This is a genomic window from Bradyrhizobium sp. Unk1, assembly GCF_059512345.1.
Map to the genome: position 1 here is coordinate 112,506 of NZ_JCAMOP010000008.1, position 115,343 is coordinate 227,848.

Annotated in this window: 90 protein-coding genes and 1 tRNA gene (2 of these 91 cut by a window edge); 52 read left to right on the forward strand and 39 right to left on the reverse strand. The window is 61.8% G+C overall.

The window, feature by feature from the left end:
* Together ptsP and prfA are read left to right on the forward strand one after the other, a co-directional pair.
* Positions 1 to 407, forward strand: the 3' end of a protein-coding gene (gene ptsP, locus AC5ZFO_RS12515; RefSeq protein ID WP_282520216.1) for a phosphoenolpyruvate--protein phosphotransferase. Its footprint begins 1,861 nt before the window's first position; 407 of the gene's 2,268 nt are visible here — the last part of the coding sequence; its start codon lies off the left edge, out of view; its stop codon occupies positions 405 to 407.
* Positions 408 to 464: 57 nt separating this feature from the next.
* A complete protein-coding gene (prfA, locus tag AC5ZFO_RS12520; RefSeq protein WP_282520215.1) occupies positions 465 to 1,550 on the forward strand; it encodes a peptide chain release factor 1 in 1,086 nt (361 codons plus the stop codon).
* Positions 1,551 to 1,558: 8 nt separating this feature from the next.
* On the opposite strand, the gene AC5ZFO_RS12525 is transcribed toward prfA, so the two are convergent.
* Together AC5ZFO_RS12525 and AC5ZFO_RS12530 are read right to left on the reverse strand one after the other, a co-directional pair.
* Entirely contained in the window at positions 1,559 to 2,029 is a 471-nt protein-coding gene (locus AC5ZFO_RS12525) for a MarR family winged helix-turn-helix transcriptional regulator (protein WP_496122118.1), read from the reverse strand.
* Between the two features lie 112 nt (positions 2,030 to 2,141).
* Entirely contained in the window at positions 2,142 to 2,741 is a 600-nt protein-coding gene (locus tag AC5ZFO_RS12530) for a hypothetical protein (RefSeq protein ID WP_282520213.1), read from the reverse strand.
* Positions 2,742 to 3,010: 269 nt separating this feature from the next.
* Here AC5ZFO_RS12530 and AC5ZFO_RS12535 point away from each other — a divergent pair, with 269 nt between their 5' ends.
* From AC5ZFO_RS12535 to AC5ZFO_RS12555, 5 genes are all read left to right on the forward strand, one after another.
* Positions 3,011 to 4,345, forward strand: a complete 1,335-nt coding sequence (locus AC5ZFO_RS12535) for a substrate-binding protein (protein ID WP_282520212.1) — start codon at positions 3,011 to 3,013, stop codon at positions 4,343 to 4,345.
* A 98-nt stretch (positions 4,346 to 4,443) separates the two neighbouring features.
* A complete protein-coding gene (locus AC5ZFO_RS12540; protein ID WP_282520211.1) occupies positions 4,444 to 5,319 on the forward strand; it encodes a branched-chain amino acid ABC transporter permease in 876 nt (291 codons plus the stop codon).
* Positions 5,320 to 5,330: 11 nt separating this feature from the next.
* Positions 5,331 to 7,175 (forward strand): branched-chain amino acid ABC transporter ATP-binding protein/permease, encoded by a 1,845-nt coding sequence (locus tag AC5ZFO_RS12545; protein ID WP_282520210.1) that lies wholly within the window; start codon positions 5,331 to 5,333, stop codon positions 7,173 to 7,175.
* Positions 7,172 to 7,870, forward strand: a complete 699-nt coding sequence (locus tag AC5ZFO_RS12550) for an ABC transporter ATP-binding protein (RefSeq protein WP_071908500.1) — start codon at positions 7,172 to 7,174, stop codon at positions 7,868 to 7,870. Before AC5ZFO_RS12545 ends, AC5ZFO_RS12550 begins: the two co-directional genes overlap by 4 nt.
* Positions 7,871 to 8,025: 155 nt before the next feature.
* On the forward strand, positions 8,026 to 8,967 hold the full coding sequence (locus tag AC5ZFO_RS12555) for a DUF5996 family protein (protein ID WP_496122119.1): 942 nt from the start codon (positions 8,026 to 8,028) through the stop codon (positions 8,965 to 8,967).
* A gap of 135 nt (positions 8,968 to 9,102) precedes the next feature.
* On the opposite strand, the gene AC5ZFO_RS12560 is transcribed toward AC5ZFO_RS12555, so the two are convergent.
* Positions 9,103 to 9,528 (reverse strand): HIT family protein, encoded by a 426-nt coding sequence (locus tag AC5ZFO_RS12560; RefSeq protein WP_282520208.1) that lies wholly within the window; start codon positions 9,526 to 9,528, stop codon positions 9,103 to 9,105.
* A 90-nt stretch (positions 9,529 to 9,618) separates the two neighbouring features.
* Here AC5ZFO_RS12560 and prmC point away from each other — a divergent pair, with 90 nt between their 5' ends.
* Together prmC and AC5ZFO_RS12570 are read left to right on the forward strand one after the other, a co-directional pair.
* A complete protein-coding gene (gene prmC / locus AC5ZFO_RS12565; RefSeq protein WP_282520207.1) occupies positions 9,619 to 10,515 on the forward strand; it encodes a peptide chain release factor N(5)-glutamine methyltransferase in 897 nt (298 codons plus the stop codon).
* A gap of 463 nt (positions 10,516 to 10,978) precedes the next feature.
* Positions 10,979 to 11,767, forward strand: coding sequence for a DUF4167 domain-containing protein (locus AC5ZFO_RS12570; protein WP_282520206.1), 789 nt, complete (start codon positions 10,979 to 10,981; stop codon positions 11,765 to 11,767).
* A 57-nt stretch (positions 11,768 to 11,824) separates the two neighbouring features.
* Here AC5ZFO_RS12570 and AC5ZFO_RS12575 read toward each other — a convergent pair whose 3' ends face one another.
* The gene (locus AC5ZFO_RS12575; RefSeq protein ID WP_014490441.1) at positions 11,825 to 12,565 is read right to left on the reverse strand and encodes a class I SAM-dependent methyltransferase; all 741 of its coding nucleotides are present in this window, start codon (positions 12,563 to 12,565) and stop codon (positions 11,825 to 11,827) included.
* A gap of 107 nt (positions 12,566 to 12,672) precedes the next feature.
* On the opposite strand from AC5ZFO_RS12575, the gene gloB reads away from it, so the two are divergent.
* Both gloB and AC5ZFO_RS12585 read left to right on the forward strand, forming a co-directional pair.
* On the forward strand, positions 12,673 to 13,440 hold the full coding sequence (gene gloB / locus AC5ZFO_RS12580; RefSeq protein ID WP_282520205.1) for a hydroxyacylglutathione hydrolase: 768 nt from the start codon (positions 12,673 to 12,675) through the stop codon (positions 13,438 to 13,440).
* Between the two features lie 23 nt (positions 13,441 to 13,463).
* A complete protein-coding gene (locus tag AC5ZFO_RS12585) occupies positions 13,464 to 13,886 on the forward strand; it encodes a cupin domain-containing protein (RefSeq protein ID WP_282520204.1) in 423 nt (140 codons plus the stop codon).
* A 51-nt stretch (positions 13,887 to 13,937) separates the two neighbouring features.
* Here AC5ZFO_RS12585 and yddG read toward each other — a convergent pair whose 3' ends face one another.
* The 3 genes from yddG to AC5ZFO_RS12600 all read right to left on the reverse strand — a co-directional run bounded on the left by yddG (position 13,938) and on the right by AC5ZFO_RS12600 (position 17,058).
* A complete protein-coding gene (gene yddG, locus AC5ZFO_RS12590; protein ID WP_247314792.1) occupies positions 13,938 to 14,807 on the reverse strand; it encodes an aromatic amino acid exporter YddG in 870 nt (289 codons plus the stop codon).
* 100 nt (positions 14,808 to 14,907) lie between these two features.
* Positions 14,908 to 15,633, reverse strand: a complete 726-nt coding sequence (phbB, locus tag AC5ZFO_RS12595) for an acetoacetyl-CoA reductase (protein ID WP_028149509.1) — start codon at positions 15,631 to 15,633, stop codon at positions 14,908 to 14,910.
* Positions 15,634 to 15,879: 246 nt separating this feature from the next.
* A complete protein-coding gene (locus AC5ZFO_RS12600; protein WP_282520203.1) occupies positions 15,880 to 17,058 on the reverse strand; it encodes an acetyl-CoA C-acetyltransferase in 1,179 nt (392 codons plus the stop codon).
* Between the two features lie 282 nt (positions 17,059 to 17,340).
* Between AC5ZFO_RS12600 and phaR the strand changes: the two genes are divergently transcribed.
* On the forward strand, positions 17,341 to 17,940 hold the full coding sequence (gene phaR / locus AC5ZFO_RS12605; protein ID WP_282520202.1) for a polyhydroxyalkanoate synthesis repressor PhaR: 600 nt from the start codon (positions 17,341 to 17,343) through the stop codon (positions 17,938 to 17,940).
* 103 nt (positions 17,941 to 18,043) lie between these two features.
* Positions 18,044 to 18,661: a class I SAM-dependent methyltransferase gene (locus AC5ZFO_RS12610; RefSeq protein WP_282520201.1), complete on the forward strand. Its 618-nt coding sequence runs from the start codon at positions 18,044 to 18,046 to the stop codon at positions 18,659 to 18,661.
* An 18-nt stretch (positions 18,662 to 18,679) separates the two neighbouring features.
* Here AC5ZFO_RS12610 and AC5ZFO_RS12615 read toward each other — a convergent pair whose 3' ends face one another.
* On the reverse strand, positions 18,680 to 19,567 hold the full coding sequence (locus tag AC5ZFO_RS12615; RefSeq protein WP_282520200.1) for a branched-chain amino acid aminotransferase: 888 nt from the start codon (positions 19,565 to 19,567) through the stop codon (positions 18,680 to 18,682).
* A gap of 108 nt (positions 19,568 to 19,675) precedes the next feature.
* On the opposite strand from AC5ZFO_RS12615, the gene AC5ZFO_RS12620 reads away from it, so the two are divergent.
* On the forward strand, positions 19,676 to 20,611 hold the full coding sequence (locus AC5ZFO_RS12620) for an alpha/beta hydrolase (protein ID WP_282520199.1): 936 nt from the start codon (positions 19,676 to 19,678) through the stop codon (positions 20,609 to 20,611).
* A 9-nt stretch (positions 20,612 to 20,620) separates the two neighbouring features.
* Here AC5ZFO_RS12620 and AC5ZFO_RS12625 read toward each other — a convergent pair whose 3' ends face one another.
* Complete coding sequence (locus tag AC5ZFO_RS12625; RefSeq protein ID WP_282520198.1) at positions 20,621 to 20,869, reverse strand: hypothetical protein; 249 nt, start codon at positions 20,867 to 20,869, stop codon at positions 20,621 to 20,623.
* 181 nt (positions 20,870 to 21,050) lie between these two features.
* On the opposite strand from AC5ZFO_RS12625, the gene AC5ZFO_RS12630 reads away from it, so the two are divergent.
* Positions 21,051 to 21,497: a hypothetical protein gene (locus AC5ZFO_RS12630; protein WP_282520197.1), complete on the forward strand. Its 447-nt coding sequence runs from the start codon at positions 21,051 to 21,053 to the stop codon at positions 21,495 to 21,497.
* A 258-nt stretch (positions 21,498 to 21,755) separates the two neighbouring features.
* Entirely contained in the window at positions 21,756 to 23,339 is a 1,584-nt protein-coding gene (locus AC5ZFO_RS12635) for a sensor domain-containing diguanylate cyclase (RefSeq protein WP_282520196.1), read from the forward strand.
* Positions 23,340 to 23,355: 16 nt separating this feature from the next.
* Here the strand turns inward: AC5ZFO_RS12635 and AC5ZFO_RS12640 are convergent, their stop codons facing one another.
* The 3 genes from AC5ZFO_RS12640 to AC5ZFO_RS12650 all read right to left on the reverse strand — a co-directional run bounded on the left by AC5ZFO_RS12640 (position 23,356) and on the right by AC5ZFO_RS12650 (position 25,759).
* Complete coding sequence (locus AC5ZFO_RS12640; RefSeq protein ID WP_282520195.1) at positions 23,356 to 23,916, reverse strand: carboxymuconolactone decarboxylase family protein; 561 nt, start codon at positions 23,914 to 23,916, stop codon at positions 23,356 to 23,358.
* Between the two features lie 108 nt (positions 23,917 to 24,024).
* Positions 24,025 to 25,188, reverse strand: coding sequence for a PLP-dependent cysteine synthase family protein (locus AC5ZFO_RS12645; protein ID WP_282520194.1), 1,164 nt, complete (start codon positions 25,186 to 25,188; stop codon positions 24,025 to 24,027).
* Positions 25,189 to 25,294: 106 nt separating this feature from the next.
* Positions 25,295 to 25,759 carry an Lrp/AsnC family transcriptional regulator gene (locus AC5ZFO_RS12650; RefSeq protein WP_014490456.1) on the reverse strand — a complete coding sequence of 155 codons (465 nt, stop codon included), beginning with the start codon at positions 25,757 to 25,759 and terminating at the stop codon, positions 25,295 to 25,297.
* 162 nt (positions 25,760 to 25,921) lie between these two features.
* Between AC5ZFO_RS12650 and AC5ZFO_RS12655 the strand changes: the two genes are divergently transcribed.
* Positions 25,922 to 26,935, forward strand: coding sequence for a 1-aminocyclopropane-1-carboxylate deaminase (locus tag AC5ZFO_RS12655; RefSeq protein ID WP_028153143.1), 1,014 nt, complete (start codon positions 25,922 to 25,924; stop codon positions 26,933 to 26,935).
* 147 nt (positions 26,936 to 27,082) lie between these two features.
* On the opposite strand, the gene recQ is transcribed toward AC5ZFO_RS12655, so the two are convergent.
* The 5 genes from recQ to AC5ZFO_RS12680 all read right to left on the reverse strand — a co-directional run bounded on the left by recQ (position 27,083) and on the right by AC5ZFO_RS12680 (position 34,299).
* Positions 27,083 to 28,948 (reverse strand): DNA helicase RecQ, encoded by a 1,866-nt coding sequence (gene recQ / locus AC5ZFO_RS12660; protein WP_282520193.1) that lies wholly within the window; start codon positions 28,946 to 28,948, stop codon positions 27,083 to 27,085.
* A gap of 304 nt (positions 28,949 to 29,252) precedes the next feature.
* A complete protein-coding gene (locus tag AC5ZFO_RS12665) occupies positions 29,253 to 29,996 on the reverse strand; it encodes a polysaccharide deacetylase family protein (protein ID WP_308776720.1) in 744 nt (247 codons plus the stop codon).
* A gap of 106 nt (positions 29,997 to 30,102) precedes the next feature.
* Complete coding sequence (metA, locus tag AC5ZFO_RS12670) at positions 30,103 to 31,104, reverse strand: homoserine O-succinyltransferase MetA (protein WP_282520191.1); 1,002 nt, start codon at positions 31,102 to 31,104, stop codon at positions 30,103 to 30,105.
* Positions 31,105 to 31,116: 12 nt separating this feature from the next.
* Positions 31,117 to 32,418 carry an O-acetylhomoserine aminocarboxypropyltransferase/cysteine synthase family protein gene (locus AC5ZFO_RS12675; RefSeq protein ID WP_028159608.1) on the reverse strand — a complete coding sequence of 434 codons (1,302 nt, stop codon included), beginning with the start codon at positions 32,416 to 32,418 and terminating at the stop codon, positions 31,117 to 31,119.
* Positions 32,419 to 32,724: 306 nt separating this feature from the next.
* The gene (locus AC5ZFO_RS12680) at positions 32,725 to 34,299 is read right to left on the reverse strand and encodes an amidase family protein (RefSeq protein WP_282520189.1); all 1,575 of its coding nucleotides are present in this window, start codon (positions 34,297 to 34,299) and stop codon (positions 32,725 to 32,727) included.
* A 259-nt stretch (positions 34,300 to 34,558) separates the two neighbouring features.
* Here AC5ZFO_RS12680 and AC5ZFO_RS12685 point away from each other — a divergent pair, with 259 nt between their 5' ends.
* Positions 34,559 to 35,377 carry a uracil-DNA glycosylase family protein gene (locus tag AC5ZFO_RS12685; protein WP_282520188.1) on the forward strand — a complete coding sequence of 273 codons (819 nt, stop codon included), beginning with the start codon at positions 34,559 to 34,561 and terminating at the stop codon, positions 35,375 to 35,377.
* Positions 35,374 to 36,984, forward strand: a complete 1,611-nt coding sequence (locus tag AC5ZFO_RS12690; protein ID WP_496122120.1) for an amidohydrolase family protein — start codon at positions 35,374 to 35,376, stop codon at positions 36,982 to 36,984. The genes AC5ZFO_RS12685 and AC5ZFO_RS12690 overlap by 4 nt, the downstream gene beginning before the upstream one ends.
* 7 nt (positions 36,985 to 36,991) lie before the next feature.
* Here the strand turns inward: AC5ZFO_RS12690 and AC5ZFO_RS12695 are convergent, their stop codons facing one another.
* On the reverse strand, positions 36,992 to 38,026 hold the full coding sequence (locus AC5ZFO_RS12695) for an aldo/keto reductase (RefSeq protein ID WP_282520186.1): 1,035 nt from the start codon (positions 38,024 to 38,026) through the stop codon (positions 36,992 to 36,994).
* Between the two features lie 10 nt (positions 38,027 to 38,036).
* The gene (locus tag AC5ZFO_RS12700; RefSeq protein ID WP_496122121.1) at positions 38,037 to 39,218 is read right to left on the reverse strand and encodes an MFS transporter; all 1,182 of its coding nucleotides are present in this window, start codon (positions 39,216 to 39,218) and stop codon (positions 38,037 to 38,039) included.
* A 98-nt stretch (positions 39,219 to 39,316) separates the two neighbouring features.
* On the opposite strand from AC5ZFO_RS12700, the gene AC5ZFO_RS12705 reads away from it, so the two are divergent.
* Positions 39,317 to 40,267 carry a LysR family transcriptional regulator gene (locus AC5ZFO_RS12705; RefSeq protein ID WP_496122122.1) on the forward strand — a complete coding sequence of 317 codons (951 nt, stop codon included), beginning with the start codon at positions 39,317 to 39,319 and terminating at the stop codon, positions 40,265 to 40,267.
* 1,100 nt (positions 40,268 to 41,367) lie between these two features.
* On the forward strand, positions 41,368 to 44,349 hold the full coding sequence (locus tag AC5ZFO_RS12710; protein WP_496122123.1) for an ATP-binding protein: 2,982 nt from the start codon (positions 41,368 to 41,370) through the stop codon (positions 44,347 to 44,349).
* Positions 44,350 to 44,369: 20 nt separating this feature from the next.
* On the opposite strand, the gene AC5ZFO_RS12715 is transcribed toward AC5ZFO_RS12710, so the two are convergent.
* From AC5ZFO_RS12715 to AC5ZFO_RS12725, 3 genes are read right to left on the reverse strand one after another with little or no spacing between them, the layout of a single operon-like run.
* Complete coding sequence (locus tag AC5ZFO_RS12715) at positions 44,370 to 45,797, reverse strand: Dyp-type peroxidase (protein ID WP_496122124.1); 1,428 nt, start codon at positions 45,795 to 45,797, stop codon at positions 44,370 to 44,372.
* 12 nt (positions 45,798 to 45,809) lie between these two features.
* Positions 45,810 to 47,792: a hypothetical protein gene (locus tag AC5ZFO_RS12720; protein WP_496122125.1), complete on the reverse strand. Its 1,983-nt coding sequence runs from the start codon at positions 47,790 to 47,792 to the stop codon at positions 45,810 to 45,812.
* Entirely contained in the window at positions 47,789 to 49,192 is a 1,404-nt protein-coding gene (locus AC5ZFO_RS12725) for a cytochrome P450 (RefSeq protein WP_496122126.1), read from the reverse strand. The genes AC5ZFO_RS12720 and AC5ZFO_RS12725 overlap by 4 nt, the downstream gene beginning before the upstream one ends.
* A gap of 770 nt (positions 49,193 to 49,962) precedes the next feature.
* Here AC5ZFO_RS12725 and AC5ZFO_RS12730 point away from each other — a divergent pair.
* The 5 genes from AC5ZFO_RS12730 (at position 49,963) to AC5ZFO_RS12750 (ending at position 61,211) form a co-directional block, all read left to right on the forward strand.
* Entirely contained in the window at positions 49,963 to 52,932 is a 2,970-nt protein-coding gene (locus AC5ZFO_RS12730; RefSeq protein ID WP_496122127.1) for a PAS domain-containing protein, read from the forward strand.
* Between the two features lie 12 nt (positions 52,933 to 52,944).
* The gene (locus tag AC5ZFO_RS12735; RefSeq protein ID WP_496122128.1) at positions 52,945 to 54,600 is read left to right on the forward strand and encodes a CHAT domain-containing protein; all 1,656 of its coding nucleotides are present in this window, start codon (positions 52,945 to 52,947) and stop codon (positions 54,598 to 54,600) included.
* A 175-nt stretch (positions 54,601 to 54,775) separates the two neighbouring features.
* Complete coding sequence (locus AC5ZFO_RS12740; RefSeq protein WP_496122129.1) at positions 54,776 to 56,140, forward strand: lipase/acyltransferase domain-containing protein; 1,365 nt, start codon at positions 54,776 to 54,778, stop codon at positions 56,138 to 56,140.
* The gene (locus tag AC5ZFO_RS12745) at positions 56,137 to 58,230 is read left to right on the forward strand and encodes a CHAT domain-containing protein (RefSeq protein ID WP_496122130.1); all 2,094 of its coding nucleotides are present in this window, start codon (positions 56,137 to 56,139) and stop codon (positions 58,228 to 58,230) included. The genes AC5ZFO_RS12740 and AC5ZFO_RS12745 overlap by 4 nt, the downstream gene beginning before the upstream one ends.
* 110 nt (positions 58,231 to 58,340) lie before the next feature.
* Positions 58,341 to 61,211 (forward strand): CHAT domain-containing protein, encoded by a 2,871-nt coding sequence (locus AC5ZFO_RS12750; RefSeq protein WP_496122131.1) that lies wholly within the window; start codon positions 58,341 to 58,343, stop codon positions 61,209 to 61,211.
* A gap of 358 nt (positions 61,212 to 61,569) precedes the next feature.
* On the opposite strand, the gene AC5ZFO_RS12755 is transcribed toward AC5ZFO_RS12750, so the two are convergent.
* The gene (locus AC5ZFO_RS12755; protein ID WP_496122132.1) at positions 61,570 to 62,595 is read right to left on the reverse strand and encodes a ComEC/Rec2 family competence protein; all 1,026 of its coding nucleotides are present in this window, start codon (positions 62,593 to 62,595) and stop codon (positions 61,570 to 61,572) included.
* A gap of 711 nt (positions 62,596 to 63,306) precedes the next feature.
* Between AC5ZFO_RS12755 and AC5ZFO_RS12760 the strand changes: the two genes are divergently transcribed.
* From AC5ZFO_RS12760 to AC5ZFO_RS12780, 5 genes are all read left to right on the forward strand, one after another.
* Positions 63,307 to 64,032 (forward strand): thermonuclease family protein, encoded by a 726-nt coding sequence (locus AC5ZFO_RS12760; RefSeq protein WP_496122133.1) that lies wholly within the window; start codon positions 63,307 to 63,309, stop codon positions 64,030 to 64,032.
* A gap of 12 nt (positions 64,033 to 64,044) precedes the next feature.
* A complete protein-coding gene (locus tag AC5ZFO_RS12765; protein ID WP_496122134.1) occupies positions 64,045 to 65,499 on the forward strand; it encodes a hypothetical protein in 1,455 nt (484 codons plus the stop codon).
* Between the two features lie 133 nt (positions 65,500 to 65,632).
* Complete coding sequence (locus AC5ZFO_RS12770; RefSeq protein WP_496122135.1) at positions 65,633 to 66,328, forward strand: hypothetical protein; 696 nt, start codon at positions 65,633 to 65,635, stop codon at positions 66,326 to 66,328.
* Between the two features lie 3 nt (positions 66,329 to 66,331).
* On the forward strand, positions 66,332 to 67,351 hold the full coding sequence (locus AC5ZFO_RS12775) for a hypothetical protein (protein WP_166346407.1): 1,020 nt from the start codon (positions 66,332 to 66,334) through the stop codon (positions 67,349 to 67,351).
* A 9-nt stretch (positions 67,352 to 67,360) separates the two neighbouring features.
* Positions 67,361 to 68,593 carry an OmpA family protein gene (locus AC5ZFO_RS12780; RefSeq protein ID WP_496122136.1) on the forward strand — a complete coding sequence of 411 codons (1,233 nt, stop codon included), beginning with the start codon at positions 67,361 to 67,363 and terminating at the stop codon, positions 68,591 to 68,593.
* Between the two features lie 357 nt (positions 68,594 to 68,950).
* Here the strand turns inward: AC5ZFO_RS12780 and AC5ZFO_RS12785 are convergent, their stop codons facing one another.
* The gene (locus AC5ZFO_RS12785) at positions 68,951 to 70,933 is read right to left on the reverse strand and encodes a DUF2075 domain-containing protein (RefSeq protein ID WP_496122137.1); all 1,983 of its coding nucleotides are present in this window, start codon (positions 70,931 to 70,933) and stop codon (positions 68,951 to 68,953) included.
* A 38-nt stretch (positions 70,934 to 70,971) separates the two neighbouring features.
* On the opposite strand from AC5ZFO_RS12785, the gene AC5ZFO_RS12790 reads away from it, so the two are divergent.
* Positions 70,972 to 71,868 carry a 3'-5' exonuclease gene (locus AC5ZFO_RS12790; RefSeq protein WP_496122138.1) on the forward strand — a complete coding sequence of 299 codons (897 nt, stop codon included), beginning with the start codon at positions 70,972 to 70,974 and terminating at the stop codon, positions 71,866 to 71,868.
* A gap of 52 nt (positions 71,869 to 71,920) precedes the next feature.
* Here AC5ZFO_RS12790 and AC5ZFO_RS12795 read toward each other — a convergent pair whose 3' ends face one another.
* Both AC5ZFO_RS12795 and AC5ZFO_RS12800 read right to left on the reverse strand, forming a co-directional pair.
* On the reverse strand, positions 71,921 to 72,145 hold the full coding sequence (locus AC5ZFO_RS12795) for a hypothetical protein (protein WP_496122139.1): 225 nt from the start codon (positions 72,143 to 72,145) through the stop codon (positions 71,921 to 71,923).
* 957 nt (positions 72,146 to 73,102) lie between these two features.
* Entirely contained in the window at positions 73,103 to 73,624 is a 522-nt protein-coding gene (locus AC5ZFO_RS12800; protein WP_166346422.1) for a hypothetical protein, read from the reverse strand.
* Between the two features lie 529 nt (positions 73,625 to 74,153).
* Here AC5ZFO_RS12800 and AC5ZFO_RS12805 point away from each other — a divergent pair.
* From AC5ZFO_RS12805 to AC5ZFO_RS12830, 6 genes are all read left to right on the forward strand, one after another.
* Positions 74,154 to 74,597, forward strand: coding sequence for a DUF2924 domain-containing protein (locus AC5ZFO_RS12805; protein ID WP_496122140.1), 444 nt, complete (start codon positions 74,154 to 74,156; stop codon positions 74,595 to 74,597).
* Entirely contained in the window at positions 74,594 to 75,973 is a 1,380-nt protein-coding gene (locus AC5ZFO_RS12810) for a recombinase family protein (RefSeq protein ID WP_496122141.1), read from the forward strand. The genes AC5ZFO_RS12805 and AC5ZFO_RS12810 overlap by 4 nt, the downstream gene beginning before the upstream one ends.
* Before the next feature lie 65 nt (positions 75,974 to 76,038).
* Positions 76,039 to 76,416 (forward strand): hypothetical protein, encoded by a 378-nt coding sequence (locus AC5ZFO_RS12815; protein ID WP_496122142.1) that lies wholly within the window; start codon positions 76,039 to 76,041, stop codon positions 76,414 to 76,416.
* 587 nt (positions 76,417 to 77,003) lie between these two features.
* Positions 77,004 to 79,637, forward strand: a complete 2,634-nt coding sequence (locus tag AC5ZFO_RS12820) for a TrlF family AAA-like ATPase (protein WP_496122151.1) — start codon at positions 77,004 to 77,006, stop codon at positions 79,635 to 79,637.
* Between the two features lie 29 nt (positions 79,638 to 79,666).
* A complete protein-coding gene (locus AC5ZFO_RS12825; protein ID WP_496122143.1) occupies positions 79,667 to 80,812 on the forward strand; it encodes a hypothetical protein in 1,146 nt (381 codons plus the stop codon).
* A 422-nt stretch (positions 80,813 to 81,234) separates the two neighbouring features.
* Entirely contained in the window at positions 81,235 to 82,911 is a 1,677-nt protein-coding gene (locus AC5ZFO_RS12830) for a hypothetical protein (RefSeq protein ID WP_496122144.1), read from the forward strand.
* A gap of 521 nt (positions 82,912 to 83,432) precedes the next feature.
* Here AC5ZFO_RS12830 and AC5ZFO_RS12835 read toward each other — a convergent pair.
* Positions 83,433 to 83,522: transfer RNA gene (locus AC5ZFO_RS12835), tRNA-Ser, on the reverse strand.
* Between the two features lie 196 nt (positions 83,523 to 83,718).
* Here AC5ZFO_RS12835 and AC5ZFO_RS12840 point away from each other — a divergent pair.
* On the forward strand, positions 83,719 to 84,060 hold the full coding sequence (locus AC5ZFO_RS12840) for a hypothetical protein (RefSeq protein ID WP_282520155.1): 342 nt from the start codon (positions 83,719 to 83,721) through the stop codon (positions 84,058 to 84,060).
* 179 nt (positions 84,061 to 84,239) lie between these two features.
* On the opposite strand, the gene AC5ZFO_RS12845 is transcribed toward AC5ZFO_RS12840, so the two are convergent.
* The 3 genes from AC5ZFO_RS12845 to AC5ZFO_RS12855 all read right to left on the reverse strand — a co-directional run bounded on the left by AC5ZFO_RS12845 (position 84,240) and on the right by AC5ZFO_RS12855 (position 88,253).
* Complete coding sequence (locus AC5ZFO_RS12845) at positions 84,240 to 85,703, reverse strand: trehalose-6-phosphate synthase (protein WP_282520154.1); 1,464 nt, start codon at positions 85,701 to 85,703, stop codon at positions 84,240 to 84,242.
* Between the two features lie 237 nt (positions 85,704 to 85,940).
* A complete protein-coding gene (otsB, locus tag AC5ZFO_RS12850) occupies positions 85,941 to 86,762 on the reverse strand; it encodes a trehalose-phosphatase (RefSeq protein ID WP_282520153.1) in 822 nt (273 codons plus the stop codon).
* 3 nt (positions 86,763 to 86,765) lie between these two features.
* Complete coding sequence (locus AC5ZFO_RS12855; protein ID WP_282520152.1) at positions 86,766 to 88,253, reverse strand: MFS transporter; 1,488 nt, start codon at positions 88,251 to 88,253, stop codon at positions 86,766 to 86,768.
* Positions 88,254 to 88,435: 182 nt separating this feature from the next.
* Here AC5ZFO_RS12855 and AC5ZFO_RS12860 point away from each other — a divergent pair, with 182 nt between their 5' ends.
* The gene (locus AC5ZFO_RS12860) at positions 88,436 to 88,807 is read left to right on the forward strand and encodes a DUF3175 domain-containing protein (protein WP_282520151.1); all 372 of its coding nucleotides are present in this window, start codon (positions 88,436 to 88,438) and stop codon (positions 88,805 to 88,807) included.
* An 18-nt stretch (positions 88,808 to 88,825) separates the two neighbouring features.
* Here the strand turns inward: AC5ZFO_RS12860 and AC5ZFO_RS12865 are convergent, their stop codons facing one another.
* On the reverse strand, positions 88,826 to 90,859 hold the full coding sequence (locus AC5ZFO_RS12865; protein WP_282520150.1) for a methyl-accepting chemotaxis protein: 2,034 nt from the start codon (positions 90,857 to 90,859) through the stop codon (positions 88,826 to 88,828).
* A gap of 298 nt (positions 90,860 to 91,157) precedes the next feature.
* A complete protein-coding gene (locus tag AC5ZFO_RS12870; protein ID WP_282520149.1) occupies positions 91,158 to 93,197 on the reverse strand; it encodes a methyl-accepting chemotaxis protein in 2,040 nt (679 codons plus the stop codon).
* A gap of 351 nt (positions 93,198 to 93,548) precedes the next feature.
* Here AC5ZFO_RS12870 and AC5ZFO_RS12875 point away from each other — a divergent pair, with 351 nt between their 5' ends.
* The 4 genes from AC5ZFO_RS12875 to AC5ZFO_RS12890 all read left to right on the forward strand — a co-directional run bounded on the left by AC5ZFO_RS12875 (position 93,549) and on the right by AC5ZFO_RS12890 (position 98,625).
* A complete protein-coding gene (locus AC5ZFO_RS12875; RefSeq protein ID WP_247314747.1) occupies positions 93,549 to 94,034 on the forward strand; it encodes a (2Fe-2S)-binding protein in 486 nt (161 codons plus the stop codon).
* 84 nt (positions 94,035 to 94,118) lie between these two features.
* Complete coding sequence (locus AC5ZFO_RS12880) at positions 94,119 to 96,461, forward strand: xanthine dehydrogenase family protein molybdopterin-binding subunit (protein ID WP_282520148.1); 2,343 nt, start codon at positions 94,119 to 94,121, stop codon at positions 96,459 to 96,461.
* A 13-nt stretch (positions 96,462 to 96,474) separates the two neighbouring features.
* Positions 96,475 to 97,275: an FAD binding domain-containing protein gene (locus tag AC5ZFO_RS12885; protein ID WP_282520147.1), complete on the forward strand. Its 801-nt coding sequence runs from the start codon at positions 96,475 to 96,477 to the stop codon at positions 97,273 to 97,275.
* Between the two features lie 231 nt (positions 97,276 to 97,506).
* Entirely contained in the window at positions 97,507 to 98,625 is a 1,119-nt protein-coding gene (locus AC5ZFO_RS12890; protein WP_282520146.1) for a CaiB/BaiF CoA transferase family protein, read from the forward strand.
* Positions 98,626 to 98,796: 171 nt separating this feature from the next.
* Here AC5ZFO_RS12890 and hppD read toward each other — a convergent pair whose 3' ends face one another.
* Complete coding sequence (gene hppD, locus AC5ZFO_RS12895) at positions 98,797 to 99,915, reverse strand: 4-hydroxyphenylpyruvate dioxygenase (protein WP_282520145.1); 1,119 nt, start codon at positions 99,913 to 99,915, stop codon at positions 98,797 to 98,799.
* Positions 99,916 to 100,034: 119 nt separating this feature from the next.
* Between hppD and AC5ZFO_RS12900 the strand changes: the two genes are divergently transcribed.
* Both AC5ZFO_RS12900 and AC5ZFO_RS12905 read left to right on the forward strand, forming a co-directional pair.
* The gene (locus AC5ZFO_RS12900) at positions 100,035 to 100,514 is read left to right on the forward strand and encodes an Lrp/AsnC family transcriptional regulator (RefSeq protein ID WP_282520144.1); all 480 of its coding nucleotides are present in this window, start codon (positions 100,035 to 100,037) and stop codon (positions 100,512 to 100,514) included.
* A gap of 73 nt (positions 100,515 to 100,587) precedes the next feature.
* Positions 100,588 to 100,899, forward strand: a complete 312-nt coding sequence (locus AC5ZFO_RS12905) for a DUF1272 domain-containing protein (RefSeq protein WP_282520143.1) — start codon at positions 100,588 to 100,590, stop codon at positions 100,897 to 100,899.
* A gap of 114 nt (positions 100,900 to 101,013) precedes the next feature.
* Here AC5ZFO_RS12905 and fahA read toward each other — a convergent pair whose 3' ends face one another.
* From fahA to AC5ZFO_RS12930, 5 genes are all read right to left on the reverse strand, one after another.
* On the reverse strand, positions 101,014 to 102,282 hold the full coding sequence (fahA, locus tag AC5ZFO_RS12910) for a fumarylacetoacetase (RefSeq protein WP_496122145.1): 1,269 nt from the start codon (positions 102,280 to 102,282) through the stop codon (positions 101,014 to 101,016).
* 217 nt (positions 102,283 to 102,499) lie between these two features.
* Positions 102,500 to 103,846 (reverse strand): homogentisate 1,2-dioxygenase, encoded by a 1,347-nt coding sequence (gene hmgA, locus AC5ZFO_RS12915; RefSeq protein ID WP_282520141.1) that lies wholly within the window; start codon positions 103,844 to 103,846, stop codon positions 102,500 to 102,502.
* A 2-nt stretch (positions 103,847 to 103,848) separates the two neighbouring features.
* Positions 103,849 to 104,805: an MBL fold metallo-hydrolase gene (locus AC5ZFO_RS12920; RefSeq protein ID WP_282520140.1), complete on the reverse strand. Its 957-nt coding sequence runs from the start codon at positions 104,803 to 104,805 to the stop codon at positions 103,849 to 103,851.
* 23 nt (positions 104,806 to 104,828) lie between these two features.
* The gene (locus tag AC5ZFO_RS12925; RefSeq protein WP_282520139.1) at positions 104,829 to 105,065 is read right to left on the reverse strand and encodes a DUF2783 domain-containing protein; all 237 of its coding nucleotides are present in this window, start codon (positions 105,063 to 105,065) and stop codon (positions 104,829 to 104,831) included.
* 8 nt (positions 105,066 to 105,073) lie between these two features.
* Entirely contained in the window at positions 105,074 to 106,690 is a 1,617-nt protein-coding gene (locus AC5ZFO_RS12930; RefSeq protein WP_282520138.1) for an FAD-dependent oxidoreductase, read from the reverse strand.
* A 110-nt stretch (positions 106,691 to 106,800) separates the two neighbouring features.
* Between AC5ZFO_RS12930 and AC5ZFO_RS12935 the strand changes: the two genes are divergently transcribed.
* The gene (locus AC5ZFO_RS12935) at positions 106,801 to 107,343 is read left to right on the forward strand and encodes a MarR family winged helix-turn-helix transcriptional regulator (RefSeq protein ID WP_282520137.1); all 543 of its coding nucleotides are present in this window, start codon (positions 106,801 to 106,803) and stop codon (positions 107,341 to 107,343) included.
* A gap of 144 nt (positions 107,344 to 107,487) precedes the next feature.
* Here AC5ZFO_RS12935 and AC5ZFO_RS12940 read toward each other — a convergent pair whose 3' ends face one another.
* Positions 107,488 to 108,294, reverse strand: coding sequence for an N-acyl homoserine lactonase family protein (locus AC5ZFO_RS12940; protein ID WP_282520136.1), 807 nt, complete (start codon positions 108,292 to 108,294; stop codon positions 107,488 to 107,490).
* Positions 108,295 to 108,661: 367 nt separating this feature from the next.
* Here AC5ZFO_RS12940 and AC5ZFO_RS12945 point away from each other — a divergent pair, with 367 nt between their 5' ends.
* The 5 genes from AC5ZFO_RS12945 to AC5ZFO_RS12965 form a co-directional block, all read left to right on the forward strand.
* On the forward strand, positions 108,662 to 110,206 hold the full coding sequence (locus AC5ZFO_RS12945; RefSeq protein WP_496122146.1) for a caspase family protein: 1,545 nt from the start codon (positions 108,662 to 108,664) through the stop codon (positions 110,204 to 110,206).
* 146 nt (positions 110,207 to 110,352) lie between these two features.
* On the forward strand, positions 110,353 to 111,024 hold the full coding sequence (locus tag AC5ZFO_RS12950; RefSeq protein WP_208084008.1) for an OmpA family protein: 672 nt from the start codon (positions 110,353 to 110,355) through the stop codon (positions 111,022 to 111,024).
* A 177-nt stretch (positions 111,025 to 111,201) separates the two neighbouring features.
* Positions 111,202 to 112,131 carry an efflux RND transporter periplasmic adaptor subunit gene (locus AC5ZFO_RS12955; protein ID WP_282520134.1) on the forward strand — a complete coding sequence of 310 codons (930 nt, stop codon included), beginning with the start codon at positions 111,202 to 111,204 and terminating at the stop codon, positions 112,129 to 112,131.
* A complete protein-coding gene (locus tag AC5ZFO_RS12960) occupies positions 112,131 to 115,265 on the forward strand; it encodes an efflux RND transporter permease subunit (protein ID WP_282520133.1) in 3,135 nt (1,044 codons plus the stop codon). Before AC5ZFO_RS12955 ends, AC5ZFO_RS12960 begins: the two co-directional genes overlap by 1 nt.
* Positions 115,266 to 115,328: 63 nt before the next feature.
* Positions 115,329 to 115,343: the 5' end (the start) of a DUF4926 domain-containing protein gene (locus AC5ZFO_RS12965; protein WP_282520132.1), read on the forward strand. It continues 219 nt past the right edge of the window; 15 of the gene's 234 nt are visible here — the first part of the coding sequence; it begins with the start codon at positions 115,329 to 115,331; its stop codon lies off the right edge, out of view.

The following is a 115,343-nucleotide window of genomic DNA, read 5'->3' on the forward strand; positions in this document are numbered from 1 at the left end:
TGAGGAAGGTCGACTTCATCTCGGTCGGCTCCAACGACCTGTTCCAGTTCCTGTTCGCGGTCGACCGCGGCAATGCCAAGGTGTCCGAGCGCTTCGACACCATGTCGGCGCCGATCCTGCGCGTGCTGCGCGAGATCGCGCGGAAATCCAACGTGGCGCAGAAGTCGCTCTCGCTCTGCGGCGAGATGGCCTCCAAGCCGATCGGCGCGCTGGCGCTGATCGCGATGGGCTATCGCTCGCTGTCGCTTTCGGCGACGGCCCTCGGCCCGGTCAAGGCGATGGTCATCGATCTCGACGCGAAGAAGGCCGAAGCGATGCTCGGCCCGCTGCTGGACGCGCCCTCCGGCAGCGTCTCGATCCGGCAGAAGCTGACGGAATTTGCCGAGGCCGAAGGCCTGGCGTTGTAGCGGGCCTGTCGCCCCCTCCCGCCGCCTCGCCCTCTTCCGCCATTTGAGACTGAACCGATGTCGTCACTCCCCGAAGCCAAACTGGACGTCCTGCTCGCGCATCACGCTTCGCTCGAGGCCGAATCGCTCGGCCAGCTCGCCTCCGAACGCTACGTGCAGATCACCCGCGAGCTCGCCGAGCTCACCCCGCTGATCGAGGCGGTGAAGACTTATCGTGCGGCCGTTAAAGAGCTTGCCGACACCGAGGCGCTGATCGCCGATCCCGCAACGGATGCCGAGATGCGCGGCATGGCGGAAGCCGAGCGCGACGAGCTGACGCCTAAGATCGAAGAGCTGGTCCAGAAGATTCGCGTCGCGCTGCTGCCCAAGGACGCCATGGACGACCGCAACGTGGTGCTGGAAATCCGCGCCGGCACTGGCGGCGACGAGGCCTCGCTGTTCGCCGGCGACCTGTTCCGGATGTACGAGCGCTTCGCCAGCTTGCAGGGCTGGAAGGTCGAGGTGATCTCGGCCAGCGAAGGCACCGTCGGCGGCTACAAGGAAATCATCGCGGAGGTCCAGGGCCGCGGCGCGTTCTCGAAACTGAAATTCGAATCCGGCGTGCATCGCGTGCAGCGCGTGCCCGACACCGAGACGCAGGGACGCATCCACACCTCCGCGGCGACGGTCGCAGTGTTGCCCGAGGTCGAGGAGGTCGACGTCGATATCAAGAACGACGATCTGCGGATCGAGACCATGCGTGCGCAGGGCGCCGGCGGCCAGCACGTCAACAAGACCGAATCGGCGATCCGCATCACCCACATCCCGACCGGTATCGTGGTGATGATGCAGGACAGCCGTTCGCAGCACAAGAACCGCGCCTCCGCCATGAACATCCTGCGCTCGCGCATCTACGATGCCGAGCGCCAGCGCGTCGATGCCGCCCGCTCGGCCGAGCGCAAGGAGAAGGTCGGCTCCGGCGACCGCAGCGAGCGCATCCGCACCTATAATTTCCCGCAAGGACGCGTCACCGATCATCGCATCAACCTGACGCTCTACAAGCTGCCGCAGGTGATCGCCGGCGAAGCGCTCGGCGAATTGACCGATGCCCTGACCACCGAGCACCAGGCCGCGCAGCTCGCCGCGCAAGGCGCAGCCGCCTGAACCGCGCCTCAGCGCGCTTTGGCCCGGAACGATCGCAGGATCTTGGCCAGAGCGGGTGCCGCGGCACTCAGCTCGTCCAGGTGAATGCGCGAGAGCGAGCGCAGCTTCTGCTCGCCCTTGGCCGTCAGCCTGACCAGGACGCGTCTTGCGTCCTGCGGATCGGCTTCCCGCCCGATCAGCTTCAGCTTCGCCATGCGATCCACCAGCTCCACCGCGGTATGGTGCCGGATCAGGAGGAAGCGCGCGATGTCGCCGACGCTTGCGCCGTCAGGGGCAGCCAGCCCCTTGATCGCGAGCAGCGCCTGATGCTGCTGCGGCGTCAACCCGGCACTCTGGGCCGCGGCTTCGCTGAACGCCAGGAAGGTCCGGAGCTGATAGCGGAACTGTGCAAGCGCTGCATAGTCGGCCTCGCGCATCGCGCCGCCCTTTGAGGGCGCCGCGGACGCGGGGCGTGTCGTCTTCCGCTTCGATTGAGCCATTCCTGCCTGCGACGTCAAGCCCGCCGGTGAAGCGGGCGGTCGCCGCCGAGACTAGCAAGGAAGGACAGGCGGAACCAACCGAGCGGCGCCGCGGATGCACAAATATCGGGGGCTATTCGAAACTGGAGAGCAGGATCTTCACCAGGATGACCTGAAACGCGATCGGGATGCGAACGCTCTTCCGCCTGATCGAGCGCTGGAGCGCGCTGGCGATCTCGGCGCTGGTCAGGCTGCCTGCCGACGCATTGGCAATCAACTCCGCCCACATCTGCGACAGCGAACCGCCGGGCGGGATCACCGGCTTGATGGTCACGCCGCAACCCTGCGCCCAGTCCACGATCTCCCGCATCGTGTGGGGACCGCAGTTGCGCGCGGTCGCGAGCCGCTCGGCCGTCAGCACGCGCAGCAGCTCGCGCGAGGGCGACCACGCCCCCTTCGGGGGCTGCTCGCCGGTGAGTTCGACCGCAAGCTCCTTCAGGACGTTCTGAGCGCGCACGCTCAGTCTCTTCATCGGTGCCGGCGCGCGCTTCGCCTGAACGGAGCCGACGGCCGGTCCCCGCTCGCCGGTGGGGCGATTGCGCGGCTCGGACACGCGGGAGGCATCGCCCGACTGCGGCGCCGCGCGCTGGTCGCTGCCCTCCCCCGCGGGCCACGCGGCCTCCGGCCGCTCCGCCTCCTGCGGCCAGGATCGTCGCTTCCGGGCACCCGCCACTGTCGTCTGCCGCGCCATTTCTCTCGCCGAACCCGCCAGCCTCGTACTCACAAAGACTAATATATATCGTTATCCGATATGTTTTCACGTGATAATTTTCGTCGTTCGACCAAAGACGAAATTGACAGAAGGGCTTCACAAGCAATGCTTAGGGCCAAGAGCTACACGCGGATGTGACGTGCCCGGCGCAGCAGGCCAGCGAGGTCGGCTGGCGCCGGACAGGTCGTGCTTGCGCCTGCAAACAAGAACGATGTTCGGAGGAAACGACCATGACTGACGATCTCATCCGCCGCGGCCTCTCGCGCCGTGGCCTGCTCCAGACCACAGCGAGCCTCATCGGCGGCTCGATGCTGCCCGCGATGCCGGCCTTTGCCGAGGACAAGCCGGCGATCGGCTCGTATCCCGCCGGCGTTTCGGGTTCCACGGCCTTCATCGGAATCTCGGTCCCGCGCACCGGCACCTACGCCGTGCAGGGCGAGGACGAGCTCAAGGGCTACCAGCTCGCGATCGAGCACATCAACAGCGGCCATGAGCTGATCAAGAAGATCTCGCCGAAGACCAGCAAGGGCGTGCTCGGCAAGGAGCTCAAGTTCGGCGTCGCGGATTCCGCGGCCAAGCCGAACGAGGCGGTGCAGGCGCAGCAGCGCTTCATCAGCGAGAACAAGGCGATCATGATCACCGGCGGCACGTCGAGCGCCGTTGCGGTCGCGCTCAACAAGCTCGCGCAGCGCGAACACGTGCTGTTCGTGTGCGGCATTTCCGGCTCGAACGACACCACCGGCAAGGACTGCGTTCGCTACGGCTTCCGCCAGAACTTCTTCGGCCAGACCGCCGCCGCGGCGATCGGCCCGGTGATGGTGAGGGAGTTCGGCAAGAACAAGAAGGCCGCCTACCTGACGCCCGATTATACCTACGGCCACACCGTCACCAAGTCGATGCAGGACTTCCTCGCGACCGCGGGCTGGACGACGGTGACCAACCAGGTCGCACCGCTCGGCGCGCCCGACTATTCCTCATATCTGCTGAACGTCGCGAATTCCGGCGCCGACGTGCTCATCAACGTCAACTGGGGCCACGACGCGGTGCTGTCGACCCAGCAGGCCAAGCAGTTCGGCGTGCTCGACAAGATGAAGCTGGTCGTTCCCTACCAGGTGCCTTTCATCGCGCGCGAGACCGGCGGCCTGATGCAGGGCGTCTACGCCGCCACCGACTATTGGTGGACGATCGAGGACAAGTTCCCGCTCGCCAAGATGTTCAACGAGGCCTTCGAGAAGAAGTACGGCTACAAGCCCGAATGGGGCGCCGAGAACGCCTATGTCAGCTTCGCGCACTGGGCCCACATGTGCGAGCAGGCCGGCAGCTTCAATCCGCCCGACGTGATCAAGGCCTACGAGAAGGGCGAGACGATCCCCTCCCTGGTCGGCGACGTGCATTACCGCCCCGAGGATCACCAATGCGTCCGCCCGGTGATCATCGTGAAGGGCAAGCAGCAGAAGGACATGAAGAACAAGGAAGACTGGTACGACGTCGTCGAGATCGTCCCCGGTGAAGGCCTGATGCAGAAGCCGGACGCGTTCGGCTGCCATCCCGGCGATTACAGCTGAGCCCGCACTAACCCCTGTGACGCCGCGGGCTCACTCTGGTCCTGCGGCGTCACCTTTTTCTGTCGCGTACCCTGGCGCGTCACAACGGCGATTGTCGCATGATCAGTTGGCCCAACCTCGTTTCGCAGCTTTTCAACGGGCTCGCGCTCGGCGCCCTGCTTGCGCTGATCAGCTCCGGCCTGACCATCATCTATGGCACGCTCGGCGTGCTCAATCTCGCGCATGGCGCGATGTTCATGATCGGCGGCTATGCCGGCTTCGTCGCCTACCAGTACACGGAGTCCTTCATCATCGCCGTCATCGCGGGCTCGCTGTTCGTGATGCTGCTCGGCGTCGTGATGGAACGCGTCATCATTCGCCATTTCTATCATCGCCCGCACGAGGATCAGCTGCTCGTGACCTTCGGACTCGGCATCTGTTTCGTCGAGCTCGTGCGCCTGATCTTCTCGAGCCAGTCGCAGCTGGTGCCGCCGCCGGCCCTGTTCCAGGGCATCACCAATCTCGGCTTCATGTTCTATCCGACCTACCGCCTCGCCGTCGTCGGCATCGTCGCGGTCGCGCTCGGCGCACTGTTCATCGTCCTCTACCGGACCCGGCTCGGCATGATCGTGCGCGCCGGCATCGAGGATTCGGTGATGGTCGATTCGCTCGGCATCAACGTCTACCGCGTCTTCATGGTCGTGTTCGGCATCGGCGCAATGGCCGCCGGATTTGCCGGCATCGTCAACGCGCCAGTGGTGTCGCTGACACCGGGCGTCGGTGACGACATCCTCGTCCAGACCTTCGTGGTGGTGGTGATCGGCGGCGTCGGCTCGTTTCCGGGCGCGATCCTCGGCGGCCTGATCGCCGGCGAGATCATCAGCGTCACCTCCATGTTCAACCCCGGCTACGCCTATGTGATGCTGTTTGCGGCGATGACGCTCGTGCTCGTGGTGCGACCGCATGGCCTGCTCGGCGTCCAGGGCCGCGAGTAAGCGATTTCCTGATGCTCAAGCAACGCCCGTTCCTGATCGAGACCCTGACCGCGATCGGTTTGATCGCAGCCCCGTTCGTGCTGCCTCATCTCGGCTTCGCCCCGAACACCGTGAACCGGATCCTGGTCTGGGGCCTATTCGGTCTCGGCTTCGACATCCTGTTCGGATTCACCGGCCTGCTGTCGTTCGGCCAGTCCGCCTTCTACGGCACCGGCGGCTTTGTCGCGGCCTACCTCCTGACCCGCGCGGGTTTCAGCAACGTGCTGGGCGCGCTGATCATCGGCATGATCGCGGCGGCGGCGACCGGCTACCTGATCGGCCTGATCGCGCTGCGCCGCACCGGCATCTATTTCGCCATGATCACCGTGGCGATCGCGGAGGTGTTCTTCTTCGTCGAGTTCAATCCGCTCTCGGATTTCACCGGCGGCGAGAACGGCCTGCCGGGGGTACCGACACCGAGCTTCAATCTCGGCTTCACCACCATCCACTTCACCAACGGCTGGTCGCTCTATCAGTTCATCGCACTGTGCTACTTCGTCGGCGTCATCATCGCGCTCAGGATCGTCCGCTCGCCTGTCGGCGCCATCTTCAGCGCGATCCGCGACAATCCGTTGCGCGCCACCGCCGTCGGCCACAACATCCATGGCTACAAGCTGACCGCCTTCGTGATCGCTGCGGCCTATGCGGGCTTCGCCGGCGGCCTGCTCGGCGTATTGCAGGCCTTCATGCCGCCCGACGCCTTCACCTTCGACACCTCAGGCCAGCTCGTGATGCAGACCGCCATTGGCGGCCGCGGCACGCTGTTCGGACCGCTGGTCGGCGCAACAGTTTGGCTCTTCCTTCAGGATTTCCTCCAGTCCGCACTGGGCCTCGGAGCGGCCTGGAAGCTCGTGCTGGGCGTCGTGTTCGTGGTGCTGGTCTGCTTCCTGCGCGGCGGCATTGTGGGCGGCCTCGTCGATCTCTACGGCCTCGTGTCCGGCAAGCGAGCGCGAAAGGCTGCGGAGACGGAGCAGCAGGCTGAGATCGAGACGCCGCAGCAAGCTCCGCCTGCACCGATGCAGGCCAAGGAGGTCGCGCACCCCGCCTATTCCGGGCCGATCCTGAAAGCTACCGGCCTGACCAAGCGCTATGGCGGTCTCGTCGCCAACAGCGACATCGATTTCAGCGTCAATCAGGGCGAGCTGCGCGGCATCATCGGCCCCAACGGCGCGGGCAAATCGACCTTCTTCAAGATGCTGACCTGCGAGATCGCGCCGACCTCCGGCCAGATCGTGTTCGAGGGCCGCGACATCACGGGATTGAAGGTCACCGAAGTTTGCCAGCTCGGCCTCACCAAGAGCTACCAGGTCAACCAGCTCTTCACGGGCCTCACGATACGGCAGAACCTGACGATCGCAGCACTCGCCGAACTGCGCGGCAAATTCCGGCTCGACCTGTTCCGCAAGCTCTCGGGCGTGAAGGGCCTGACGGAGCAGGTGGCGCACACGCTTGCCCTGGTCAATTTGACCCGCCGCGCCGATACGCCGGTATCCGAGCTCGCCTATGGCGAGAAGCGCCGGCTGGAGATCGGGCTTGCGCTCGCCACCTCGCCGCGTCTGCTGCTGCTCGACGAGCCGCTCGCGGGCATGAGCCCGCGCGAGCGGGTCGAGACCGTCAAGCTGCTCAAATCGATCGCGCGCGGGCGCACCATGATCATCATCGACCACGACATGGATTCGCTGTTCGAGCTGGTCGAGCGCGTGACGGTGCTCCAGGAGGGCAAGGTGCTGCTGGACGGCACACCGGAGGAAATCAGGACCAACGCCGCGGTGCAGGAAGCCTATCTCGGCGGCGTTCATGGAGAGATCGCCGCATGAGCCTGATCGAGGTCAATGGCCTGAACAGCTATTACGGCGACTCCCACATCCTGTTCGACGTCGCCATGCGCGTCGAGCGGCACGAGGTGGTGGCGCTGCTCGGGCGGAACGGCGCCGGCAAGAGCACGACGCTCAAGAGCCTGATGGGCGTCGTGACGCCCCGCAGCGGCAGCGTGAAGTTCGACGGCATCGATATCGCTGGACGCAAGAGCCACAGAATCGCGCAGGCCGGCATGCAGCTCGTGCACGAGGAGCGCCGGATCTTCGGCAGCTTGTCGGTGGAGGAGAACATCGTCCTCGCCGGGATCACCGCACCGAAGCGCTGGCCGCTCGAGCGCGTCTACGAGATGTTTCCGCGCCTCAAAGAGCGCCGCAACAACCGCGGCACCGAGCTCTCCGGCGGCGAACAGCAGATGCTCGCGATCGCCCGGGCGCTGGTGCGCGACCCCAAGATCGTCCTGTTGGACGAGCCGTTCGAGGGGCTTGCGCCCGTCATCGTCCACGATCTCGTCAAAGCCTGCCGCGAGCTCGCGGCCGCCGGCCAGACCATCGTGCTGGTCGAGCAGAATCTGGCAGCGACGCTGGCGCTGGCGACGCGGATCTACATCATCAACAACGGCCACATCGTGCACGAAGGACCGGCGCAGGAGCTCAAGGCCCAGCCGGAACTGCTGCAGCGATACCTTGGCGTCTAGCTCGAGTCCCCCTAAGCTCCGGGATATCTGCTTTCGAGGGGGTAGCATGCGGCCTCGCCCCCCGAAGGTCGCTTTGCGCCCAAAGCGGACACAGGGTCGCCTTTAGCCGAGGTGAGGTCTTGCAAAGCCGAACCGAACCTGAGGGAGGAGACGCTATGAGCGCGATCTGGCCGGAGATTCCCTTCGAGGCATGGCGCGAAACCTGTTCCGCGCTTCATCTGTATTGCCAGATTGTCGGCAAGTATCGGCTCGCGAGAACGCCATGGGTCAACCATTCCTGGCACGCGACCTTCTACGTGAATGCACGCGGGCTCACGACTTCGCTGATTCCAGACGCATCAGGTATCGAGATCGTCTTCGATCTCTCCCGTCACGTCCTGATCGGAGAAGCAGCTGATGGGTGCAGGGCGGAAATGCCGCTCGGGCGAATGTCCGTCGCCGAATTTCACGCCCGGTTCTGTGATTTGGTACGACATCTCGGCGGAACACCGGAATTTGACGGTCGGCCCAGTGAGGTCGCAGATCCGATCCCGTTCACGGAGGACCGCCAAATCAGGCCCTATGACGCAGACGCCGTGACGCGTTTCTTCCGCGCCGTCGTCGCGATCGGCGGAGTGTTTTATCGGTTTCGGACGGGGTTCACCGGGAAGGTCAGTCCGGTCCATCTCTTCTGGGGCAGCTTCGATCTCGCGGTGACGCGCTTCTCTGGGCGTTCCGCTCCGCTTCACCCGGGGGGCGTCCCGGGTTTGCCGGATGTCGTGACACGCGAGGCCTATAGCGATGAGGTCTCGTCCGCCGGCTTTTGGCCGGGCGGAGGTGGTACAGACTTTGCGGCGTTCTACTCCTATGCCTACCCCACCCCGAATGGCTTTGCTGACGGACAGGTCTTGCCGGCAGGCGCATACTTCGATCGGAAGCTCGGCGAATATCTCCTGCCCTACGACCTTGTGCGAAAATCCAGCGAGCCAGAGGCCGCGCTCATGGCGTTTCTGCAAAGCACCTATCAGGCAGCAGCTGATTGTGGACGCTGGGATCGTGCCGCGCTCGAATGTCCGATTGGCTCCCCCCTTCGACCCCGCCCCCTGAACAAGAACTGATGAAGGTTCGATGAAAGATCGCTGGCTCGCAGTTTCGGTGGAGCGAAGCTGCGCCAGTCGATTTCGAGCTTGTCTCGATGATGGGTTTCGCAACAGCTCTACCCGTCCTACGGTCTTGCTGCAGCGCTATCTCGATCAACTGCCAAGCGCCGCAATCATCCGCTTGGCGTGATCGGCGAGCACGGCCATGTCTTCCTTGCGCGTCTGCGCCGGCAGCAGCCCGATCCCGGCGCTGACCGGCATGACGTGCATGTGCAGGTGGAAGACCACCTGCCCGCTCGCCGGTTCGCTGAACTGCTGCAGGATGATGCCCTCGGCGTCGAACGCCTTCATCGCCGCAATCGCGATCCGCTTGCCGGTTCGGGCGACCGCGGCGAGATCGTCATCCGCAATGTCGAGGATGCCCCGCGCCGGCGCCCGGGGAATGACCAGCGTGTGTCCGGGCGAGCGCGGCATGATGTCGAGGAAGGCGATGCTGCGGTCGTCCCTGAAAACCTCGAAGCAGGGAATCTCGCCGCGGAGGATCTTTGCGAAGACGTTCTGATCGTCGTAAGCCGTCATGGATCCCTCCCTCGCTGCGAGGTGCGATCAGACGCGCTCCTTTCCGTTGACGCAAGCAATGCCGCCGATCTATCCACGATACCAGGCAGGATGGCTCCATTGGCGACAGGTTTCGATTCCGGACACAGCATCGAGAGTGCGCGGCGCGCGCTTGCGGCGCGGCTGCAATCGGCCGGCATCGAGGAGCCCGCCCTCGACGCGCGCCTGCTCGTCGGAGCGGCGCTGAGGCTTGATTTGACCGGCATCGTCACGCAGGCGGCGCGCCAGCTCACGCCCGAAGAGGCCGCGCGGCTCGAAGCCTATGCGCAGCGCCGGCTCGCGCATGAGCCGGTCGCCCGCATTCTCGGCGCGCGCGAATTCTGGGGCCTGCCGTTCCAACTGTCCGAGGCGACGCTGGTGCCGCGGCCGGACACCGAGACCGTGGTCGAACTGGCACTGGAGATCTTTCGGGAGGCCACGATAGCGGGGCAGCACCCGCGAATCGCGGATATCGGCACCGGATCGGGCGCGATCCTGCTCGCGCTGCTGCATGAAATTCCCGATGCCTTCGGCGTCGGAACCGATCTCAGCCTCTCCGCGCTCGACACCGCGCGGAGCAATGCCGCAGCTCTGGGCCTCGCCGGCCGTTCCGGCTTCGTCGCCTGCTCCTATGCGGCGGCGCTCCGCGGCCCGTTCGATCTCATCGTGTCGAATCCGCCCTATATTCCCTCAGGGGAAATTCCGAAACTGAGCCTCGATGTGCGCGAGCACGATCCGCATCTGGCGCTCGACGGCGGCAATGACGGCTATGACGCCTACCGCGCCCTGATACCGCAGGCGGCCGAGCGGCTCGCACCCGGCGGGGCGTTGATCGTCGAGGCCGGGCAAGGTCAGGCCCGGGATATTGAAACCTTGATGACGGCCGCCGCGTTGTCTGTGGACAGGCCGCCCAAGGCGGATTTGGCGGGCATCCCGCGGGCGGTATCGGCCCGAAAAATGCCCCCATAAAAGCCGGATTGGGCTGCAAAAAACCTCTTGGAATATCCCTTGGGAACGACTACGTTCCGGTCAACACATCGGTGCCGGCCCCGTAGACCTACGGGCGAAAGCCGGGCTCTCGGGCGAGAGCTTTACTGATTAAAGGTTCCAAGCCGCAGGTCCTGTTGAGCGCGATGGCCATTGGAGCTGCGCTGCTCTCCGACTGCAAAGTGAACGAAAGCCTGATATTGCGCTTGAAGACTTACGCAACAAAGCTGGGCTTGTTTCGGCAGGCGATATGAATGGGTTCGCTGGCAATGGCTGCTGGCGGGTGGGGAACGCGTCTTTGTTGAACGCGACGGTCGACGAACATCGGCAGGGTTCAAGCCGCTCTTGCGCGCGGTGCGCGCGGGAGAAGTGAACCGCTGTCATCAGGTCACTCCGAGCAATCAGTAATGCGTGCAACCTTTAGGGCTGGAATTAAAGGCAGGACATGAGAAACGGTCAGAACAAGCAGCGGATGCGCAACCGCAATAACAACAACAACAATAACAACAACAACCGGCGCGGCCAGAACCCGATGACCCGGGTTTACGAATCGAACGGACCCGACATCAAGATCCGCGGCACGGCTTCGCACATCGCCGAAAAATATCTTCAGCTCGCGCGCGATGCGCGCTCTTCCGGCGACCCGGTCGCCGCCGAGAACTACTACCAGCACGCCGAGCATTATTTCCGCCTGATCGCGGCGGCCCAGGAACAGTTCCGCCAGAACCAGCAGCCGCGCGGCGACGAGCCGGTGAGCAACAGCGGCGACGACAGCGAGGACGACGGCGAGAATTTCTCGAATTTCGGCCAGGAGCCGGGCTTCGTCCCGCAGCCGCAGCAGCAGCCCTTCATGCGCGACCGCGACGGCCAGCGCGATCACCAGCGTGATCATCAGCCGCGCGACGGCCAGCAGCCCTATCAGCGCGACAACCAGCAGCCGCGCGAGCATCGCGAACGCGACCATCGTGTGCAGCCGCAATATCAGCCGCAGCCGCAGCCGCTGAACCAGCCGCAGCCCGTCGTTGCCGACACCGGTAGCGTCGATCGCCTGCCCTCCTTCATCACCGGCGCACAGCCGCAAGTGAATAGTGCCGCGAATGGCGGTCAGGGCGGGCTTGAAGGCGGCGGTGGCGGCGAACGCTTTCCGCGGCGGCGCCGCCGGCCGCATGGCCCGCGCCCCGAGCGCGAGGCGGCTCCGGCGGGCTCCAGCGACGAAGTGGCCTCCGGCGAATAAGCTTCTTCCGATATTCTGATCTGCATCGTCCCGGCCTCGCGCCGGGACGATTTGTTTTCAAGTGCGCGTCACCGTCGAGGACGGTACCAGCACCGGCTTCAACGAGGGAATCAGCCGCGCGCGCTCGCGCTTGGCGGGGATCGCGCGATAGACCTGCTTGGTCGCCTCGACAATGTGCACGCCGGCAAAGGGCAACGACAGCGCCGCGCCCGCACGCTCCCACACCTGTGCCGATTTCAGCACCCAGCCGCCGGCATAAGGCGGCATGAACAGCGCCTCGCCCCAGGCGGTCGGCGTGAACCAGGTCTGGCGCAACAGGTCGGTGATCTGCGAGCGCGAATAGGGCCGGCCGTGACCGAACGGCGTGCTGTCGGTGCGGGTCCATACCCCGCGCCGGTTCGGGATCACCGCGATCACGCGGCCGGAGGGCGACAGCACCCGCCACACCTCGCGCAAGAGCGCGGCCGGGTCGTCAGACATCTCCAGCGCATGAATCAGCAGGATCCGATCGACCGCGGCGTCAGGAAGCGGCAGCGAGAATTCATCGACCAGCGAGGCCAGCGCCGGCCGCCCCGTCGGCCATTTCAAGACGCCCTGCGCCGACGGCATGAAGGCGATGCAGCGCTCCGCGTCCTCGCGGAACAGGCCGAGATAGGGTGTGGGATAGCCGATGCCAAGCACACGCTGGCCCGCGGCGGTCGGCCAGCGCTCCCTGATGCCGCGATTGATCATTTGCCGCGCCACAATCCCGAGGCGACGGGAGTAGAACTCGCGGAGGTCGACGACATCAATGGTCATGACGGCAATGTAACATGCACGAGGCGGCCCCCGCGCGCGGAATATTGCATTGCCTGCGCAACGTTAACGCCATATTTGTCTGCGGGGCTGAGCGCGATGGAGATGACATGGCCGCCGAAATTCGTACTTTCACCTGTTTAAGCGATAATTTCGGTTATCTGATCCACGATGTGGAAACCAAGGCGACGGCGTCGATCGACGCGCCGGAAGCCGGCCCCATCCTGAAAGCGCTTGAGCGCGAGGGCTGGCAGCTCACCGACATCCTGATCACCCATCATCACGGCGATCATGTCGGCGGGGTCGCCGAACTCAAACAGAAATACAATTGCCGCGTCGTCGCGCCGCATGACAAGACGACTGAGATCGCCAACGTCGACCTGCGCGTCGCCAATGCCGACATCGTCAAGGTCGGCAGCTTGCTGGGGCGCGTACTGGAGACGCCCGGCCACACGCTCGACCACATCTCCTACGTGTTCGACAACGAGAAGACGCTGTTCGCCGCAGATACGCTGTTCTCGATCGGCTGCGGCCGCGTGTTCGAAGGCGACTACCCGATGATGTGGGACTCGCTTCTGAAGCTGCGGGCGCTGCCTGACGACTTCAAGCTCTATTGCGGGCACGAATACACCGCGTCCAACGTCAAGTTCGCGCTCACCATCGACCCCGACAATGCGGCGCTGCAGGCACGCGCGGCGGAGGTGACGAAGCTGCGGGCCGAGAACAAGCCGACCATTCCATCACTGCTTGGTGACGAGAAGCGAGCAAACGTGTTCCTCCGTGCTGATGAACCGTCGGTCGCAGCCAGGTTACACATGAAGGGCGCGGACGCCGCCGTGGTGTTCGGCGAACTGCGCGAGCGCAAAAACAAATCTTGAAGAAGAAATCCTGACGGGGATCGATGCCGACCGCAGCCGAGATCATCGCACGCCTCGAACTCCGCCCGCATCCCGAGGGCGGCCACTACCGCGAGACGTTTCGCGACCAGACCACGGATACCAACGGCCGGTCGCGCTCGACCCTCATTTATTTCCTGCTCGCGCGCGGCGAACGCTCGCACTGGCATCGCATCGACGCCGTGGAGATCTGGCACTACTACGCCGGCAGCCCGCTGACGCTGCGCATCGCGCATGAAGGCTGCTTGCAACACGAGGTGCGGCTCGGCACGGATCTTGTGAGCGGCGAACGGCCGCAGGGGATCGTGCCGGCGAATGCTTGGCAGATGGCGGAGTCGACGGGCGAATGGACCTTGGTCGGCTGCACCGTCGCGCCTGCATTCGAGTTCGCGAAGTTCGAACTCGCGCCGCAAGGCTGGGAGCCGTAAGCCGCACTGTCATTCCGGGACGCCGCATGGCGGCGAACCCGACAACGACGGTCACCGCTTCCGCAGCACCATGTCCTTCGCCGCGATCAGGCCGCCGCCGGCGATCAGGACCGCGGCGATGGCGATGTTGGCGCTGGCTTTTGCAAAACCCGCGGCGATGAGGAATCCGGTCGAGAGCAGCGGCGTCGCATAGGATGCGGCGCCGAGCACGCGGATGTCGCCGCGCTTCATGCCGATGTCCCAGGCGTAGAACGCGGCACCGACGGGGCCGATGCCGAGGGCGGCCACGGAGAGCCATTGCAGCGTCGTCTCCGGCCACACCGTGGTTTCAAGCAGACCATGCATCAGCGCGGCGAGCACCGCGGTGGCAAGGCAGAAGCCCGCGACCGCATCGGTCGGCACGGCTTTCAATCGCCGCGACAGCACCGAATAGGTCGCCCAGACGAACGCCGCGATGAACGCCGCGATCAATCCCGGCAGCTGGCCCGGCGCGAAGCCGGAGGTGCTCCCGGCGAATAGCAGCACGGTGCCGACGAGGCCGAGCACGGCACCGATGATGTGATGCACCGCAAGCCGCTCGCCGGGCAGGAACGACGAGAACAGCACGATCAGAAGCGGCCACATGTAATTCAAAAGACCGGCTTCGGCCGGCGGCGCAAAGCGCAGCGCCAGGAAATACAGTGCGTGATAGCCGAACAGGCCGCCGACGCCGACGACCCATACGACCAGCGGCTGACGCAAGCTCCTCGCCGCATCGCCGCGGCCGACCCAGGTGAGGAGGCCAACGAGACCGCCGATCGCGAACGTCATGGCGGCGAGCTGGAACGCCGGAATCTTTCCGGTCGCAACCGTCATCACTGATAGCAGCGACCACATCAGGATCGCGGTCAATCCGATCAGTGTGGCTGTGCGCGGGGTCATCAATCGAAAGGCTCTGAGGACGATGATGCCCGGCACAAGGCCGGGCATGTCGTCTTCACTATCGCCTTGTCGCGCCTGAATCTACAGGCTTCACGTCCTATCAGGCGTGATACTGGCCGCCGTTGATGGTCAGCGTCGAGCCGGTGATGAAGCCGGCCTCGTCGGCGGCGAGGAACACCACGGCGCGCGCGATCTCCTCGGGCTCGCCGAGCCGGTTGACCGGGATCTGCGGGATCACGTTCTTTTCCAAGACGTCCTTCGGCACCGCCTGCACCATCTCGGTGTTGATGTAGCCCGGTGCGATCGCGTTCACGGTAATGCCGCCCTTGGCGTTCTCGATCGCGAGCGCCTTGGTGAAGCCGATGTCGCCGGCCTTTGCTGCGGAATAGTTGACCTGGCCGAATTGTCCCTTCTGGCCGTTGATCGACGAGATCGAGATGACACGTCCGAATTTGCGCGCGCGCATGCCTTCGATCACCTGGCGCGTCATGTTGAACAGCGAGCCAAGATTGGTGTTGATCACGGCGTTCCACTGCTCGAGCGTCATCTTGTGGAAGGCGGTGTCCCGGGTGATGCCGGCATTGTTGACGAGCACGTCGACCGGGCCGAGCTCGGCCTCGACCTTCTTCACGCCTTCGGCGCAGGCATCGAAATTGCTGACGTCCCATTTGTAGACGGCAATGCCGGTCTCCGCCTTGAACTTCTCCGCAGCCGCATCATTGCCGGCATAGCTCGCCGCAACCTTGTAGCCGGCCGCCTTCAGCGCCTTGCTGATCGCAGCTCCGATTCCCCGCGTACCACCCGTCACCAATGCAACACGTGCCATATCGTATTCCTTCCCTTGGACTCTTCGGACGCTTCTGAGTGATCGTTTTAGATGCGGATTATGCGGTTGGTTTGACGGACATCAAGAACAAAACGCCCGGCGTCGAGCCGGGCGTTTGTATTTAGTCGAGGCTTGCGCGGTTGCGAAGAATATTTGATTTGCAACCGCTGCCTTTTTAGTCGCGTGCAACGCACTCATCTATGTGTGCAGCGCACGCGCAAGTGACACGTAAGTTAGATGTCAGCTTCAGTCGCGCGCCAGGCACATCGCGATACCCATGCCGCCGCCGATGCACAGCGTGGCGAGGCCCTTCTTCGAATCGCGCTTCTGCATCTCGTGCAGCAGCGTCACCAACACGCGTGCGCCGGAGGCGCCGACCGGATGGCCGATCGCGATCGCACCGCCGTTGACGTTGACCTTGGCGGTGTCCCAGCCGAGATCCTTGTTGACGGCGCAGGCCTGCGCCGCGAAGGCCTCGTTGGCCTCGATCAGGTCGAGATCGCCGACGCTCCAACCGGCCTTCTTCAGCGCGGCGCGCGAGGCCGGGATCGGGCCCGAGCCCATGATCTTCGGATCGACGCCGGCCTGCGCCCAGGACACGATGCGCGCGATCGGCGTCTTGCCTTCCTTGGCCGCCTGCTTGGCGGTCATCAGCACCACGGCAGCGGCGCCGTCATTGATGCCGGAGGCCGAGCCTGCGGTGACCGTGCCGTCCTTCTCGAAGGCGGGCTTGAGCTTCGCCATCCCGTCGAGCGTTGCGCCATGACGCGGATATTCGTCGGCGCTGACGACGATGTCGCCCTTGCGGGTCTTGATGGTGACGGGAACGATCTCGTCGTTGAACTTGCCGGCCTTCTGCGCCGCCTCGGCCTTCTGCTGCGAGTGGACCGCGAACTCGTCCTGCTGGGCGCGGGTGATCTGCCACTGGCGCGCGACGTTCTCGGCCGTGTTCCCCATGTGATAGCCGTTGAAGGCATCCCACAGGCCGTCCTTGATCATGGTGTCGACGAACTCGACCGGACCCATCTTGACGCCGCCGCGCAGATACTGGGCGTGCGGAGCCATGCTCATGGATTCCTGGCCGCCGGCGACCACGATCTCGGAATCGCCGTTGAGCAGCGCCTGGTAGCCGAGCGCCACGGTGCGCAGGCCCGAGCCGCAAAGCTGGTTCACGCCCCAGGCCGGGCTCTCCACCGGAATGCCGGCGGCGATCGAGGCCTGGCGAGCCGGGTTCTGGCCCTGAGCCGCGGTCAGGATCTGGCCCATGATGACTTCCGAGACCCGGCCGGGCTCGATGCCACCACGCTCCAGCGCGGCCTTGATGGCGATCGCGCCGAGGTCGTGGGCGGGAAGGGTCGCGAACGCTCCGTTGAAGCTTCCGACCGGGGTGCGGGCGGCGCTGACGATGACGACATCGTCTGACATGGGCATCTCCTGGTGTTGATGGGGGCAGACGGGGCTGGGAAACGGCTCGCCAGTCTCGAATGGCATCCTGTTAACGTCGTTGAGGCATGTCAATGCCGCAGCGCATTCAAAATAGCGTTCTTGGTGCTTTCGCAAGCACGTTTTTGCTGCCCGATTAACCGTGGCGCACAAAACGGTAGCGTGACCCCTTTGAAAATGCTTATTTTGTTGCGTTGCGTACTCTTCCCGCCCTGCGGCATTGCCCGTCGGGTTCCCGTTCTCCGCGTTTGCAAGTGAGAGCCCATGGCGAAATCAGACCAACCCACCACCATCAAGAAATACGCGAACCGCCGGCTCTATAACACCGGAACGAGCACCTACGTGACGCTTGAAGACCTCGCCGCCATGGTCAAGGACGGGGAGGATTTCCTGGTCTACGACGCCAAGACCGGCGATGACATCACCCGCTCCGTGCTCGCCCAGATCATCTTCGAGCAGGAGAACAAGGCCGGCCAGAACCTGCTGCCGACCACCTTCCTGCGCCAGCTGATCCGCTTCTACGGCGACAGCATGCAGATGGTGGTGCCGAAATATCTGGAGCAGTCGATCGCGACGCTGACCCAGGAGCAGGAGAAGTTCCGCAAGCAGATCGCCAACTCGCTCTCCGGCACTCCTTTTGCTCCGTTGGAAGAACAGGTCCGCCGCAACATGGAACTGTTCCAGCAGACCTTCTCGATGTTCAAGCCGTTTGCCCCCAACGCGGGCCGTCCGGCGACCAGCTCCGAACCGGAGCCCGACGCAAGCGCTGCGGCGCCGACGGACAGCAGCAACATCGACGACCTGCGTCAGCAGATGAAGGACATGCAGGAACGCCTCGAGCGGATGTCGAAGAAGGACGAGTAGGGATTTCGTTCGCGCCGGCGCGTCCATCTGCGGCGGACGCGCGGGCCGCCGGTTCATAACAGCGCGACTTGCGCGCTGTCGTCCCGGCCAGGCCGGAGCCGCCATGTCCGACCGCAGCACGCATTGGGACAACGTCTACGCCACCAAGGGCGAGGCCGAGGTAAGCTGGTTCCAGGACAGCCCGGCGATCTCGCTCGAGATGATCGGCTCGGCCTGCCCTGACCATGGCGCCGCCATCATCGACATCGGCGGCGGTGCTTCGCGGCTGGTGGACGCTCTCCTGCGGGACGGATACCGCGACCTCGCCGTGCTGGATCTCTCCGCCAACGCGCTTGAAGCGGCGAAGAAACGAATCGGACGCGCGGCTTCAGCAGTCGACTGGATCGTTGCCGACGCCACGACATGGCGCCCGGGGCGGAGCTACAACGTCTGGCACGATCGCGCGGCATTTCACTTCCTGACCGATCCGCGCGACAGGGCCGCTTACGTCGAGCGCCTGCGGTCGGCGATTGCGCCCGGCGGCCAAATCATCATCGCGACATTTGCGCTTGATGGCCCGGAGAAATGCAGCGGCCTGCCGGTGCAGCGGCACGACAGCGCGAGCCTTGCTGCGGAGCTTGGGCCGGAGTTCGAGCTGGTCGAGACGCGGAGCGAGACGCATCACACGCCCTGGAAGTCGACCCAGGCGTTTCAGTTCAGCCGGTTTAAGCGACCCGGCTAGGACGCCAGAAAGCACGGATCAAGCCGCCAGCTTCACCGCATGCGCAAAGTCCCAATAGAGCTTGCGTGCTTTGGTGCAGAGCGGCCCCGGCTTCAGCTCGCGATCGTCGATGCGGATGACGGGGGCGACCTTGGCGAAATTGCCGGTCGAGAAGATCTCGTCGGCGGCGAGGAAGTCGGCATAGCGCAGCGTCTTCTCGACCACGGTGACGCCGTCGCCGCGCAGCAGGCTGATGACGCGCTGGCGCGTGATGCCGTTCAGGAACGTGCCGTTCGGGACCGGCGTGTAGACCACGCCGTCCTTGGCCATGAACACGTTGGAATTGCCGAATTCCGCGACATTGCCGAGCATGTCGAGCATCAGCGCGTTCTGGAAGCCGCGCCCGGCGGCTTCCGCGAGCGCCCGCGAATTGTTCGGATAGAGACAGGCGGCCTTGGCCTCGACCGGCGCGCATTCGGCGGTGGGCCTGCGGAACGGCGACAGCGTGATGGCGTTGCCGACGGGTTTCGGCATCGGCGCCTCGTAGATGCACAGGCACCAATTGGTTGTCTCGGGGTCGAACAGCACGCCGCCGCCCGAACCGTTCTGCGCCCAGTACATCGGACGGACGTACAGCTCGGCCTTCGCGGCGAAGCGCGCGATGCCTTCGTGTGCGAGCGAAAGCCAGGTGCCCGTGTCGACCACCGGCTTCAGGCCAAAATTGATCGCGGACTGATTGGCGCGGGCGACGTGACGATCGAGATCGGGCGCGACGCCCTCGAACGCGCGCGCACCGTCGAACACGACCGAGCCGAGCCACGCCGCATGCGTGCGCGGACCCATGATCGGCACGTTACCGTCGTGCCATTTGCCCTCGAAGAAGGTCCAGCTCGGCGAATATTCGATCGGCTTCTTGATCTCGGCCATGACCGGCCTCCCTTGGACATATCCGGGCACTATTGTCCCAATGTCTAAATGATTCCCTGCTGGGATATGGTGCGTTACCCTCTCCGACAAGGGGAGAAGGAAGGATCCATGCCGCTCGATCCGCTTGCAAGGCGTTTGTTGACCATGATGGCTGCGGCCGCTCCGCAAGGGCGGAGCCGGCCGAGCGTGGAGGCGCGGCGGCAGTCGCTGGCGAAGCTGATGCAGTTTGCGCGCACCGATGCGTCGGATGTGACCACCGCCGACGGCACGCTTCCGGGTCCCGGCGGAGAACTGCCCTATCGCCTTTATTCGCCCGCTTCTGTCGGCGACCGCGCGCCGGGCTTCGTGTTCTTTCATGGCGGCGGGCTCGTGGCCGGCAGCATTGCGACGCATGACCGCATCGCGGCGGCGCTGGCGCATGTGACCGGCTGTCGCCTCGTCTCGGTCGATTACCGGCTCGCGCCCGAGCACAAATTTCCTGCTGCCGTCGTTGATGCGATCGCGGCCACGGAATGGGTCGCGCGGCAAGCCCCGTCGCTGGGCATCGACGCCGAACGTCTGGTGGTCGGCGGCGATTCCGCCGGCGCCACGCTCGCTGCGATCGTATGCCAGGAAGCGATTCAGACCGCCGGCCTCTCCATCGTCGCGCAATGCCTGATCTGCCCGGTGCTGGATTTCGAGGAGATCTCGCCTTCGCGCGAGGCATTCGCCGAAGGCCATCTGATCGACCGCGTCACCATCGAAGCCGATCTCGCCGATTATCTGCCTGACGGCATCGACACCGCCGACCCCCGCATCTCGCCCTTGCGCGCGACGCGGCTTGCAGGCCTGCCGACCGCGATCATCCACACCGCCGAATTCGATCCGATGCGCGACGAGGGCAATGCCTATGCGCGCAAGCTGCTCGCCGCCGGCGTCGCGGTCGAGCACGTCTGCCATGACGGCATGGTCCACAATTTCCACGCCATGGGCACGATCCTGCCGCAGGCGCAGCTCGTGCTGTCGCAGATCGGCGAACAGGTCCGGCGGGCGGTGGAGAAATAGAAGCGCGCGTCACACGCGCGCGTGGAGCACAGCCCTGGCTGCCACAACATATTCAGGCCAATGCGCATCCGCATAACGTTCCGCCTGCCGCGCGCAGGTGACGTCGGGCGCATGCGCGGCTGCAATCGTGCGTGCGAAGCGCTCTTCGGCCACCGTCACGTCGTCAGGCTCGCGCGACGGTACGGCAGCGGCCACGGCAGTCGGGGCCACGGCGAGTCCCGCCAGACCAGTGAGCAGGATGCGGCGTGACGTATTCATGGCTGTGTCCTTCCAATGTCCGGCCCGCACTCCGGCCGGCGAGTGTGTCGGTGCGATCACGGCAGGGTAACCGCGCACGCCCGTGCAGTCCATCGCTGGCGGATACTGCTTGACCCTGGGCGCGATCACGTTCCATCTAGCAACGGTTCCGTCATCAAATCGCCACGCGTCGGATTGTCACGTGTCCCATCACGGCCCATGGCACCGTCAGGCTTTGCGCGCTGCTGCGATGGGGCTGTTTTGTCTGACGATGTCGGTGGGCGCTGCCTTTGGCGCTGACGAGGATGAGGACAAATCCGCAAAGCCTGATGTCCCGAACATCTATCTCGACCTCCGCACGACCTATGCGACGATTCCGGCGGGCACGCTCGGGCTCGGCTTCGGCAACACTTCGCTTTCAGCCGCGTTCGAAGCGCTTGTGGCGCGACGGGGCACGACGCTGCCGAACGGCCTGCCGGCCGCGAAATTCATTGCCGTCGACCTGCCGCTGACCGTGGACGTCAGCGACCGCGTGTCGCTCTATGGCGGCGTGTCCGGCTCGACCTCGACCGCATGGATGACAACGACAACCGCCTGTTCGGCATCACCGCGGAGATCGCCTGGATGCCGAAGCCGGCCTACCAGGTGACGTTGCGCACACCGCTCTACGCGGTACGCAACTGACTGCCGCCGCGGGCGATTTTCGATCAAGCGCAGCACCCGCAATTGACCGGATGGCTCGGTACGGAACCGGCGCCTCAAAGCTTAAGGCATCAGCCGCTTCGCATTACGCGTCAACCGGTTGTTAATCCTCATCCCAAAACATCGATTGCGTTACACCGCCGCAAGGATCCTTGCGCGAAACTGGACCGACCTTTCGCATCGCGTTTCGCCTTGGAGGTTGAGAATGTCCCGCTTGGTCCCGGAACGGACGTTCCTCGCTGGGAAGATCTTCTTCAATTTTGGCCAGTCGTCGATCGATTGCGTCGTGCGCCGGCTGTCCGAGGAATCTGCGACGCTCGAGATGGAGAGCGGCATCGGCGTGCCCGAGCGATTCCAGCTCAGGCTTGCAGGGCGCGAGAGCCTGACCTGCCGCGTGATCTGGCGATCCGACCGTCAGGTCGGGGTCGCCTTCGAGCAGCCGGGCGGCGTCGAGCGACCAGCCGGCGAGGAGCGGGAACGCTCGTCCGACGCGCTGATGCGCAGCCAGATGCTGGCGTTGCGCGCCGCGCTCGATCATGTGCCGACCGGTATCGTGCTGCTCGACTCGCGCCTCAGGGCGCGCCTGATCAACCAGTCGTTTCGCCAGATGTGGCGCCTGCCCGACGAGGTTGCCGACAGCAATCCATCCATTCTCACGCTGCTCCATCATGGACGTGACACCGGAGCCTATGAGGTGCCGGACCCCGACCTCGATGGCCTGATCACGGAGCGTGTTCGTGTGATCGAGGCGGGCGATCCGACGCCGATCGATCTGCGCCGGACCAATGGCGATGTCGTGCGCGTCCAGGTCACGCCGTTGCCCGATGGCGGACGCATGCTGACCTACACGCCCGTCACCGACATCGTGCGCTATTCCGACGAGTTGAAGCTGCTGCGCGATGCGCTGGAGAATGTTCAGGATGGCGTCCTCCTTCTCGACCCCGACCTGCGCGCCACCTTCATGAACCGGCGCATGCGGCGCTTTTGGGAGGTCAGCGAAGACGAGGCCGCGAACCGGCCGACCTATTCATCGCTGGTGCGACGCCTGCATCGCGCCAGCGCGCCCCATCTTCCAACGAGCGAACTCGCGAAATTTCCGGCGAGACGCGTCGAAGAGGTCAAGGCCGGCGATCACGTGCGCGACCTGCAGACGCCGGACGGCCGGCGCATCAGGGCTCATTGCACCACGATGTCGAATGGCGGCCGCATGCTGACCTATGTCGACATCACCGATCTGACGCAAAAGGCCGCGATGCTGGAGACGCTCGCCACCACCGATCCACTCACCGGCCTCTACAACCGCCGCCACTTCCTCGACGGCCTCGATGCGGAATGGAGCCGTTTTCAGCGCTATTATCGTTCCGTCTCCGTGCTGATGCTCGACATCGACCACTTCAAGTCGGTCAACGATCGCTACGGCCATGCGGTCGGCGACGCCGCGATCAGGGCGGTTGCGGCCGCGTGCCTCGACGGCAAGCGCAAGTCGGACATCGTCGGCCGCCTCGGCGGCGAGGAATTTGCGGTTCTCCTGCCCGAGACCAGCCTGTCCCGCGCGAGGACGGTGGCCGAACGTATCCGCAAGCGCGTGATGAGCGCGCAGGTCTTTGCCGACAAGGTTCAGTTCGGCCTCACCGTGAGCATCGGCATGGCGGAAGCCACCGTCAGCATGTCCGGCATCGACGCGCTGATGGGCGCCGCCGATCATGCGCTCTACCAGGCCAAGGCCGAAGGCCGCAATCGCTGCATCGCCTGGGCGCCCCCACCGCCTGCAAGGAAGGCGGCGGAGTGATCGAAGGACGCGGCGTCTAATCCGGCACCGGCACGTCGAACGTGTTGAGCGTGACCGAGACCATGCAGTAGACGCCGACGAGATAGGACAGCTCGGCCGCGCCGTGCTCGCCGAACTCCTTCACTGCGGCGCGCCAGGTCAATTCCGGCAGCACGCCGCCGCTGACCAATGCGGACGCCACGTCGTAGGCGATGGCCTCCTGCTTGGTGAGATCGACCGGCCGCTGCCCCGCGACGATGGTCGCGAGCTTCTCGTCGGAGAGGCCGCGCTGCTCGGCAACGAGCACATGAGCATAGAGCTCATAGCCGGAGCGGAAATGCGAACCGGTGACGAGGATCGCGACCTCGCGCACCGGCGCCGGCAGAAGCGGGTTCGACGCGATTGCCTTGACCAGCTCCCACACCGGCTTGCCGAAGCGCGGCTCGCGGATCCAGGGATTCCAGGGCCCGAGCAACGCGCCGTCGTCGCGCATGTTCACGAAGCCCTTGAAGTGGTCCTTGATGCCGGCTCGCATGTCGTCATAGAGCGGCTTCTGTTCGTCGGTCAGATCTTTCGGATCGAGAATGGGAAGGCGCACGGCAGGATCTCCTCGTTGAGAAGAGGCGAAGCTCACCCGCGTGCGCACGCATGGCAAGTGAAGTTGCCGTGACGATCGTGCCATTTTGCCAGTGCAGGGAGACGTCGGCTATGCTGCCTCGGGGCCTGGTACGATCTGTGGATTGGCGACGTCGTCGACGTCGAGCGTCAGCGGCTCGCCCGTCGTGAGGAACGACGACAGGGCCGCCTCGAACGGCGCAGGATCGAGGCCGCGCCCCTTCAGCCATTCGGGCTCGTAATAGGTCTGCCGGTAGCGCTCGCCGGAATCGCAGATCAGCGTCACCAGCGACCCTGATACGTTCGCCTGTCGCATCTCCGAGGCGAGGCGGCACAGTGCCAGGAAGTTGGTGCCGGTGGAGCCGCCGACCGCGCGGCGCAGCCGGCGCGACAGCACGTTCATCGCCGCGATCGTCGCCGCATCCGGGATCTTCATCATGCGGTCGACCACGCCCGGGACGAAAGAGGGTTCGCAGCGTGGCCGGCCGACGCCCTCGATCAGCGACGGGCGTTCGCAAATGTGAGAGCGGTCCTGCGTGCGGAAGCAGTCGAAGAAGGCAGAATGCTCGACATCGGCGACGCACAGCCGTGTCGGATACTGGCGATAGCGCAAGTACCGTCCGATGGTGGCCGAGGTGCCGCCGGTGCCCGCACCCATGACGATCCAGTCGGGAATCGGACGCGGCTCGCCCTGCAATTGCGTGAAGATCGATTCGGCGATGTTGTTGTTGCCGCGCCAGTCGGTGGCGCGCTCGGCGAAGGTGAACTGGTCCATGTAGTGGCCGTTCAGCCGGGCGGCGAGCGCGGCGGCTTCCGCGTAGAGCGCGCGGCCGTCGTCGATCAGATGGCAGTTGCCGCCATAATGCTCGATCGCGGCGATCTTCTCGGCCGAGGTCGTGCGCGGCATCACGGCATAGAACGGCACGCCGATCATCTGCGCGAAATAGGCTTCCGACACCGCCGTCGATCCCGACGAGGCCTCGACCACAGGCGTGCCTTCGCGGATGTGGCCGTTGCAGAGCGCGTAGAGGAACAGCGAGCGCGCCAGGCGGTGCTTCAGGCTGCCGGTCGGATGCGTGGACTCATCCTTGAGATAGATGTCGATGCCTGACAGCGCCGGCACGATCAGCCGGATCAGATGCGTGTCGGCCGTGCGGCACTGGTCGGCCTCGATCGCGGCGACGGCCTCGTCCACCCAACCGCGCCGATAGGCCGGCCCGGCCGGATTGGGGTGGCGGAAGGGGAATGTCTGCATGGCCTGAATCTCCCATGATGCGGATCGCGCATCAAGTGCGCCGGATTTTGTTTTGACGCGTTTTCTGACGCGAACCGGTTTCCACTTCGCTGGAAAGCGCTCCGGCTCAAAACTCCAGCGGTGCGTTGTCGACGACCTCCTTCATCACGAAGAAGGTGCGGGTCTGGCGCACGCCGGGCAGCGCGATCAGCTGTTCGCCGTGGATGCGGTTGAAATCCTCCATGTCGCCAACGCGGATCTTCAGGAAGTAATCGAAGTCGCCGGCGACGAGGTGGCAGTCGAGCACGAATTTCAGTTTTGCGATCGCCTGCTCGAAGATGGCAAAGCTTTCCGGGGTCGAGCGGTCCAGCACGACTCCGACCATCACCAGCGTGCCTTTCGCCACCTTCTTCGGCGCGACCATGGCGCGGACCGCGGCGATGAAGCCATCCTCGAACAGGCGCTGGGTGCGCCGATGGCAGGTGGCGGGGCTGATGGCGACGGTTTCGGCCAGTTCAGCGTTACTCAGCCGGCCGTTATTCTGAAGCAATCTCAATATCTTGAGATCGATACGGTCGAGCCGGGATGCCATGGAAGAAACTTCCTCTATTTGATGTTTTTCTGGAAGAAATATTAGAGATTGGAGCGAAACTCGCAAGATTGAATGCAATATCGATGCAGCATTCGAGAGCACATTCCTCGTGACGCGTGCTAGTCGCTGCGGCCAGATCAACGCCAATCGGGATGACCAATGATGCTGGACAAATTCGCGCGCTATCCGCTGACCTTCGGCCCGACGCCCATCGAGAAGCTGGAGCGGCTGTCGAAGCACCTCGGCGGCAATGTCGAGATCTATGCCAAGCGCGAGGACTGCAATTCCGGCCTCGCCTATGGCGGCAACAAGCTGCGCAAGCTCGAATACATCATCCCCGACGCGATCGCCTCGAACGCGGACACGCTGGTCTCGATCGGTGGCGTGCAGTCCAACCACACCCGCATGATCGCCGCCGTCGCCGCCAAGATCGGCATGAAGTGCCGCCTGGTGCAGGAAGCCTGGGTCCCGCACGAGGACGCCGTCTATGACCGCGTCGGCAACATCATGCTGTCGCGCATCATGGGCGCCGACGTGCGCCTGGTGGACGACGGCTTCGACATCGGCATCCGCAAGAGCTGGGAGCAGGCGATCGAGGAGGTGAAGGCGGCAGGCGGCAAGCCTTACGCGATTCCCGCCGGCGCCTCCGTGCACAAATTCGGCGGCCTCGGCTATGTCGGCTTCGCCGAGGAAGTGCGCAAGCAGGAGGCCGAACTCGGCTTCAAGTTCGACTACATCGTGGTCTGCACCGTCACCGGCTCGACTCATGCCGGCATGCTGGTTGGCTTCGCCGCCGATGGCCGCGCGCGAAAGGTGATCGGAATTGACGCCTCGTTCACGCCGGCGCAAACGAAAGCGCAGGTGCTCTCGATCGCGCAGAACACCGCCAAGCTCGTTGAGCTCGGCAAGGATATCGTCGAAGATGACGTCGTGCTGATCGAGGACTACGCCTATCCCGCCTATGGCGTGCCGTCGGAAGAGACCAAGGAAGCGATCCGCCTCACCGCACGGTTAGAGGCGATGATCACCGACCCCGTCTACGAGGGCAAATCGATGCAAGGCCTGATCGACCTGACCCAGAAGGGCCATTTCGAGAAGGGCGCAAAGATTCTCTACGCCCATCTCGGCGGCGCGCCGGCGCTCAATGGCTACGGGTATGCCTTCCGGAACGGCTGAAGCATAAGGGAGGCGGGACGACTCTCGCCTCGCCTATCTTCGTAGCCCGGATGGAGCGCAGCGTAATCCGGGACTCGTACAATACGGAAAGACTGCCCCGGATTTCGCTTCGCTCCATCCGGGCTACAAGCTACGGGTCAGGATGCCCTACCGCGTCTTGACGATCTGGAGCAGCTCGTCGCCGTAATGCTCGAGCTTCTTGTCACCGATGCCGGGCACGTTGCGGAGCTCGTCCAGCGTCGTCGGCCAGGCCCGGACGATGCCGTCGATGGTGGCATCGTGCAGCACGACATAGGCCGGCACGCCGCGTTCGCGCGCGATGTCCGAACGCCAGGACCTCAGCCGCGCCCGCAATTCGGGATCGACATCGCCCTGCGGCGCGTTGGCCGCAGGCGCGAGGTCACCACGGCGGGATTTTGTCCGGCTCGCGCGAACACGCGCGCCCGGCACTTCCTCGCGCAGCCAGACCTCGGTCTCGCCGCGTAGCACGCCGCGCGCGCTCTCCGTCAGCTTCAGCGCGCCGAACGCTTCGCTGTCGCTGTACAAATGCCCCATCGCCACCAGCTGCCGCAGCACCGTGCGCCACTGCTTCTCGTTCAGCTCGCGCCCGATGCCGAACACGGACAATTTGTCGTGGCCGAACTGCGTCACCTTTTCGGTGAGGCGGCCAATCAGGACGTCGATCAGCTGCATCGCACCGAAACGCTGCCCGGTGCGATAGGCGCAGGACAGCAGCTTCTGCGCCAGCACCTTGCCGTCGCGCATCTTGGGCGGCGTCAGGCAGTTGTCGCAATTGCTGCAATTGCTCGCCGTCTCCGCCTCGCCGAAATAGGCGAGCAGCCGCTTGCGCCGGCACTGCGCGGTCTCGGCGAGGCCGACCAGTGCGTCGAGCTTGCCGATCGACACCCGCTTGAAATCGTCAGAACCGCTGGACTCGTCGATCATGCGGCGCTGCTGCACGATGTCGGAGAGACCATAGGCCATCCAGGCCGCCGACGGCTTGCCGTCGCGCCCCGCGCGCCCCGTCTCCTGATAATAGGCCTCGATGCTCTTGGGCAGATCGAGATGGGCGACGAAGCGGACGTCGGGCTTGTCGATGCCCATACCGAAGGCGATGGTCGCGACGATGACGATGCCGTCCTCGTTGAGGAACCGGTCCTGGTTGCGCGAGCGTATGCTGCTGTCGAGCCCGGCGTGATAGGGCAGCGCCGCAATGCCGGCGTCGTCGAGCGCGGCGGCAACCTCCTCGACGCGATTGCGCGACAGGCAATAGACCACGCCGGCGTCGCCCGCATGCCGCTCCCGGATGAATTCTTTCAACTGCGACACCGCGTTGCGCTTGTCGACGATCTCGTAGCGGATGTTCGGACGGTCGAAGCTGGAGACGAATTGCGGGCTGTCGGCAAGCCGGAGGCGCTCGACGATCTCCTTGCGGGTCAGTTCGTCGGCGGTCGCGGTCAGCGCGATGCGCGGAACGTTCGGAAAACGTTCGGCGATGATGGAGAGGCCGACATATTCGGGGCGGAAATCGTGGCCCCATTGCGAGACGCAATGCGCCTCGTCGATCGCGAACAGCGCCACCTTCGCCTGCGCCAGCAGCGACAGGCAACGCGGCGTCACCAGGCGTTCCGGCGCGACATAGAGCAGGTCGAGATCGCCCGCGATCAAGCGGCGCTCGATGTCGGAAGCTTCCTGCAGCGTCAGCGACGAGTTCAGCGCGGCGGCGTTGACCCCGGCCTCGAGCAGGCCGGCGACCTGGTCGCGCATCAGCGCGATCAGCGGCGACACCACGATACCGCAACCTTCGCGCAGCAGTGACGGCAATTGATAGCACAGCGACTTGCCGCCGCCGGTCGGCATCAAGACCAGGCAATTGCCGCCATCCGTGACGTGCCGGATGATCTCGCCCTGTGCACCACGGAACCCCGGCAGGCCGAACACCGAATGCAGCACCGACAGCGCGTCGCGGCCGTTGGCCGGCGCAGGCAGCGGGGCGGTGGAGGGAGCGGACATGGGCGCGTCGGGGCAAGGCCGTAGGATTCGTCACAAGGCCAGTCGCATGACCGCGCGGGCATGGCAAGACTGTTTGCGGGGGCACGACGTTATCTTCCCCTCGCCCCTTGTGGGAGAGGGTGGCTCGCCGCGGAGCGGCGAGACGGGTGAGGGGTCTGTCACTGCGAATTCGATAGGGATTGCTTTTGCGGATGCAACCCCTCATCCGGCGCCATAGCCGAAGCTTTGCTTCGGCGTTCTCAAGAACGGCGGCCGAAGGCCGCCTATGCCACCTTCTCCCACAGGGAGAAGGAAAGAAGAGCAACTACGCCCCGATCCGGCGCAGCGCTTCCGCCACCGTCACGATCGGCATGTCGCGCTTCCCGGCCGCCTCCAGCGCATGGCGCATCAGGTGCGGCGTGCAGCCATAGGGGCTTGGCGCGTTGGCGACGTCGTGGCCGTAGAAGATCAGCCATCCGCCGCTCGCGACCGCCTCGTCGAAATAGCGATCGACGCCAGCAATATCGATCTCGCGATCGACCAGGGGCGAGGCACGCAGGAACTGGAGGTCGATGACGTCGCGATTGACGCCGGGAAGGATGCCGCGCGCCGAGCGAAAGACCTTTGCGAGTTGCGGTTTGCGCCAGACCGAGGCGATTCCATAGGGATAAGCGAAGTTCTCCAGCACGATCGAGGAATCGATGGCATGGAAATGGCTGCGGTTACGCTCGATCTCGCGCGCCATGGCCGCCTCGTCGAGATCGGCCGAGCTCTGGTGCGAAAAGGTATGGCAGGCAATCTCGTGACCGGCCCGGTGAAGCCGCACGATCGCATCGTTCGACAGGCCGTGCCAATGATCCGACGGACGATCGATCAGGCTACCGGCGAGGTAATAGGTGCCGCGGCCACCATGCGTCTCCAGAAGCGTGGCGCCCTCGCCAGCGGCGCTATCGGGCGCGTCGTCAAACGTGAAGCTCACCATCGGCGCATGCGCAGGCAGCCGGTGCGGCACGGCACGGAAATGCCGGGCCAGCCGATTGCTCACGCGTCCCTGGAGTGCCGACCACACCGACTGCGTTTCCTGCGATTCCCTATTTCTCTACTGAAACATTCGTGCGCTGGTGGAGGCAAGCCTAACGCCCGGGTAATCCTAATGCGGAACCAACGCCCTTCGTCTAGCGTGCCAGGACCGAAATATCGGCTTCCGCACCGAGATATTGCAGCCAGTTGCGGAAAAGCGCCGCCGCGGCGCTGCCGGCGGCGATATCGGCGCGCAGCTTCAGCGCAGGCAGTTCGTTGGTGAGCGCCGGGTGGCGCTGTTGGGTCGCCTTCTTCTCGAAGCGGGCGAGCTTCTCTTCCGTCGCTGCGTCAAAATAACTCACGGGCAGGTGCGGATAAGCCTCGCGCTCGCGCGCGAGATAGCGGCCGATATCGCGCAGATATTCGCGCTGGAGCGACAGCGCATCGTATTCCGGATGGCCCTGGAAGAACACGAAGCGGCTGGCATATTGCCTGACGAAGATATCGACGCCGGCCTTTGCCGAACGCGTCAGCACCTGGTAACCGGCCTGCGTGAGGTCGCTCTCGGCGATCTCGTTCAGGCGGGAATGGGAGACCTTGAGGGGCGCAGGCGCGGCGCGCGTCAGCGGATCGTTCGTCGCAGCTTCGCAATCGAAAACGCCGTGACATTTGGCCGGCAGCCGCCGCCGTGCGATGCCGTCGAGATGCAGCACCGCCGCATGCGCGGCGAGGCACGACCAGATCGTCGAGCGCGTGTTGACCTTGGCCCAGTCGATCAGGTCGGTGAGGTCGCGCCAATACGGCTCCTGGTCGAGCTCGGGCGCGACCGGCTCGGCGCCTGTTACGATCAGCCCGTCGAACTTGTGATGCCTGAGCTCGCTGAGCTCCGAATATTCGCTCTCGACATGCCACTTCGCCTCGGGCGACCGCTTCACCGAGGGCAGCGAGAAACAATGGAAACGGATACGGCGCGGACCTGCGGCCGCCTGGAGCAGCCGCATGAACTGCCGCTCGGTCGCCTTCAGCGCCGGATCCGGCATGTTGTTGATCAGGCCGATCGTGAGATCGGCGAAACCGTGGTCGCGCGCGAGATCGCCTTCGGCCGGCACCAGCGCCGGGCTTGATATCCCTTGATCCCTGTCGATCAAGATCGTCATCGGCGCCGTCGCCTACTCCGCGGCCTGGAGGCGTGCCGACGGGCAGGCCTTCTCGAGCGCCTGGTCGATGTCCTCGATGATATCTGCGGAATGCTCGATGCCGATCGACAGGCGGATCGTCTCCGGCAGCACGCCGGCGACGCGCTGCTGCTCCGCCGACATCTGCCGGTGGGTGGTCGAGGCCGGATGGCACGCCAACGACTTGGCATCGCCGATATTGACGAGGCGCGTGATCAGCTTCAGCGCATCGTAGAAGGTCTTGCCGGCCTCCATGCCGCCCTTGATGCCGAAGGTGAACAGCGAGGAGGCGTTACCGTCCAGATATTTCTGCACCAGCGGATAGTACGGGCTGTCCGGGAAGCCGGTGTAGTTGACCCAGGCAACGCGCGAGTCCTTGCGCAGGAATTCGGCGACCTTGCGCGCGTTCTCGACGTGGCGCTCCATGCGCAGCGCGACGGTCTCGATGCCCTGGAGCAGCAGGAAGGCGTTGAACGGCGACAGCACCGAACCCATGGTGCGCTGATAGACGCTGCGGGCGCGCTCGATATAGGCGGTCCGGCCGAAGCGCTCGGCATAGACGAGGCCGTGATAGGAGGCGTCGGGCTTGTTGTAGGCGGGGAAGCGGTCGGCGTGCTTGGCCCAGGGGAAGTTTCCGGAATCGACGATGGCCCCGCCCAGCGTGGTGCCGTGGCCGCCCAGGAACTTGGTCAGCGAATGCACGGCGATGTCGGCGCCGTAATCGAACGGCTTGAGCAGGATCGGGGTCGCGACGGTGTTGTCCACGATCAGCGGCACGCCATGCGCGTGCGCGATCTTGGCGAGAGCCTCGATGTCGCAGACATTGCCGGCGGGATTGCCGATGGTCTCGGCGAACACGGCGCGCGTGTTCTCGTCGATCAGTTTTGCGATCGCATCCGGCTTGTCGCTCTCGGCGAAGCGGCCGGTGATACCCTGGCGCGGCAGGATGTGCGAGAGCAGCGTGTGCGTGGTGCCGTAGAGCTGCGGCACGGAAACGATGTTGCCGCCGTGATCGGCGACGTTGACGAAGGCGAAATGCAGCGCAGCCTGGCCGGTCGCGACCGCGAGCGCGCCGACGCCGCCTTCGAGCTGCGCGATACGCTTCTCCAGCACCGCGCTGGTCGGATTGGCGATGCGGCTATAGCGAAAACCTTCGGCCTCGAGATTGAAGAGCGCGGCGCCGTGATCGGCGCTGTCGAAGGCATAGGCCGCGGTCTGGTAGATCGGCACGGCAACCGCGTGCGTGGTGGCTTCGGGCTCGTAGCCGGCGTGAATAGCGATCGTCTCGTTGCGCATCGTGCCACCTCCGCGTGGAGCGGGCCGCACTTATTGGCCTGTATGAGGCATGTGCGTTGTCCGCCGTTCCTCTGTTAGAGGCGGGTGGTAAAGCGGACAATAATTCGCCTAGAGATCGAGGAAGTAACCCTAACGCTTGTTGGTGAATTGGCTAAAACTTGAATCGAATTGGATTAATGAATTCGTACGCCCTAGCCTCGCCGCGGCGCCATAGCCGATGCAAGGCATCGGCGTTCTAAGGGACGGCGGCCGAAGGCGCCTATGCCACCCTCTCCCCTCGTCGTGGGAGAGGGTGGGACCATCACCCTATTCCATCGTCTCCCAGAGCCGGCGGGCGAGCACACCGGCACGCTTCTCGATCGCGGCCGCGGCATCGAGCGCGAGGTCCTCGCGATAGCGGCCGGCGATCAGCTGCACGCCGATCGGCTTGCCGTCATGCAGGGTCACCGGCACCACCGCGCCGGGCAGGCCCAGCACGTTGATGGCGGAGATGAAGCGGATCTCGCCCCAGAAGATTTCCTTCACGCGATCGGCACTGACGGTGTCGTCGCGCGGTCCCGGCGTCGGTTTCACCGTGGTCGGCGCCAGCACGACCGGATATTCCTCGAAGAACAATTGCCAGGCGCGGATATGGCCGTTGCGTGCGGCCGTCGCCTGCATCCAGGCCTTGATATCGAGCACATTGGCCTTGGTCTTCATGCCGCCCCAGGCCTTGTGGAAGTCCTCGGACGTCACCTTCAGCATGCCGGCTTCCTGCATCACCATGGTCTCGTTGGTGATGATGTCGCACCAGGTCTGCCAGACGCCGTCGATGTCGGGGACGTCGACCTCGCTGACGCGATAGCCGGAACGCTCGAGGTGATCGGCGGCCTGACGCAGCGCCGCGCGGACGGACGGATCGACGTCCATATCCCCCGGGATCCTGGCCAGTGCGACCTTGATCGGTCCCTTCGGCTTCGGCCCGGCCAGCGGCGCCGGCACCCACCAGGGATCGCGCGGATCGCGCTGGCTCATCACATCGAGCGCGAGCCTGATGTCGCCGACGTGACGGGCGAGCGGGCCCTGCGCCGACATCAGATGCGCCAGCATCGGCCGCTCCGCGGTTGCGCTTCCATTGAAGGCGGGGATGCGGCCCTGCGTCGGCTTGATGGTGGCGACGCCGTTGCAATGCGCCGGCCAGCGCAGCGAGCCGCCGATGTCGTTGCCATGGGCGATGGTGCCGATGCCGGCGGCCACCGCCGAGCCCGCGCCGCCCGAGGAACCGCCGCAGGTGATGTTGGGATCCCAGGGATTGAGCGTCAGCCCGTGCAGTGGATTGTCGGTGAAGCCGCGGAAGGAGAATTCCGGCGTGTTGGTGAGGCCGATGACGATCGCGCCGGCTTTCTTGAGATTGCGCACCACGGGCGAGTCCGACGGCGCGACAAAATCCTTGTTGGCGGGCACGCCGTTGAAATTCGGCCGGCCTTCGTAGTCGACATTCTCTTTGATGGTGATGGGCACGCCGTGCAGCAGGCCGAGCACGCCGCCCCTGCCGCGCTGCTTGTCGGCCGCATGCGCAGCCTTCAGCGCTTCCTCGCTGAGATCGACGACGACCGCGTTCAGCCGCGGATTGACGGCGCGCATCCGGTCGAGATGCGCTTCGACGGTCTCGACTGCTGAGATTGCGCCGTTGCGGATCGCGGCCGCGGTGTCGACCGCGGACCATTGCCAGACCGGCCCTTTCGGACGGCGTGCCGTGGCCGACTTGCGCGGCGCCGGCTTCTTGACCGTCTTCTTGGCCGCCTTCGCAACGGCCACCTTGCGGGCGGTGCTCGTCTTGACCGAGGTCTTCGTTACTTTCCTTGCAACACTTTTCTTCTTGGTCGCCGTCTTCTTCGCCACGCCGCATCTCCAAAAATTGCGCGGCGGAAGTTAAGGAGATCACGCGAGCGTGTACAGGTGCGTTTCTGCATGGCGCGTCGCCGCGACGCTCTGCCACGGGCCGGCGCGAGAGACGTGCATGAACCTTTGGCCCCGCTCTCCTGACCCATATACTGGTTGAATGGTGGAACAAACGACCGCCAAGATTGTGCCATATTGTGCCATGGCGATCAGGTTTTTGACGTAGCTATTCTGACCGCGACACATCGGAGCATTTGCCATGCTCGTGGAATTCGACAGCGGATACGACCAGCAGCCCTTTCGCGATCTGTGCGCCGACTATCCGGCCGCTGAAACCTACGATCCCAACGATTTCCGGATTGAATGGGGGCCGATCTTTCATCGCGGCCGGCTCGACGGATCGGCGCGTGTGCTCGTGGTCGGTCAGGATCCCGCCCAGCACGAGACGATCGTGCGCCGGATCCTGGTCGGCACCGCGGGGCGCCGCACTCAGGGCTTTCTCGCCAAGCTCGGCATCACGCGGAGCTACGTGATGGTGAACACCTTCCTGTACAGCGTCTACGGGCAGAGCGGCGGCAACAAGCACAAGAACGAGCCGGGCATCGTCGACTATCGCAACAAATGGTTCAAGGCCGTGCTCGCGCCCGGCAATATCGAGGCCGTTGTCTCGCTCGGCGGCCTCGCTGACGAGGCGTGGAAGGCCTGGCTCAAGACGTCCGATGGCGCGGCCTACAAGACCCTCGCGTATCAGCACATCACGCACCCGACCTGGCCGGAAAGCTCGGCCCATGATAACGCGACGCGGGCCGCGAACACCAAGATCATGCTGACCAAGTGGAATGCCGCGCTCGCGGCTCTCGCACCCGAGGTCCAGCATCCCGACGTGCCGACGACGCTCGTGCCCTATGGCGACGCCTTCAAACCGACCGAGCTCTTCGACATCATCGCGAAGGATCTCCCGGCGGGACTGCCGGCCTGGATGCGCGGAGACACGCCATGGGCCGTGCGCCAGGGCGCCGACGCGGCCGCCAAGCGGCGCACGATCACGATCACCATCCCCGACGGAGTGATCCCGTGAACCCGGCTATCAACCCGAAGCGATGGGCGCTGAGCGGGCGGATCGTGACGATGACCGCCGAGGGCGACGTCATCAAGAGCGGGACGATCTTCATCGAGGACGATCGCATCGCCGCGATCGTACCCAAGGGACAGCCGGCCCCGGCAGGCTTCGAGGCTGTCGTTGCAGTGGCGACCGGGGGCACCATCTATCCCGGCCTGATCGAGCTGCATAATCACCTGAGCTACAACATCCTGCCGCTCTGGCGCGTGCCGCAGCCCTACGGCAATCGCGACCAATGGCAGAACGCCAAGTCCTACAAGACGTCCGTAACCGGCCCCATGAGCGCGATTGCGCTGGCCGACGACGGCTCGCTGCTGCCGGCCCTGGTCCGCTATGTCGAAGCCAAGTGCATGGTCGCCGGCACCACGACGAGCCAGGGGATCACGCTGTCGAACTGGAGCGGCACCATCCACAAATATTACAAGGGCGCGATGCGCGCCGCCGAGATCGGCAGCCCTCCCGATCTGCCGCGAGCACACTCGAAGATTCCCGACATAGATGCCGAGGACTGGGCGAAGTTCGACAACGAGCTGAAATCGTCATCGTGCTTCCTGCTGCATCTCAGCGAAGGCATCGACACCAAGGCTCATAGCCACTTCCTCGCCTTGCGCAATTCCGAGGGAGATTGGGCGATCGAGCCGTCGCTGGCCGGCATTCATTGCACGGCACTCGATGCGACCGACTTCGGAACGATGGCCGAAAACCGCGCCAAGGTCGTCTGGTCGCCTCTGAGCAATCTGCTGCTCTACGGAAAGACGACCGATGTCGTTGCGGCGCGCACGGCCGGCCTCACCATTGCGCTCGGCTCGGACTGGTCGCCGTCCGGCAGCAAGAACCTGCTCGGCGAGTTGAAGGCGGCCAAGGTCGTGTCCGCGCATTTCAATCTCGGCTTCAGCGACTACGACATCGTCTCGATGGCGACGCGCAATCCGGCCGCGATCCTGAAGTGGGATGCGAAACTGGGAACGATCGCCAGCGGCAAGTTCGCCGACCTTCTGGTCGTGAAGGGAGTCACCGGCGATCCCTACGCTCATCTGATCAAATCGCGCGAGCAGGACATCGTTCTGGTCACCATCGGCGGACGAGCCCGTTACGGGACGAAGACAGTCATGCAAAAGGCGGGTGGAATCGGCGAGGCGCTCAAGATCGGCAGCAGCGCGCGGGTGATCGACTTCACCTCGCCCGACCAGGATCCCGGGATCGAGAAGATCACGCTGGCGGAGGCGACGAGCCGCCTCCGCGCCGCGCTCGGCAATCTCGGCACGCTGCAGCCGCACAGCCTCGCCATGAGTGACGCGATCGCCCGCGGAGCGGTGTCACGCACCGGGTGGCGCCTCGCGCTGGACGAGCAGTTCGGCAACAATGTCCAACTGCGCCCGCGGCTGGAATTTAACGGCGTCAGGACCGGTCCGGATTTGGCGGCAGTCGCAGCGGCAGCCGAGCCGCTGCATCCGATCAAGCTGGATGGCCTCACGGTATCAGGCGATCCCGTTTTCCTGGACACGCTGAAGAGCGAACCCAACCTTCCCCAGGGCATCGGCGACGCGATCGCCGCTTTCTATTAGTTGTCCGTCACACCAGCGGCGGATTGAGGCGCGCAAAGCCTTCCTGGATGCGATAGGGGTAGTAGGGATAAGGCGGTATCACGGCGCTGACCTCGTCGAGACGCGTGATCTGGTCCGGGCTCAGCGACCAGCCAACCGCGCCGAGATTGTCGCGCAGCTGCGCCTCGTCGCGGGCGCCGACGATCACGGAGGAGACCGTGGGGCGCGACAGCAGCCAGGCAATCGCGATTTGGGGCACGGTGCGGCCGGTCTCCGCGGCGATCGTATCAAGCACGTCGACGATGGCATAGAACCGCTCATCGTTTACGGGCGGGCCGAACTGCGCGGTGGCGTGCAGACGGCTGCTCGCAGGGAGCGGCTTTCCGCGCCGGATCTTGCCGGTGAGCCGGCCCCAGCCGAGCGGGCTCCAGACCAGCGCGCCGACGCCCTGATCGCGTGCGAGCGGCATCAGTTCCCATTCATAGTCGCGGCCGAGCAGCGAATAATAAACCTGATGCGCGACATGGCGCGGCCAGCCGTGCCGGTCGGCGATTGAGAGCGACTTCATCAGCTGCCAGCCGGCGAAATTGGAGACACCGACATAGCGCAGCTTGCCGGCGCGTACGAGCGTATCGAGGGTCGACAGCACCTCCTCGATCGGCGTGAACGCATCGAAGGCATGGAGCTGGAGCAGATCGAGGTAATCGGTGCCGAGCCGCCGCAGCGCAGCTTCGACCGAGGCGACCAGACGATACCGTGAAGAGCCGGCGTCGAGCGGACCATCGCCCATCGGCAGGCTCATCTTGGTGGAGATCAGCACCTTGTCGCGCCGTCCCTTGATTGCGGCGCCGAGGATTTCCTCGGATGCGCCGTTTGAATAGACATCGGCGCTGTCGAACAGATTGACGCCGGCATCGAGGCAGATGTCGACCAGCCTGCGCGCTTCGTCAGCGCCGCTGCGGCCCCAGGCCGAGAACAGCGGGCCTTGGCCGCCAAACGTGCCGGTGCCGAAGCTGAGGACGGGGACCCTGAGGCCGGAGGAGCCGAGATTGCGATATTCCATGATCATTCTCCTATTCCGCCGGGCACGCGGCGACGACGGTCTGCCTGCGGTCGAGCTGGAGGCTCCATAGCGCGAGCACGAGACCGACGGCGGTGATGCCGGCCGCGACCAGCGGCAGCGCGGAGAGACCGAGCCCGCGGTCGATGGTGACGCCGCCCGCCCAGGCGCCGAGCGCGTTGCCGAGATTGAAGGCGGCGATGTTGAGGCTGGAGGCGAGCGTGCGGCCGCTGGGGCCGGCGGCTTCCAGCACGCGAAGCTGAAGCGGTGCGACGGTCGCAAAGGCCGCGATGCCGAGCAGTAGGATCAGCGCGATGGCTGCGATCTTGACCGACAGCACGGCAGCAAGGCCAAGCAGCACGATGGCGAGCGCGGCGAGCGTGCCGATCAGGGCACGCGCAAGGCCGCGATCGGCGAGCTTGCCGCCGGCGACATTGCCGATCGCGAGACCTGCACCGAAAACCAGCAGGATCGGCGACACCGCGGCTTCCGAGAAACCGGTGAAGCGCGTCAGGATCGGCTGGATATAGGTGAAGACGACGAACAGGCCGGCAAAGCCGAACACGGTCATGGCGAGGCCGAGCAGCACCTGCGGACGGCCGAGCACCGCGATCTCCTCGGAGAGCGAGACCGGCTTGTCGCCGTTGCCGACATGGCCGGGCACGAATGTGGCCACCACTGCGAAGGCGATCACGCCGATCACCGTCACCGCCCAGAACGCCGCGCGCCAGCCGAGCATCAGGCCGAACCAGGCGCCGAAGGGCACGCCCAGCAGCGTCGCGACCGTCAGGCCGATGAACATAGTCGCAATCGCCGACGCGCGCTTGTCCTCCGCGACGAGGCTGGTGGCGACCACCGAGCCGACGCCGAAGAAGGTGCCGTGGGCGAGCGAGGTCAGCACCCGCGCCGCCATCAGCAATTCGTAGTTCGGCGCCAGCGCGCAAGCCGCGTTGCCGAGCGTGAAGATCGCCATCAGGGCGAGAAGAACGGTTTTCCGCGGCATCCGCCGCGTCGCCAGCGTCAGGACGGGCGCACCGACGAAGACGCCGAGCGCATAGCCGGAGATCAGAAGTCCCGCGACCGGCACGGAGACGTGCATGTCCGCGGCGACCTGGAGCAACAGGCCCATGATGATGAACTCGGTGGTGCCGATGCCGAAGGCACCGGCGGTGAGAGCGAGGACGGCGGGAGGCATGCGTGGCTCCAATGCGAGGGACGAGCCACGCAGATAGCCGCAGCGCGGCAAAACCATTAGGATGTCCGCAATCCAATCATTTGTGACGTGAATTCAACATGGCTCGTTTCGACACCAACCGGTCCGCCGAGATGGAGGTTTTCGTCCGCGTCGTCGACTTGGGCGGATTCACCCAGGCCGCGCGAAAACTGCGCCTGACGCCGTCGGGCGTCAGCAAGCTGATCTCGCGACTGGAGACGCGCCTCGGCTCGCGGCTGATCAACCGCACCACGCGCAAGCTGACGCTGACGGAGGAGGGCCAGGCCTTTTACCAGCGCTCGTTGCGCATCCTCGGAGAGATGGAAGAGGCCGAGCGCGAGGCGGCCTCGGGCGCGGCGCCGCGCGGCCGCCTCACGGTCAACTGCAACTTTCCCTTCGGCATGCTGCACGTCCTACCGCTGATTCCCCGCTTCCTCGAACGGCATCCCGAGGTCACACTCGACCTCGTGCTGACCGACACGCTGATCGACCTGATGCAGGAACGGGCCGATATTGCCATCCGCGTCGGGCCCCTGAAAGCTTCACGCCTGGTCGCGCGAAAGCTCGGCACCAGCCGCATGGTCGTCGTCGGCACCCCAACCTATCTGGCGCGCTTCGGCACGCCGAAGACGCCGGCGGATCTCACTGAGCACCGCGGCATCGGCTGGACCTTTCCGCGCATCCGCGGCGGCTGGCCATTCCGGCGCGGCGACCGCACCGAGGAAGCCCTGCCGCCGCCCGTCGCGCGCGCCAGCGACGGCGAAATCGCCCGCCGCCTCGCCCTCGGCGGCGTCGGCCTCGCCCGCCTCGCCCTCTTCCACATCGGCCCCGACATCGAATCGGGCCGTCTCGTCCCGGTGCTGCAAAGCTACAATCCCGGCGACCGCGAAGACATCCACGCCGTCTATGTCGGCCACACCGCGCCCCTGCCCGCGCGCGTGCGCGCGTTCATCGATTTTCTCGCCGAGCATGTGCGGGTGAACGACCCCGTGCTGAAGCGGGCGGGGGATGGGAGGTGGAAGGTGGCGTGATGGGGTCAATGGCGGAGGGAGAGAATCTAGAAAGAAACTTGCTCGTTTGCTGCGGCTCAGATCCTCTCGCTAGGGCGAGATGAGCCGGGAATTCCTGCTTCTCCGCTGACGTTCCAGGCGGCGTCGTCCTCATCACGGCTCCAAAGCTCTTACAATCGTCGGCCGACTACCGCCAAAGGATGGCCGAATGGCTGGAGGCAGATCCTATTGCGTGTCAGCGTAGACCGGAAGCTTACTGGCGGCCGCCAAAGCGGCGTTTTCTAATCCAAGCAGACAACGGTAGGTGGAATTGCGGCTCTCTTCCATGATAGCCGCCGAATGACATTCGGCCAAAGTGTGAAATAGTTCACACATTCCTCAGTCGAAATGCACAAAAATGTGCGCTCGGCGCCACGACCAAGGGGGACGGCCAATGGCAAGCGAAAGCACGTTTTTTCTCGTTCATTGGCTTATCGACAATGACGCGAAGCCAATGCATTGAGCGGAGCAAGGAGAGCGCACTCGCGCTTCTCAGGGCTGGCCTGATACGCGAGGCAGTAGCCTCGATGATGATGGACATGCGGCAAGGCCCGAATTGCGGAGTACCTCACGAAATCCACGCCGTTGGTATCTTTGCCGTTGCGGAAAATGATGCCCCGGCGGCGCGCGCCTACATCGAGGGTTTTGGCTGAAAGGTTTCGATAGGCCCATGTCAACGATTGGGTTCCTAAGCGAACGCTCCCGCTGATTGCCGGCCGCTCCTAGCCGCAATGACCTATCTCGGCGAAATAGCCGGCCCGCGGCGGAGAAGGCCTCAACCGGTCGGTCGGCGCAATTTGCTCGCCTTCCTTCTCCGGTTGTCTTATTCTCGGGATGGAACTGGATAACATTATGCCGTGAAGAGGGTAACTGCCGTGGTAATGAAGCGGCGCAATTTACCCAGCGAATTGGGCCGTCGGTGTAGCCATTGTGGCTTCGAAATCCGGCCGAGTGCTAACTTTTGTGGCGGTTGCGGACGATCAAGAGCCTTAGGGAACGCGACAGACCAGAACGCGCTGACTTTTCTGCAATCGAAGGTCCCGCCCAGATTAGCGGAGCGGATTTTGCATTCCGGCGGCGCCATGTCTGGCGAACGCAAGCACGTCACGGTCTTGTTTGCCGACGTCCGAGGCTCAACAGCGCTGATCGACAAACTCGATCCGGAAGAGGCGCTCGAAATCTTGGGACCGGTTCTTCAATTGCTAATGGATGTAATCCATCAGCACGATGGCTTCATGAACCAGGCGCGTGGCGATGGCGTCATGGCGCTTTTCGGAGCTCCCATTGCGACCGAGGACCATGCGGTGCAGGCCTGTCGTGCCGCGATCGCCATGCAGGCCGGTATTCGCGAGCTGAATCGTAGCAGGAACAGCGATATTTCCCTGCGGGTCGGAATCAATTCCGGCCACGTCGTCATCCACTCGATCGGCAGCAACCTGGTGATGAACTACGATGCGGTCGGAAAGACCGTGCATCTGGCTGCCCGCATGGAAGAGCTCGCGGCGTCGAACGGTATTATGCTGACCGCTGCGACCCAAAAGCTGGCTAAAGGTTTCATCGCCGCGGAGCCGCGGGGCGCTGTTTCGCTGAAAGGCGTGTCGGAGCCGGTCGACGCCTTCGAATTAAGTGGGATGCGTTCGACCACGCGCTGGCAAGCGCGGTCGTCGCAAGGCCTTAACGTGCTCGTGGGCCGGCAGGCGGAGATTGACATGCTCGGTGGCCTTTTGCGAAGAGCCGCGAGCGGGAATGGACAGGCCCTGAACGTTATTGGCGCCGCCGGGTTCGGAAAGTCGCGGCTCATTCATGATTTCGTTGCCGAGCTTCCCAGCGAGTGGATGGTGCTGGAAGCCGCATGCGTTCCCCAGCATACCCAGTCCAGCTATTATCCGATCAGCGATCTGATCCGTCACATGTTCGGAATCGATGTCGATGACATGCCCGATATCGTCGCCCGGCGAATAGGGGAGCAGATCGTTTCGCTGGACCCCCCAGTGTCGAAATTCCTTCCGGCAATTTCTTCAGTGCTGGACGTCAGCGTCGAGGATCAGGAGTGGAAGAAGCTGGAGCCGACGGAAAAACGCCGTGAAATTATCGAAGCGGTTACGGCTCTAGTCCTGTTCCACGAGCGACGCACACCCCTTTTAATCATAGTTGAGGACGTCCATTGGATTGACAGCGAAACCAGGATCATTCTCCACAATGTCCTCAGTCTGCTGCGCGGCTTGCGCGTTTTCCTAATCATTACTCAGCGCCCGGAAGGTGATCTGGCCGACCCCGATCTGCTTCGCCTGGAACTGTCGGCGCTCGCGGAGGGGGCTTCTCAGGAGTTGCTCGATCGCCTTATCGGCCGGGACGTCACCCTGCAGTCTATACGCAGCCGTATCGTCTCCAAAGCGCAAGGCAATCCGCTGTTTATTGAAGAGCTAGTCCGCTCTCTCGCAGAAACAGGCAGTTTCGAGGGAGAGCCAGGAGATTATCGCCTCAGCAAACCTGCCGAGCGGATCGATATCCCGCAGACCGTCCATACCGTCCTGGCTGCCCGCATTGATCGACTGGACGGATTGTCGAAGGCTTTGCTGCAAACGTCTGCGGTGATCGGATCTGACGTTTCCATCGCGGTGCTCTCCGGGATGCTCGAAGTGCCTGCGGGCAGGATATCGGGAGACCTTAAGCAGCTGGAGGAAGCAGACTTCCTTCGCAGAGTGAAGCGTGTCGGCTCAGAGTACTCCTTCAAGCACGAGCTGATCCGCGAAGTTGCCTACGGGACGATGCTGCTGGGGACGCGCCGCTCGCTGCACGCTAAGGCGGTTGCGATCATCGAGTCCCGCTTTAGCGACCGGCTCGACGAGCACATCGACCGGCTGGCCGATCACGCATTTATGGCCGGGCTTTGGGAAAAGGCAGTGCCGTATCAGCTGCGAAGCTGCCGGCGTGCCGTCAGGCGCGGCGCCAACCACGATGCGATCGGAATCTACCATCGGGGACTGGAGACCTTGTCGCACAGGCCGGCCTCGGCGGACAAAATCAAGGCTGAGATCGATTTCCGCCTCATCGTTGTCATTGCGCTGGAGCCGCTTGGCAAGCACCGCCTGATTGCCGATGTTTTGCGCGAGGCACGGGAGCTTGATGGCTCCTCCAACGATCCAATACGCAATGCCGCCGTCAATTGCCAGCTGGCGGTCGCGCTGTGGAGAATTGGAGAGCACGAAAATGCAATGGAGGCAGCCAAGGCTGCGAGCTGCATCGCGCAGCGAATCGGCGACCCCGCTCTCAACTTTGCATCGCTGCACAACATCGGGATGGTACTCCACGAAACCGGAGCCTACAGAGACTCGATCGAGGTACACGAAAAGTGTTTTGCGTTCGAAAGCCCGGAGCTTGATGCGAAGCGCGCCGGCTGGGCCGCCTATCCAAGCGTCGTGCTTCGTACTTTTCTAGCCGATTCCCTGATCGAAATCGGGGAAATGGAACGGGCCGAAATCATGGCCAACGATGCCGTGACAAGGGCCGAGAATCATTTCTATTCGCGGGCGAATATATCGCATGTCCTTGCCCGGCTCAGGATCGCCCAGGACCGGCATGTGGAGGCGTTGTCGATCCTGCAGGAGTGCTGGCAAACATGCCTCGATCGCGGCATCGTGCAGATGTATCCGATACTCGCCGCGCGGATGGGAGAAGCCTATCTGGCGCTGGGCGATGTCAAGGCTGCGGCCGAGATTCTCTCCAAGCCAGAGCGGCTCGACGTGCCGCTTGGCGAAAACGCCTTTGGCTGGGGTTGGCTTTTCGTGGCACAGGGGCATGCCTTTCTCGCCGCGGGCGATCACGCACAGGCACGGATTTCAGGGAGGCGGGCCCTGGCGCTGGCCGAGGAGCGCGGCGAGCCGCCACAACAGGCTCATGCGCTGAAGCTGCTGGGCGATATCTCGTTGGCGAAAGGCGACCGGACCGAGGCTCAATCCTACCTCGAACGAGCGTTGGAGCTCGCAACCAAATGCGGGATGCGTCCATTGACGGACCGATGTCGTTCCTCTCTCGCGATCGATCGCACCTCGCACGCTGTTTGAAAGGCGCCACGATGGTGCATTCAGCCTGCGATGTCCTGCAGCGCCTGAATTCCCGGAAGAAAGAAATAGGCTCCGCCCCTGACCTTAACGAACGGCTTTGGACGTTCGACTTGAAGGTTGACGGGACGGCTCTGTATCACGATTGGGCTGCCGTCGGAGAAATGACTGATGGGATCCGTTCCGGTGTAAAGGCCGTTGAAACTGGGGTTATTGATCCATGAGTGCTGAATCAGCTCGAACTGGCCTGCTAGGTCGGCGTTGAGGGCGATGAACAACATCCCTCTTTCACCACCAGCATTTGTGGCATTCGGCTCCCATCGTTCCCCATAGGGGCGCCCGCGCCGGATAATGCGGTGCATCTTCGAAAGACGCAGAGCTGTTTCCGGATCCGGTCCGAGGGAATCGCGCGGATTTGCCCGCCGGATGTGCGCCCCTATCGGGCAATTCAAACCGTAACGGTCCTGGTAGTAATAGAGGAAGTTGTTTTTCCGATCTTCCTTGTCAGCGTTGGGGAGTTCGGGAGCCAGCGGGATGCCGTCTTTGCAGCGACCGAGCAAACGCGCGGCAACCCAGTCGGCGGTCTCGCCAATATCGTCTGCCACCTTCGCAACAAAGTCGTGGAACGCGGGGACGTCCTGCTCGAGCTGTCGGAACACCAGATACGTTCCATTCCGTCTGATATCTCGGCCGTGCCCGTTGGTGACGCGTGCGCGGCGCTCATTGAGGTAACCAAGCAGGAACTCGCCCGGCCTGATGTGAGAGCTCAGCTTGACCTCGGACTTCTGCTCGGACTTCTGCTCGCTGCCATCGCCCTCCCGCGTCTTCTTCGGGCGGCCCTCGATTTTGGGCTGGGATATCCCGTCGGAAAAACCGAAGTGCTCCTTTGTGGTTCGCCCGTCCTTCCCGGATTGCGCGTCCGGGTCGGGAAAGAATTGCCCCGTCAAGACCTTCGGTTCGCCGTCGAGTATGCCCTCCATCGCCTCCAGCTCGGCCTTGATCAGCCCGTCGAGCTCCCCTTTCACCGCGTACAGCATCAGGAGGCCGTCGACGGCGCGCGTCTCTTCGTTCCAGCCGCCCCAATTCCAGTGCTCCGGTGAACTGTCGCCGAGGTCGCCAAGAATGTTGGTACGGCGCGGTATCGGCATATCCGGCGTTGGCTCAGGCGCCATTCCTTCGAGGAATTCGAACGAGAAGGAGTTGAGCGTGGATTCCTCGACTCCGAGATGCCGCAGGCCGGTGGCCGTCAGAGCCAGATTCCTCGCGGTGTGTGTATCGCGGCCTGGCCCAGGCCGGGAGTTCGTCAGCCGCTTTCCGAGATCGGAAATCCACTTTTTCTTGCGCGGCAGTTCACCGGGCCGGAAGCGCAACAACAGGTAGGCCGAATCCGTCAGCCTCCCATATCCGTACAGGACGAGACCTTGCACATTTTCCCAGTCGACTTTTTCCATGACGGCACCCGCTCAAAGGTTCTGCACGACGGCATCGACCCCGCTGGGGACCTGCGGCCTGGACAAGGATTGTCGAACCGCTGTGCTGGTATTTAGGTTCACCACGCTCAGTGAGGGATAGGCACTGTACCAAACGATGGTCTCGATTTGGCTCTCGCGCACGTAAGCTTTGAATGGCCGCTCAGCTTGTGCCCCTTGCCAGAAGTAGAATCGCGTCTCGGGAAAGCTCCACCGCTCGCCGGGGGCGGTTTCAACGAAGGTATTCGTCCAGATGGCGTTCAGCCCCTTGACCGCTGCCATGTCGATGAACTCGTTCAGGTAGCTGTCCCACGCGCCTCCATAATTGTCGAGAAACAGCAGCCGTCGGCCTCCATCAATAAGAACCCAGCGGGCCGAAAGGATCGTCGGGATGTCGCCGAGCGTGCCGACATTGAACCAGAAGCGGGACAGGAGATTGATGACGAACAGCGTAGCGCGCAACGCGATGCCGTGAACCCAGCCAGGCTTGACGAGCGTGAGGCTTGCAAGATGATTTTGGCATCGGTTGTTGCCGCCTTCCTCCCGCGTATATTTCTTGGAGTTCTGGGCGATTCTCGCCTCGAGCGCAACGGGGTCGTCAAAGTGCTGCCTGTCTGCAATCTCGCGCGCGTGCACAACCAAAAGAAGCAGGACAAAAAGCGCGTACAGGATAACGGCACCGATTAAGCCGTAGGCGGCGATCAAGAGTAACCGGTAGACGAGCTCGTTGGCGGTCGGGTCGGTCATCAACGCAGGCAAGTAACGGCTGATGATGAGGGCGCCGAAGGATGCGACGATCACCATCGCAAACCGGACAAGGTCGAGTCCCAGACGCCTCAAGTTCTCCTGCGGGCCTTCGAGTTTCTTTATCTCGACCAATATCCTTAAGGAGGTTGCCAGGTATTGCAGAAAGAGCAGCACGATCACCAGAACGACAAGCAGCAGCAGGGAAATTGAGTGCGCGATCCACGTTGATAAGCTGGTCGCAAGCCACAATGTTCCCAGACGCGGAATGACAGCCAGCAGAACCGAACCAATGAAAACGGCTAACACGCCATAGCGCAGAATTATCATGATGTGCAGCGGAACACGCGTGATGAAGAATTGATCGCGCGGATGTTTGCTCCAGCTGGTGAAAAAAAGTTCGACTATGCGAAGGACGAGCCAGATACCAGCCAGTCCGATGGGCAGAAACAATCGCGGCGAGAGATTGGGAGCGATCCGGCTGACCCAGCTTCCGTCAATTCGACCCACTTCCTCGAAAGTGGACTTCAGCGAGTCCAAAAGAGGCTTGTGACCGTATGCGACGGCGACCCAATCGCAGATGGCGCCGATCAGGCAAGCCAGGGCCAAAGCGGCAATCACGACAGCTACCAGGCTCGCGCGCCGGAACCGCACCTCGCATGGCACCGGTGCCTGTTGCTCCGCCCAGCGATTGTCTTTCTGCCCGGCTATGAAGCCGCGCAGCTGGACAAAGAGCCCGTCCAGGCGTGGAGCGAAGGCCGCGCCAGGTTGGCCTCGGGAGAAGTAGCTGACGATCTTCGAATGCAATCCACCTTCATTCCTGATTTCCGCTACGCTGCGGCCGGGACTGCCGGAGAAGTAGATGTGAGCTCCTTGATCGTGCTCGATCAGGTAATCCATTAGGAGCTTGGGCGTTGCCAGACCGCAAGCGGGCCAGCCTGGGCAATGCCGATAGAGCTCTTGCATGCCTGCGCCGGCCACTTGCAGGAGATTTGATACAAAGTCCGTTCTCGATCCGTCGAAGGTCGCTTCGAAGACAAGGCCTGGTCCGAAATCGTCCGTCGCCTCGAGTAGGGTGAAGCTGGCAAAGTGAAGGTTCGGGATGAAATCGAACCGGAACTCAGGCCTGCATCGCATGTCCGATTCCGGCTCGGCGTTGGCGCGGAGATACTGGCGACACGATTCTGTATCCCAGCCTTCCAGTGGCGTGATGACCGTGATGTAGTTCGTCATGGATGCTGTCCATCCGACCATGCGGGCCGGGACCCGCTTTGGAATGTGACGACCAGGCTGGCAGCTACCGGCCCGTCAAAGCGGAGCTGACCCTTCGCGTCTGTTGCCCTCGAGATACCATCTAGCACTAAGAGCGATCTGAAGACCTCCAGCAGGGCTATTTCGGCAATATATCGCCCAAAGCACTGCCGTGGCCCCAAGCCAAAATGAAGGTACTGATCGAATGGCCGCGATGGGTTGAACTGCGAGGGATCGGGGACTGCCTCTTCATCGAACATGGCCGAGAGCGGGGGAGCGAGAACCCTCGTTCCGGCACGCACGATACGAGCGTTTTTCGTACCGTAGGCAATCACTGTCTCGCGCGGTGTGTCGCGAAGCAAGAGCGGCAACATCGGCCGAAAGCGTAGCGCCTCATAGACGTAGTGCCGAAGTTTGCAGCGAAGCTCGTCCACCCTGGCCTGATCACGGCTCTCCATGGCTTCATTGAGCTCGCGCGCTACTTTCTGAGCGTCCTGCAGCGCATCGGGACGCGCCAAGATCTGATCGACGGCCCCTGCCGCCGCTCGAACGATTGTCGCTCCCCCGGTAGCAAGCAGGCCTGTAAGATAACGCCGAATCCAGTCTTCATCGAACCAAGCCGGTGCGCCAGGAGTGCGTACTTTTTTGGTGAGGCGGACGAGGAGAGTATCCCTGCGAGCAGCCGGAGATGAAACGGCGTTCGAAATCTCATTCAGCACGAGATCGGTAATTTTTGCGATGCTGGCACGTGAGCGGGACCATGGTTCCGATCCCGTCGGTGGCTTAACCATGATGATGCCGGCGAGGTCACGCATGGCGTGGGCCATTTCTTTCGCGCTTCCCGCTAGAGGACGAACACCGAAATACTGGTGAGCGATCTCGACCACGACGGGTTCAAGCAACTCGGAGACCACATCGATCCGGGCATTGGCTGCACCAATGCGCGCGCGGCACTCGCCAATAACGATCGCTCTGATTTTGTCGGAATCGGATTTGTCGACGGCGTCTTGAAGCCACTTGCGCTCTTGCGCATGCTGCTGCCGCCAATCGACGGTCATGAGGAAATTGCCCCATGGCATTCCCGGGTCGATGGACTCGCCCAGTGTGAAGTCGTCGAAGCGCTCGAGCACCTCGCGCACCTCGCGCGCCCGCGTAACGACAAGTGTTTTGTTGAAGATGAGTATCGGTCGAACGCGGCGCAGAACGCTAAATGCGAACTTCAGTAGATCAAGTTGACAGAGGAAATGGCATGACACTCGATAAACGCGCATGCGAAACGCGAGGCGTCGGGCGTCGATGAAGCGTCCCAGCCAAGCGGCAAACTGGAAATAGCGATCCGTCGACTGAGGTCGCATTGCTGATCTGGGGATATTTGTATCCATCGGCAGCCCCCGAAGCCTTGCTGCGCAATTTCGCTCTGGCACCAAGGCCGTTAACTTTCGTCTCTCATCGTTATCGCAGGCGGCGCAATAAAGGTGTGAACTGTTTCACATTTGCGGCAGTCGACGTGCGATGGCGCCTCTGGACGCCCGAGGGTAACGTCGCGCCTGCCAGATTGCCCCAGCTCGTGTCGGGGCCGACTTAAGTAGCCCAAAGTTAGCCAGTGTGGGCCGCGACATTTAAGCTGCTGCCGGAGCAACGCGGCGCTGGCGGCGCTCGAATTGCTCGCAACAATATTCCTATGGCTATCCGATTTCATTGGGACGTTGATGATGAGAAAGCCCCTGCCTTCGCTCGGGAATTCTATCGCGAATTGGTGGTCTGCCCGGCGATCAGCAACGCTCGACGCAATCTGTTCGATGGATCTCAAGGCTCGGATCCGATCTGGACGTCACCCGTGCTCATCGCGCGCCCGTAGGGTCCAGGTGGAGGCGGTTCTGAAGTCACCAACCCCAAAGGCACCAGCAGATCAGGCGAGCTGGGTGGTTCTTCGCCTATGCGTTGTTATGGAACAACGCGGCCGCTTGTCGACCTAACCAATATCTCTTCCGGCGCCGCTCAAAGCGACAGCACCGGTGACGTTTATCATTGTGAGCAGACCGTCGTTCGACGGGATGTGATCCAGTTCACTTGACTGCAACTTATGGTGGGATTTCAATGATCCCATCGAGCCTTTGCGATCGATTGTTCTTTTGCGTTTTGCGAGGACGATATGGTTGATAGCAGCGACCATGTCTTTTCGGCCGCCATAAAGCGGACAATGGAGTCGGCCGAAGCAGAAAGCCCAGAAACGGTAATCCGGCGACTCGTCGGACGCTTACGCGAGCGGCGGCCTGGTGGCCTCGTCCAGATACTCGCGCCAATTTTGGCGAAGCGAGATGAAGCCCTTGCTAAGGACCTTTCTGTTGCGGGCGTCAGCACTCTAAAGCGGTACGACGATCTGCTCTTCAGAATTCTATCTGTCCGCTACGATGCGCTCGATACCGCACTCGTCCGCACCAGCTTCGCCGTGGCAGAAATTGACGGTCTCGGCACCATCTCATACGCGAATGATGCTCTTCGCGCGCTCCTGCCGGACGCGGTCGGACGCGATTTCGCTTCGCTGTTTGGACCACGGTCGGCAGATGTACGGGCGGCTCTATCAACGCACGAGCGGCAGAGTTTGCGTTTGGACCTGCATCGAGGCAATCTGCCGTCGATCCACCTTCGAGGCGAATTGGGACCACTGACTGACGAAGCTGGTCGTGCCGGAGCATACGCGCTCCTTCTCGGCGTACAGGAGGAGGAAGCAAGGTTCGATAGTCTTCCCGACGGCATTCTACGGCTGGATCCGGAAGGCGATATCGTTTTTGCGAACCAGCGCGCCGAGGATCTCATCGGTGAAGCTAGAACCGCACTACAGGGACGCCAAGCCGCCGCGTTATTTGCCAATCCCGGCTTGACCGCCGGCCCGGAAGATTTTTCCAATTGGTTCAAATCGCCGGACGGGCGGAAGGAGAAAGCCGAACTGGTACCGTCGCATGGGTTGCCTATACCAGTTCGGTTAACCGTTGCCCCTTCGTTCGATACAGCAGACTCCTCCTCCGGCGCAATCATCACCATTGTGCCAATGGCAGAGGAACTCGTACGAGCGGAATTGCAGCAAGTCCTCAGTTTTCCAAACTACGAACCTGAAGAGCTGATACTCGGGGTCATGGAGGCAGTTCGAAAGATCGTTCCTTACGATCTCGCCACCTTCGGAGTGTACACTGAAGATATGAGGTACCACAAAACTCTGGTGGTGCATCCGAAGCCCGAGTGGAAATGGACCACTGCCTGGTTTCCTCTTGGAAGCGAAGTCCGCAATTTTCTCTTGAGCGATCGGACATGGGGCGACGATCTTCGAGCGACCGCAATCAATCTGTCGCCCGAAATTGAGGGAGATCACGTCCTAGAAAATCTGATTAAGAGCGGGATGCGAGGGTATGTCACGCTGCCAATTGCCGGCGGCGGCCACCAGATACGCGCATCCTTGACCCTCCTCTCACAACAACCGCATCAATACGACGGCTCTGAAATCAGCCGCATGCGCGATTTGGGCGTCGAGAAAGCCCTCCTGGTCGCTGAGGCAAACCTCTCGCGTCGGCGCGAAGAATTGGTCCGAACGCTGCAAAAACGCCTTGCCAACGTTGATCGATACGATGAGCTGGCGAAGTGCCTAGCGCAAGGCATCTCCGAGTGCTTTGGATGGGATTACGTCGCCGTCTTTTCCGTCGATCGAAGGGATGACCGCTTCCACATTGTTTATCAATGTAATCGCACCAATACGCCGGACATCGATCAAAACTACAGCCAGCCCCTCACCGAGGGCCTCCTGGGCGCCGCATTGCGCTACAATGCAGCGTTGGCGGAGCCGGACATCGAAACCGGATCTCAGTTTGGCTATAAGCCTGTCATTCCAGACCGACGCTCCGCTCTGGCATTCCCGATCCGGGTCGTTCAACAGGCTCCGAAGCCGAGCCGCGACGAGATCGAATGGATGTTGTCGATCGAGTCGTCCATGAAGAACGCGTTTCAGGGACCCGACATGGTCGCCCTGAACGACTTGTTGGCGCAATGCGAAGAACTGCTTCGACGACGTTGGACGAAGGCCGTACAACTTTCCCTGCTCGACACGGTGGAGCAGGCCGTCGTTATCGTCGATCGCGCCGGACATTTACGCCTGACAAATCGATGGGCAGATGGCCTTTTTGGGAGACCGTCAAGCGCCCTGTTGGGCGAGCGCCTTACAGATTTTGGAACCCATGACGCGGATCGCCGTCTCCTCAGTTCAACGACCCCAATTGCGCAAGCTCCTTTGACGCTAAGCATCGACGCCGCGGTCAGCGTCCCAACATCGGCAAGTCTGCGCCCTCTGAATGACGATTACGGTCATTGTCTATGGCTTTTCACCGATCTCCGCCAAGAAGCTCAGCACGCCAACTTGAGTTATCTCGAGGACACCGTGAACGAAGTCGCTCAACACGTCCGATTGCCGCTCATGGTGGCCAAAACATTGCTCAGAAAGACACTAGCGGCGGGCAACACGTCTGAGGGTTCCGACAAAATTGACGCAGCGCTTCGCCAACTCGGAAAGGCGGACCTAACATACGAGCGGCTCGCCAGTACTTTGGCGATCCGGCAGGAGCCAGATCGGCCTAGGCAACTGTTCGATGCCATGGACGTGCTGAGGGAGGCTATCCTCGATTTTCCCCGAGAGGATCTCGAGTCTTGCGAACTCTCCGGGCTCCCACTGCACGGCAAGGCTGAGGCTTGTTACTTGCTGGGTTGGCCGGAACAGCTGAGATTCGCCTTCAAGTCTTTGTTAGGTTACACGCTTTTCAGACGCCCGACCGTGTCAAGAGTGCAGGTACGCGTTGAGCACTTTGCAGATCGCAAAGTCAGCATCAACATATCAGTTCCAAGCGCAGACGATCTCGGGACGACGACCTCTCTCTCAGACGAAGGCCGATTGCATATTGTCGGGCAACAAGCTCGAGAAGCCGCATCACTTTCTTTGGGAACGTTGGAGCTCGCGATCAATCGGCACAACGGAAAGCTTACGAAGCACGTAAGCCAATCGACTCTGGCCTTTGCCATAGAGCTGCATCCAGTTGAACTGGAAACACCGGGATCTGCGCCAAGGAGTAGTACGCATGAGTAGGAGTTTTGCATCATGCCGACCAAATTCTTCCTTCTTTGTTCCGATTCGTATTTGCAGCTTGCAATCAGGGATGCACTCGGGCCAGCCGCAGACATTGACCTTATAGCGGTCGACGCCGAGACGGCCTTTAGGAACGAACGCATTAGGAAGGCGCCCCCTGGCACAATAATGCTGCTCGATGCCCAGTTGCCGCGCAGTTCTCATGGCTCCCCAGACAGGCAAGAACAATCGGCGCTCTGGCTCGTGCAGGAATTGAGGACAGCGGGGGTGACCACGCCGGCTCTTTTCATCACATCACGCGAAGTGGGGATGTTCGCGATAGATGAATACTGCACCCCCGAAAATCGCGCGATTGCATTGCCGCAGCTCCGACTTAGGCCTGGCGTGCTGCAACGCTTCGTCGGCATGCTCCTGCCTGAGTCTACATCCGGTGAAGAACCGTGGAATGTCATCGAATTTGACGTCAAGCGGACGTCGGTGAAATGTTTCCTCGGCACGCGAAATGGCGAGATGACGGAGTGGGCGGAGGCATCCACTCGCATGTTTTCCGCCGCGCACCAGCTCGCAATTGCGTACGCATCTCCGCGCTTCACTCCTGGGTGGGCGCGCCGCATTTATGACGATGGCGCTCTGCTTTTTCGAGAGCTCATTATGGCGACTCTTAGTCCGGGGCTCTTTTCTCATTTGGAATTGGCAGCCGGTGGCTTGCGCAATCTCGCTTTTCGCTTTCGCGTCGACGACGCCTCTCTGTATTGCGCCCCTTTCGAAGCGATTGTGCGCCTGTCCGGGGCCCAACCAAAGGGGACGGAAGACGATTTCACTCAGAACCCCTTTGTTCTCGTCAACGCAACCATTGCGCGACGGATGAAAGTCGCAAAGCTTTATGCATCGACGAGACCACGAGGAAGTTTTCGTACAGCCCGGATTCTATTCATTCGTTCGCAGGTCGGTGAAAACCAAGCTGGCGTGACCGGCTCGGACATTGCCCGGGTTCCGGAGCGCGACCCGGAGACCGGTGGCTTTATGCTCACCGATTTTGAGTTTCGCCGACTTGACAACATTGATCGGGAGCTCAACGACCTGAAAGAACTGGGGGACAAGGACTGTACAAAATTTAGTCTGGAGGTGCTTGACCTGTCTGCGCTTGCCGCTCCTCGGGGCGCTGGCGAGCTTCTCAGAGAAAAGCTAGATCTGAACCAGTATGACGTGGTCCACTTTGCGGGACACTCGTTGACAAGGCGGGATGGACTGACCTTGCTCGTACTCCCGGGGCGGAAGCCAGGCGAAGCCGAAGGCATGTCTATAGAAACATTCGCCGACGCTGCCGCGGGGGCTGGCGCCCGACTGATCTATCTTTCGTCATGTCAGGGAAGTTCCGCGAACGCGGTCGCCAACCTTGCCCAGCGTGATATAGGGCATGTCATCGGCTTCCGCTGGGACGTCGATGATGAGCGCGCGGCCGATTTCGCTAGATATTTCTACAGCGACTTATTTGGCCGGCAGTCCAGTAGCATTTCCAGTGCGTTCAGGGCGGCTTGCCGCGGCGTCTATGAACCAATGCACATTGAGGCATCCCCGATCTGGGCATCCCCTATTCTTGCCTGCAGCGCCGATGACTGGGCTGTCCAGACGATTCGCGAGCCGACAGATATGGAGGCTCGCGTATGAAAACATCTTACTCGTTTGTCAGTATTTGGGCCTCGCCGGCCAAGCGCCTCCTTCGATCGCGACCCTCGCGCGAACACCGCGGAGCGCGTTCTAGTTGCCACGAGTTTCTAGAGTGCGTTGGTTTTCGCTATCGAATGCTACCGAGCACGGGGGCGGTTAAATGCCTAGATATGCAATGAAGGACGTGATCATACTCCTGCCCGGAATAACGGGCAGCGTGCTCAGAAAGGATGGCGCGGTAGTTTGGGGATACTCCGCCGGCTCGATCGGGAAGGCACTGCTAAGCTTAGGCGGCACCATGCAGCGAGCCTTGGCGCTTCCCCATGACGATCCTGAAATAGACGAGCTGGACGACGGCATCGTTGCGGATGCATTGATGCCTGATCTTCACCTGCTCCCGGGGGTTTGGAAGATCGACGGATATGGCAGACTCGCCGACGCCATCAAGGCGGGCTTCGAGGTTACTGAAGGCAGAAATTTCTTTCGATTTCCGTATGACTGGCGGCGCCACAACAAGGTGGCCGCACGCAAGCTGGCACGAAAATCCAAGCAGTGGCTGGCCGACTGGCGCGAATCAAGCGGCAATTCGGACGCAAAGCTACTTCTGGTCTGTCACTCAATGGGTGGGCTTGTTGCCCGTTATTTTGTTGAATGCTTGGAAGGCTGGACGGACACCCGGGCGCTGGTCAGCTTCGGAACACCCTACCGGGGTTCCTTAAATGCGCTCGACGGCCTAGCGAACGGCATCAAGATCGGCCCGTTAGACCTATCAGCCCTATTGCGTCAGTTCACCTCGATTTACCAGCTCCTGCCCCTGTATGAGTGTTACGATTCAGGAAATGGTACGTTGGTTCGAGTCGGAGAGACTGCCGGCATCCCCAACGTCGATCCAGCAAGAGCTCAGGCAGCACTTCGATTTCATCGTGAGATCGAGGAGACGGTGAATTCGAACCGGCGGCTGCCTCAATATGAACGCTCAAGCTATCGCATCTATCCCGTAGTCGGAATCGCGCAACAAACCAAGCAATCGGCGCGGCTGACGGGTGGTAGAGTCGAGATGCTCGAGACGCACAAGGGCCGTGCTCTGTCCGGCGACGGCACAGTTCCACAAGTCTCGGCCATTCCAATCGAGCTGAGTGACACGCCAAATGCGATGTACGCGGCGACAAAGCATGGATCTCTGCAGAACGCAGAAGCCGTGATCACGAACCTGGTAGGAATATTATCTGGTCTTGATCTCGATCTCGGCTCGTTCAGGAAGTCACGTACACATGTCGCGATCGAAATCGATGATGTGTATCCTTGGGGAGAACCTGTCGTTTTGCGTGCCAGGCCTACGCGTGAGGCCGCCTTGAAGGCCGTTTTCTGGCGAACGGGCGACGCCGTGAGATCGGCTGAGCTTGCTATGGTGCCCGCGAGAGACGGTTGGGTCCAGGCCGAATTCGTCCCAACCGCTTCTGGAGCCTACCACGTAGCGGTCGGCGGAGCAGACGTCGAAACAGCGCAAGACTCCTTTGCGGTGCTCGAGGCGATCACATGAGCCAAATGGACCAAGACGGCAAGAAGCAACAGCCGCCAACCCAGTTCGGACTTTATTTGAACGGCTCGGTCTTGGTCGTCGCGGGTGACCGCTCTTTGCAATCGGTCATTCAGCGCGCTGATCGAACGAGGGCTGCCTGGGTCGTAGTGGTCTGCCTCCGTGGCATCGATATATCCCGCTACGCCTACAGGGCCGGCGAGTTGCGACAGCACGCGGTGGAGCGGCCGGCCAAGCTGACGCTGGCCGTCGAGGATGCGTTGGATTTGCGCGCAACCAAATCGAGCACAAGCTCCCGCGGTGGCCGACCATTCGACCTGCATCAGGGATTGAACGGACCCGCCGCCTCGCGCATCGTGCAACTAAATGCTGCAGGCCAGATCATCGGAGTTGGAGAGCCGGCAACGACCGAGGCGGGATATCGGCGATTGGGATCAACCCCGCTAAGCCTGCCGAACGCGTTCGAGCTCGGGCCAATGCGCGGCCGCTCAGGGCGCAGAGTGCCGCAAGATAATCAATTCACATCACAACCGCGAGCCACAAACGCGCCGGACCCAAGCGATCCCATAAGGGTGACCCTCTCGGCCAACACGAACAATGAGCTTCAAGTCGGCCGCGAACAGGACGTAACCTTTCGAATTGAAATGTCGCCCTCAGCACCCGCGCAAGGGCCTTCTTTAGACACCGAGGCAAAGCCCGATCAACCGATCGTCGTCTCTCTTTTGGTAGCGGATGGTCAGACGATTAGTATCACGGCAGTCCGAGAAGTCACGCTGCATCCACCCACATCGCAGCAACCCTCACGGACCGGCTCATTCCGAATTCAAGGACTAGCGGCCGGCGTGTGCCGGTTGGCAGTCATTTTTCGGCAAGCGGGGAGCGATCTTGGCGTAATTGGTCTGGCAATCGAGGTCGTTACATCGGAGGCCAAGCCGAGCCGATTTGAAGCGACAGCGGTCGCGACCAGCCGCGACGTGGAAGACGATGACAAGCTGGCATTGCTCGTTGAACAGCGCGCTGAAGGGGGGAACGTTACCTATAACTTCACGCTCCATTCCGAAGCATTGGATTTGATCTACCGGAAATTCAATTCGAGACCTCTACTCGATCGTCGCGGCGGTCCGGCTGCCGCGCCCCTCGCCTTCGTCGAAAGAATCTACGACCGGGTCAATCAGGAACTGAAGAGCCTAGACGATCTGAAGCAGCTTGAGCGCGAAGCACGGGCGCTTGGCTCGAAGCTCTCGCGTGAGCTGTTCGAGCCAGAGGTCGCAAAGGCGATCTGGCCATTGCGAGACCGCATAAAGTCAGTTCAAATCGTTTCTTGGGAATCGGTAATCCCTTGGGAACTGGTTCGTCTCCACAACCCAGAGAGCGGTGAGATCGACGATAAATTTCTGGCCGAATATAAGCTCGTAAGGACGCTTTCGGACGAAGCGCCGGTCCGAAAACTACCAATGAAGAAGTGGCGCTATTTCAATGCGACCTATCCGATGGGTTCACTGCCGCCGGTCGGCGCCGAATTGTCCTATTTCACAGACACTTCCGAGCAGTCGCTTCGCGCGCGCACGATCGCTGCGAATGCAATTCCTTCCACCCGAGATGATCTATACGATGCATTGGCGGACGGAGATTTCGATGTCCTTCATATCGCTTGTCACGCCCAGGCCGCCCACGAAGCTATCGCGGGTGCCAGCCTTATTATTGGCGATGAAGCACGTCCGGGAGAAACAGCTCCTCATCAAATAGAGATTGACACGATTACTGTTGAAGCAGAGGCGAAGCTCCGCGCCTGCAGGCCCCTGGTGTTCTTGAACGCCTGTGAAACCGGGCGGATCGGCCCTGTTTTAACGCAATTAGGTGGATGGCCGCTCGTGTTTCTACGAGCCGGCGCGGGAGCGTTCGTCGGCACGAGTTGGGCCGTCCGCGACAAGCCGGCTGCGGCGTTCGCGAGCGCGTTCTACGACGCACTGCTTGACGATAAGCCTCTTGCTGAGGCTGCAGCCTCAGCAAGAGCGGCGGCTAAGGCGCATGGCGATGTATCATGGCTTGCGTTCAAGGTGTACGGCCATCCGCGTGCCCGGAGAGTACACTGAAGTATCTGATCGATTTCACCCGGCTACGCGCCGGACCTCGCAAACCTGCAACTTTACGGCCAAACGGATGATCCGAGGGCCGCGTACGGTCTGCATATGAGAGAGCGACAGTGGACCTAGAACAAAAGCATGAACTCGAAGATGACGGCCGGCGAATCATGCGGCTATGGAAAGCAGGCGAGTTCGAGCCGGCGATCCGGCTGGCCACGAACTCAAATGCGAAAGCCAAGGCTTGGCTGGGCGACGTTCATCCATGGTATGCGGCTGGCCTGTCATCGCTGGCTCGCATTTACTACGAGGCTGGCCTTTTCGAGCGCGCGGAAACTGAACTGCTCGAATATGCCGACATCGAATTTCGCCAATTCGGACCTATGTCGCGAGAATATTGCGAGGCACTGCACCGCCTCTCCTTGGTCTGCCTCGCAATTCCGGGCAGAGAAGAAGATGCGAACAATCTCAGGAATGCGATTGATGTACTTTCAGATCATCTGTTTCGACGCGTTCCAAATGAGGCGTTTACAGCGAAACTGAACGGACTCCATCGAAACATGCAGCAAAGGCGCATCTCACTCACTTACGATGCGGGTCTTGCCGCTGAGAAGGAGTTCGATTTCACAGCAGCACAGTCCCATTACCGGCGCGCGTTGGATGCGATCCACCCGAGCGAGCACTCATTGGGTTACGCAGACGTACAGCGCACCCTTGCTGGAGTTCTTTCAATTCAAGGGCGCCTGCGAGAGGCCGAGAGGGTCGGAGAAGCATCTTACGCACAGCTCAAGACTGTAAAGAATGACGACCTGCTGATTGCCGCCAGTCTATGCGACTTGGCCGTAAATCGAAGCCGCATGGCAAAAGCTGAGGCGGCGATGACGGCCTTTGAGGAGGCGCTCAGAATATGCGATGGCTGCACCGATGAAACCCTCTCAACTGATCGGATGAACTTGCAAGAGGATGCAATGAGAGGGATTGTCGTCGTTCTGCTCGACTTTTCCCATGCTATGAAGCCTACAGGGTTGTATCGCGCCATTGACCTCCTCCGGGAGCTAGACCCTCTAGTTCGGCGTCATGGTCTTAGGAGCCGGAAGTTCGGCATGCATCTATCGGATGTGGCTAGGCTCCACTATATGGTTGGCGCCCTAGGCTCGGCGTACTCCCTTCTCGACGTATCAACAAAGATTTTCCTTGAGCTCGGCCATACGGCGGAAGAACTCTATCACACCAACCTCCTGAACATGGGTCAAATTGGGTTGGCCGCCGGCTACCTCTCTGAAGCTCGTCACCATCTTGAAAAAGCGCTGGCGTGGCACACGACCCTGTTCGGTGAGGGTCATGAGGAAGTCGCCAAGTGTCTATCGACGCTAATTGCTATTGCAGCAACTCAAGAGCGACGATCGGATTTTTTGGCCCTTGTCAACTCGCTGCAAAGAACGGATGATGTGATTGTCACCGAGCAAATTCCCCATTTGACGGAAGCCGAAGCGCTTCTGCATGCGGCCGAGGTCTGGACGCGGACTGAGTACAGCCTCCTGGGCGCCGCTTTACTCGGTCTAAGTGAAGATGAGGGGCTCGCGACCGTCTATGAGTTGCTTAGTTCCAGACGAGGTGTCGTCTTGGCATCTATAATTGCACGTGCCCGTAGCCGCGGCGGCTTTCCACCCGAGCCTACGACTCCTGTCGATGAAAGTCCGCTCCTAACGCTAAGGCGCGCTCTGGGGGAAGTGGCCTTGGTCGAATATGTGAAGATAGGCACTGACAGGTTCGGCCCGCGTGTTAGCACCGGTATGCAGCGCCCAAAGCATCTTGGTTTGGATGAGCTTGCAGAGAGCACGCCCATTTTGCAATTCGACTATGCTTACACGCGTAACTTAGATGAGCTTACAGAGCGCCCAGGGCACTACCTAGTATTCGTCGTCGCGGGCGGCAAGAAGAACATACTTGAGCTGCTCGATCTTGGTCAGGCTAAGCCGATCGAAGATTTGATTGATGCCTATAAGCAGGTTCTCCAAGCCGAACATACTAAATGGCGTGATGAAGGCGCTCTTGATACCGCGAGTTCGAGCAGACTGGGCCGTAGTTTACGTGCCGCAATCCTGGATCCGGTTCTGCCCTTCCTTCAAGGTTTTTCAATGATTTATGTTGTTCCCGATGGCATGATCGGCGGCATTCCGCTTGAAGGACTCCCCTTAGAGAATCAAGGCGACGTCCTTGATGAACTTGAGATCGCTTATTTGTACAATGCACGCGATCTTTTAGCTTCCCGAGGATCGCCCCCCAGATCGCCTCCCGTCGTCATTGGAAACCCCGACTTTGAGGCGAGGCGTGAGCCGGACCACCACAGCGGTCGTTGGCACTTCGAGTCGTTGCCCGGTAGCGAAAAAGAGGCCAAGGCCATCGCCGCGATACTGCAGGTATCGCCACTTCTTGGTGTCGATGCGACGAAAGATCACATTCAAGGGCTCAGAGGCCCTGCAGTCCTGCATGTCGCTACTCATGGCTTCTTTATCGAAGAGGAAAACGATATCGACCGACGGGCTCGCGTCATAGATTGGACTGCAACGCATTCGGCCCCCCTTAGACGTTCGGCTCTCGCGTTGGCTGGTGCGAATGCGGATGATAGTGGCATTCTGTTAGCTGAGGAGGTACTGACACTCGATCTTTCTGGTACGTCACTCGTGACGCTCTCCGCCTGTCGCTCAGGCTTAGGGGATGTGAAGCTAGGAGAGGGAGTACTCGGATTTGCCCGAGCTTTCGCTGTGGCGGGCGCGCGAAATGTAGTGATGAGCGTCTGGGAAACGTCCGATGAGGTCACGTTTCATTTCATGCAAAGCTTCTACACGAAGATCTCCGAAAATGCGACGCTGCCCTCAGCTCTGCGACAATCCAAGCTAGCGATTCGTTCATTGCTCCCTCATCCCTACTACTGGAACGCGTTTGTCTATCAGGGCGTCGCACTCCCTCGGGGCGGAAACCCGCTGAAGTGAGCCGCATTCAATCGAGGCTGCTCGGGATGCGTTAGGCAAAATCCACTGTTCGGATATCCAAAGTTATGGAAGAACTCGGCCGATGGCCGATGACGGCGCCCTCGTGCGACCTGGTCACTCCAAGAATTTACGGTTGAGAGCGATCTTTCTTGCCCGGGTGACGTTGCTCCGGTTTGGCTTCCGCCGAACGCGGAGGCCCAAGCCCACCGAACCGATACTCACCATCAGCTGCATGGTTTGATGAAGCGCATCACGCGCTGCTTCAGGCGGAGACGATTGATCCCACCGCAACAGGAAGGTTTATGGGAGGACGTGGATGGCAGCTCAGAGCCGTAGAAGAAACGCGAGGCGACGAGGATTATTGAAATTCGCGATCGGCGCGCGGCGTTCCTTTGAAAGCTGCTGTTGGAACTACCTGTCTCCACCCCGCCGATACATGCTTCTCAAGGGCATCTTCGTGCGGATGACCGTACGAGTTGCCGTCACCGTAGGAAACGATGCACTTCGCATAAGGTTGTGTTGGGCGCGGAATGGAGGTCCACAAGCTTTTGAAGCGAGCGCCATGGTGAGTAATTGCTAAACCGTCGACCGGTTGCCTGAGTGCGATGGGCAGGAAATCGTAGTCCGCATCGCCGACCAACAAGAATGTTCGGCCGGACGTGAGCGATACACTCATGGCAAGGCCGGAGTTGTTCGAGCTGTCGGATGGTGCCGTACAAAGCCCGATGAGCCCAACGTTCGATGTGAGTACGCCGGACTTCCAACCGAGCAGTTTTCCGCTTTTGCTCAACTCGTTGGCAAACCGTGCTGCTCCAGGGCCAAGCTTTTGGATTGGTGCGATCCAGATGCTGTCTCTTAGATGGCGCCCCTGTGGTCGAAGTGCATAGTGAAAATGATCCCAATCCCAGTGTGACAGGACAACAGGCGCTCGGGTAAAGTCGACAACAGGCCTTGAGGGCTCCGTTTTCTGGCTGAACGCAAGCGGCCACCCGACGTCATAGTAGAGAATTACCTTGTCTTCCGCGTCTTTCAGACAGCAAAAGTTGGCCTGTCCTACATCTCGGACCATCACCTTCTTTGCTCTACCTATCTTTCCGAGCACCCCAGTCAGAGTAGCGGAATCAACTTGTGAGGAAGTGGGAAAGTTCGACGCCAGAGCAACCCGTTTTCCCCAATCAATGTGATCAGACGTTGCGGCGCCAACTGGGTGCCGGGGCGGTTCGTCGCCCCTGTCATCCAAAATCTTCTCGCCGTAGAAGATCCAGTTTGGGTATGCTGCGTCAAAGCCACCTACCAAAAGTGGTGAGCGCTGACATGGCAGCCCTTCAGGATACTTTCGACCTGCAAAGTAGAGCAAGAACCAGTCGCCGATCTCTGGGAGCACTCCACACACTCTCAGAAATTTTCCGATCGTCGATCTTACGCGAACGGCTTCGACACTCCGCCGCCAACCTTCTGGAGAATCTCGCGACGCATATTCTAGCTGAGGTCTCGATAGGCAATCAAATTCCCACGAGACGCGAGCCGCCTCGTCGTCGCTCACAGCGTCGATCCGCGTCAGCCTCCCAACTACGTAGTTTTTCCAGTCAAGTTCTCCGCCAAGGGTAACGCGCTGCAAACAAGCCTCGCCAAACAGTCAAATTGTAAAGACGCTTAAAGGTACCAAGTTTCCGCAATCGTTGCTACTACTGGTAGTGTCAAATTTGGCTAGCGTCGTCGCAACCAGAGGTTCCTATAACGTTGCTGGGGCAAGCACCCTTTACGGCTCATCGAAACGCTACCGAAGCGAAGAGCTGTACCCAATACCCCACCCTTCATTCGCAATTCAGACGTTATGAAAGAATTCGGCCAGCGGCCGATGCGCGCTTTTGACACCATTACCGAAAGTATAGAGGTTTGGTTCGGATGTCAGTGATGGGCCCGAAGCTGAAGTATTCGTGCTAATTGGGATAGCAGGTGTCAGGTTTACCACCTGGTGCGAGTTGAAGCTGCCGATTAACCATTTCAGCAAGGTAAGCGTCCTTCCCTCGCCATTCGCCTAAAAAGTGTAATAGACTGTTAACTACCAAAGATTGTTGCAAAAAGGGGGGGATCTTTGCAGCGTTGGCTGGCTGTCGCGGCCCTATTCATCAGCATGCACGCCGCAGACGCCGGGCAGGTGCGCGGCGTGCCGCAAATCGTTGATGCGGACACTGTCTACATCGGCCAGACCAAGATCCGGTTCAACGGTGTCGACGCCCCCGAGACTGATCAGGTCTGCCTTGATGCTGCGGGCAAGACATGGACGTGCGGCATCGAAGCGCGGGAGCGGCTGCGGTCCTTCAGTAAAGACCGGGAGTGGTCCTGCGAGTTGACGGGTACGGACATCTACAGGCGATCGGTGGGTTCATGCGGGGTCGGTGGCGAGAACGTATCGCGGTGGCTCGTCCAGAACGGCTGGGCTTTGGCGTTTCGCAAATATTCCACGGAATACGTCCCCGACGAAGATTTGGCGCGCGAACATCAGCGCGGACTTTGGGGTGGAGCGTTTATAGCCCCGTGGGATTGGCGCCATCGCAGCAATTCGACGGAGATCCTGGGCGCACTCTCCGTCCCATCCACAGCGCAGCGAGCCCTGGTCTCAAATACGTCAACAAATGCGGCACCGCCGACTGGCAATTGTTTGATCAAAGGTAATTTGAGCAGTACGCCGCAATGCATATATCACGCGCCGGGCGGTCGCTTTTACGACCGACTGAGCATGCAGCCGAGTTCGTCGCGACGCTGGTTCTGCACGGAGGCGGAAGCCCAGGCTGCCGGCTGCCGTAAATCGAAGCTTTAGTTGCGAACCACGATGGACCGTTCCCAGACCCGGCTCTCCCCAATCGCGCGGCTGTGGGCCCTGCTCAACAAGGCGCCGCACGACTATCGTCCGGCCACGACCGTATTCGTTGATCTCAACGTGGACCGAGTCGCGGACGAGCTAAAGCTCACACATCTCGGCCGGGAACGCGGTTCACAGAACCGGCCAGGTTCCGATGACCAGACGCTGGACGACGTCGAACATCTGATTATCGAGCGGGTCGAGGCCCACAAGCAAGATTCCCATTCGGTCTACCAAGACCATCTACATACCTACGACGAACGAATGACCTCGCTCAGCTTCGAGGAGCGCTTTGCGGTCATCCAGCAAACCGCGCCGGAAGCCGTTGGAGATTTCGAAGCGGAAGCGACCATGGGACGCGACGAGCTGTTCGTCCACCGCCGCCGGCTCCATGAATCCGAGCTGGAACGTGAGGCGTTCCGCAAGCGGCACCGCCTGCAGCGGCCGGCCCGGCTGGCAACGCCGGGAAAGATCATCCTGAAGGTCGGGCTGCTTGCGATCCTCTTTGTCATCGAGGTCGCGGTCAACGCCGGCTTCTTGGCCAAGGCCAATATGGGCGGTTATATCGGCGCGGCGATCCAGGCGGCCACGTTTGCCGCGCTGAACATCCTTGCGAGCTTCCTGTGGGGCTTGGTCCTCATCAGGCCGATCTTCCACCGCAATCTTTTGCTCAAGCTGATCGGCGCGATCTTCTTTGTCGGCTATCTGGCTTTCGCGGGTGCACTGAACCTGACCCTTGCGCACCTGCGCGAAATGAAGCCCAGCCTGGGCGGCGATGTGGGCCAGGATGTTTTGCATCGCCTCCTGACGGCGCCTTTCGATCTGACCGACGTCAATTCATGGGTGTTCATCAGCATCGGCCTGGTTTTCTCGCTTGTCGCTATGGCGGACGGGCTCACGTTCTTCGATCCTTACATCGGCTATGCCGGCCTTGAGCGGCGCTGGAACGACGCCAGCAAGCAATTCACGGACATCAAAAGCGACCTGATCGAGCGGCTCAGAGACATCCGGCAGGACGCCACCGACGTTATGAACGCGGCGTCCACCGATCTTTCCAAGCGGCGAGCCGAATACGATTCGATCCTCCAGGGCCGCGGCCGGCTCAATCAGCGCTTCGTCCAGCAGCAGAACCAGATTGAGACGGCCGGCCGCACACTGCTCGGCCTATACCGCGAGGCGAACCGCAAGGCACGATCAACCCCACCGCCCGCCTCCTTCGCCAGGCCGTTTGTCCTCGAACGCATCGTGTATGCCAATGCCGAACCCGACTCGACTGCCCGCGATCGGCTGCGCCAGATGATCGACGAGACCCAAGGCTTATTGAAGGACCAGATCAAAGCCATCAACGAAGCCTTCGAGCGGGCGATGCGGTCATACCGCGAGATCGACCAGTTCTTTCCGGAGAAGGACCGCAAGAGTGGCTAGGCCCAGACCCCGGCGACGGAGTTCCCCCGGCATCGGCTGGGCAGGATACCTCGGCATCGTTCTTTTCCTGGTTGCGGTCTCCTGTGGCGCAGCATTGATATATTTCGCGTTCTTCACCGAGCGGCCCCCGACCGTGGCTGAAGAGACCCTGTGTCCGCTTGACGGTGCCCGAGGTGTTACCGTCGTATTGATCGATACGTCGGATGATTTACCTGATGCCACTCGGCGAGAGGTCCTCGGGCTCCTGGAGGAGATCGTCACCACGCTGCCGCCCTACCACAAGCTCGACATCCGAGTGCTCGATGTCGCCGGCCTGCGCAGCCGCTCGCTGTTCGCCAAATGTAATCCCGGCAACGGGACGGGCCTTAGCGAGTGGACCAACAATATCGAGGCTGCTCGCTTGCGCTGGATCGAGAGTTTCCGCAAGCCGGCATTGGAGGCCATCGATAAGAGTGTCACGCCGGCCCGGGCCACCGCCTCGCCGGTCATGGGCGCGATCCAGGACATCGCGATCAGCGAGTTTTCCGGGAGCGCCAGGCAAAACATCAAAAAGACGCTCTACGTCATCTCTGACATGATCGAGTCCACGAAGGACTACAGCCAATATCCCCGATCCGGCGACCTGTCCTATCAACGCTTCAGGCAATCCCCTGCGTATCTGAAGTATCGGACCGAACTCCATGATGCGACGGTTTTCGTACGGCTGGTCAGCCGCCAGGTGAACGGCAAGCCGGTTGTGGATGACAGCCAATTGATGGGTTTCTGGCGAGAATGGATCTCTGACAATCGCGGCCTGATCGGCAGCCTCAAGCGCCTGCAGGGAGCATGACCGATGGCGGCCGACAATAAAGATAAGCTCTTGCCGCCAGGCTTTTTGAGCGGGTTGCTGTTCTTCGCCGTCGTGCTGGCCGGCAGCGGATACATCGTCCTTTCGAAGGCGCACGATTTCGCACCTGTTTTGGTGACGGCAGTGCCCGTCCTGATCATGATCGGGTACGCGCTCCTCCTCGGTTTTGCGCGGCTGTTTCGCCTACGGGACGATCAGTCCGGCGATAATCTGTACTACATGGGCTTTCTGTTCACGCTGACCAGCCTCGGCGTGTCGCTCTATCAGTTCTCACCCGAAGGCGGGTCCGAGCAGATCGTCAGGAATTTTGGCATCGCCATCGCCTCGACGATTGCCGGCGTCGCGCTCCGCATCTTCTTTAACCAGATGCGCCGCGATCCCATCGAGGTTGAAGCGACTGCGCGCCTGGAGCTTGCCGAGGCTTCTCGTAAGGTGAAAGTCGAGCTGGAGAGCACTATCCTTGAGTTCAGTTCCTTCCGCAGGATGACCCAGCAGTCCTTGGGCGATGCGCTTGATGAGCTGAAGGAGACCCTCGGCGAGACCCGCAAGGAACTGGCAGGCGAGATCAAGGATTTCGCGGTCACCGCGCGCCAGCCTCTTGAGGATGCGTCCAAGCGTTCGGGCGAAGCCCTCAATATGATGAACAGCCAGGCGACAAGGACATTCGAGGCCATGTCTAAGCAGCTGGTGGAGCAAGGAGACCGGCTGACGAGAAGCACGGCAGCCATGATCAAGGCGATCGACACCGTCGTGGGCAAGTTGACGTCGCTGCAGACGCCGGAGCAGATTATCGAAATCAAGCTCGCGCCGATGATCCAGGGCCTTTCGCGGGCCGTAAATTCATTCAACAAGAGCGCCGAGACACAGGCGAAGGCAATGGACGAGAACCTGCGGCAAACGCAGGTTCTTGCAACAGCGCTAAACGACCTGATGAACGAGATCCGCGCGGAGAATGCGCAACGGTATGCCACCGGCCCTTGGGCCGGCCGCGGACACAACACCTAGGCGGCAATCATGTCAGTCGTGAACGGCCAGATCACCAGGCAGGGCTCCTCGTACCGGCAGGGCCTGGTACTCGGCCTAACGATGGCGGAGATCATGCTACTCCTGGTGTTCTGCCTGCTCATCGCCATGGCTACCTTTATCCTGAAGGAGCAAGAGAAGCGCGCCGCATCGGAAAAACGCGTCGAGACGTTGCTTGCCGATAATCGACGCAGCCAAGACCTCGTCAAGGCGCTCAGCAAAAATGAGGCCCTCGTCGAAAAGCTCAAGACTATCGCGGGCAGCAGCGATCCTCAGGCAATTGATCAATACTGGCGGGAACTGGTGGAAGGCCGCGCAACCGCCGACGAGCTCCAAAAGTCCGGCATAACTCTCAAGGAGCTTCGTGACCGGATTGCACAAGTCAAGACGTTGGATGCCAATGGCATCGACATCGACAAGGCAGTCAAGGACGCAAACGCCATGGCGGCGATCAACCGTGCGCTGGCAAAACCGGGCGAGCCACCTGTATCAACACAGTCCATCATCGATGCGCTTAGCCGTACCGCGCCGGCCGGAGGCACGCCCGGCCATTTGTGGCCGCCGATCATCAGCCTCAGCGAGGCTAACGGCAATTTTTTCAAGAGCGGGAGCGCCGAGCTTTCCGCACCTTTCCGTGACAGCCTTCTGACAAAAATCCCGACCAAAGTCCTCGAATACATCAAACAATATGATGTGGATGTCGTCGAGGTGGTCGGTCACACCGATGAGCAGCCTCTCGGCGTGCACCAGTCCAACCTGGACCGAGATCTGCTACCGGTCCTCAAAGGCAAGACGGAGGTCGGAAAGCTCGTTCCGGCCGACAACGCCGGCTTGGGATTAGCTCGTGCGGTGTCGGTCGTGAGCGTCCTGAAGCAGAACACGCAGCTTGCGAACTACAAGATCATTCCACTTTCGGGCGCGCAGCTCGTGAATACCGATGAGACGCTCGCGATCGAGGGGATACCAGCGAATATCCCGGAACGGCGCCGAATTGAGATTCGGCTGCGCAAGTCGAGCGCCCATGAGGCCACCGCGAGCATTGCGCAGCCCACTCCCGCTCGCGTACTAAGCGTTACGCCCCGTGCGCTGGTCGCTCCAGTGAAGCCGGGCCCTGTAGCACCTGCGCCCATATCCCTGTTACCACGGCAACCGTCCTCACCGCCCAAATCGGCAGCGCCACCCGTGATCCGACCAACGCCGGGTACGCCCGCGATCGCGCATTGATCAATAACGTCCATGAAGTGGCGTGACTGGTTTCATGATTGCATAGCGCCGACCCATGACGCCGCACCAGCTTGCCGCGAGATCGCTCGCTGCTCTGAGGTTTAGGTTGCGCCGCGAGATGTCCTAAGATTGAGATGGGCAGTTCGCTCGCGTCTCAGCGAAAATAACGGCCTGATTACCTGGTGCGTCGTTTTGGATAGAATCGACTGAACGCATTGCCAATGTCCGCGACGGGTCGTTCGCTAATGGACCGCGAAACCGGGTCGACGACACGTCCGCTTTCTTCCCGAACATCTGACGTCATTCGAATATGAGATGTCATGGCAGAAGTCAGCGAGTGACCGACCTTCGCCAGGCTCAGGTTCTTCGATCAAGCAGCGGCAACCCACACTCCGCTAAGAATGCCGCCGTTTCATCGTAGAAGGCTGGAGGACGGGTCGCGTCGATCGAGTCACCCCTCGGAATATAAATAACCATCCCCTGTCGCGCGCGCGTCAGCAACACACGGTAGGCGTTGGTCAGGTAGACCTTGCGGTTGTCATCATTGACGTTCTGCCATCGCGTGCCGGCAAACCGATAGAACTGCCACCTCCCGCCGACCGACCGAAAATCAGCGTCCCAGCAGACCCCTACCCAATCGAGTTCCAGGCCCTGAATATCGAATTCGGTTGCAGGATCTTCCATATAGTAGGACGAGCGAACATCATCTTTCCCATTCAAGAACCAAGTCGTCGCTTCGATCTTTTCGTGAACGTTGATCCCGTCTGGCTTCAGGCGCGATGCGCCCGACGAGGCCACTAAACCAATTCGTTCCGAACCCCGTCCGCGATCACGGAGCCACTGCCGCGCGTGACCTAGCTCCCGCGTCAGAACGATCGGATACGTCTCCTTGATAGCCTGATATAGCTCTTTAGCCTCTTTGGCCTCACCTGCGACCAGCGCGCCTATAAATTCCGAGAGCTTCTCTGCACGGAACGATCGAACAGAGACCGCCAAATGAAGCGCCGGCAGAGATTGGCTCTCGAGCCCTTCGAGAAAGGCCGGCAAGTCTTGTCCCCAATGGTAGTCGCGATGGGCCAGTTGTTCCGACGTATAGACTTTCCAATTTCGGAAGCTTCGCTTGAGCGCGGAAAACCATTCGGTCAAGCCCGCTTCACCCGCGTTGATCTCCTGCCCTCCGCCTATGAGGCAAATGATCGTGCACCAGCCGTCATGCCTGTCCATAACGCTTATCAGAAACTCAGGCTCAGACATCTGGAAGTTTGTCTGCCCCTTCTTCTGACTCATGAAGTTTGCCAGGTGCTTGGCGTCCCATGCGCGCTGCGCCTCGTCGAACACCGCGACCCGCTCGATCGGTGGCTCAGAGGTGACGAGGTTACTGTCTCGGAAATGCATGATGTTCTGAACGAAGCTTTTGACTTTCCGGAGCGCGTCAGACTTTCTACTCTTCTCGCCGCGTTCCTTTAATTGCGCGTGTTCGTCCCGCGCCAGTGCCTCGCGCAGCACCTCCACCAAGGGGCCATTGCCGGACAGGAAGACAGCATGCTCTTCCTCGTGGGCCTTAGTCCGAAGCGTCACGAGATTGAGGCCAGCCAACGTCTTTCCGGCACCTGGCACTCCCGTTACAAAGCAGATCGCCTTGCGCCGATGGGCCTTGGCATCCTCGATGATGTCAGCAAGGCAGGCCGCCGTTTGGCTTAGATTCTTGGCTCCGGCATCGGAGCGTGTGATGTCTTCGACCCGATGCCCCTGGTACAGCGCCTGCGCGGCTTCAATGATTGTGGGAGTCGGCTTGTAACCACTCCGCGACCACTGGGCGCCGTCAAGTTCGGCCTGCTCTGGTATCTCACGCACGATACGCCCGAGAATTTCCCGCAGATTGCCCCCATTCGATTTGACCGGACTTGAGATTCCGTCACTCTGCCATGCCAGATCGAAGGATGGGTTCGCTGCCATCGTCGCAACAACGATCGGCACTATTCGCCGCTCATGGCTACCGGCATGAAAGTTCTTGAGGTCAAGGGCATAGTCGACAACTTGATCGAGGGCGGCCGCATCGAACTGATCCGAGCCGACCTTAAATTCGATGACGAAAACGATTCCCGCCGTAGTCACGACCACATCGGCACGCTTGCCCATGCGTGGGATTGCAAACTCAAATGCAATCCAACCATCGAGTCCACGAAATTGAGCCCGCGCGAGCTCGATTTGGCTCAGCCACGCGTTGCGCTGCAGCGCATCCAATGCAAAGGGATTCTGTTTGGCGAGACGCCCCAGAATGGCTTCGGGGGTTTGATCGACAAGCTCTTGGATCGAGCCGGAAAAAAAGGCACCATTCATCGTGTTTGCGCGCTTCCGCCTGATTTTTGGTTGATTCTATGACGTCGAACGAGATCAATCTAACGGCAATGGCCGAAATGTTATCGAAGTCCCCGGATTATCGGGTCCTTCGTCGGCTTACGCCCCGGACAGAATTCGCCTCATGCGATGGACAGGCAACAAAGACTGGCATTTTGCTTGATGTCGAAACCACCGGACTGAATACAGCGCACGACGAAATCATCGAGCTGGCAATGGTGAAATTCGACTATCTGCCAGATGACAGAATTGCGCGAATCACGGACGTATTTTCATCGTTCAACGAGCCTCAGAGTCCCATTCCTATCGAGATCACTGAGCTCACGGGCATTACGGACGAAATGGTCCTTGGGCATTGGATCGATCCGGACGCGGTTTCGGCGTTTGTCTCCGATGCTTTGATCATCGTCGCCCACAATGCAAACTTTGATCGAAAATTTGCCGAGCGCTATTGGCCGGCGTTCGAGCGCAAGCCGTGGGCGTGCTCTGCAACGGAAATCGACTGGCGTAAACACGGATTTGACGGATCGCGCCTAGGCTACTTGTTGGCCGGCGTAGGCCTCTTTCACCAAGCCCATCGCGCAATCGACGATTGTCGGGCTTTGATTGAAATCTTGGCCACAAACGTCCCAAACCAGGTTCGGCCGGCTTTCGCTATTCTCCTCGAACGTGCTCGGCGCAAGACAATTCGGATATGGGCAGAGCAATCGCCCTTCGAACTTAAGGACACGTTGAAAAGGCGAGGCTACCGATGGAGCGACGGCGCAGATGGAAGGCCGAGATCTTGGTACATCGATGTTGACGAAGCTCACCAATCAGCAGAAGTCGAATTCTTGAGAACAACCATTTATCTGCAGGACCTTGATCCAAGAATTCAAACATTGAGCGCGATGAACAGATTTTCGAGCCGCGTATAGAAGTTTGGCGCAACTGCGGCCCGGCCCGCAGTTCGCGGCAACGCGGCCAGCTCTACGCCATCAATTCTGCCTGGCGTGCTTCAAGCTGCGCCTTGAACGCGGCCATGAACACCTCGACGCCCGCGGAGGTCAATCCATCCTCGGTGATGAGGCCGAGCTGTATTAAGTTGTCTGTTTCGTTCGGACTGTCGCTGTGCGTCGACCCGCCCCCGAACAGCTTGACGACTATTCGCTGCTCTCGGCGCGTCAGCCTATTCCAGAGTTTCAAATCAGGCACCTGATGCCCCGAATCGCTGTACGACACTGAGGAATTAGCTGACGAGTCGGAGGCGAAATCGTGGCAGGAACGCAACGCCGTCGCGGTGGCGCGTCACTTCCATCCAGGCCGAATACTCCTCGTCGGATGAGAGTTCAAATGGGTCCGGGCCTCGAACGCCTTCCGGGAATACACTCTCGTCCTCACGACTGATCGCCCGCAGCTTTTGTCAGCTCTACCAAAAGCCTTGTCGCGCTGATGGCGTGCTCCCGTCCAGGCTAGCCGCGCATTTGAATCTCGGCTGCCTCACCGAAAGCAGCTTGCATCCCATCCCGGATACGATGTCCAATCTTCGGATGAGCCATCCGCTCTTTGTTGCGCTTGCCTATCTCGTCTCGGCGTGATCGCATCAGCTTCGCCATACGAGCGTTGCTTTCTGGCGAACGTTTCGAGCTACGTTATTTTTAGGTCCCTCTGAAGAAAGTCTCGATCCTTCACTGCTGATCCCAACCGGTCGGTGGCTTTTTGTATTTAATTCCAAGATTCTGCGTACGAACCACCCACACCGGTCCCGGAGCAACGGTCGTAAACTTTTGGGCACCCACTGTTCATGCTTGGTGGTGAAGGTTAGAGCAGAGGACATAGGCGAGAAATCCCGACCGCTTGCGCGTCGAGATCCTTCCCATGCCCTCAGCGATCTTGCTCGGCGGAGCCAGGCCGTCGCGTTCGGACCCTGCAGGTGCGATGGCGCCAAGCAGGTCGCGTCTACTTGCGGCGATGTCCATCTCGCCGGCAGCCACCCTCACGCTTAAGGCCGGGCTTGCCTTGGCTGCATCCCATGGTGAGCAAATTACACGCGCCGCCACCGTTAACCGACCAACGCGCATGAACGCGGTAAGCCGGGCGTGCTGAAATGTCAGGATATCGAACCGAGACTTTTGCGGGGGTACAGTCCCCTATGGTACCGCGGAATAACAATCACTTCGGTATCTTCAATGCGCCATCGCGACCGAGTAGCCGCTTGATTTGACCAATGAGACTAGACTGCCCTTTGCGAGTTCCTGTCGCAAAGACAAAAACCTGATTCACGAAAGTGTGGAATGATCCATCTTCCGTCTTTCGTGCTTCGCCTGGTCGAAAGTCATCATAGATGTGGTAGGCACCGATCACGAGGCGTTCGGCAGGCACGCCATACCACTGAGTGAGCATATTGGTGTTTCCACCCCGATCTTTGATAGGGAACGGGGTATTCAAAAGACTCCAAATCTCAAACTCTTGAGCCATTATTCGAGCGTATTCACTCAGAGCCCTTAGCTGAGCCACGATCTCCCCATCACCATCAGCGATCAGCGAAGGCGGTGGCAATTGGGCTGCCCCCGCTGTTTTGAAGAGGAGCCTTGGATCGGGGCCGCCTGCGGCTGGCGCTCTTGGCCGACGAAGCCAATCTCGGGAGTAATCGTCCAATGAGCTAAGAGTGACCGCAAGCTGCCGAAATCTCATCGAGATTTCCTCCAGGTTACGCGTCACATGCCCCGCTCTAGGGGCTCCCTTAGAAGCGATCCTAAGTTTGTTGAAGCGTACCGCTAACTCTACGATTCGCCGTTCCGCGCAGCTTTCGCAAAGACAAACTTCGTCAGCCTTGTGTTGATGGTCGAACGTACCGAGCTCTCGTTTGGCTTCCGCTAGAGCGCCGGGAGTGCCTGCAGGCGCGACTTTCTCCGCGGGCGCTTTTATCGACCAGCGCTTAGGTCTCGCCATGGGGTAACCAACCTTCTAACATTGCGGGGTAGCGTCCGTGGACTGAACCCCACTTCTTGCTGAACGTTCGCGGGATGATACCCGCTCTCACGAACGATTCGAACTTGGACGGCGAGAAACTCGTTGAAATCGGCACCATTTTGGCCGCTGGTCTCCAGCGTCTTTTGGAACGGAAGTCCAGTCATTTATCGCGGTGCGACGAAGAAAATCCGCTCGACTGTGCGCCAGTGGTGAAGGGTCATGTCCGGAAAAACAGCACGGAATTGGCCTAATGAAAGCAAATGTTCTGTCGCAGTTGGCGGCCCTGAAAGGCGCCTCCGCCCCTGTTCTGAAAGCCCGCTGGCGCGAGCTTTTCCATACCGAGTCCCCTGCCTATAACCGCCGCTTCCTAGAGAGCCGATTGGCCTACCGGATCCAAGAATTGGCCTACGGCGGCCTCTCCCGGGAAACCACCGAGCGGCTCAAAGCCATGGCCAAGCAGTATGCCGACCAGAAGCCGGCGGACCGCAAGGCTCGACCGCTTTTGAGGCCTGTCGCCGGGACGAAGCTGATCCGCGAATGGGAAGGCGTGGAACACTGCGTCACCGTTCGCCACGATGATTTCGAGTATCTCGGCCGCCCCTTCAAGTCCCTGTCCTCGGTCGCCCGCCAGATCACGGGCACCAAATGGAATGGCTGGGTCTTCTTCGGACTAAAGAACTCGGTGGGTAAATGACTTCCCACAAAACGGCAAAGGGCCGAGCCAGCCCATTCACGAACTCCTTTGAGCGATCAGGCTCAAGCCCCGCCTCCGTCCGAAAGGTCCGCTGTGCGGTATATACCCGCAAGTCGAGCGAGGAAGGGCTCGACATGGACTTCAATTCGCTCGACGCCCAGAGAGAGTCTTGTGAAGCTTATATTTTGAGCCAACGAGCAGAGGGGTGGACCCCAGTTTTAGATCGCTACGATGATGGCGGCTTCTCGGGTGGCACCCTCGAGCGACCAGCCCTGAAACGACTCCTTGCCGCTGTCCAAGCCCGCAAGATAGATGTCATCGTGGTCTACAAGATTGACCGACTTTCACGATCGATGCTCGACTTCCTCAACCTGGTCGAGCTGTTCGAACGCCACGGGGTGACGTTCGTGTCCGTCACCCAATCCTTCAACACCAAGGATGCCATGGGCCGCATGGCATTGAACATTCTGGTGACATTCGCCCAGTTCGAGCGCGAGCTGATTGGCGAGCGGATCCGGGATAAGGTCGCCGCCTCTCGCAAGCGCGGCAAGTGGATGGGTGGTTGGACACCACTCGGTTATGAAGTCCGCGATCGCAAACTGCTAGTTCACGAAGTCGACGCCGAACGGGTCAGAGCAATATTTCAGCGGTTCGTGCAGCTCAAATCCGCAACCCGGCTGGCTCGCGAGCTTGTCGCAGCCAACGAACGGACCCGGTACGGCCATCTGTTAGACAAGGGCGTGCTGTACAAGATCCTCAACAACCGGGTCTACCTTGGGGAGGCGGTTCACAAAGGCACCTCATATCCCGGCGAGCACCAGCCGATCATCGATCGCAAGCTCTGGGATCAGGTTCACACTATTCTCAAGGAAAGCCCGCGTAAGCGCGCCGGCAATGCTCGCGCTCAGACACCTGCCCTCTTGAAAGGGCTTCTTTACGGTCCTGACGGCGCGGCGATGTCGCCGACACACACGCGAAAATCCGGTCGCCTCTATCGCTACTACATCAGTCAAACCGCGATGAAGCAGGGTAGATCAGACTGCCCCGTCAAGTTAGTACCGGCGGCCGAGTTGGATCGGATCATCATCGATCAGGTCCGTCTGCTGCTGCAAACCCCTGAAGTCATCGTTCAGACCTGGCGCGCTCTGCGCAAGCAAACCGTTGATGTCAGCGAGGCCGAAGTGAGAAGCGCGCTGCTCGGCTTTGACGAGCTCTGGGACGAGCTGTTTCCGGCAGAGCAAGCCCGCATCGTCGAGCTGCTCATTGAGCGCATCGATATGCATGCTAATCGGATGGACATCACCTTGAAGATCCAGGGACTAACCTCGCTCTCCGCTGAATTGCAGCCACAGCCCTTCCAACAGGCCGCCGAATGAACCGACCGACCACCCTCACCCTGGGACCCATTGGCCGACCGAAGCTCAGCCGTGACGGCGGAACCATGGTCGTAAGCATCCCAATTTCATTTCGACGACAGGGCGGTCGCAAACGCGTCGTCACGCCCGCGAATGCCGAGACTTGGGCACCGCCGAGGCCCCAGGTCGACAACACGCTGATCAAGGCCGTAGTGCGGGCCCATCGCTGGCGCAGCATGCTCGAAACAAACCTGTTCAGCTCTGTGCGAGAACTCGCCAAGGCCGAAAAGATCAACGAGTCTTATCTGTGTCGGGTGCTGAGGCTCACGCTACTCTCGCCGGCCATCACCGAAGCCATCCTCAACGGACTGCAGCCTGAAGGGCTTGAGCTGGCGCATCTGTTGAAGTCCATCCCAGCCGAGTGGGACAAGCAAGAAGCTATGCTTCGCCAGCGACAGCGTTAGGCCTACCTGTTCCTGAGGGGACAGGTAGGGGTCGCCCGGCCGGATGCAGACCAAGGGCTCCGATTCGCACATCGAATGTTATGGAACGTTCAATGGTGCGGGGTAATGTTCGTTCGCTGCCGCGTAGAACCACAAGGACACGCGAGGCGCGCGCTTGGTGTTCAATTCCTTCCCGCTCGTCGGGCGGATCGTCACGCGCGAGCGCACTGAGGACGATGCTGGCAAACCCGCACAAGACGGAGGTTCGCAATAAGCCCCCCATGGGCGTTTTGCCCCTTGGCACCCACAAGCAGGACCTGGAGAATTCGCCTCCGGACCTACACGGACCATAGACGAACGTCCGCCATTCAATTGCGCTCAACGGAGCCTCCAAGCTTCCCGGAGACCCCATGGTCGCCCGTCTTACCGGTGAACCACGCGCGGGAGATTTCTCTCTCCCTGCACCCATCGACCGAAAGGGCGTTTCACCGCCCCTAGTTACCGAGGACGTGGCGGAGCCGTTGTGCGATGCAACCTGCCGCACGGACTCTCGTGTATTTCGGAATTGCTTGTGCTACTTTTGCGCGCATTTTCCCGAAGGAATGACTATGGCGTTGGACGAAACTTCTTTTGCGTATGGCAGCGTCTGGGTTCGCGCGGACTTCCACCTCCACACGAGGGCGGACAAGGAATTCAAATATACCGGCGATGAGAACGCATTCGTCAGCGCGTATGTTGACGCCCTGCAAACGGCGGGCATTGGCCTTGGCGTCATCACCAATCACAACAAGTTCGACATGAACGAGTTCAAGGCGCTGCGCAGGCGCTGTCGGAAGGAAAACATCGGTCTCCTGCCTGGCGTCGAATTGTCCGTTGCAGACGGCGGAAATGGCGTTCACACGCTCATCGTGTTCTCGGACGAGTGGCTGACAACGGATGGCGATCTTATCAATCAATTCCTCGGTAACACGTTCTCAGGCCGGTCCAAGGCCCAATATGAACAGGAGAACGGACGGTCCAATGACAATCTGATCGAAACGCTGAAGAAACTCGAAGCGTTTGACCGCGATTTCTTTATCGTGTTCGCGCACGTCGAGGCGGATAGCGGCCTGTGGGCGGAACTGGATGGAGGGCGGCTCGGTGAATTATCGAAGCACCCGCTGATTCAGAAGTACTGCCGTGGCTTTCAAAAGGTGCGTACCCGCGACGCAGGCCCGAAATCTCGGCAAAAGGTCTTGGGATGGTGGGAAAAATATCCCGCCGAACTGGAGGGCTGTGACGCCAAAAAGATCGATGAAATCGGGCGCGGCCAGCAGTGTTTCCTCAAGATCGGAGATTTCGGTTTTGACGCGGTCAAGTTTGCACTTACTGACTTCCCATTTCGCGTCACGACAGAGCGGCCAAAAACGTCTCATTCACATGTCAACGCTATTCGGTTCGAAGGCGGCCTCCTCGATGGCATTCGCGTGCCGTTCTCACCGGAGATGAACTGTCTCATCGGCATTCAAGGTAGCGGAAAATCGTCAGTTTTGGAATCCTTACGGTTCGCACTCGACATATCGTTCGGCGACGAGTCAGCAGATACCGACTATAAGAATGATTTGCTTGATCACGTTCTAAAAAGCGGCGGTAAGGTTATCGTCGAGGCGACCGACCGGCACGGAACGGAGTACGAGGTTCGTCGCATTCTTGGTCATGATCCAGACGTTTACGTAGACGGTGTCTTACGTCCCGGCGTTGCAGTCCGTGAGACGGTTATCTGCAGGCCGCTTTATTTCGGTCAGAAAGACTTGTCCGCCGCAGGAAAGGGTTTTGGCCAAGATCTCGTCGAGAAGTTGGTTGGTGCGTCTCTGAAAGACGTACGTGAAACCATTGAATCCATCGGGGAGGCCTTGGAACGTGCAGTAGAAGACCTGCTAACCGCTCAGAGCGACGCGGAGCTTTTAGCGACGCGCGAAGCTGATCTCGCAAACGTCGATTACCGCTTGGAACAGTTCGAAAAGCACGGTCTCAAAGATAAGTTAGAAAAGCAGGTCGAATTCAAGAACGACGGCGCATTTTGCGTCAACGTGAACGAAGTTGCGGAGGAATGGCGTGAAGGCCTGGAAGAAGCAATTTCAAACGCTGACGAAACGATGGAAGATCTGGAAATCCCAGAATCCAAGGCGAACGCCGCGTATTTTACAAAATATGACGCCAAACTGAAGGCGCTCAAGAAAACAGTCAGCGATGCCAAGGGCGTGCTGAAGAACGTAGAGAAGGCACAGATAGACCTCTTAGCCGAACATAGCACCTTCACTAGGAACGCCGACGGACTCAAGGAAGAATTTGCAAAGACCGAGCGCGCCATTGCGAAGGCGCTCTCGGATGGGGGCGTGACCGCTATTAAGCCGGACGCCTACGTTAAGCTCACCGAGCAGCAGAAAACGCTGAAGAAGCAAATAGCCGATCTCAAGAAGAAAAGCGCGAAAGAAGCATCCCGTCGTGGCGCCGTCCTCACGCTAATAGCCAAATTGAACGACGCATGGCTCGAAGAATACAAGATAATCTCCCGCGAGCTGAACAAGATCAACACAGCGCAGGTTGCGTTGCAAGTTCAACCGGACTTCAAGGGCGACAAATCCGCATTTCGCGACGAAATGATCGAGATGTTCAAAGGCACCGCAATTCGGAAAGAAGCATTCGCCGAGATAACCGATAAGTACAAGGACTTCGGGGCTATTTACAGAGACCTTGAGAAGGCCTCCACTGCGGCAAAGGCAAAAGCGGAATTGTTCGCAGATACTTTCCGCAAAAACCTTGCGCAGCTACTCACGTATCAAGTTCCCAACAGTTTTGTCGTGACCTATCACGGCAAGCCTCTGAAATCACACTCGCTCGGCCAACGCGCATCCGCAATGATGTTGTTTCTGCTCACGCAGAATGAAAACGACCTCCTTCTGATCGACCAACCAGAGGACGACCTCGACAGTCAGACAGTATACGAAGAAGTCGTGAAGCTGGTGCGTGAGATCAAAAAAGAACGGCAGTTCATTCTCGCAACGCACAACGCTAATTTTCCGGTTTTGGGGGACTCGGAGATCGTCGCGGCGTGTGCCTACGAAGAGACCATCTCAGTCGTTGCGGGTAGCATTGATACCAAGGAGTCTCAGGGAAAGATCGTCAGTATCATGGAAGGCGGTAAAGAAGCCTTCGAGCGCCGCAAGACCATCTATGAAATCTGGGACGCCGCAGATGTCTGATTTCGGCGGAACTGATGGGTAGGCGTGACATGACAAAGTCGACCGGTGACGACAAAGCTGTAAGCAAATTCAAGCTGGCTAATCTCATACCCGGTGACATCCTGTTTTGCACCGATCCGGATGGACGCGAATCAAAAGCCATCCGGACAGCCACAGGCAGCCCGTTCAGTCACGCGGCGATTTATAAAGGGGAATTGAATTTCCTGGAAGCAGCCGATTACGGGGTGAGCAATTTCAATTACCTCCGGTTCGGCATAGCATCGAAGTCGAACGTAGCGGTCTATCGATTGAGAACCACGGACCAATCGGAATCCTTTGCTGCCAAGGCATCGATAACCGTTGAGAAATACCGTGAGCTCGATTACTGGACGCCGGGCGCGGTAATGTCGGCCTTCAAGAGGCTACGCAGATTGGGGGCGTGGACTGGATTATGGCTACCAGCGAGAGAGAAGGGCTTTTTTTGCTCATATCTGGTCGCACAATCCTATGACGACGCGGGACTCGCGTTGTGTCCAGGCCTCAAGACACATGAAATTCATCCGGGCGACCTTCTTAAATCCCCCTATCTGGAAAATGTGTCCCACATGACAATCGTTGATCTTCCTGCTTGGGACACGCGCGCCGACGTCCTCGATGGCCATGGTCGCGAGTCGCCATTCCAACGCTACACGACCGCCCGAAAACATATTCTGACTGATATCCAGAAACTGATGGCGAACTCCGGGTTGGCGAAGCCGGCGACGCTGGACGACGTTCTGCAAATTATCATGTTGGACGAAGACGCCGAGCGGCAGAAGTCCGTTGACGGTAAGGTCAGCGAGCAGCTCGAGATGAGTGGCTTCGCCGCACTAACATTAGCGCACACGTCCATCATCGAGGGTGACGAACCCGGGACCATAAACGGGGTCGCCTATTCGGAATTGCCACTGGACGTTCTTAAGGCAACGATTGCGAACCACGAATTCCTCAAGGAAAAGTGGGAAATACGCCTCGGTGACGTGGAAGGGGAACGCGCGGCGGGAAAGGAGCTGCGCGAAAAGATCCCGCTCGAAATCCTCGGAGTATGGGATCGGCATCTGGAAAACTTCGGGACAGCGCTCGAAAATGCGCTTTCTTTGATTGAGGGGACGATTAAGGATCTCAATGCAGAACTTAGTAAGCGCGAGAATAAATAGTGCCAACTCATTCAATGTTTCCGGCGTCGGCTGGAAGCTGCCTTACCAATTCGCTGATTGCAGAAAAGCTCATAAACGGACACATCCCGACCCAAGTTCTCGCGATACGCAGGCTGGTCGAAGGAACCCGAGGCGTTATCTCGCTGCGCCGTCTGCTTATAGAGATACGCAGCAACTTCCACTTATTCACGCGTGAAAACTACGTTTGCTATGACGACCTACCATACGATTACGAACCGGTCATGCAAAAGGAAAAGAGCGAAAAAGCTGGCAAAGGAGCGTTCTGGGGTTCGACCACCGGCCCCGAGGTCTGGTCCAGTGCGTAAATGGCGCACGAGCAATTCGACAGGCTCTCTGGAATTGCAGCCGCAAAGCGTAGCCGCAAGGATCGGCTCTCCCCACGAACGAAAGGGTTTACGCCCATGACTGAGAAAACAAAGGAAACATCCGACGCGCGGCACGACTTGCTCGATTCCATCAACGATCAGCATGAGACTATCCCGACGTTCGAAGCATGCCTAAATGCTCACGGCATGTACGAAACGATGAGGTTCGTTCTACGGTTAAGTCCCCGCAACCATGAGCTCATGGAAACGATCGAAGCCGGAGGATTCGAAACTGGACCTATCTCCTCCGAGACAATTCAGGCTTACTCAACCTACATCCATGAGACAATACACTGGTGGCAGCACGTCGGCTCAACATCCGGATTGTTGTTCAGCCTGAGCTATCTGGCGCAATCGCATTCCAGTATGGAGCAACTGCGAGAGGTCCTGACGACCTTTGGTCCAAAAAAGCCGCTTAAGGGCTGGACCGATAAAGTTCTATTGAAGGAAGGAGTTTCTGCGCAAGCTAGACTGGCTCCTGCCAATATCGCTGTGAACAATGCCTTGGACGTCGAATACTATAAATCATATGCGTACGATCCAAGAGCATCTATCAAATGGATGATCGATCAGAATCACTTTGAATCGGTGGGCCACACCTATTTTATCGTCTACGGCCAGCTCGTCGGCTTGATTGGAGACGTGATTGATCCTGAGTTATCGGCGCTACCCAAAATTACCGATTGGGACGCAGAGATTCAGCGACTTAACTCCGAGCAAGTTGAAGGTTATTACTGGCGCTCCCCGGTTCGTCTTCCCGCAGTTGGGATGCGCGCCATCTATGAAGGCCAGGCCCGCTTCGTTCAGCTACAATTCCTTGATGGCGCTCAGGGGCATTCACTTCCGTGCAGCGAGTGGCGGCATATCGGCTACCTGTCCGGCATATATGTTGAGGCGTTCGACGCCTTCCTTAAACTTTCGGGATCCGAATGGCCGGAGCAAATATCCGATCCGATCGTCGGATTATTCCTTCTGGTATGCGATCTCGCCATCAATCCTACGCGGGGCCTTCCGCTCGATATCGACTCCTTCGAAGACTTCATTCTGGATGTAGACGTCGGCATTCGCTTCACCCGACTGAGCATGGCGGTGAGGGAATTGCCCCACCTAAAAACGGCCGTCAGAGATTTTTCGAGAGAGGAGTATATCGCGATCTCGAACGACCTGATCAGGGAAACGGGATATGATCATCCCTTGAGTGGTCTTCAAGCGGTCGTGCAATGGGGTGAGACGGCGCCCGGGCTGGCGAAGCTGATGGAAGAGCATCGGACGTTTGAATTCGATCGCACGAATCTGCCGATCCGTGTTTTCGTGTCACACTTCGTTGCCTTTTGTATCGATAAATTTGAAACGCCAGAGTTCTTCTGCTGGCCAGGAAAATACATGTCCGGCGGCGGTGACGAAAAAGACGTCCGGGAAGTCTGGCTGCGACATCTCTCGCTCTTCAGCGATCGAGGCGATAAAAACGGAATTTATCCTAGAAAGTGGCCCAACCGATCCGAAACAGCTGTCATGCAGACGTTTAACCGGTTCTATGGAACGATGACACTCTACGATCTTACGCGGCAGTGGATTCTAAAGGATGGACCCTTCATTTGCGACTACCGCTGGATTTCTGAAAATTATAGCCAGGAGCATGCCGATGCTTGGGCGAACGATACTTTCAAACAGATATACGGTGTGACGCTAGACGAGTTCGACATAGTTCAGTAGGCCTTCGAAGCGGTCCCCGTCTTGAGGATTTTTGAACTGCCATCCTCGGGTGCAGAGCTTATCGTACCTGTCTCCGCCGATAGTCTCTGCAAAACGGCAAGGAGAAGGCCGGAGACTTTTCCCGATTTCCGCGTGGAGTTCGGCAAACCCACGCTCCGGAGACGAGTGCAATTGCGCCAACCCCGCGATTTCCGGCCCATTCGCGCGTCTCTTGGGAAGTCTCTTCGGAAGCCGGAATGCGTGGCTGGGGCGGCAGGTATCGAATCACAAATTCCGCTATGGCCATTTGTTGGTTGAGCGAGAGGGATCCAAACCGCTCCCCTAATGAGCCTCTGATCTTCCGGAAAATCCCGTACTAGACCAATTTTGCGGGTTCTAAGATTCGGAGAAAATTCGGTTCTCCAGCTATCTCCAGCACCTAATTGGATGGGTGATGGGACTTCTCCGTCCGCAAAAAGGCAGGAAAACAGCCGTGTTTCTGACCGGTCTCCAGGTGGAAGTACGACGTGATTTTGGTGGGGTGGCGGAGAGAGTGGGATTCGAACCCACGGTACGGTTTCCCGCACACACGCTTTCCAAGCGTGCGCCTTAAGCCACTCGGCCATCTCTCCGGAGCGCCCTCTCTTGAAGGGGCGCCGGTGATTTTGCAAGAGATCGCGGGGAAATCGGGTGAAATTTCCGTAAGATATTGTATTCAAAAGAGAATATCTGACTTCGATTGCCGCCTCGGAACCCCTTGCTGACTGAACCTGAGGTAGGTTTGGCGCGACGATTCACAACAGACCGCCAAACACGACCGGGGACGCCATGACCATCCGCAAGACCATCGCCGCCTTTGGCCTGATTTCGGCTCTTGGCTCCGCCTTCGCCGGGCCGGCCTTAGCGCAGGTCTGTACCCGCCAGGGCGTCGACGTGAGCTGCGACGACGGGCGACGCGGGATGCTGTCGGGCGATGCCATCATCTGGCCGGACGGGACGCGCTCGAGCTCGACACCGCATCAGAGCGTGATCATCGGCAACAAGAGCTCGGTGCATGTCGGACCCGGCGTGTTCGTCGGCCAGGGCAAGGGCATGGTGCCGCTGGACGATCCCAACGCGCCGAACAAGCGGCAATGCGCGATTTTGGATGGCGTGTCGTATTGTTATTGAGGGCGCTCGTTTTTCACCTCGCCCCGCTTGCGGGGAGAGGTCGGATCGTCCCCGGCGATGCGAAGCATCGTCCGGCGCGATCCGGGTGAGGGGGTACAGGTCCGTCGACAATCGCGTGCGTGGAGAGAGCCCCTCACCCCGACCCTCTCCCCGTAAGAACGGGGCGAGGGAGAAGAGAATTAAATCAGCCGCACACCTGATATCGCCGACTTCAGCCAGCGCAGTGCCTGTGGCGACTGGGTCTCGAGCGGTGTGACGACGACCTTCTCGGTCCGGCACTTCTCCAGCTCGGCGACGAAGTCGGCGGACCATTGCTGGATGGTGTGGCCGCGCAGCTTCTTCATCATCGCGTCCCAGCGCATCTTGCGCTCGGCGAGCGGCATTGCGGCCGCGACCGCGATCGCGCGCGCCATGCCGTCGATGTCGTGCGGATTGACCAGCAGCGCCGTTTCGAGCTCGTTGGCGGCGCCGGCGAACTTCGACAGTACCAGCACGCCGGGATCGGCCGGGTTCTGCGCAGCGACATATTCCTTGGCGACGAGGTTCATGCCGTCATGCAGCGGCGTCACCACGCCGATCTGCGCGGTGCGGTAGAGACCGGCGAGCACGGCCTGGCTGAAGCCCTTGTTGAGGTAGCGTATCGGCGTCCAGTCGACCTCGCCGTGGCGGCCGTTGACGTCGGTGACGAGACGCGCGACCTCGTTCTGGAGATTGCCATAGGCCTCGATCGCGCCGCGCGAGGGGTTGGCGATCTGGAGCAGCGAGATGCTGCGCGCGAACTGCGGATGCTCGGTCCAGAGCCGGTCGAACGCGCTGATGCGATTGACGAGACCCTTGGAATAGTCGAGCCGGTCGACGCCTATCGCGAGCCGCTCGCCGTTGAGACTGCGGCGCAGCCGCGACACGTCGGGATGCGAGGCCGACTTCGCAGCGTAAGCCGCGAACTTCTCCGCATCGATGCCGATCGGAAAGACTTCGCAACGCGTACGGCCATGCTGCGAGATCGCAACGCCGTCTTCGACGGCGAGGCCGAGCTCGCCCGCAACATAGCCGAGAAAATTCTGGCAATCCTCATTGGTCTGGAAGCCGAGCAGATCGTAGGCCAGCATCGCCGTGATCAGCTCGCGATGGTTGGGCACGCCCTGCATCACCGCGACGACCGGCCACGGCGTGTGCAGGAAGAAGCCGATCGGATCATCGACACCGAGATCGCGCAGCTCCGCGCCGAGCGCGAGGAAATGATAATCCTGCACCCAGAAAGCCGTCTTCGCTTTCCGGAAGCGCATCAAGGCGCGCGCCATGAAGGCGTTGACCTCGCGATAGCTGACATAGTCGTCGCGCGAGACGCGGATCAGATCGCTGCGCGAATGTAGCGCCGGCCACAGGGCCGAATTGGCAAAACCTTCGTAATAGCCGCCGTAATGCGCCGCCGGCAGATCCAGCGTCGCAATCGCGCCCGAGCCCAGCGCTTCGATCTCGGCGAACGGTTCCTTCTGATGGCCGTCACGCACGCGGCCTGACGAACCCACCCAGATAGCACCCGAATGTTCCACCACGGGAAGCAATGCCGCAGCCAAGCCACCCGTCATGGGTTCGTTGGGTTTGCCGCGCGCAACTCGATTTGAAACGACGACTAAGTTCACAGGTCGTCCCCTCCTGTTCATTCCACCCCGTTTAACTGCCGTTCATCAATATGGTTCCTGATCATCATTTGTACGAATTGAAACCAAAATCAGGCGCGTGCGTTGGAACCAGTTTTCCTCGAGGGAACCCGGCGGTTTCACTCAACAAAGGCGATTTTCGCGGCTGTGTTGCCCAGCGTGAATTGCGCGCGCACGCGAACGACGCGAGCGACAATGTGGCCCCGAGGTGTCGGTGCCTTATTCCAACCTTGTATCGTCGAGCAGACGCGCGAGGAACGCACGGACATCCTTCGGCTCATCGAAATGGCCGTTGACGCCGATGGCGCGGCGGCCAACGGAGAAGGAGAGGCCGTTCATGTCGGGCATGATCGCGAACACGGTCTCATCGGTAACGTCGTCGCCGATGAAGATCGGACGGCGCCCTTTGAAAGGCTCATGCTTCATCAATTCGCGCACGCCGGTCGCCTTGGTGAAGCCGGAATGCTTGATCTCGCAAACGAACTTGCCGGGCAGCACCTCGATCGGCGCATTAGGGAGATCGGCGCGGATCAGCGAGACGGATTCGTAGATCGCCTTCTCCGCATGTGGCGCGAGGCGATAATGCAGCGCCAGCGAATAGCCCTTGTCCTCGAGCAGAATGCCGGGGCTGAGTTTTGCAATCGCAGCCAGGCGCCGCTTCAGCTCCTTGTCCATCGGCGGCGCATGCACATCGTCCGCTTCATTGTCCACCGACAGGCGCATTTCCGCGCCGTGACCGGCGACCGCGCGAAACACGTCGGGTGCGAAGATCAGGTCGATGTCGTTGAGCGAGCGGCCGCTGACCATCGCCAACGCGCCGGAGGTGCGCTCCGTCAGCCGGATCAGCGTTTCCGAAAGGCCCGGCGGCACCCAGACCTCGCGCGGCGTCGGCATCAGGTCGAGCAGCGTGCCGTCGATGTCGAGCAGGATCGCAGTCTCGCCCAGATGCGGCACGAGTGCATGCGGCACCGGCACCGCGTCGGGCGCTTCATCGTCGAGCATGACGGGCTTCTGATCCAATTCAGCGAGTTCCGATTTCATAGTCTACTCCATAAAGGCAAGTGGCCGCGCGATTTCTTCGAGCGATTTTCGTTCCGCGGCGACGGCGTAGCGCCACGCCACGAACGCAGCCGCGATCATCAGGAAGGCCCCCAGCAAATAGCCCGCGAACACGCTGGTGCGTGAACCCGTGTCGATCAGCGCGCCGAACAGCGCGGGCCCGATCACGCCGCCGATGCCGGTGCCGACCGCGTAGAACACCGCAATCGCCAGCGCGCGCACTTCCAGAGGGAACGTCTCGCTGACGGTCAGGTAAGCCGCGCTCGCGGCGGGCGAGGCAAAGAAGAAGATCACCATCCAGGCAATGGTCTGCCCCTGCGCGCTCAGCGCGCCGATCGAGAACAGATAGCCCGAGAGCGCCAGCAGCACGCCCGATACGCCGTAGGTGAACGTGATCATGACGCGGCGGCCGAGCGTATCGAACAGGCGGCCGAGCAGCAGCGGCCCGAGGAAGTTGCCCGCGGCGAACGGCAGGAGATACCAGCCGACATGTTCGGCGCTGATACTGTAGAAGTCGGTCAACACCAGCGCGAAGGTGAAGAAGATCGCATTGTAGAAGAACGCCTGCGCGACCATCAGCACGAGGCCAACCATCGAGCGCTGGCGATAGACGGAGAACAACGTGTGCACGACCTCCCTGATCGGCGTGTGGTCGCGCATCTTCAGTCGGATTTTCGCGAAGCGGCCGTCGCTCGCATCCTGGTCATGCCCGATGACGGAGCGCTCGATCTCGTCCACGATGGCGTGGGCCTGGTCGGGCCGGCCGTGGACCATCAGCCAGCGCGGGCTCTCCGGAATCCACATCCGCATCAGCAGCACGACAAGGCCAAGGGTCGCGCCGATGAGATAGGCGAGGCGCCAGCCGAGATCAGGACCGATCAATGCGGGATCGAGCAGCACGATGGCCGCCACCGCGCCCATCGCCGCGCCGATCCAGAAACTGCCGTTGATGACGAGATCGGTCCAGCCGCGATAACGCGCCGGCACCAGTTCCTGGATCGTCGAGTTGATCGCAGTGTATTCGCCGCCGATGCCGGCGCCGGTGAGAAAGCGAAACAGCGCGTAGCTCGCGACATTCCACGACAAGGCGGTCGCGGCGGTTGCGGAGAGATAAAGCGCCAGTGTGATGAAGAACAGCTTCTTGCGGCCGATGCGATCGGTGAGCCAGCCGAAGCCGAGCGCGCCGAGCACCGCACCGGCAAGATAGGCGGAATTGGCGATACCGAGATCGAGATTGGAGAATTGCAGCGACGGACTCTGCTTCAGCGCGCCGGAGAGCGCGCCGGCCAGCGTCACCTCGAGCCCGTCGAGGATCCAGGTGATTCCGAGCGCCAGCACGACGCGGGTGTGAAAGCCGCTCCACGGCAGCGCGTCGAGCCGCGCGGGAATGCTGGTCTCGACGATGCGGTCGGCCGCGGCCGCCGCAGAGACAGCAGGTCCGTAATTCAGCGCTGGGCTTTGCTGCAATTCCATCGCGTTGCTGGGTCTAACCAATGGAAGCGGCCCCGGCTCACATGGTGTGGACTGGGGCGATCCGATCATCGGGGTGCGGCATTCCGCCTGCCACCTGCGACAACGCCTGCGGCAATGGCAGGTTCCCGCAGGAACGGCCCTTGGGGTCGTCCGTTTCCGATGGAGCCGCAGGGAGTTGGCGCATGGCTCACGTCAGAAAGACGACACATTCTCGAAAGACGGGCGTGCAGAAGACCAGTACGAGGCGCAGCACGACCGCGCGCAAGAGCACGAGGCGCGCCTCGCCAAAGCGCTGGTCGCAGCGCGTGACGAAGGAGAGCGATGCACTCGACCTCAAGCGGGGCGTGTTCAAACTGACCAGCGCAAAGAAGATCGCGATCTCGCTGAAGCGCTCGGCCGAGCACAGCACGCGCCGCAAGTCAGGCGCCTACCGCTCGGCGCTCTCGATGCTGACCTTCTACATCAACCGCGCCGGCAGGACCCTGCCCAAGACACAACGCGCGCGGCTGGAGCGCGCGAAGGTCGAGTTGAGGCGGGCGTTCGGGAGGGAGTGAGACTCGTCGGTCTGAGCCCTACGCCGCCCGGATATTGCCCATGAAGCGATCGAGCTCGGCGCGGAGGCGGGTGCTTTCCGACGACAGCGTCTTGGCCGAGTTCAGCACCTCTTCCGAGGCCGAGCCGGTTTCGGCGGCGCCGCGGTTGACCTGGCCGATGTCGGTGGCCGCGGTCTGGGTGCCCTGTGCAACGGTCTGGACGCTGCGCGCGATTTCCTGAGTCGCGGCGCCCTGCTGCTCGACGGCGCTCGCAATCGACGTCGAGATCGACGAGATCTGGCCGATGGTCGCGCCGATCTCCTTGATCGCCGCGACCGATTCGGCCGTCGCGCCCTGCATCCCGGTAATGTGGGAGGAGATTTCGTCGGTCGCCTTCGCCGTCTGACTCGCCAGCGACTTCACTTCACTGGCGACCACTGCGAAGCCGCGGCCGGCCTCACCCGCGCGTGCCGCCTCGATGGTGGCGTTGAGCGCAAGAAGATTGGTCTGCTCGGCGATCGCCGTGATCAGCTTGACGACTTCGCCGATCTGCTGGGCAGCGTGCGAGAGCTTGCCGATGCGGCTGTCGGTTTCCTTCGCCTGCACCACAGCAGCTTCCGCGATGCGGCTGGAATCGCGCACCTGGCGGCCGATCTCCTCGACCGAGGCCGAGAGCTCTTCGGTGGCGGTTGCAACCGACTGCATGTTGCTGGAGGCCTGCTCGGAGACACCGGCGACCTGGCTTGAGAGGCTCTGCGTGGTCTCGGCGGTGCGCGTCAGGGTGGAGGCCGCCGATTCCAGCTGCACGGCCGAGGCCGAGACGTTGGAGACGATGGCGCCGACGGCGCTCTCGAAATCGTCGGCAAAGCGAATCAGCTCGGAGCGGCGGCTGGCGGCCTGCTCGCGGTTCTGGGCTTCGCTCGCGGCGGCGTCGCGCTCGGCTTTCGCGACAGCCTGAACCTTGAATTCCTCGACTGCACCGGCCATCTCGCCGATCTCGTCCTTGCGCCCCAGACCCGGCAACACGACGTCGAAATTGCCGGACGCAAGCTCGCGCATCGCCTTGCACATCGCGATCATCGGACGCGAGATGCCGTTGCCGAGCATCAGGGCCAGCACGGCGCCAATGGCGAGGCCGCCGAGCGCCATCATCAGCATCAGCCGTTCGGTCTCGGTGATGGTGGAGTTGGCGCTCGCTTCGATGCGCTGCTGATCCGAGGTCAGATCGGACCGCAGCTCAGCCGAGAGCTTGAGAATGCCCGTCGCCGTCTTGGTCATCTCACCGTTCAACTTGACGATGATCTTCACGTTCTCGGTCAGCTTCGAGAAAGAGGTGCGGTACTGCTTCAGCAGATTGCCGATTTCGGTGACGCGGTCGGTGATCTTCTGGTCGTTGGCATAGATCGAGACCAGCAGCGTCTCCAGGAATTTGATGCGGGCGATCACGCCGTCGGCGGTCTTCGGCTCCGGCTTGGCGACGAAGGCGCTGACCGAGGTGGAGACCGCGAGATATTGCGAGGTGACGTCCTTGGCGGTGGTCTGAACCGAGTTCAGGCCTGCCAGCGCGGCCGTATCCGCGAGATCGTCGAACTTGAAGCGGATCTTGTTGCCGACGCTGTTGAGCTCGTCGGCGGCGATCTTGTTGTTCTCGCGCGTCAGCGTGATGATCTCACCGAATACCTTCGTAAATCGCTGGAATTCGGTCTCGAGCTTGCCGACCTGCTCGCGGCGCGCCGCGCCGGTGGTCGCGGCCATCGACTTGGCGATCGCGCCCTTCAGATTCTCTTCGGCCCCCTTGGCCGCGGTCTCGTCATCGGCCGCACCCGTCAGCGTATAGGCCCGCGCCAGTCCCTGATAGCTGATCAGGTCGCGATCGACGGTCCGCGCGAGGTCTGCTTCCGACACGCTGGCCCGGTAGGATGCCACGGCGGCCTGGATCCGCTCGAAGCCAAAATAGGCGAAGGCCATGCTGACGGCGAGGATGGCCAGCACCGCCACGAAGCCGAGGATGATTTTTGCGCGAAAACGCAAGGTGAGCAGCTTCGATGTGTTCGGCGTCGACTTGACGGGCATTCCCCACCCCATTCCATTCGCGGAAAACCAGGCGCAGCCCGGAAGCAGCCCGCTTCCTGACTCGTGAGCACGGTAAGGGGCAAAGGATAAGCCGCGGTAAATTTATGGCGTCGCAACTTGCGGTTAGGTGACGCGGCCGAGCCTGTCGTCCCCGCGAAACGCCGGGACCCATCGCCACAGGAAGATGGTTGGCGAAGCCAGCTCGCTCCATGACCCCTCCCTGGGGTTATGGAGCCCCGCTTTCGCGGGGACGACAGCCGAGGGTGACGCGACAGCGAGGGCTTCCGGCCTGGCGACCTTACGCTGCCCGAATATTCCCCATGAACCGGTCGAGCTCGGCGCGCAGGCGGGTGCTTTCGCTGGACAGGGTTTGGGCCGAATTCAGGACCTCCTCCGAGGCCGAGCCGGTTTCGGCGGCGCCACGGTTGACCTGGCCGATGTCGGTGGCGGCGGTCTGGGTGCCCTGCGCGACGGTCTGGACGCTGCGCGCGATTTCCTGCGTCGCTGCGCCCTGCTCTTCCACGGCGCTTGCGATCGAGGTCGAGATCGACGAGATCTTGCCGATGGTGGCGCCGATCTCCTTGATCGCGGCGACCGACTCGGCCGTCGCACCCTGCATGCCCGCGATGTGCGAGGAAATCTCGTCGGTGGCCTTCGCGGTCTGGCTGGCCAGCGATTTCACTTCGCTGGCGACCACGGCGAAGCCGCGGCCGGCGTCGCCGGCGCGCGCCGCCTCGATGGTGGCGTTGAGCGCCAGAAGGTTGGTCTGCTCGGCGATCGCGGTGATCAGCTTGACCACTTCGCCGATCTGCTGGGCGGCGTGCGACAGCTTGCCGATCCGGCCGTCGGTCTCCTTGGCCTGGACCACGGCAGCTTCGGCGATGCGGCTGGAATCGCGGACCTGGCGGCCGATCTCCTCGACGGAGGCCGAAAGCTCTTCGGTGGCGGTTGCGACCGACTGCATGTTGCTCGAGGCCTGCTCGGACACGCCGGCGACCTGGCTCGACAGGGTCTGTGTGGTTTCAGCGGTTCGGGTCAGCGTGGAGGCCGCCGCTTCGAGCTGCACGGCGGAGGCCGACACGTTCGACACGATGGCACCGACCGCGCTTTCAAAGTCATCGGCGAAGCGAATCAGCTCGGAACGGCGTGCGGTGGCCAGTTCCTTGTTCTGGGCTTCGCTGGCGGCGGCGTCGCGCTCGGCCTTGGCCACGGCCTGAACCTTGAATTCCTCGACCGCGCCGGCCATCTCACCGATCTCGTCCTTGCGGCCGAGACCCGGCAGCACGACGTCGAAATTGCCCGATGCGAGCTCGCGCATCGCCTTGCACATCGCAATCATCGGACGCGAGATGCCGGTGCCGAGCAGGAAGGCGAGGATCGCACCGAGCACCGTGCCGCCGACGGCCAGCATCAGCACCAATTGCTCGGTCCGCCCGATGGTCGCTTCCGACTCCGAATCCAGCCGCTGCTGTTCGGCGACGAGGTCCGCCTTCATGGCGGTGGCGCCTTGCAGGATCGCGCCGGCCGAACCGCTCATCTCGGTGACGAGCTCATCCACCATCTTGGCATTCGCGATCAGCTTCTCCAGCGCTTCGCGATAGGCCACGAGGATGGTCTTGGCGTCCTTCAGGCCGGCGACGATCTTGTCGTCCATGGAATAGACCGCGCCGAGCGAATTCTCGACGAATTTCAGCCGCGCCAGCGCGCTGGTCGCGACCGCCTGGTCGGAGGTCAGCACGAAATTGGTGGCTGCGGCGCTCGCGGTCTGGAACTGGGCGTTGACCTGCTTGGTGCCGAACTCGATCGACTGCGCCTCGGAATCGGAGGCATTGTTGCCGATATCGTCGAGCTTGTATTTCAGGAGATTGGCTTGGCGCGTCAGCTGGTTCTGCACCAGCAGCGCGCTATCGCGCTTGGCCTGGAGGACCTTTGCGAAGGTTGCGGAGAAGTTGGAGAATTCCTTGGCGAGCTTGTTGAGGGCCTCCTGCCGCGCCAGCTTCTGGGCACTCTTGACCGCCTGATCGATGGCGTTCTTCAGGCCGGTCTCGGCGTCCAGCGCCGCCTTGGCGTCGTCCTCCTTGCCGGTGACGACGAAATATCTGACGGCCGAGCGGTAGGCGAGCAGCTCGCGGTCGATGTTGCGGGCGAGATCGGCCTCGGTGACGCTGCTGCGGTAGGACCCGACCCCGGACGAGACCCGCTCGAAGCCGAAATAAGAGAAAGCCATGCTGCCGGCGGAGATCACCAGCACTGCGGCGAAGCCGAGGATGATCTTGGCGCGGAACCGGAGGGTCGGAAATATTGTACGCTTCGACGGCGACGCGATACGCCCGGACATTCCAACCCCCATTTTCTATTCAGCCGTGATCCGGAGGCGCCCCGCCCCCGGACCCGGATGCGCAAAACTAGGGCACAATGGATAAAGGGCGGTAAATTCGGCAGGCTGGTGCAATCCGAGGCTTTGTCGGCCAAAAGCCGACCGGATGGGATGACCGCTGGCATCCCACATGGGCCGACCATTTTGCGGCGGTCGACCCGCTTGGCCCGCCCAAGTCATTCCAAGTCATTGCCCGCTCGTCAGGATCGATGACTTTTCCATGACCGGCGTGACCAAAATCCTAGTTGCAAAGTCCGGGGGCGGCGGTCTCTAATTAGAAACAATCAAAATCAATCCGGGGAGGTATGTTCCGTGTCTACAGTCAAACTGACGGTGAACGGCAAGGCCGTTGCCGTCGACGTCGAGGACCGCACGCTGCTGGTCCAGCTCCTGCGCGATCACCTCAACCTCACCGGGACCCATGTCGGCTGCGATACCAGCCAGTGCGGCGCTTGCGTCGTACACGTGGACGGCCGGGCGGTGAAATCCTGCACCATGCTGGCGGGCCAGGCCGACGGCGCCAGCGTCACCACCATCGAAGGCATCGCCAAGGGCGACGAGCTGCACCCGATGCAGGCCGCCTTCCGCGACAATCACGGCCTGCAATGCGGCTATTGCACGCCGGGCATGATCATGTCGGCGATCGACATCGTGCACCGCCATGGTGGTGAGCTCGACGAGCCCACGGTCCGCCACGAGCTCGAAGGCAATATCTGCCGCTGCACCGGCTACCACAACATCGTCAAGGCCGTGCTGGATGCAGCCGGGCGCATGAAGGTCTCGCAGGCGGCCGAGTAAAGCGGCGCGCCTCGAATAAAGAACCACCGCTGCTGCTTTCGAGGGAAAGCGCAGTCAAGACAATTCCGGTCGGGAGGACCAGACATGGGTGTTGAAGGCATTGGCGCGCGCGTCGTGCGCAAGGAAGACAAGCGTTTCATTACCGGCAAGGGCCGTTACGTCGACGACATCAAATTGCAGGGCATGACCCATGCCCATTTCATCAGAAGCCCGCATGCGCACGCCAAGGTGAAGAAGATCGATTCGTCCGCCGCGCTGAAGATGCCGGGCGTGGTCGCAGTGCTCACCGGACAAGAGATCGTCGACGACAAGGTCGGCAATCTCATCTGCGGCTGGGCCATCACCTCCAAGGACGGCAGCCCGATGAAGATGGGCGCATGGCCCGCCATGGCGCCGGAAACCGTGCGCTTCGTCGGCCAGGCCGTCGCAGTCGTGATCGCCGACAGCAAGAACCTGGCCCGCGACGCCGCCGAAGCCGTGGTCGTGGATTATGAAGAGCTGCCCGCGGTCGCCGATATCCACGCCGCGATCAAGGGCGGCGCGCCTCAGCTTCATCCCGAAGCCCCCGGCAACCAGGTCTATGACTGGGTGATCGGCGACGAGGGCGCGACGGATGCCGCCTTCGCCAAGGCCGCCAATGTGGTCAAGCTCGACGTCACCAACAACCGCCTCGCCCCGAATGCGATGGAGCCGCGCGCGGCGATCGCGGACTACGACGCGGCGGAAGAGCACTTCACTTTATATACGACCTCGCAGAACCCGCACGTCGCCCGCCTGGTGCTGTCGGCGTTCTACAACATCGCCCCCGAGCACAAGCTGCGCGTGATCGCCCCCGACGTCGGCGGCGGCTTCGGCTCAAAAATCTTCATCTATCCCGAGGAGATGGTGGCGCTGTGGGCCTCGAAGAAGGTCGGCCGCCCGGTAAAATGGACCGGCGACCGCACCGAGGCCTTCCTCACCGATGCGCATGGGCGCGACCACGTCACCCATGCCGAGATGGCGTTCGATGCCAACAACAAGATCACCGGGTTGAAGGTGAAGACCTACGCCAATTTCGGCGCCTACATGTCGCTGTTCTCCTCGTCGGTGCCGACCTATCTCTACGCGACGCTGCTGTCGGGCCAGTACAATATCCCGGCGATCCATGCCGAGGTGGTCGGGGTCTACACCAACACCACGCCGGTCGACGCCTATCGCGGCGCGGGCCGCCCCGAGGCGAGCTATTTGATCGAACGGCTGATGGAGACGGCCGCGCGGCAATTGAAGGTCGATCCGGCTCAGCTGCGCCGGACCAACTTCATCACCCAGTTCCCGCACCAGACGCCTGTCATCATGGCCTACGACACCGGTGACTTTAACGCCTCGCTCGACGCGGCGATGAAGGCGATCGACTATGCCGGCTTCGCAGCCCGCAAGGCCAAGGCGAAGGCGGACGGCAAGCTGCGCGGCATCGGCGTGTCCTGCTACATCGAGGCCTGCGGCATCGCGCCGTCGAAGGCCGTCGGCAGCCTCGGCGCCGGCGTCGGCTTATGGGAATCCGCCGAAGTGCGGGTCAACCCGGTCGGCACCATCGAGATCCTGACGGGCTCGCACAGCCACGGCCAGGGTCATGAGACGACGTTCTGCCAGCTCGTCGCGGAGCGCTTGGGCGTTCCCATCAGCCAGGTCTCGATCGTCCATGGCGACACCGACAAGGTGCAGTTCGGCATGGGCACCTACGGCTCGCGCTCCGCGGCCGTCGGTCTCACCGCGATCCTGAAGGCCATGGAGAAGATGGAATCCAAGGCCAAGAAGATCGCAGCGCATGCGCTCGAAGCGTCCGAGGGCGACATCGTCATCGAGAACGGCGAGTTCAAGGTGGCCGGTACCGACAAGGCGATCGCCTTCCCGATGGTCGCGCTCGCGGCCTACACCGCGCACAATCTGCCTGACGGGATGGAGCCGGGCCTGAAGGAAAGCGCCTTCTACGACCCCTCCAACTTCACCTTCCCGGCCGGCGCCTATATCTGCGAGCTCGAGGTCGATCCCGGCACCGGCAAGACCTCCTTCGTCAACTTCGTCGCGGCCGACGATTTCGGCCGGCTGATCAACCCGATGATCGTCGAGGGACAGGTCCATGGCGGCCTTGCCCAGGGCATCGGGCAGGCGCTGCTGGAGCACGCCATCTACGATGCCAACGGTCAGCCCGTCACGGCCTCGTTCATGGACTACTCCATGCCGCGCGCCGACGACCTGCCCTCGTTCAACCTCTCCCACACCACGACGCTGTGCCCGGGCAATCCCCTGGGCATCAAGGGCTGCGGTGAGGCCGGCGCGATCGGCGCCTCTGCGGCCGTGATCAACGCGATCACGGATGCGATCGGCAAGAACAATTTGGAAATGCCCGCAACCCCGGACCGGGTGTGGCGCACGATCCACGCGGCCTGAGAGGAGCAACAAGATGTACCAGACCACTTATCATCGCCCCTCCTCGGTCGACGAGGCCGTCGCCCTGTTCGGCAAGAGCAGCGAGGCGAAATTCCTCGCCGGCGGCCAGACCTTGCTGCCGGTCATGAAGCAGCGCCTCGCCGCACCGTCAGACGTGATCGACCTCGGCAAGATCAAGGAGCTGCAGGGCGTCGAGCTCTCGGGCGACGTGCTGACCATCAAGGCCGGCACGACCTATTTCGACATCATGCAGAATGCCGATGTGAAGAAGGCGATCCCCGCGATCGCCTATCTCACCTCGGTGCTCGGCGATCCCGCCGTGCGTTATCGCGGCACGATCGGCGGCTCGATCGCCAACAACGATCCCGCCGCGGATTATCCGGCCGCGCTGCTCGCGCTCGGCGCCACCGTCAAGACCAACAAGCGGTCGATCTCGGCCGAGGACTTCTTCCAGGGCCTGTTCACGACGGCGCTGGAAGACGGCGAGATCATCACCGCGGTGTCGTTCCCGGTGCCGGCGAAGGCGGGCTACGAAAAAATGCGGCACCCGGCCTCACGCTTCGCGCTGACCGCCGTGTTCGTCGCGCAGACGAAGTCGGGCGAGATCCGTGTTGCCGCCACCGGCGCCTCGCAGAGCGGCGTGATGCGGGTGGGAGCGATCGAAGCCGCGCTGAAGGCGAACTGGTCGCCGTCGGCGCTCGACAATGTCAGCATTCCGGCGAGCGGATTGCTGGCCGATATCCACGGCACGGCGGAATACCGCGCCAACCTCGTCAAGGTGATGGCGCAGCGCGCGGTGGCCGCCGCAGGCTGATCGAGTCGATAAAGCGCGACAGCGCGTCGCGCCTTAGCGCCTCAACACAAATCTTCCGCGGCGCGCAGCAATGCGCGCCGCTTTTATTATGCGCCCATGCATGAAAAGCGCTTGCCTCGTCCGGTGTAAGGCAGGAAAAGTTAATCAGCCAATTAACTCGTCCCGCAGAGGAACGTCCCTGGCGCTTGCCGACTATCGGCAATCCGCCTCGCGACCCGAGGAAACAACAACGTGCTCGATAAACCAGCCCAGGAAAAATCAGAAGGCTCCTCCGTCCGCGCCTCCGGCCCGCTTTCGGGCTTCCGCATCGTCGAATTCGCCGGCATCGGACCCGGCCCATTCGCCTGCATGATGCTGGCTGACATGGGCGCCGACGTCGTCACGCTCGACCGGGTCGGCGCGAAGAAGAGCATGAAGTCGGTCGCGGGTCGCGGCCGCAAGGTGATCGAGCTCGACCTCAAGGACAAGGCGGCGATCGCAGAGGTGCTCGACCTGCTTGGCAGCGCCGACGCGCTGGTCGAGGGCTTTCGTCCCGGCGTGATGGAGCGGCTCGGCCTCGGCCCGGACGTCGTGCTCGCGCGCAATCCCAAACTCGTCTACGGCCGCATGACCGGCTGGGGCCAGGAAGGCCCGCTGGCCAACGCCGCCGGCCACGACATCAATTACATCTCGATCACCGGCGCGCTCGCCGCGATCGGCACCAAGGAAGCCCCGGTGCCGCCGCTCAATTTGGTCGGCGATTTCGGCGGCGGCGCGCTCTATCTCGTCGTCGGCGTGCTCGCGGCACTTTTGGAAGCGCAGAGATCCGACAAGGGCCAGGTCGTCGATGCCGCGATGTGCGACGGCGCGGCATCGCTGATGTCGTTCTTCTTCGACATGACCACAATCGGCCGCTGGACCGAAGGCCGCGACCAGAACTTCCTCGACGGCGGCGCGCATTTCTATGGCGTGTACGAATGCGCCTGCGGCCATTTCGTCTCGATCGGCTCGATCGAGCCGCAGTTCTACGCGCTGCTCCGCGAGCACGCTGGCCTGACCGATGCCGATTTCGACGCGCAGATGGATCGCAAGGCCTGGCCCGCGCTGAAGCAGAAATTGCAGGCCGTGTTCAGGAGCAAGACCCGCGAGGACTGGTGCAGGATCATGGAGGGCACCGACATCTGCTTCGCGCCGGTGCTGACGATGTCGGAAGCGACCGAGCATCCGCACATGGTCGCCCGCAACGTGTTCATCGAGCGCCACGGCGTGAAGCAGCCCGGGCCCGCGCCGAGATTCTCGCGTACGCCATCTGCGGTGCGGGAGCCCGAGGGTGCGGAGATCGGGGCGGTGACGGCTGCGTGGAAGCGATAAGATCCAGCCCCGGCAAAGATCTCGTAGGGTGGGCAAAGGCGCAAAGCGCCGTGCCCACCATCTTTCCGTGAGAGACAAAGAAGTCGTGGGCACGCTCCCGCCTTCGCTCTTCGAGCTACGGCGGACAAGTCGCTTTGCCCACCCTACGGCAGTGTGCGTGAGGCTAAAACCTTACGCCGCGCTATCCACCTTCAACACCCCGCGCCGGATCTGATCCTCCTCGATCGACTCGAACAGGGCCTTGAAGTTGCCCTCGCCAAAACCATCGTCGCCCTTGCGCTGGATGAACTCGAAGAAGATCGGGCCGATCGCGTTGGCGGAGAAGATCTGCAGCAGCACCTTGGTCTGGCCGCCATCGACCACGCCCTCGCCATCGATCAGGATGCCGTTGGTCTGGAGCCGCGCGACGTCCTCGCCGTGCTTGGGCAGGCGCGCGTCGATCCGCTCGAAATAGGTCTCGGGCGGCGACGGCATGAAGGGCAGGCCGGCTTCGCGCAGGCCTTCGATGGTGGCGTGGATATCGCGGCAACCGCAGGCGATGTGCTGGATGCCCTCGCCGCGATAGATATTCAGATATTCCTCGATCTGGCCGGAATCGCCGGCGTCCTCGTTGATCGGAATCCGGATCTTCCCGTCGGGGCTGGTCAGCGCCCGCGAGAACAGGCCGGAGGCGCGGCCCTCGATGTCGAAGAAGCGGATCTGGCGGAAGTTGAACAGCTTTTGGTAGAAGCCCGTCCACACATCCATGCGGCCGCGATGGACGTTGTGGGTGAGATGATCGAGATAGAACAGGCCGCCGCCGACGGGCTTGGGATCGCGTGCGCCCAGCCACTCGAACTCGGCATCATAAGCCGAGCCCTTGGCGCCGTACCGATCGACGAAATAGAGCAGGCTGCCGCCGATGCCCCTAATCGCGGGCACATCGAGCGTCTTCTGCTCCGATGACACATCGGAAGGCTCAGCGCCTAGCGCGATCGCACGGTCATAGGCCGCCTTCGCATCGACCACGCGAAACGCCATCGACGGCGCGCAGGGACCATGCGCGGCGACGAAGTCGAAGCCGTGGGTGCCGGGCTCCTCGTTGACGAGATAGTTGATGTCGCCCTGACGATAGACCGTGATCTTCTTGCTCTTGTGGCGAGCGACGGGCGCATAGCCCATCAGCTTGAACAGCGCGTGCAGCTCTTCCGGATTGGGATGCGCATATTCGACGAACTCGAACCCGTCGGTACCCATCGGATTGTCGGCGGTGATGGTGGCCGGCGGTGCATCGTGCGGAAACGGACCCATGGTGCTCTCCAATTGCTGCTGCCATGAACTATCCTTCATCGGCCGCGCAATGAGCGTGCAAACGGGATGTATTTTGGCTATGATATGCACGATCCGTGCATGAAATGGACGAATGACGCATGATCTCCGTAGACGCCTTCGACCTCAAGATCCTCGGCGCGCTCCAGGACGACGGCCGCCTCACCAACCAGGAACTCGCCGATCTCGCGGGGCTCTCGGCCTCGCAATGCTCGCGGCGGCGGATGCGGCTGGAGGAGGAGAAGGTGATCTCGGGCTATCACGCCGACCTCTCCAGCGAGGCGTTGGGCTTCGGTGTGATCGCCTTTATCCAGGTGGGGCTCGCGACACACTCGCCGGACAATTCGAAACGCTTCCGCTCCTTGGTCAACCGCATCGACGAGATCCAGGAAGCCTATTCGCTGACGGGCGACGCCGATTACGTGCTCAAAGCCGTGCTGCGCGATCTCAAGGGGCTCTCCAACCTCGTCAACGACGTGCTGATGCCGCACCAGAGCGTGGCGCATGTGCGCTCCTCGATCGTGCTCGACAGGCTCAAGGAGAGCTCGCGGCTGCCGCTGAAGGATTTGAAGGCTGGCTGAAATCGAGGGAACTACGCCATTCGCGCTTCACGCGCCGTCTGCGATGATCAAGCCAATCTGCGGAGATTCAGCCATGGCCCTCCAGCTTCGACCGAACTGCGAATATTGCGACCGCGACCTGCCGCCTGATGCAACGGACGCGCGGATCTGCTCCTATGAATGCACGTTCTGTGCGGATTGCGTCGAGACGAGACTCTCCAACGTCTGCCCGAACTGCGGCGGCGGTTTTGCGCCGCGCCCGATCAGGCCGACGCAGGAATGGCGGACGGGGGTGTGCGTCGCCAAGCACGTGCCATCCGACAAGCGGGTGCATTTGAAGTACAGCCAGGAGGACGTCGCCGCGCATTGCGCGCGGGTGCGCGATGTGCCGCCGGAGAAGCGGTAGGTCTCGTAGGGTGGGCAAAGCGAAGCGTGCCCACCATGCTGCAATCGCGGAGAGGGATCGTGGGCACGGCGCTGACGCGCCTTTGCCCACCCTACGAGACCGAGTATGCGGCAATCACCCCGCCGCCAAAATCGTCCCTTCAACCTCACCAAAACCAACCCGATACCCGTCGCCCTGGCACCAGCCGCGCATCACGAGGCTGTCGCCGTCTTCCAAAAACGAGCGCTTGATGCCGCCGGGCAATTCCACCGGCTCGGTCCCGTTCCAGCTGATCTCCAGCAGGCTGCCGCGCTGGTTCTTGTCCGGGCCGGAGATCGTGCCGGACCCAAGGAGATCGCCGACATTCATGGCACAACCGCTGGAAGCGTGGTGCATGAGCTGCTGCACCGAGGACCAGTACATGTATTTGAAATTGGTGCGGCTGATGCCGGCGGGCGCATTGGCGCTGGCGGCGCGCAAGGAGACGTCGAGCTCGAGATCATAGTTCTGCGGCTTCGCCTGCTTGAGATAATCCAGCGGCACCGGCTCCTGCTGCGGCCCCTTCAGGCGGAACGGCTCCAGCGCCTCGCGCGTCACCACCCACGGGCTGATCGAAGTCGCGAACGCTTTTGCCAGGAACGGGCCGAGCGGCACATATTCCCATTGCTGGATATCGCGCGCGCTCCAGTCGTTGAGCAGCACGAAGCCGAAGATCATCTCCTCGGCCTGTTGCTCGGTCAGCATGCCGCCCATGGCTGAGGACTGGCCGACAACGACCCCCATCTCCAGCTCGAAATCCAGCCGCTTGCACGGCCCGAAGCTCGGCAGCTCGACATTCGGCGGCTTCAGTTGCCCGCGCGGACGCTTCACCTTCGTGCCTGACACTACCACGGTCGAAGCGCGGCCGTTATAGGCGATCGGCATGTGCAGCCAGTTCGGCTGCAACGCATTGTCCTTGCCGCGGAACATCACGCCGACATTGGTGGCGTGCTCCTTCGAGGAATAGAAGTCGGTGTAGCCGGAAACCGCGAACGGCAGATGCAGCTTTGCGCGCGACATCGGGACCAGGGCAAGCTTGCGCAATTCTTCATTGTCGCGCAGTTCCGGATTATCGTGCCGCAAGAGTTCACTGATACGTGCGCGAGTCGCTGACCATACCTTTGGCCCTAAATGCAGGAACGCATTCAGGCAACCCGCCGCAAACACGCCAGGCTGACCGACATCCAGGCGACCGTCCTGCTCGAGCTCCCAGAGATCAAGGATGTAATCACCAATGGCGACGCCGACGCGTGGCGCCAGCCCATTCGCAGAGAACACGCCATAGGGCAGGTTCTGGATCGGGAAGTCGGAGGCGGGATCGACGTCGATGAAGGAGCGGAGGTTGGGGTCGTTGGGGTGGGGCATGTTTCCTGCCATACGAATTCTGGTGCTGAACTTCTGTCACCCTCCCCTGGAGGGGGAGGGTCGGCTCATATTGAGCGCAGCGAAATATGAGACGGGGTGGGGTGATCTCTCAACACGGGCGGTGTTCCCTGCGGAGAGACTGTCACCCCACCCCGCTACGCATTCCGCTTCGCTGCATGCGTAGCGACCCTCCCCCTCCAGGGGAGGGTAAGAGGCCTCACGGCTTGTTCGGATCGAACCGCTTCTCGAGTCCCGTCCAGCAGTCCGCGTAATTATCCTGCAGCGTGGACGACTTCGCGGCATGCGCCGTCACGCGCTGCGGGTAGCGGGTCTCGAACATGAAGGCCATGGTGCCGGTCAGCTTCACCGGCTTCAGCTCGCCGTTGCTGGCGTGCTCGAAGGCGTCGCGGTCGGGGCCGTGCGGCAGCATGCAATTGTGGAGCGAGATGCCGCCCGGGACAAAACCCTGCGGCTTGGCATCGTAGACGCCGTAGATCAGGCCCATGAACTCGCTCATGATGTTCATGTGATACCAGGGCGGGCGGAAGGTGTTGTCGGCCACCATCCAGCGCTCGGGGAAGATCACGAAGTCGATGTTCGCGGTGCCCGCCGTCTCCGACGGCGAGGTCAGCACCGTGAAGATCGAGGGATCGGGATGGTCGAAGCCGATGGCGCCGACGGGAGAGAAGGTGCGCAGATCGTATTTGTAGGGCGCGTAATTGCCGTGCCAGGCCACGACGTCGATCGGCGAATGCGGCAGCGTGGTCTTGAACAGCGCGCCGCCCCATTTCACGTAGAGCTCGGTCGGCGTGTCCTTGTCCTCGTAGTGCGCGACAGGGGTGAGGAAATCGCGCGCATTGGCGAGGCAATTGGCGCCGATCGGCCCGCGCTCGGGCAGCGTGAAGGCGCCGCCGTAGTTTTCGCAGAGATAGCCGCGCGCCGGCCCGTTCGGAATCTCAACGCGGAATTTGACGCCGCGCGGGATCACCACGATCTCGCCGGGCTCGGCGTCGATGCGGCCGAACTCGGTGACGACGCGCAAGACGCCCTGCTGCAGCACGAACACCAGCTCGCCGTCGGCATTGTAGAAATGCTGGTCCACCATCGATTTGGTGATGAGGTAGACATGCGCGGCCATGCCGGCCTGCGTGTTGACGTCGCCGGCGGTCGTCATGGTCTGCACGCCCTGAAGGAAGGTCATGTCCTCCTTCGGGATCGGCGCCGGGTCCCAGCGAAGTTGCGCGATCGGCAAATCGTATTCATGGCACGGCGCCGAGCGCCACAGGCCGGCATCGGCCTTCTCGAAGCGGCCGGAATGCTTCACCGAGGGACGGATGCGATAGAGCCAGGAGCGCTCATTGGTGCCGCGCGGCGCGGTGAATGGCGAGCCGGAAAGCTGCTCGGCGTAGAGCCCGTAGGCGCAGCGCTGCGGCGAGTTGCGTCCGATCGGCAGCGCGCCCGGCAGCGCCTCGGTCTCAAAACTATTGCCGAAGCCGGACATGTAGCCCGGCGTCACCTGCGCCGAGCTCCGGACGATCTGATCAGGCGAGGTGTTGACGTTCATGACTATCCTCCTCCTTGCAGGGCGGCCCACATTTCCTGGTCGCGCTTGTCGGTCCAGATCACGGGGTCGTCGATTCCCGACGCCTCGTCATAGGCGCGCGACACGTTGAACGGCAGGCAGTGCTCGTAGATGGCGAAGCTGTGGAATTTCGGATCCATGACTTCGCGCGTCGCCGCCATCGATTCCTTCAGCGTGCGCCCCTTCGCGACCGAGATTTCGGCAGCGCCATAGAGCGACGTGACGAAGTCGCGCGTCATCGCGATGGCTTCGCGCACCGTGCCTGTGCCCTTCAGCGCATCGCCGCGGCCCGGCGCGATCGCCTTGGGATTGAAGTTGCGGATCTCGTTCAGCGTCAGCGGCCATTCGCGCAAATGCGCATCACCGCAATAGCAGGCCGAGTGATATTCGATGAGGTCGCCGGAGAACATGACTTCGGCATCCGGCACCCAGGCGACGATGTCGCCGGAGGTGTGGCCGGCGCCGAGCTGCATCAGGCGCACTTCGCGCTTGCCGAGATAGATCGACATCTCGCCTTCGAAGGTCAGCGTCGGCCAGGTCAGGCCGGGAATGCTCGCAGCATCCTGGAACAATCGGGGAAAGCGCCCATATTCGGAATCCCAATCCTGCTGGCCGCGTTCCTCGATGAGGCGATAGGTCTCCTGCGAGGCCACGATGCCCTGCGCCTTGTAGGCGGAGGCGCCCAGCACGCGGACGGCGTGATAGTGCGACAGCACGACATATTTGATCGGCTTGTCGGTGACCGTCTTGACGCGCTCGATCACCTTGTTGGCCATCGCCGGCGTCGACTGCGCGTCGAACACCAGGCAGCCGTCGTCACCGACGATGATCGCGGTGTTTGGATCGCCCTCGGCGGTGAAGGCATAGAGATCGGCGCCGATCTCGGAGAAGGTGATCTTCTTCTCGGAGAGATCGCCGGTGGATGCGAAGTTCTTCGCCATCAATTCATCCTCAGGTCTTTGGGTTATTGTTGTTGCTGTTGCTGCTGCTGTTGCTGCTGCTGGCCGTCGGTCATGCGCCGCTTCGCGAGCACGATCGCTTCCCGCAACACGTCGATGTCGCCGATATGGTTGGCGAGAATCAGGACCAGTGCCGCGTCGAAATCGGCGCTCTGCTCGTCGGTGAAGCCGCGGTGCGCCTCGACGATGGCGCGAAACGCATCGTCGGGCCGCGCGAAGTTGGAGCTGGTTGAAAGCGGCATGCGAATCCTCAATTCAAGCCTTGGGCCCGCGACAACGCGGCCGCGATCGCCGCACGCGTCGGATGGCGGAAGCGGGCCGCAACATAGCCGTCGGGCCTGAGCAGATAGGCTGTGTCAGGCTCGGCGCCATAGCGCTTTGCGACAAGGCCCGAGGGATCGGCAAGCCCGCCCTCGCTACCGATGCGGATATCCTTGACGCCATCGGGCGCATCGATCGCCGCGCCATTGCTGAACGACAGCAAGGTGAAGTCCGTTCCACCCCGGCGAAATGCATCGGTCAGATAGGCCTGCTCGCCAACGGGCGCGTCGAGCATGGAACAGCCGGGCAACGGTCCGCCGCGCCACGCCTCCGCATCGGGCGATGACAGCGGCGAGTCGTAGCTGCACGGCACCGAGAGCCGGCCGCCATTGACCATCCGCTTGCCGAACTCGGTTTCCTTGGCCAGCGACAGCACCGCCTTGCGCAGCCGCGCCTCCTGATGCGAGTTCGGCGCCATGAAATCGGTCGAGCGGGTGGATTCGCGGATGTTCTCGTCGGCAGCGAGACTCCGCTCGACATGGTAGCTCTCGAGCAGGCTCGCGGGCGAGGTGCCGCGCAGCACGCGATCGAGCTTCCAGGACAGATTTTCCGCATCCTCGAGCCCGGAATTGGCGCCGCGCGCGCCGAAGGGCGAGACCTGATGCGCGGAATCGCCCGCAAAAATCACCCGGCCGTGGAGGAAGCGATCCATCCGCCGGCACTGGAATTTGTAGAGCGAGATCCATTCGAACTCGAACTTGTCGTGGCCGAGCATGCGCGCGATCCGCGGCCGCACGTTCTCCGGCTTCTTCTCGACGACGGGATCGGCATAGCGATTGAGCTGGAGATCGATGCGCCAGACATCGTCGGGTTGCCGGTGCAGCAGTGCAGAGCGCCCGGCATGAAACGGCGGATCGAACCAGAACCAGCGCTCGGTCGGAAATTCCGCGGTCATCTTGACGTCGGCAATCAAAAACTGGTCCTCGAACACCTGTCCCGCGAACTCGGCGCCGACCATCTGCCGCAGCGACGAGCGCGCGCCGTCGCAGGCGACGACATATTGCGCGTGCAGGCGATAGGCGCCCTCCGGCGTCTCGATCGTCAGCGCGACGGAATCGTTGCGCTGTTCAAGCGCCGTCACCTTGTTGCGCCAGCGCAGGTCGATCTCAGGCAGATCGCTGATGCGATCGACCAGATAGGCCTCGGCGTAATATTGCTGGAGGTTGATGAAGGCCGGCCGCTTATGACCGTCTTCCGGCAGCAGGTTGAACTGGTAGAGCTGCGACTCGCCGTGAAAGATTCGGCCGACGCTCCACACCACGCCCTTCTCGACCATGCGGTCGCCGACGCCGAGCCGGTCCCAATATTCGAGCGACCGCTTGGAGAAGCAGATCGCGCGCGAGCCTTCGCCGATCCGGTCGGCATCATCCAGAAGGACGACGCGCTGGCCGCGCTGGGCAAGGTCGATCGCGAGCGACAGCCCCACCGGCCCCGCGCCGACGACCACCACGGGATGCTCGGCCGCGCTGTGGCCGGGAGGATCCTGGTCGGGGTGGCGGCGATAGCCGAACTGGGTTTTGGCCTGCTGCGTATTGGCCTGCGCCATGCGCTAACCTCGGCTCTGGTCAAGAGAGGACTGATCTGCTAGATAGTCTCACGTGCAACTATTTTGGACCGGAGCCGGCCGGCCGTCAACTGGAATTCGGAGCGCTCTCCTTGGCGAGGACATCCAGCGACATCGCGCTGAAGGCACGTGAGGCCGACGAGGCTTCATTGCGGCCAAAGTCACGGCTCGATTTGTTCAAGTTCGTGCCATTCCGCCTCAACCGGCTTGCGGCGGAGGTGAGTTCCGCGCTTGCGGTCGAATATCAGGAGCGTCACGGCCTCGACATTCCGGCCTGGCGCGTGATCGCAACCCTCGGCTTCCGCAACGATGCCTGTAGCGCGCAATACATCGCGCAATGCACCCGCACGCACAAATCCACCATCAGCCGCGCCGTGACCACGCTGCTGCACCAGGAGCTGATCGAGCGGGTCGAGAACGAAGCCGACCGCCGCGAATTCCGCCTGCAACTGACGAAGAAGGGTCGCGCGCTGTACGAAGAGCTGTTCCCACAATTGCTGCGGCGGGAAGACGAGATCCTCGCCTGCCTCTCCGCGCAGGAGCGCAAGCAGCTCTCGGCCCTGCTCGGCAAGATCGAACAGAGCCTCGACCTGATCCAGACCAGCGAAGAGGCCGACGCGAAAGAGGCGTATTAGGGGACCTTCGCGTAGCGCCAGACCCTCATCCTGAGGAGCGCGGAACGCGCGTCTCGAAGGATGAAGGCCGGGGTGCAACAGCCGGGCCTGCATGGTTCGAGACGGCGCTTGCGCGCCTCCTCACCATGAGGGCCTGGCACTGCGTTACTTCGCAAACGACCGCGACGGCGGCAGATGCAGCGCCCAGGCATCGACCTTGTCGCTGGCACGCGGATAGATCTCCGTCACGATTGGATCATGGCCGGGAATGAATCTGTCGGGATGACCGGCGAGGCGTTCGATCGTCTCCCAGCCCTGCGCCATGTCGCCGATATTGTAGACGATGGGGAACGGGCTCTTGCGCTGCAGATTGGCGTAGTAATGCGCGGCATCGGACGCCAGCACCACCGGCCCGCGCGCGGTCTCGACCTTGACCACCTGCAAGCCGTCGGAATGGCCGCCGACACGGTGCACGGTGACGCCGGGCGCGATCTCGCCATCGCCGGAATAGAAATTGACGCGCTCGCCATAGACATGACGCACCATCTGCGTGACGTGCTCGACCGAGAACGGATGTCGCAGCAGTCCGTTGCACATGCAGCGCCCCGTCGCGTAAGCCATCTCGCGCTCCTGGAGATGGAAGCGCGCGTTCGGGAAGCGATCGAGATTACCGGCGTGGTCGTAATGCAGATGCGTCACGATAATGTCGCGAACGCTCGACGCCGCGACGCCAAAGCGCTCCAGCGCATCGACCGGATTGAGCGTCAGCTTGCGCGCCCGCGCACTCGCTTCCTCGGCATTGAAGCCGGTATCCACCAGGATGTCGCGGCCGCCGCCGCGGATCAGCCAGACGAAATAGTCGAGATCCTGCGCCGCGCTGTCATGCGGGTCGGGCGCCAGGAAATTCATGTTGGGGGTGCGGGGCGACATCGTCGCATAACGCAGGGCGTAGATTTCGTAGGCGTTTCCCATGGTTTTCTTTTCTGAGTTGGACCTTCGGGGACGATCAAGTGCACCAAGCCATCGTCCGCCGCAAAGGTCAAACACCGGCGGGCTGCGACAGCGTCCAGCCTGCTATGTGAGACCCCTCACGTCTTCTTTGTCGCGGCCGCTCCAACATCCTGCCGCAGAGTCGAACCAGATGGCACCGAGCACAACCGTGACAACCCGTTCATTCCCGTCCCAGCGCGCCCATGCATCGCGGTCAATTGTCGCGATAATGCCGAATCTCCAAGCGGTTGACGCCCCCCTTCCGCGGTTTGATAATGCACATTGCGTAAGTTAAGGTCGCCGCGGCGCAAGCTGGTAACGGCGCCTTTTTGGCTGGACCGCGCTGATTATGAAAATTCGCTTCCTTTTTCTTCTGCCCTTGCTCGTTTCGCTCGTCCCGGTTGCGCCATCCCTGGCCGCCGGCGACCGTTATGCGTTGGTCATCGGCAACGCCAAATATCCGGACGCGGACGCCCCGCTGAAGGAACCGCTCAACGACGCGCGCGACGTCGCCGACGAGCTCAAGCGCGACGGCTTTTCCGTTGAAATCGGCGAGAACCTGACCGGCGACGGCATGCGCCGCGCCTTCGACAAGCTCTATGGCAAGATCAAGCCGGGCTCGGTGGCGCTGATCTTCTTCAGCGGTTTCGGCATCCAGTCGGCGCGCCAGAGCTACATGCTGCCGATCGACGCGCAGATCTGGACCGAATCCGACGTCCGCCGCGACGGTTTCAGCCTGGAGACCGTGCTCGGCGAGCTCAATACCCGCGGCGCGGGCGTCAAGATCGCGCTGGTCGACGCCTCCAGGCGCAATCCCTTCGAGCGCCGGTTCCGCAGCTTCTCGGCCGGCCTGACGCCGGTCATCGCGCCGAATGGTACGCTGGTGATGTACTCGGCGGCACTGGCCTCCGTGGTCTCGGACGCGGGCGGCGAGCACAGCCTGTTCGTCCAGGAGCTCCTGAAGGAGATCCGCGTCCCCGACCTGATGGCCGAGGAGACGCTGAACCGCACCAAGATGGGCGTCACCCGCGCCTCGCGCGGCGAACAGGTGCCGTGGATCTCCTCTTCGCTCGCCGAGGATTTTTCGTTCATTCCGGGCGCCGGCGGATCGCGTCCGTCGATGACGGCACCGCCGCCATCGCCGCCGCCGGTCGTCGCCAACAACCCGCCGCCGGCTCCGCCCGCACCGCCTCCGCCGCCGAAGCCGGCGGACACGGCAGCGGCACCTGCTCCAGCACCTGCTCCAGCACCTGCTCCTGCTCCTCCTGCTCCGGCACCGGCGCCCTCACCGAAACCGCAGGTCGAGGCCGCCTTGCCGCCGGCGCCACCGCCGGTGAAACCGGCCGAGACCACCCCCGCACCGAGCATGGATAGCGGACCGAGCGCGGCCGCGCTGGCGGAGGATCCGACCATCAAGGGCCTGACGGCCAAGATCGCCGCCAATCCTGATGACGTGAATGCGCTGTACCGGCGCGGTCAGGTCTATGCCAGCAAGGGCGCCTACAATTTGGCCATCAAGGATTTCGACGAGACGCTTCGGATCAACGCGAAGGACGTCGAGGCGCTGAACAACCGCTGCTGGACCCGCACTGTGGTCGGCGACCTCCAGGGCGCGCTGAAGGATTGCAACGAGGCGCTGCGGCTGCGGCCGAATTTCGTCGATGCGCTGGACAGCCGGGGACTCGTCAATCTGAAATCGGGAGCGGTCAAGAACGCCATCGCCGATTTCGACGCGGCCCTGAAGATCAACCCGCGCCTGACCTCCTCGCTCTTTGGCCGCGGGATTGCCAAGCAGCGCAACGGCTCGGCGCAGGAAGGCGCGCTCGACATCGCCAATGCCAAGGCGATGGACCCGAACATTGTTCAGGAGTTCGCAAGCTACGGAGTACGCTAGTATTTTTTTGAGTTGAGGCGGAAGAGGCCTCGAACCCTCGGCGGCTCAGGGAAGACTAACGGACGGATGCCGCAGGCTGCCTTTCCCGGGGGGGCCATTGCAGGAATTTGGAACCGCGCGGGTCAGCTGCGCAGGAGGGACTGGCAATGAGATTGGCTGCAAAGGGATTTACCGCGATCCTGTCCATCATCACGGTCGGCGCCGCTCTGTCGCTGACGACCCCGCTCGCATTCGCGGGCGACGACGGCAACAGCAAGAACGTCACCGAGGACGAGATCGTACGCGCGCTGGCGCCGCCGCCGAAGAAGCCGTTGACCCGCGGCCTCTCGATCGCCCCGCAGGCCGATCCTGCACCCAGTGCGGCGGAAACCAAGCTGATCCAGTCCGTGCGCGGCCGCTCGACGCGCTCGCTTTCGTCGACCGAGCGTGAAGAAATCGCCTCGGTGGCCAAGGACAAGCCGAACATCGATCTTGAGATCACGTTCGACTACAACTCCGCCAATATCAGCGCGAAGTCGCTTGCCTCGGTACAGGCGCTCGGTCGCGCGCTGACCAGCCCCGACCTGAAGGGCTCGACCTTCGTGGTCGCCGGCCACACCGACGCCGCCGGCGGCGAGGGCTATAATCAGGACCTGTCGGAGCGCCGCGCGGATTCGATCAAGCGCTACCTCGTCGACAAGTACGGCATCGCCGCGACCGATCTCGTCACCGTCGGCTACGGCAAGAGCAAGCTGAAGGACCCGGCCCAGCCGATGGCGGAGGTCAATCGTCGCGTGCAGGTCGTCAACATGGAAAACAAGACCACCGCATCGAAGTGAGAGCACGACGTAATCCTTTGAAGTGCCAAATCCTTTGAAGTGCCAAGTCGTGATGTGGTGTAAAGTCTTGCTTCAAATGCGCGTCCCGCAGCCTTGCGGGACGCCGCTTTATTTCAGGGAAACGCTCTCAGCAGGCCCCGTGCGGATGGCCGTGAGCCAGGCCAGGACAATCCGGCGATGAACGCCTCCGAATATCTCAAGCCTGCCGGAACCGTGCTGTTCGTCGTTGCGCTCGGCGTCGGCTATTATCTGTTCGAGCATCGGCATCGCCCCGAGGCGAAGGACACGCCGAGCGAGGCGCTCGTCATCGTGACGAAGGCGACCAACGCCTGCTTCTCCGACCTCGTGCGGGTGACCGGCTTCTTCGTGCCGCGCCGCGAGGCCGTGGTCGTCGCCGACCAGGAAGGCTCCAGGGTCACCGACCTCTTCGTCACCGAAGGCGCCATGGTCACCGACAATCAGGAGCTGGCGCGCCTGACGGCGCCGCCGCAGATCCCCGGCCAGCCGCAAAGACCCGGCCCGCAAGGCCCGATCTCGCTGAAGGCGCCTGCGCCAGGCCTCGTCACCGAAGTACGCACCATCGTCGGCGCGCCCGCTTCGCCGCAGGCCGGCCCGATGTTCCGCATCGCCGTCAACAACGAGATCGAGCTCGACGCCCAGGTCCCGGCGGTGCACATGCCCAAGCTCAACCCCGGCGCGACGGTGCGCATCAGCCGCGACGACGCGCCCGATTTGATCGGGCGGGTCCGACTGGTCGCGCCCGAAATCGACCGCACCACGCAGCTCGGCCGCGTCCGCATCAGCGTCACCAACAATCCATCGCTCAAGGTCGGCGTGTTTGCCCGCGCCTCGATCGACGCCAAGCGAAGCTGCGGCGTCTCGATCCCCAAGACCGCGATCGACCATCTCACCGTGCAGGTCGTCAAAGGCAACATTGTCGAGACGCGCAAGGTGCGGGTCGGGCTGTCGTCCGACAGCGCAACGGAAATCCTGGAAGGCCTCGAGGTCGGCGAAATCGTCGTAGCCGACGCCGGCTCTTCGCTCCATGACGGCGACCAGATCAAGACCATGTTCGCCGATGAACTCGATCGCACGCGGGTACGCTGATGGCTCTCAATATCTCGGCATGGTCGATCCGTCATCCGCTACCGTCGGTCGTCTTTTCGATCATCCTCCTGATCCTCGGCTGGGTGTCCTTCACCAAGCTCGCGGTGACGCGGCTGCCTTCGGCCGACATTCCCGTGATCTCGGTCGTGGTGTCGCAGTTCGGCGCAGCACCCGCTGAGCTCGAATCCCAAGTCACCAAGACGGTTGAAGATGCCGTCTCCGGCGTCGAGGGGGTCAGGCACATCACCTCCTCCATCACCGACGGCGTGTCAGTGACCACCATCCAGTTCGCGCTGGAGACCAACACCGACCGCGCGCTCAACGACGTCAAGGACGCGGTGACGCGCGTGCGCTCCAACCTGCCGCAGAACGTCACCGAGCCGCTGATCCAGCGCGTCGACGTCATCGGCCTGCCGATCGTCACCTATGCCGCGATCTCGCCCGGCAAGACGCCCGAGCAGCTCTCCTATTTCGTCGACGACGTGGTCAAGCGCGCGCTGCAGGGCGTGCGCGGCGTCGCCCAGGTCGAGCGCATCGGCGGTGTCGAGCGCGAGATTCTGGTCTCGCTCGATCCCGACCGTTTGCAGGCGATGGGCCTGACCGCGGTCAATGTCAGCCAGAGCCTGCGCGGCACCAATGTCGACGTTGCCGGCGGTCGCGCCGAGATCGGCAAGAACGACCAGGCGATCCGCACGCTCGCGGGCGCCAAGACGCTGGGCGATCTTGCCGGCACCATGATCCCGCTGTTCGGCGGCGGCGAGGTCCGGATCGACGATCTCGGCACCGTCACCGACACCATCGCGGACCGCCGCACCTTCGCCCGCTTCAACGGCGAGCCCGTGGTCGCGCTCGGGATCAAGCGCTCCAAGGGTGCCAGCGACGTGAAGGTGGCCGAGGCCGTGCAGAAGCGCATCGACGCGCTCAAGGCCGCCTATCCCGACGTCGATCTGAAGGTGATCGACACCTCGGTCGAATATACCAACGGCAATTACCACGCGGCGATCTCGACCCTGTTCGAAGGCGCCATCCTTGCCGTCATCATCGTGCTCCTGTTCCTGCGCGACCTGCGTGCCACCGTCATCGCCGCGATCTCGCTGCCATTGTCGATCTTCCCGGCGTTCTGGGCGATGGACCTGCTCGGCTTCTCGCTGAACCTCGTCAGCTTCCTCGCCATCACGCTGTCGACAGGTATTCTCGTCGACGACGCCATCGTCGAGATCGAGAACATCGTCCGGCACATGAACATGGGCAAGTCGCCCTATCGTGCCGCACTCGAAGCCGCAGACGAGATCGGCCTTGCGGTCATCGCGATCTCGCTGACGATCATCGCGATCTTCGCACCCGCGAGCTTCATGTCGGGCATCGCGGGACAGTTCTTCAAGCAGTTCGGCATCACCGTCTCGGTGCAGGTGTTCTTCTCGCTGCTCGCGGCGCGCTTCGTCACGCCGGTGCTCGCCGCCTACTTCCTCAAACATGGCAATCACGAGGAGCCGCCGCCCGGCCGTGTGCTGCGGTCCTATCACAGGATCGTGGCCTGGTCGGTGAAGCACTATTTCATCACGGTGCTGGTCGGCTTCGGCGTCTTCGCCGCCTCGATCTGGAGCATCACGCTGCTGCCGCAGGGCTTCCTGCCGGCGCAGGACAGCGCGCGCTCGCTGCTTGCTCTCGAGCTGCCGCCGGGCACCCAGCTCGCCTACACCGAAAAGGTCACCGAGGACATCGTCGCCCGCCTGCGCAAGCGGCCGGAGGTGAAGAGCATCTTCGTCGATGGCGGGCGGGTCCCGCCGGGGACCCAGGAAGTCCGGCGCGCCTCCTTGATCATCAACTACACGCCCAAGGACAGCCGCGACATCACCCAGCGCGAGCTGGAGTTCTCGATCAGCCAGGAGCTGGAGAACGTTCCCGACATCCGCTTCTGGTTCCTCGACGAGAACGGCCTGCGCGCCATCTCGCTGGTCGTGACCGGTGTCGACGCCAACATTGTCAACAACGTCGCCAGCGAGCTCGCGACGCAGATGAAGCGGATTCCGACCATCTCTAACGTGATCTCGGAAACCACGCTCGAGCGGCCCGAGCTGCGCATCGAACCGCGCGCAGATCTCGCCGCGCGCCTCGGCGTCTCCACGGAAAGCCTGTCGCAGACCATCCGCGTCGCCACCATCGGCGACGTCGGGCCTGCGCTCGCCAAGTTCGACGTCGGCGACCGCCTGGTGCCGATCCGCGTTCAGCTCGAGGACGCCGCGCGCGGCAATCTGAGGACGCTCGAACAGCTGCGCGTGCCGCTCGGCGAGCGCGGCGAGAAGGGCGGCGTGCCGCTTTCGGTCATCGCCGACGTCAAGCTCGACCAGGGTCCGACCAGCATCAACCGCTACGATCGTGAGCGGCAGGCAACCGTCGCCGCCGACCTCGTCGGCTCCGCCGCGCTCGGCGACGCGACCAAGAAGATCTACGACCTGCCGGTGATGAAGAGCCGACCGAAGGGCGTGAAGGTCTCGCCCTCCGGCGACGCCGAGAGCCTGAACGAACTCTCCGACGGCTTCGCCACCGCCATCACCGCGGGCCTGATGATGGTCTACGCCGTGCTGGTGCTGCTGTTCGGCACCTTCCTGCAGCCGATCACCATCCTGTTCTCGCTGCCGCTCTCGATCGGCGGCGCGATCGCCGCCCTGCTCGTCACCGGCAAGCAGCTCACCACGCCGGTATGGATCGGCATCCTGATGCTGATGGGCATCGTCACCAAGAACGCGATCATGCTGGTGGAGTTCGCCATCGAATCCATTCGCGCCGGCAAGCCGCGCGAGGAGGCCATGATCGATGCCGGCATGAAACGCGCCCGCCCGATCGTGATGACCACGATCGCGATGGCCGCCGGCATGATGCCGAGCGCGCTCGCGGTCGGCGCCGGCGGCGAGTTCCGCTCGCCGATGGCGCTCGCGGTGATCGGCGGCCTGATCTTCTCGACCATCCTGTCGCTGGTATTCGTGCCCGCGATGTTCATGGTGATGGACGATCTCGGCGCCCTGATCTGGCGATTTGCCAAGCGGCTGGTCGTGCACAGCGAGGATGCCGAGACCGCCGATCATCACGGCGCGGCGCCGGATAAAAAGGGCATGGTACACCCAGCGGCGGAGTAGAATTAGCTGGATCATACGAGCCGGCGACGACCGGCCGACATTCGTCACGTGTTGGGTGCTATGATGAGCGGAGCGAAC

What these genes read in the sequence shown, in the direction of transcription:
- AC5ZFO_RS12865 (WP_282520150.1), bottom strand. Translation starts at nt 90,859, where the DNA reads ATGCCCGTCAAGTCGACGCCGAACACATCGAAGCTGCTCACCTTGCGT.
- AC5ZFO_RS12950 (WP_208084008.1), top strand. Translation starts at nt 110,353, where the DNA reads ATGAGATTGGCTGCAAAGGGATTTACCGCGATCCTGTCCATCATCACG.
- prfA (WP_282520215.1), top strand. Translation starts at nt 465, where the DNA reads ATGTCGTCACTCCCCGAAGCCAAACTGGACGTCCTGCTCGCGCATCAC.
- AC5ZFO_RS12930 (WP_282520138.1), bottom strand. Translation starts at nt 106,690, where the DNA reads ATGGCGCAGGCCAATACGCAGCAGGCCAAAACCCAGTTCGGCTATCGC.
- AC5ZFO_RS12905 (WP_282520143.1), top strand. Translation starts at nt 100,588, where the DNA reads ATGGCCCTCCAGCTTCGACCGAACTGCGAATATTGCGACCGCGACCTG.
- recQ (WP_282520193.1), bottom strand. Translation starts at nt 28,948, where the DNA reads ATGTCCGCTCCCTCCACCGCCCCGCTGCCTGCGCCGGCCAACGGCCGC.
- AC5ZFO_RS12790 (WP_496122138.1), top strand. Translation starts at nt 70,972, where the DNA reads ATGACGTCGAACGAGATCAATCTAACGGCAATGGCCGAAATGTTATCG.
- AC5ZFO_RS12855 (WP_282520152.1), bottom strand. Translation starts at nt 88,253, where the DNA reads ATGGAATTGCAGCAAAGCCCAGCGCTGAATTACGGACCTGCTGTCTCT.
- phbB (WP_028149509.1), bottom strand. Translation starts at nt 15,633, where the DNA reads ATGGCACGTGTTGCATTGGTGACGGGTGGTACGCGGGGAATCGGAGCT.
- AC5ZFO_RS12550 (WP_071908500.1), top strand. Translation starts at nt 7,172, where the DNA reads ATGAGCCTGATCGAGGTCAATGGCCTGAACAGCTATTACGGCGACTCC.
- AC5ZFO_RS12705 (WP_496122122.1), top strand. Translation starts at nt 39,317, where the DNA reads ATGGCTCGTTTCGACACCAACCGGTCCGCCGAGATGGAGGTTTTCGTC.
- AC5ZFO_RS12725 (WP_496122126.1), bottom strand. Translation starts at nt 49,192, where the DNA reads ATGGATACAAATATCCCCAGATCAGCAATGCGACCTCAGTCGACGGAT.
- AC5ZFO_RS12745 (WP_496122130.1), top strand. Translation starts at nt 56,137, where the DNA reads ATGAGCCAAATGGACCAAGACGGCAAGAAGCAACAGCCGCCAACCCAG.
- metA (WP_282520191.1), bottom strand. Translation starts at nt 31,104, where the DNA reads ATGACGATCTTGATCGACAGGGATCAAGGGATATCAAGCCCGGCGCTG.
- AC5ZFO_RS12620 (WP_282520199.1), top strand. Translation starts at nt 19,676, where the DNA reads ATGCCGCTCGATCCGCTTGCAAGGCGTTTGTTGACCATGATGGCTGCG.
- AC5ZFO_RS12535 (WP_282520212.1), top strand. Translation starts at nt 3,011, where the DNA reads ATGACTGACGATCTCATCCGCCGCGGCCTCTCGCGCCGTGGCCTGCTC.
- AC5ZFO_RS12735 (WP_496122128.1), top strand. Translation starts at nt 52,945, where the DNA reads ATGCCGACCAAATTCTTCCTTCTTTGTTCCGATTCGTATTTGCAGCTT.
- AC5ZFO_RS12600 (WP_282520203.1), bottom strand. Translation starts at nt 17,058, where the DNA reads ATGTCAGACGATGTCGTCATCGTCAGCGCCGCCCGCACCCCGGTCGGA.
- AC5ZFO_RS12585 (WP_282520204.1), top strand. Translation starts at nt 13,464, where the DNA reads ATGCCGACCGCAGCCGAGATCATCGCACGCCTCGAACTCCGCCCGCAT.
- AC5ZFO_RS12820 (WP_496122151.1), top strand. Translation starts at nt 77,004, where the DNA reads ATGGCGTTGGACGAAACTTCTTTTGCGTATGGCAGCGTCTGGGTTCGC.
- AC5ZFO_RS12960 (WP_282520133.1), top strand. Translation starts at nt 112,131, where the DNA reads ATGGCTCTCAATATCTCGGCATGGTCGATCCGTCATCCGCTACCGTCG.
- AC5ZFO_RS12655 (WP_028153143.1), top strand. Translation starts at nt 25,922, where the DNA reads ATGCTGGACAAATTCGCGCGCTATCCGCTGACCTTCGGCCCGACGCCC.
- AC5ZFO_RS12765 (WP_496122134.1), top strand. Translation starts at nt 64,045, where the DNA reads ATGGACCGTTCCCAGACCCGGCTCTCCCCAATCGCGCGGCTGTGGGCC.
- AC5ZFO_RS12940 (WP_282520136.1), bottom strand. Translation starts at nt 108,294, where the DNA reads ATGGGAAACGCCTACGAAATCTACGCCCTGCGTTATGCGACGATGTCG.
- AC5ZFO_RS12555 (WP_496122119.1), top strand. Translation starts at nt 8,026, where the DNA reads ATGAGCGCGATCTGGCCGGAGATTCCCTTCGAGGCATGGCGCGAAACC.
- AC5ZFO_RS12730 (WP_496122127.1), top strand. Translation starts at nt 49,963, where the DNA reads ATGGTTGATAGCAGCGACCATGTCTTTTCGGCCGCCATAAAGCGGACA.
- AC5ZFO_RS12955 (WP_282520134.1), top strand. Translation starts at nt 111,202, where the DNA reads ATGAACGCCTCCGAATATCTCAAGCCTGCCGGAACCGTGCTGTTCGTC.
- AC5ZFO_RS12685 (WP_282520188.1), top strand. Translation starts at nt 34,559, where the DNA reads ATGCTCGTGGAATTCGACAGCGGATACGACCAGCAGCCCTTTCGCGAT.
- AC5ZFO_RS12650 (WP_014490456.1), bottom strand. Translation starts at nt 25,759, where the DNA reads ATGGCATCCCGGCTCGACCGTATCGATCTCAAGATATTGAGATTGCTT.
- AC5ZFO_RS12540 (WP_282520211.1), top strand. Translation starts at nt 4,444, where the DNA reads ATGATCAGTTGGCCCAACCTCGTTTCGCAGCTTTTCAACGGGCTCGCG.
- AC5ZFO_RS12830 (WP_496122144.1), top strand. Translation starts at nt 81,235, where the DNA reads ATGACTGAGAAAACAAAGGAAACATCCGACGCGCGGCACGACTTGCTC.
- fahA (WP_496122145.1), bottom strand. Translation starts at nt 102,282, where the DNA reads ATGCCCCACCCCAACGACCCCAACCTCCGCTCCTTCATCGACGTCGAT.
- hppD (WP_282520145.1), bottom strand. Translation starts at nt 99,915, where the DNA reads ATGGGTCCGTTTCCGCACGATGCACCGCCGGCCACCATCACCGCCGAC.
- prmC (WP_282520207.1), top strand. Translation starts at nt 9,619, where the DNA reads ATGGCTCCATTGGCGACAGGTTTCGATTCCGGACACAGCATCGAGAGT.
- AC5ZFO_RS12710 (WP_496122123.1), top strand. Translation starts at nt 41,368, where the DNA reads ATGTCTGGCGAACGCAAGCACGTCACGGTCTTGTTTGCCGACGTCCGA.
- AC5ZFO_RS12545 (WP_282520210.1), top strand. Translation starts at nt 5,331, where the DNA reads ATGCTCAAGCAACGCCCGTTCCTGATCGAGACCCTGACCGCGATCGGT.
- AC5ZFO_RS12785 (WP_496122137.1), bottom strand. Translation starts at nt 70,933, where the DNA reads ATGAATGGTGCCTTTTTTTCCGGCTCGATCCAAGAGCTTGTCGATCAA.
- AC5ZFO_RS12700 (WP_496122121.1), bottom strand. Translation starts at nt 39,218, where the DNA reads ATGCCTCCCGCCGTCCTCGCTCTCACCGCCGGTGCCTTCGGCATCGGC.
- AC5ZFO_RS12815 (WP_496122142.1), top strand. Translation starts at nt 76,039, where the DNA reads ATGGTCGTAAGCATCCCAATTTCATTTCGACGACAGGGCGGTCGCAAA.
- AC5ZFO_RS12645 (WP_282520194.1), bottom strand. Translation starts at nt 25,188, where the DNA reads ATGCAGACATTCCCCTTCCGCCACCCCAATCCGGCCGGGCCGGCCTAT.
- phaR (WP_282520202.1), top strand. Translation starts at nt 17,341, where the DNA reads ATGGCGAAATCAGACCAACCCACCACCATCAAGAAATACGCGAACCGC.
- AC5ZFO_RS12525 (WP_496122118.1), bottom strand. Translation starts at nt 2,029, where the DNA reads ATGGCTCAATCGAAGCGGAAGACGACACGCCCCGCGTCCGCGGCGCCC.
- AC5ZFO_RS12870 (WP_282520149.1), bottom strand. Translation starts at nt 93,197, where the DNA reads ATGTCCGGGCGTATCGCGTCGCCGTCGAAGCGTACAATATTTCCGACC.
- AC5ZFO_RS12945 (WP_496122146.1), top strand. Translation starts at nt 108,662, where the DNA reads ATGAAAATTCGCTTCCTTTTTCTTCTGCCCTTGCTCGTTTCGCTCGTC.
- AC5ZFO_RS12715 (WP_496122124.1), bottom strand. Translation starts at nt 45,797, where the DNA reads ATGGAAAAAGTCGACTGGGAAAATGTGCAAGGTCTCGTCCTGTACGGA.
- AC5ZFO_RS12575 (WP_014490441.1), bottom strand. Translation starts at nt 12,565, where the DNA reads ATGACCATTGATGTCGTCGACCTCCGCGAGTTCTACTCCCGTCGCCTC.
- AC5ZFO_RS12615 (WP_282520200.1), bottom strand. Translation starts at nt 19,567, where the DNA reads ATGGCCGAGATCAAGAAGCCGATCGAATATTCGCCGAGCTGGACCTTC.
- AC5ZFO_RS12570 (WP_282520206.1), top strand. Translation starts at nt 10,979, where the DNA reads ATGAGAAACGGTCAGAACAAGCAGCGGATGCGCAACCGCAATAACAAC.
- AC5ZFO_RS12775 (WP_166346407.1), top strand. Translation starts at nt 66,332, where the DNA reads ATGGCGGCCGACAATAAAGATAAGCTCTTGCCGCCAGGCTTTTTGAGC.
- AC5ZFO_RS12560 (WP_282520208.1), bottom strand. Translation starts at nt 9,528, where the DNA reads ATGACGGCTTACGACGATCAGAACGTCTTCGCAAAGATCCTCCGCGGC.
- AC5ZFO_RS12805 (WP_496122140.1), top strand. Translation starts at nt 74,154, where the DNA reads ATGAAAGCAAATGTTCTGTCGCAGTTGGCGGCCCTGAAAGGCGCCTCC.
- AC5ZFO_RS12920 (WP_282520140.1), bottom strand. Translation starts at nt 104,805, where the DNA reads ATGGCGAAGAACTTCGCATCCACCGGCGATCTCTCCGAGAAGAAGATC.
- AC5ZFO_RS12740 (WP_496122129.1), top strand. Translation starts at nt 54,776, where the DNA reads ATGAAGGACGTGATCATACTCCTGCCCGGAATAACGGGCAGCGTGCTC.
- AC5ZFO_RS12860 (WP_282520151.1), top strand. Translation starts at nt 88,436, where the DNA reads ATGGCTCACGTCAGAAAGACGACACATTCTCGAAAGACGGGCGTGCAG.
- yddG (WP_247314792.1), bottom strand. Translation starts at nt 14,807, where the DNA reads ATGACCCCGCGCACAGCCACACTGATCGGATTGACCGCGATCCTGATG.
- AC5ZFO_RS12625 (WP_282520198.1), bottom strand. Translation starts at nt 20,869, where the DNA reads ATGAATACGTCACGCCGCATCCTGCTCACTGGTCTGGCGGGACTCGCC.
- AC5ZFO_RS12780 (WP_496122136.1), top strand. Translation starts at nt 67,361, where the DNA reads ATGTCAGTCGTGAACGGCCAGATCACCAGGCAGGGCTCCTCGTACCGG.
- AC5ZFO_RS12695 (WP_282520186.1), bottom strand. Translation starts at nt 38,026, where the DNA reads ATGGAATATCGCAATCTCGGCTCCTCCGGCCTCAGGGTCCCCGTCCTC.
- AC5ZFO_RS12885 (WP_282520147.1), top strand. Translation starts at nt 96,475, where the DNA reads ATGTACCAGACCACTTATCATCGCCCCTCCTCGGTCGACGAGGCCGTC.
- AC5ZFO_RS12825 (WP_496122143.1), top strand. Translation starts at nt 79,667, where the DNA reads ATGACAAAGTCGACCGGTGACGACAAAGCTGTAAGCAAATTCAAGCTG.
- hmgA (WP_282520141.1), bottom strand. Translation starts at nt 103,846, where the DNA reads ATGAACGTCAACACCTCGCCTGATCAGATCGTCCGGAGCTCGGCGCAG.
- AC5ZFO_RS12810 (WP_496122141.1), top strand. Translation starts at nt 74,594, where the DNA reads ATGACTTCCCACAAAACGGCAAAGGGCCGAGCCAGCCCATTCACGAAC.
- AC5ZFO_RS12840 (WP_282520155.1), top strand. Translation starts at nt 83,719, where the DNA reads ATGACCATCCGCAAGACCATCGCCGCCTTTGGCCTGATTTCGGCTCTT.
- AC5ZFO_RS12675 (WP_028159608.1), bottom strand. Translation starts at nt 32,418, where the DNA reads ATGCGCAACGAGACGATCGCTATTCACGCCGGCTACGAGCCCGAAGCC.
- gloB (WP_282520205.1), top strand. Translation starts at nt 12,673, where the DNA reads ATGGCCGCCGAAATTCGTACTTTCACCTGTTTAAGCGATAATTTCGGT.
- AC5ZFO_RS12925 (WP_282520139.1), bottom strand. Translation starts at nt 105,065, where the DNA reads ATGCCGCTTTCAACCAGCTCCAACTTCGCGCGGCCCGACGATGCGTTT.
- AC5ZFO_RS12610 (WP_282520201.1), top strand. Translation starts at nt 18,044, where the DNA reads ATGTCCGACCGCAGCACGCATTGGGACAACGTCTACGCCACCAAGGGC.
- AC5ZFO_RS12880 (WP_282520148.1), top strand. Translation starts at nt 94,119, where the DNA reads ATGGGTGTTGAAGGCATTGGCGCGCGCGTCGTGCGCAAGGAAGACAAG.
- AC5ZFO_RS12800 (WP_166346422.1), bottom strand. Translation starts at nt 73,624, where the DNA reads ATGAGATTTCGGCAGCTTGCGGTCACTCTTAGCTCATTGGACGATTAC.
- AC5ZFO_RS12900 (WP_282520144.1), top strand. Translation starts at nt 100,035, where the DNA reads ATGATCTCCGTAGACGCCTTCGACCTCAAGATCCTCGGCGCGCTCCAG.
- AC5ZFO_RS12635 (WP_282520196.1), top strand. Translation starts at nt 21,756, where the DNA reads ATGTCCCGCTTGGTCCCGGAACGGACGTTCCTCGCTGGGAAGATCTTC.
- otsB (WP_282520153.1), bottom strand. Translation starts at nt 86,762, where the DNA reads ATGAAATCGGAACTCGCTGAATTGGATCAGAAGCCCGTCATGCTCGAC.
- AC5ZFO_RS12720 (WP_496122125.1), bottom strand. Translation starts at nt 47,792, where the DNA reads ATGACGAACTACATCACGGTCATCACGCCACTGGAAGGCTGGGATACA.